The sequence below is a fragment of the Pseudonocardia zijingensis genome (assembly GCF_042657305.1).
Taxonomy (GTDB): Bacteria; Actinomycetota; Actinomycetes; order Mycobacteriales; family Pseudonocardiaceae; genus Pseudonocardia; species Pseudonocardia zijingensis.
This window is the reverse complement of the sequence record NZ_JBHSKO010000016.1, coordinates 1-111326: the sequence shown is the minus strand read 5'-3', so window position 1 is coordinate 111326 and position 111326 is coordinate 1. Positions and strand designations below refer to the sequence as shown.

The following is a 111326-nucleotide window of genomic DNA, read 5'->3' as shown; positions in this document are numbered from 1 at the left end:
GTGCTCGCCACGCAGAACCCCATCGAGAACGAGGGCGTGTACCCGCTGCCGGAGGCGCAGCGCGACCGGTTCCTCTTCAAGATCATCGTCGAGTACCCGGGCGTGGAGGAGGAGCGGGAGATCGTCTACCGGATGGGGGCGGAGCCGCCCGTCGCCCAGCAGGTGATCGACCCCGCCGAGCTCATCCGCCTGCAGACGGTGGCCAACCGCGTGTTCGTGCACCACGCGCTCGTCGACTACGTCGTGCGCCTGGTCGTCGCCACGCGCACCCCGGCCGAGCACGGGCTGTCCGACATCGCGGGCTGGGTGTCCTACGGCGCGTCGCCCCGCGCCACTCTGGGCATCGTGAGCGCGTCGCGGGCGCTCGCGCTGATCCGCGGCCGCGACTACGTGCTGCCGCAGGACGTGCTCGACGTGGCGCCCGACGTGCTGCGCCACCGGCTCGTGCTGTCGTACGACGCCGTGGCCGACCAGGTGCCGATGGACCACATCATCTCCCGGGTGCTCGCCACCGTGCCGTTGCCGCAGGTGAGCGCGCGGCCCCAGAGCACCCCCGCGGCCTTCCCGGCGGGTAGCTCGGCGTGAGCCGTCCCGACGTCCGCGAGAACGGCCCGCCCGGGGCCGGTGGCACGGACGGGAGCAGCCCGCCCGTGCGTCGCCGTCCGCCGGTCACGGCGCCGTCGTTCCGCGACGGCCGGATGGAGGCCTCGCTGCGCACGCTGGAGCTCACCGTGCGGGGCCGCCTCGACGGTCTGTTGCAGGGCAACCACCTCGGCCTGGTGCCGGGGCCGGGCAGTGAGCCGGGGGAGTCGCGGCTCTACATCCCCGGTGACGACGTGCGGCACATGGACTGGGCCGTCACGGCCCGCACCACCTCGCCGCACGTCCGGGAGACGATGGCCGACCGCGAGCTGGAGACGTGGGTCGTGATGGACCTGTCGGCCAGCCTCGACTTCGGCACGGCCGCGTGCGAGAAACGCGACCTGGCCATCGCCGCGCTCGCGGCCGTCACCCACCTCACCCGCGGCGGCGGCAACCGGATCGGCGTGCTGGTCGCCACGGGGGAGAAGCTCGTGCGCATGCCGGCGCGCGGCGGACTGGCCCACGCGCAGGGCATGCTGCGGCGCGTCGCCAGCACCCCGCGCGCGGCCGAGGGCACCCGCGGCGACCTGGCCGCGGCGATCGAGCAGCTGCGCAGGCCGCCGCGCAGGCGCGGGCTGGCGGTCGTGATCTCGGACTTCCTCGGCGAGCCGGAGTGGGAGCGCCCGCTGCGGGCGCTCTCGGCCCGCCACGAGCTGCTCGCGGTCGAGGTGCTGGACCCGCGGGAGCTGGAGCTGCCCGACGTCGGCACGGTCGTGCTGGCCGACCCGGAGACGGGGCGGCAGCGCGAGGTGACGATCACCCCGCTGCTGGCGCGCGAGTTCGCCGCGGCGGCGGCCGAGCACCGCGAGCAGGTGGCGGCCACGCTGCGCCGCTGCGGCGCCGCGCACCTCACCCTGCGCACCGACTCGGACTGGATCGCCGACGTCGTGCGGTTCGTCCTCGCCCGCAAGCGCGCCTGGTCCGGAGGGCGGTAGATGTTCTCGCACCCGTGGTGGCTGCTGCTGCTCGTCGTGGTGGCTGCGCTGGTGGCCGGATACCTGGTGTTGCTGCGCAGGCGCCGCCGCGACACGGTCCGGTTCACCAACCTGGAGCTGCTCGACCGCGTCGCCCCGAATCGGCAGGGCTGGTACCGGCACCTGCCGGCGGCTGCAATGATCGTCGCGCTCACCGTGCTCACGATCGCGCTCGCAGGCCCCCAGGCCGAGGCACGGGTGCCGCGCAACCGTGCCACCGTGGTGCTGGTGGTCGACGTGTCGCTGTCGATGCAGGCCACCGACGTCGAGCCCACGCGGCTGGCCGCCGCCCAGGCCGCGGCCAAGGACTTCGCACAGCAGCTCACGCCGGGCATCAACCTGGGCCTCGTGTCGTTCGCCGGCACGGCGGCCGTGCTGGTGTCGCCCACTGTCGAGCGCGAGCCGGTCACGCGTGCGATCGACGGGTTGAAGCTGTCGGAGTCCACGGCCACGGGGGAGGCGATCTTCGCGGCGCTGCAGTCGGTGGAGACGTTCTCGCAGTCCATCGCCGGGGCGTCGGCCGAGGGACCGCCGCCCGCCCGGATCGTGCTGATGAGCGACGGCAAGCAGACCGTGCCCGGCGGGGTCATGCCGGAGGAGGAGCCGCGGGGGGCGTTCACGGCGGCCCGGGCGGCGGCCGAGACCGGCATCCCGGTCTCCACGATCTCCTTCGGCACCGACTACGGCACGATCGAGATCAACCCGGGTGAGCGCACCCCGGTGGCGGTCGACAACGCGTCGATGCGCCAGATCGCCGACCTGTCCGGCGGCCAGTTCTTCACCGCCACGAGCGAGGGCGAGCTGCGGCAGGTGTACGCCGACCTGTCCGAGCAGATCGGTTACGAGGTGCGCCGGGTCGACGTGAGCAGGCCGTGGCTGGCCGGCGGCGCGCTGCTGCTGGTGGTGGGTCTGGGCGCGGGAATCGGCCTGGGCCGGCGCCTGCCCTGAGGGCGGTGGAGCGCGCGGCGGGCGCTCGTGGTTGACTGGTGGCAGGTCGTTCGGTTTCGGTGATCGTGTCCAGTGCACGCCGCAGGGATCTGACTCGGGCCACGGAGGCCGGCATCACAGGGATGTCCTTCCGTCGCCGCCGAGTTCGGCCGGGCTCCGCACAAGGCGGGCCCCAGCAACCTGCGAGGAGCAGAGCTATGGCACAGGGAACCGTGAAGTGGTTCAACGGCGAGAAGGGTTTCGGCTTCATCGCCACCGACGGTGGCGGGGCTGACGTCTTCGTGCACTACTCCGAGATCGACGCCGCCGGGTTCCGCAGCCTCGACGAGGGGCAGCGCGTGGAGTTCGAGGTGGGCCAGGGCGCCAAGGGCCCCCAGGCCACCGGTGTGCGCGTCATCTGACGCACTGCGCTGACGACGGGAGCCCGCCCCCTGCTGGGGGCGGGCTCCCGTCTTTCGTGGTGCAGGTGCGACGCAGTGCGGGAGCCTCCGCCACCGCGTAGCGTCGCGGGTGCCCGGCCGGCCCACAGCAGGGAGAGGCACGTGCAGCGTCCCGAGGTCGTCGATCTCCTCGTCCCGCTCGACCGGCAGACCCCGTGACCGGCGCACGCTCACGCGAGCGTGACGTGAGCGGTGCCGTCGATCCGGTGCGCGCCTACCTCCAGCGCATCGGCAAGGTCGCGTTGCTGACGGCCGCGGAGGAGGTCGAGCTCGCGAAGCGGATCGAGGTGGGGGTCTACGCCGCGCGCCGGCTCACCCACCCCGACGCCGACCTCGCGAGCGCCGTCGTCCCCCGCCGGGACCTGCAGTGGCTGGCCCGCGACGGGGACCGGGCCCGGACGCGGCTCGTGGAGGCCAACCTGCGGTTGGTGGCGTCCGTGGCGAAGCGGTACGCGGGTCGGGGCATGCCCTTCCTCGACCTCGTCCAGGAGGGCAACATCGGCCTGATCCGCGCGGTCGAGAAGTTCGACTACGCCAAGGGCTACAAGTTCTCCACCTACGCCACCTGGTGGATCCGCCAGGCGGTCGGCCGGGCGATGGCCGACAAACGCCGCATGATCCGCCTCCCGGCGCACGTCGCGGAGGCCGTCTCGAAGCTCACGCGGCAGCACCGTGTGCTCGTCGTCCGGCTGGGCCGCGAGCCCACCGCGGCCGACCTGGCGCTGGAGCTGGGGATGACGGTGGAGCAGGTGGTGGAGATCCAGCGCCTCGCCCGGGAGCCGGTATCCCTCGACGATTCCGTCGGGTACGAGGGCGACGCCAGCATCGGCGACCTGATCGAGGACACCGGCGCGGTGGTCGCTGCCGACGCCGCGGCGGCGGTGCTGCTGCGGGCCGAGATCGGTGCCGTGCTCGCGACGCTGACCGAGCGGGAGGCGGCCATCGTGCGCCTGCGCTTCGGGTTCACGGGTGGGCGGCCCCACACGCTGGAGGAGGTCAGCCGGGTGCACGGCGTCACCCGGGAGCGGATCCGGCAGATCGAGGCCAGGACGATGGCGAAGCTGCGCCATCCGTCCCGGGCGACCCGCCTGCGCGATTACCTGATCTGACCGGCTGATCTGACCCGCCGAGCCTGGCTCGCTCGCGGACGGCCGGGCCCCATAGGGTGGGCGCGTGGGACGCAGCGTGCTGGTGACCGGAGGCAACCGGGGGATCGGGCTCGCGATCGCGAAGGCGTTCGCGGCACAGGGCGACCAGGTGGCCGTGACCCATCGAAGCGGCGCGGAGGGGCTGCCGGGCGAGCTCCTCCCGGTGCAGTGCGACGTCACCGACGCCGCCGCGGTCGACGCCGCCTTCACCGAGGTGGAGGAGAAGCACGGCCCGGTGCAGGTGCTCGTGTCGAACGCCGGGATGAACGACGACACGCTGCTCATGCGGATGAGCGAGGAGTCGTTCACGAAGGTGATCGACGCCAACCTCACCGCCGCCTACCGGGTGGCGAAGCGCGCGTCGCGCGGCATGCTGCGGGCCAAGTCGGGCCGGATGATCTTCATCTCCAGCGTGGTGGGTCTCACCGGCTCGGCGGGCCAGGTGAACTACGCGGCGTCCAAGGCCGGGCTCGTCGGTCTCGCCCGTTCGGTCGCGCGCGAGCTGGGGTCGCGTGGCATCACGGCGAACGTCGTGGCGCCCGGGTTCGTCGACACCGACATGACCCGCGCCCTGCCCGACGCGCGCCGCGCGGAGATCCTCGGTCAGGTCCCGCTCGGCCGCTACGCCGACGCCGACGAGATCGCCTCGGCGGTCACGTGGCTGGGCTCCGACGGCGCCGGGTACGTCACCGGTGCGGTCATCCCGGTCGACGGCGGCCTCGGCATGGGCCACTGATCTTCCCTCCACCCCTTCACGAGAGGCTTCCATGGGACTGCTCGACGGCAAACGCCTGCTCATCACCGGTGTGATCACCGACGCGTCGCTGGCCTTCCACGTGGCGCGGGTGGCGCAGGAGCAGGGTGCGCAGGTGGTGCTCACCGGGTTCGGCCGGCTGCGGCTGGTGGAGCGGATCGCGCAGCGGCTGCCCCAGCCCGCGCCCGTCGTCGAGCTGGACGTGGCCAACCAGGAGCACCTGGACACCCTCGTCGAGCGGGTCTCGCCGCACCTCGGTGACAACCCCGGGCTGGACGGGGTGCTGCACTCGATCGGCTTCGCGCCGGCCTCGTGCCTGGGTGAGGGTGCCTTCATGGGCGCGCCGTGGGAGGACGTCGCGCAGACGATCCAGGTGAGCGCCTACTCGTTCAAGTCGCTGTCCACGGCGCTGCTGCCGCTGCTCGGCCCGGGCAGCTCGATCGTCGGGATGGATTTCGACAACCGGCAGGCCTGGCCGGCCTACGACTGGATGGGCGTCGCGAAGTCCACGCTGGAGTCGGTCACCCGGTACCTGGCGCGCGACCTCGGGCCCCAGGGCATCCGGGTGAACCTGTGCGCCGCGGGCCCGGTGCGCACGATGGCCGCCAAGTCGATCCCCGGCTTCGCCGCGTTCGAGGACGCGTGGGACGGCCGGGCCCCGCTCGGCTGGGACGTCAACGACCCGCTGCCGGTGGCCAAGACCGTCTGCGCGATGCTCTCGGACTGGATGCCGGCCACCACGGGCTCGATGGTGTGGGCCGACGGCGGCTTCCACGCCGTGGGTGTCTAATGCCTGCGTGACAGAGTTCGACGCCCTGCTGGTGCTGTCGTTCGGCGGCCCGGAGGGCCCCGCCGACGTGCGCCCCTTCCTCGAGAACGTCGTGCGCGGCCGTGGGGTGCCGCCCGAGCGGCTGGACGCCGTCGAGGAGCACTACCAGCACTTCGGTGGCGTCAGCCCGCTCAACGCGCGCAACCGGGAGATCATCGCGGCGGTGCGGGAGCGCATCGAGCTACCGGTGTACTTCGGCAACCGCAACTGGCACCCGATGGTGGAGGACACGGTCGCGGAGATGGCCCGCGACGGGGTGCGCCGCGCGCTCGTGTTCGCCACCAGCGCCTACGGCGGTTACTCGGCCTGCCGGCAGTACCACGAGGACATCGCCCGCGCGCGCAAGGCGGTGGGGGAGGGCGCGCCGGAGCTGGTGAAGCTGCGCCACTTCTTCGACCACCCGCTGTCCGTCGCCGCCAACGCCGACGCCGTGCGCGCGGCCCGGGCCACGCTGCCCGCCGAGGTGCGCGACGTCGCGCGGCTGGTGTTCACGGCCCACTCGGTGCCCACCGCCGCCGATGCCGCGGCCGGCCCGCCCGAGGAGGGCGGGCACCGGTACTCCCGGCAGATCGCGGAGGCCGCCCGGCTGGTGGCCGCCGAGCTGGGCGAGCCGGAACACGACGTGGTGTGGCAGTCGCGGTCGGGGCCGCCGCAGGTGCCCTGGCTGGAGCCGGACATCGTCGACCACATCGACGCCCTGCACGCCCGCGGCGTGCCCGCGGTGGTGGTGTCGCCGATCGGCTTCGTGTCCGACCACGTCGAGGTGATCTGGGACCTCGACACGGAGGCCCGCGAGCGCGCCGAGGAGCTGGGGATGGGCTTCGCCCGGGCGGCGACGGCCGGGCCGGACCCGCGGTTCGCCGACATGGTGGCCGAGCTCGTGGCCGAGCACACCCACGACGCCGCCCCGCGTGCGCTGGGCGGGGTGCCGGCCGGCTGCGCCACGGCGAACGGCGCACCGTGCGCCGTGGACTGCTGCGTGCCCGCGCGCCGGCCGGTCCGCCCCGAGTGAGCCCCTGAGGGTGGGTCTCAGAGGGTGATCTCGGGGTAGAGCGGGTGGGCGCCGAGCAGGTCGGACGCCCGCCCCGCCACCTTCGCGACCACGTCGGCGTCGAGGGTGTAGCGGGCCTTGGAGGCGCCGGGGTCGGTGCTCGTGAGCACCGTGGTGATCAACTCGGCGATCTCGTCCATCTCGTCGGTGCCCAGGCCGCGGGTGGTGAGCGCGGGCGTGCCGAGCCGGATCCCCGAGGTGTACCAGGCACCGTTGGGATCCTGCGGCACGGCGTTGCGGTTGGTGACGATGCCGGCGTCGAGCAGGGCGGCCTCGGCCTGCCTGCCGGTGAGGCCGTGCGCGGAGACGTCCACCAGCACGATGTGGTTGTCGGTGCCGCCCGTGACGAGCCGGGCGCCGCGGCGCAGCAGGCCGTCGGCGAGGGCCCGGGCGTTGTCCACCACCCGCTGGGCGTAGCCGGCGAACGCCGGGGTGCGGGCCTCGGCGAGCGCCACCGCCTTGGCCGCCATGACGTGCGGCAGCGGCCCGCCCAGCACCATCGGGCAGCCGCGGTCGACGTGCTCGGCGAGCGAGTCGTCGCACAGCACCATGCCGCCGCGGGGGCCGCGCAGCGACTTGTGCGTGGTGGTGGTGACGATCTGCGCGTGCGGCACCGGGTCGAAGTCGCCGGTGAAGACCTTGCCGGCGACGAGCCCGGCGAAGTGCGCCATGTCGACGAGCAGGGTGGCGCCGACCTCGTCGGCGATCTCCCGCAGCTTCGCGAAGTCGACGCGGCGCGGGTAGGCCGAGTAGCCGCCGACGATGATCAGCGGGCGGAACTCCCGCGCCGTCTCGCGCAGGGCCGCGTAGTCGAGCAGGCCGGTGGCCGGGTCGGTGCCGTAGCTGCGCTGGTGGAACATCTTGCCCGAGATGTTGGGCCGGAAGCCGTGGGTGAGGTGGCCGCCCGCGTCGAGCGACATGCCGAGCATCCGCTGCCCGCCCAGCTCCTGGCGCAGCGCCTCCCAGTCGGCCTCACCGAGGTCGTTGACGTGGCGGGCCTCGAGGCGCCGCAGCGCCGGGGCCTCCACCCGCTGGGCCAGCACCGCCCAGAACGCCACGAGGTTGGCGTCGATCCCGGAGTGGGGCTGCACGTAGGCGTGGTCGGCGCCGAACAGCTCCCGCGCGTGCTCGGCGGCGATCGCCTCGACCCCGTCGACCTGCTGGCAGCCGGCGTAGAAGCGGCGCCCCACGGTGCCTTCGGCGTACTTGTCGCTGAGCCAGTTGCCCATGGCGAGCAACGTGGCGGGGGAGGCGTAGTTCTCGCTGGCGATGAGCTTGAGCGACTCGCGCTGCGCCGTGAGCTCCTGGCCGATCAGCTCGGCGATGCGCGGCTCGACGGCGCGGACGGCGTCGAGGCCCGCGCGGAAGGCGGTGTCGGCGTGCGGGGCGGTGGGCATGGCCGGACCTCCGGGTTCGAGGTGGACGGCCCAGGCGCACGGCACTCACGACGGGGCCGCTCCCCGATGGTCGATCCCATCCCAGCGCGCCAGTCACGGCCCGGGTCCACGGTAGCAGGGCGGCCTGCCGGCCCCGGGCGCGAGCCATGATCGTTCCGACTTCGGGCGACGCGCCCTCACCGGGGCGAACGCGACGACCTCGTGACGATCGATCGTTCCGAGGTGCGGCTGTGCGACCGCACGGGGGCGATGGGCGCGATCTCGGAACGATCTGCCGGGTGGCGCGTGCTGGTGTCCGCCGCCTGCTCCTGCGCGGCGAGCAGGTCGTCGCCGTGCGTGATCGTCCACTGGGCGAGCGCCGCCATCGGGCCCTCGACGAGGCTCTCCCCGAGCGCGGTGAGCCGGTACTCGACGCGGGGCGGGGCCTGCGCGTGGGCCTGCCTGCCGACCAGACCGTTGGCCACCAGCCGGTGCAGCGTCTCGGTGAGCACCTTGTCGCTGATGCCGCCGATCGCGGTGCGCAGGGCTTGGCGGCGGCGCGGTCCCGCGCGCAGCGCGGCCAGCACGACGGGGTCCCAGGTGTGGACGAACAGGTCGAAGGCCGCCCGCAGCCGGCAGTCGGCGACCAGCTCCTCGCACTCGCTCATGGCCCCATCCTCCCCAGGCCTCCGGGTGCCGGCCCGCGCGGCGGCTCCCTTATGCCAGCAAGGTGGCCTTACTGGCGTAATGCGCCAGCAAAGCCACCTTGCTGGCGCACGGGGCGGCCCGGCCCGGCCGGCACCCGCGGCGCACGCACCGATCGGTGCGCATCGGACTGCCTACCGTCGCCCGCATGATCGACGAGAAGACACGGGCGAAGCGGATCGGGATCCTCGGCACGGGGACGCTGGCGGAGGCGCTGGGCACGGGCTGGCTGCGTGCGGGCCACGAGGTGGTCGTCGGCGGGCGGTCCCCGGACAAGGCGCGCGCTCTGGCGGACCGGCTGGGCGGCGACACGCGCGCGGTACCGCTCCCCGAGGTGGGGGAAGGGTGCGACGCGGTGCTCCTCGCGGTGCTGTGGTCGGGCGTGGAGGACGTCCTGCGCGCCGCGGGCGCGGACCGGGGTGTGCTGGCCGGCACCGCGCTGATCGACCCCACCAACGCGGTCGAGCACGGCGTCGGCGCCCTGCTCACCGGACCGGACGAATCGGCGGCGCAGCGGGTGGCCGCGCTGGCGCCCGGCGCGCGGGTGGTGAAGGCGTTCCACCTGTTCCCGGCCGCGGCCTGGACCCGCCCGCCCGGTGCCGACCCGGTCACCGTCGCGATCTGCGGCGACGACGCGGAGGCCCTGCGCGTCACGGGCGAGCTCGTGCGCGACGTCGGCGGCGTGCCGGCCGTGGTGGGGCCGCTGCAGCGGGCCCGGCAGCTCGAGGAGGCCGCGGGCTTCGTCATCGCGCTCGCGTTCGCCGGGTTCGACCCCGCCACGGCCGTGCCGCACGCGTGATCGTCCGGGGTCAGGGAGCGAGGGCGATGAGGGTGCGTTCGCCGCCGGGGTCGCCCGCGGTGGCGGGCACGAGCACGACCTCGTCGAGACCGGCCTCGGCGTAGGCGTCGAGCCGCTCGCGCACGGAGGCGGCGTCGCCGACCAGGCCGAGCCGCTCCACGGCCGACGGCGGCACGGCGCCGACCAACTCGTCGACGTCTGCGCCCTCCTGCGACCTCCGCACGGCGTCGCCGAGCCCCGCGGCCACGAACATCTCCTGGTACCCGGCGACCGACAGGTAGCCGAGCACGCTGCGCAGCACCTGGACGCGCGCCTCCGGGGTCGGGTCCACGGCCGCCGGGATCCAGGCCGCGAGCCGGGGCGCCGGGCGGCCCACCCGCTCTGCGGCGGCGTCGAGCTTGCCCCGGTAGTGGCGGGCGAGCTCGGGGGAGACGAGGTCCAGCACCATCCGGTCCGCGTGCCGCGCGGCCACCTCGATCGCCCGGTCGCCGAACGCGGCCAGGGTGATCGGGCCGCCGGGCGGGTCGAGTCGCAGCCGGTAGTCGTGCGTCGAGACGGTCTCGCCCGCGAAGTCGGCCACCTGCCCGGCGAACAAGGCCCGCAGCGCCTGGGCGCTCTCGGCCATGGTGGTGACGGCCCGGCGGCGGGACCGGCCGTGCATCCGCTCGACCACGCGCAGGCTCGACGTCCCGAGGGCCACGCCGACCGGCCTGCCGACGAGCGCGGCGGTCGACGCCGCGGCACGCGCGATCGAGGCCGGGTCGCGCACCGACACCGGGATCGGGCCGACCGTGAGCTCGATCTGCCGCGTCTTCAGGCCCGCGGCGGTGGCCAGCGCGAACGCGTCCCAGACGAACCCCTCGCCGACCCAGAGGTCGCGGTAGCCGAGCCGGTCGGCCACCACGGCCGTGCGCAGTTCCTCATCGGGCGGGACCTCGGGCCGGGACGCGATGACGACGGTGATCTCCATACCGGCGGGCAACGCCGCGAGATCGGCGAGTGTTCCAGTTGGTTCACTCTCGCAGGCCGAACTCGGTGCCCTCCGGGTCGAGGAACGACGCGAACCTGCCCCACAGCATCTCGCGCAGCGGCTTGGCGAACGGCACGCCGGCCTCCGTGAGGCGGGCGCAGGTGCCCTCGATGTCGTCGACCTCGAACACGATCCCCGGCTGCAGCGGCTCCCGCATCATCGCCTTCGGGTAGAGCACCAGCGCCGACGCCGCGCCGGGCGGGGCCACCTCGAGCCAGCGGGCGTCGCCCATGCTCCGCTCGGTGCGCAGCTCGAAGCCGACCTTCTCCGTCCAGAACCGCAGGGCCTCGTCCTGGTCGGTGACGTAGACGGCCACGGTCGCGACGTGCCGGATCATCGGGTCATCCCCGGTCGGCGCGGTCGAACTCGCCGGCCCGCACGCCGGCGAGGAACTCGGTCCAGCTGGTGGCCGGGTAGCGGTGGGGCTGCCGGGCGCGATCTTTGGTGTCGCGCACCGCGACCTCGCTCCCTCGGAAGGCAACCTCGACGCAGCCCCCGCCGTTGCCGCCGCTGAAGCTGCTGGTGAACCAGCGGAGCTCGTTGTCACGCACGGCCTTCTCCTTCGGACGGCTCACCTCCGCCCGAGCCTCTTGACGAGCGCCAGTGACTCGGCCGGGTCGAGCGCGGCGGACAGCACACGCTCGAACGTGAGCCTAGCCCGCGCGACCTCGCGCTCCTTGTCGAGCGTGAGCGCGCCGAGCGCGTGCTCGACGTAGGCCATGTCCGGCTCACCGAGTTCCCCGAACTGCAGGATGATGAATCCCGAGACCAGCGCGGCGTGCGCGCCCACTCCGTCCGGCAGCACGTGCAACTCCACCGACTCCAGCTCCGCGAGCTCCGCTATGTGCCACAGCTGCGCGCGCAGAACCTCATCACCGCCGACCGGGCGGCGGAGCACCGACTCATCGACCACGGCGACCAGTTCCAGTGGTTCCTCCATCGAGGTCAACCGGTGCTGCCGATGCATTCGAGCTGCGACTTCCTTGTCGAGCTGCTCGGGTGTGCGCGCGACCGGGACCGCGACCATCAATGCTCGGGCGTATTCGGCGGTCTGCATCAGCCCGGGCACGTACAGCGGCGTGAAGTCGTACACCCGGCGCGCCTCGGTCTCGAAGGCAATGTAGCTGTTGTTGCCCAGCCCGTAGGCGCGCCACCAGCCGGGCTGGTTGGCCTCCCGCGCGAGCTCGATCAGCTCCGTCCACCGATTGCCGCCCACGTCGTACAGGTCGAGCATGCCCCGCACCCAGTGGACGTCGATGAGGATCTGCGCGTTCTCGATCCGGGACAGCTTGCTGACCGAGAAGTCGAGCTTCGGCGCCGCCTGTTCGAGGGTGAGCCCGGCGTCCTCGCGCAGCTGCCTCAGTTGCCGGGCCAGCACCCGCCGGCGGACCATCGACCCCTCGTGCCGCCCCACGTGACCCCCCGCTCCGGCTTGATCACGGATAGTGGCACACGGGAACGCGGGAGCGGGAATCCCGCTCTCCTGCTTCCCGCGAGGGCGGTCCCGATCACGGGACCACCCCGGCGACCCTCGGCGTCATGACCGCCGCGGCGCCCCGTGACCCCGACCAGCGCAGTTTCCGCCTCCTCGGCGAGGCCGCCGAGATCATCACCGGCTGGCCGCTGGTGCGCGAGCGGCTGCGCGCCGCGCACGTCCCCGACGCGGAGGGCCGGTGCCGCGGGTGCGCGAGCCAGACGCGGTCGGCGCCGCACTGGCCGTGCGCGCTCGCCCTGGTCTGCCGCTGACCCGGCTACTGCGGGTCGGGGGCTGCGGCGATGGCCGCGGCCACCAGGTCGGCGGCGGTGGTGTCGCGGGTGCGGCGGCCGCGGTCGTAGTGCTGGGTGGTGGCGATCGTGGCGTGCCCGACGTCCGCCTGAACGTGCTGGATTCGGGCGTCCTGCTCCAGTGCGATCGTGACGTAGGCGTGGCGCAGGGCGTGCGGGTGCACGCGGTCGGCGACGCCGTCGAGCGCGGGTCCGGCGTGGGCGGCGATGCGGCGCAGCAGGGTGTAGAGGTCCACGCGGGAGCAGCGGCCGCCGTCCCGCGTGGCGATCATCGGGCTCGCGCCGTGCGCGGTGCGGCCCCTCCGGGCGGGCACGTTGGTGCCCGTGAGGCGGTCGCGCTCGGCGAGGTAGGCCGTGAGGGCCTCGCGCACGAGGTCGGTGACGTACACCTCGCGGTGCAGCCCACCCTTGCCGAGCACGCGCAGGACGTCGTCGCCGCCGGTGCGGACGAGGTCGTCGCGGTCGAGGCCGACGAGCTCGGAGATCCGCAGGCCGCTGGTCAGGAGGGCCACGACGGCCACGGCGCGCAGCGCGTAGAGCCGGGCGAGCCGGGGGCTGCGCGAGTACGGCAGGCGGGCGGCGGCGATGAGGAGGGCCTTGAGCTGCTCGGGGGTGAGCCGCACGGTGGGGGAGGCGTCGCGGGCGCTGGAGGACAGGCCGAGCCTGGCCCGGTTGAGCGCGGCCGGGTTGGCGGGCACGACGCCGGTCTCGGCGAGATGGCCGTAGAGGGCGGAGAGGGTGGAGAGCATCCGCTGCCGGGTGCGGCGCTGGGCACCTGCCGCGTCCAGCGCGTGCAGCCAGGCCTTGACGTGCCCGGCCGTGGCGGCGCGCGGGTCGAGCGCACGGCGCGCGCACCAGCGGAACCAGGCCAGGTCGTGCAGCGGCCCCGGCGCGGCGGCGGGTGGGCCGGGGCGCCGCGGTGCGTCCACCGGGTCGACCCACCCCACCGGGAGCCCGAGCGCGTAGGCGTAGGTGCGCCGCGTGCCGGCGTTGGCGTACTGGGAGAGCCAGTCGAGCAGCTGGGCCCGCAGGACGTCCGGATCGGCGACCCCCGGCCACTCCGACTCGTCGCCGCGCACGGCGGGCGGCCGGGCCCGGTCGAGCGACTCGAGGACGGCGAGCGCGTCTTGGGTCATGGCATCCCTTCCGCGTCACCGGCCGACGGGGCGACCCTACGCGGTGATCAGCGTGGGCGCGGTCAGGCCGGGCGGAGGCAGAAAGGATGCCCGGCGGGGCTGGCGTACACCCGGGCGCCTTCCCAGGTGGAGGCGGCGACGTCAGCCGTCGGCCGCAGCCGTCGGCCGCCGGCGGCGATCACCCGCGTCTCCCCGGTCGCCACGTCGTCGGTGGAGAGGTCGACGTGCATCTGCTGGGAACCGCCGTCGGGCCACTGCGGCGGCACGTGCTCCGCCGCGTGTTGGATCACGATCACGGGGAAGCCGTCGACCTGCAGGAAGTGGTGCGTCGCCGTCTTCGTGACCGAGCCGCCGAGCACCAGGTGCCAGAACGAGCTCTCGGTCTCGATGTCCGCGGCGTCCACGACCAGCGACGTCAGGCTGATGTTCATGATGTCCCTCCCCATCCGTCCTCGGCGCTCAGATCGCGGGGATGATGCCGCCGTCGACCCGGTACTGGGCTCCCGTGAGCCACTTCGCCCGGCCGGAGGCGAGGAACGCGATCATCTCCGCGACGTCCTCGGGTCGCCCGGGGCGCCGCATCGGCACGTTGAGGTGGTCCAGGAGCTCCTGCTCGACGTCGTCGACGCCGACGCCCTGGTCCTCGGCCATCTGCTGGAGGTGGGCGGCCGCGCCCTCCGTGACGACGAAGCCGGGCAGGACGCACACCACGCGCACGCCGTACACCCCGACCGCCGTCGCGAGCTCGCGGCTGTAGGCGTTGAGCGCCGCCTTCGCCGCGGCGTACGACGCCTCACCGGGCTGGGGGAGGTGGCTGGCGATGGAGGAGACGTGGACGACCACACCGGAGCCGCGCTCGACCATCCCCGGGACGAGGGCCCGGTCGAGGCGGACCGCGCCGAGCAGGTTCATCTCCAGGTCGGCGAGCCACGAGTCGTCGGAGCGCTCCAGGGTAGGGGCCGGTCCGGTCGCGGCTCCGGCGTTGTTCACCAGGATGTCCACGCCCCCGACGGCGTCCAGCACGCGGCGCCCGAGTTCCGCCGCACCCTGCGCCGAGCGCAGGTCGGCGGGAATGAAGGTGGCGGGCAGGTCGCGCGGGGGAGCGGTCCGGGAGGCGGTCAGCACGGTGGCTCCGGCCGCGGCGAAGCGGCGCGCCGTCGCCTCGCCCAGCCCCCGGCTGCCACCGGTCACCAGGACGCGCAGTCCGTCGAGTCCGTCGTCCACGGTCATCGGGACCGCCTCCTCCAGTAAAGTGAGTCTGACTCCGGAAACGATACACACAACCTGAACCAGACTCACCTTAGGAGGTCCGGTGCGCGCCGATGCCCGCCGCAACCGCGAAGCACTGCTGGTCGCGGCGCGGGAGGCGTTCCTCTCCGACGACGACGCCCACGTGGAGGAGATCGCCCGCCGAGCCGGCGTCGCCGTCGGCACCCTCTACCGGCACTTCGACACCCGCGAAGCACTGGTGGCGGAGGTATACCGGCAGGAGGTCGCCGATCTCTGCGCCGCCCGCGAGCGGCTGCTCGCGCAGCACGCCCCGGACGAGGCCCTGCGCTCCTTCCTGCTGCTGCTCGTGGAGCACGCCGCCGTGGGCCGGGGGATGGGAGAGGCGCTGGAGAGCATCATGGCCACCGACTCGCCCGTGTTCGACGACGCGCGTGACGAGATGGCCCGCGCCCTCGACGACCTGCTCGCCGCGGGCGTCGCCGCAGGCCTCGTCCGCGGGGACGTCAGTGGACGCATCGTCCTGCGCGCCCTCGGCGGCATCTGCGGCATGCGCGCCGAGGGCTGGGAGGACGACGCGGTGCGGATCGTCGCGATCCTCTACGACGGGTTGCGCTACGGCGCGGCGGGCGCGGTGGCGAGTTCAGGAAAGCCACATTCAGGGCCGCACAGGCCCTGAATGTGGCTTTCCTGCCCCTTCCGGGGCCCGCCCCGCATAGTCGGGCAGCTCCACGCCGTTGATCGCCCGCTCCACCAGCTCCATGAGCGCGTCCATGTCCGGTTCGACAGGCTCGGTGGCCTGCAGGCTCTCCACGTGCATCCGGCCGATCTCCTGGTTGGCCGCGACGAACGGGCGCATCCGCGCCTCGTAGCCCGCGAACCCGGCCTCCGGATCCCACCCGGCGGTGGCCAGCTCCCCGGCCAGCAGGTAGGCGCCGACCAAGGCCAGCCCGGTGCCGCCACCGGACATCGGCGACGCGCTGAACGCCGCGTCCCCGAGCAGCGCGACCCGGCCGCGTGACCAGCGGTCCATCACGACCTGCGCGACCTGGTCGAAGTAGAAGTCCGGGGTGTCGTCCAGGTGCGCGAGGATCCGCGGGGTCAGCCAGCCGAACCCGGCCATCCGCTCGCGGAGCAGGCGCTTCTGGTCCGTGACGTCGCGGTGGTCAACGGCGAACTCGGCTGCGGGGAACGAAAACATCGCCATCGCCCGGGTCGCGTCCTGGATGGGGCGTAGGAGGGCGGTGCGACCGGCGTCGTTGTACTGGAGCATCCAGCGGTCGAGCCCGAACTCGTTGGGCACGCTGTAGAAGGCCAGGACGAGCCCCAGGTGGCGGATGAACCGCTCGTGCGGTCCGAAGACCGTGGCGCGCAGGCCCGAGTGCAGCCCGTCCGCCCCGACCACCAGGTCGAACCGTCGCCTGCCGCCCCCGGCGAAGATGACGTCGACCCCGTCGGCGTCCTGGGTGAGCTCGGCGATCCGGTCGCTGAAGACGTACTCGACGTGGTCGCGGGTGTGCTCGTGGAGCACCCGGGCCAGATCCCCGCGCAGGATCTCGATCTCCGCGATGTACCCGTCGCCGCCGTCGTCGTCGGCGCGGAACGTCTCCAGCACGGCGCCGTCCGCATCCACGGTGTGCGCGCCCGCGGTGTCGGTGCGGGCCGCCCGCACCGCCGCATCCAGCCCCATCAGGCGGATGACCTCCTTGGCCACCCCGCGCGCGTCCACCGCCTGCCCGCCGGGGCGCAGCCCGGGTGCCCGCTCCACCACGGTGACCTCGGCACCCCACCGGTGCAGCCAGTGGGCCAGCGCGGGCCCCGCGATGCTCGCCCCCGCCACCAACACCCTGATCCCGCTCACAGCACTCCCGTTCGTCCGGTCCAGCATCCGCAGGATCCGACTCCGGTGCGGGCCGGAACTCATCGCTACGGCGCAGGTTCAGGAAAGCCACATTCAGGGCCTCTCCGGCCCTGAATGTGGCTTTCCTGCCCTTCCGGGGCCCGCGGCTCACTCCCGGTCGAGGTCGATCCGGATCGTCAGCATCCGGTTGCCGCCCGCCAGCGCGCGCAGGAGCACGCCGTCGAGCCGGTACCCCGGCCGGCCGCGGCCCAGTGCCCGGTGGCGGGCCTCGGCGTCGTCGTCGGGCAGGGGGTGGGCGGTGCCGGTGCGCCAGCGGCTGCGCAGCCCGTCACGCAGCCGGGCCGGGCGGGCCTTGATCCGCACCCGCGGGTCGGCGCGCAGGTTGCGCACGTACGCGCTCCGCTCGCCGAGCGCGGCGAACAGCCAGAAGGTGTCGCGGTCGAGCCCGTTGGCCACCGGGACGCGGCGGACGCGGCCGGTGCGCCGCCCGACGGTCTCGAGCACGGCGTACGTCGGCGGTTCGAGCCCCCGCGCGATCAACCACGCCACCAGCGGGTTGATCAGCCTGTTCTGCAGGCGGAGGATCCGGCGTTCCAGGGTCGGGTTCGGCACTGCTGCTCCTCGGGACGGTGTCACCCCGAGGACGGCACAGGAGCCTCCGGCGTGACAGCGCCCTGTTCCCGCGCGGCGGCGAGCCACCGCCGTGCGGTGTGCAGCGGCTGGTCGGGCGTGTGGGCGAGCGCGGTGGCGAGCAGCAGCCGGACCTGCCACGGGCTGAGCCCGCCGATCATCAGGGCGCCGGCAGCCGCGAGCGCGGCGCCCGCGCCTGCGTAGTGCCCGTGGACGGGTCCGGCGCCCACCCGGCTCGTCACGGCCACGGGCATGCCCCCGTGCAGCAGCGCGACCGCGCGCCGGGTCAGCTCCGGGGTGGCGTTGCCGTCGCCGAAGGCGGCGATGACGAGGCCGGCGGCGCCCGCGTGCAGCGCGGCGTCGAGCGCGGTGGTGTCGACACCGAGGTACTGGGGGATGACCTCGACCCGCGGCAGGTGGGCCGGCACGGGCAGCGGGGGAGGCGCCGGGGTGCGCCGGTGCTCGACGAGGCCGGCGGGCCCGGCGGTGGCGATCGGGTCCGCGCCGGGCACGGCGAACGCACGCCGGGCCGTGGTGTGCAGCTTGCGGATCCCGATCGCGGGCCAGATCTGCCTGTCGAAGCCGACGGTGACGCCGGGCCGGCCGCGGCAGGCCCAGTCGAGGGCGTGGGCGAGGTTGGCCGGCCCGTCGGTCTCGGGGTGGTCGAGGGGGAGCTGGGCACCGGTGATCACCACCGGCACGTCGTGGCGGTGGACGAGCGCCAGCAGGAAGGCGGTCTCCTCGAGGGTGTCCGTGCCGTGGGTGATCACGATGCCGTGGTGGCCCGCGGCGTGCGCGTCCACGGCGCGGGCCAGGTCGAGCACGTCGTCGGTGCCGGCGGCCGAGGAGAACCGGGCCGCGAGGTCGACCGGGGTGACGGCCACACCTGCGGGAGGCGCGGTCGCCTCCAGCAGTTCGGTCGCCGTGGCGGCGACCGCGCGCTCCGCGCGGTGCGTGCGGGAGGCGATCGTGCCACCGGTGGCGAGCAGGGCGATGCGCGTGTTCATCCGCTGGCCGCGGTGAGGTCCTGGGGGCGGATCGGCACGCGCCGGATGTCGGCGCCCGTGGCCTGGCGCACCGCGGCGGCGACCGCGGCGGGAACCGACAGCATCGGTGGCTCGCCCACACCCGTCAGGCCGTAGGGCGAGTCGGGCCGCGGGTGTTCGAGGACGTCGAGGTGGTGGACGCCGACGTCGGCGGCGGTCGGGATGAGGTAGTCGGTGAAGCCGGGGTTCAGGATGCGCCCGTCCCGCACCTGGATCTCCTCCATCACCGCGAGGCCCAGGCCCTGCACGATGCCGCCGTGCATCTGCCCGGCCACGCCGAGCGGGTTGACGGCCTTCCCGACGTCCTGGGCGCACGCCACCTCGACGACCTCGATCGTGCCGAGCTCGACGTCGACGTCCACGGTGACGCGGTGGGCGGCGAAGGCGTAGGCCACGTGGGCGTCGCCCTGCCCGTTCTCGTCGAGCGGGGAGGTGGTGCGGTGGCGGAAGACCGCGGTCTCGTCGATCTCGGCGTCGAGCAGGTCGGCCAGGTCGACCGGCCCGACCGGGGTCTGCACCGCCCCGTCCTGGACGGGCAGGTCGGCACCTGCGCACCCGGCGCGGGCGAGCAGCTCGGCACGGACCTGCCGGCAGGCCAGCTGCACGGCGCCGCCGGACATCCAGGTCTGGCGCGACGCCGACGCTGTGCCGGCATCGCCGACCGTGGTGTCGGTGGGGAGGAACCCGACGTCGTCGACGCCGAGCTCGGTGCGGACGATCTGCTGCTGCACGGTGACCAGCCCCTGGCCCACCTCGGATGCGGCGGTCTGGACCTGGGCGGCGGGACGGCCGTCGGGGCGGCGGAACAGGCGCACACGGGCCGTGCCGTAGTCGTCGACCCCCGCCGACTTGCAGATGTTCTTGATCGAGACGCCGTAGCCGACGCCGCGGACGGTCGGGGCGCCGTCGGTGCGGGGTGGGGCGGGGGGACGGGCGGCGACGCGTTCGAGCAGCTCGGCGACCGGGGCGGGCCCGTCGACGGTCTGCCCGGTGGCCATCGTGGACCCCGTCGACACGGCGTTGCGCAGGCGCAGCTCGACCGGGTCCATCCCGAGGACGCGGGCGAGCTCGTCCATCTGCGACTCGTAGGCGAAGCACACCTGGATCGCGCCGAAGCCGCGCATCGCCCCGCACGGCGGGTTGTTGGTGTAGACCACGCGCGCGTCGACGTGGACGGTGGGCACGGCGTAGGGGCCGGCGGCGAAGCACCCCGCGTTGCCGACCACCGCGGGTGAGGTCGAGGCGTACGCGCCACCGTCGAGCAGGATGTCGGCCTCGACGGCGACCAGCCGCCCGTCGCGGGTGGCGGTGTGGGTGTAGCGCATGCGGGCGGGGTGGCGGTGCACGTGCCCGACGAAGGACTCCCGCCGCGGGTAGCTCATCGCCACGGGCCGCCCGGTGCGCAGGGCCAGCAGGGCGGCGTGAGCCTGGACGCTCAGGTCCTCGCGGCCGCCGAACGCGCCACCGACCCCGGCGAGGGTGAGGCGCAGCTGCTCGGGCGGCAGCCCCAGCGCCTCGGCGAGCTGGTCGCGGTCGATGTGCAGCCACTGGGTCGAGCACCGCACGTGGACGCCGCCGGTGGCCGTGGGCTCGGCCAGGCAGGACTCCGGCCCGAGGAAGGCCTGGTCCTGCATGCCCACGTGGTACTCGCCGCTGACCCGCACCAGGTCCGTGTCGTCCGGGACGGGGTCGCCGTGCCGCATCCGCATGTGGCGCACGAGGTTGCCCCCGGGGTGCAGCGCCGCGGTGCCCGGTTCGGCCGCCGCCTCGGCGTCCGTGATCGCCGGCAGCACCTCGAAGTCGACCACGACGGCGTCGGCGGCGCGGCGCGCGGCCGCCGGGCTCGTGGCTGCGACCACGGCGATCGCTTCCCCGACGTAGCGGACCACGTCCCCGGCCAGCACGGGCTGGTCGCGGCGTTCGAGCCCGAACCGGTTCGTGCCGGCGACGTCGGCCGCGGTCGCCACGGCGACCACCCCCGGGATCGCCAGTGCAGGGGACGCGTCGATGCGCCGGATGCGCGCGTGGGGGTGCGGGCTGCGCACGGTGGCGCCGTGCAACATGCCCGGGACGTGCAGGTCCGAGGAGAACTCGAACTCGCCACGGACCTTCGCGGGCCCGTCGGGGCGGGCGGCGGCAGCACCGACGCCGAGAACGGGCTCGGCTGCGGTGCGCGGGCGTTCGGGCGCGACACTCATCTCTCGAGGTCCTTCCGCCGCTGCGCGGCCAACGCCACGGCGTCGAAGATGCCGTGGTAGCCGGTGCACCGGCACAGGTTGCCCGCGAGCGCCTCGCGGGTCTCGTCGTCGGTGGGATCGGGGTGCTGGGCGAGGAGGTCGTGCACGGCGACCACCAGGCCGGGCGTGCAGAAGCCGCACTGCACGGCCCCGCAGTCGAGGAAGGCCTGCTGCACCGGGTCGAGCTCGCCGTTGTCCGGGCTCAGGCCCTCGATCGTGGTGACCGCGTGCCCGTGTACCTGGTGGGCGGGCACCAGGCAGGAACACGCGGTGCGGCCGTCGAGGGCGACCATGCACGAGCCGCACTCGCCCTGCTCGCAGGCGTTCTTGGTGCCGCGCAACCCGCAGCGTTCCCGCAGGGCGGTCAGCAGGCTCTCGCCTGCGGGCACGTCGTCCAGTGCGACCTCGGTGCCGTTGACGGTGAACCTCAGCACGTGCTGCTCCAGGCCTGTCGGGCGCAGCGGGCCACCAGCACGCCGGCGACCCGGCGCCGGTGCTCGGCGGTGCCGCGCAGGTCGTCGATCGGTGCCGCATCGCCGGCGGCGAGGCGGCCCAGCTCGGCCCACCACGCCGCGTCGGGGGCGGTGCGGGCGGTCCAGTCGAGCTCACGGGTGGCGAAGTCCTCGGCGGTGCGGGCGCGCAGCGGTGTGGGCGCCACGGAGCCGAGGGCGATGCCGACGTGGCGCCGGTCCGGGTCGATCCGCACGGCGGCCGCCGCCACGGAGATCACCATCGCCTGGCGCGTGCCGGTCTTGGCGAACGCCTCGCCCGCGGCCGGAGTCATGCGCACCGCGACGATCAGCTCGTCGGGGGCGACGACGGTGCGGCCGGGCCCGAGGAAGAACTCGTCGCTGCGGACCTCCCGTACCCCGCGGACCGAGGCGAGTTCGACGGTGGCGCCGGCGGCGAGCATCGGGGGCAGGGTGTCCCCGGCCGGGGACGCCGTGGCGATGTTGCCGCCCAGCGTGGCCCGGTGGCGGATCGGCGGGGACCCGACCAGGCGCGCCGCCCCGGCCAGACCGGGGAGGTGCACCGCGAGTTCGTCGACCACCCGCGTGAGCGGCAGCGCCGCCCCGATTCGCAGGCGGTCACCGTCGCGGTCCCAGCCACCCAGCTCGGCGACCTCGCTGACGTCGATCACCTCGTCGAGATCGCGCCGACCTTCGTTGACCGCGACCATCAGGTCGGTGCCGCCTGCGACGACCGTCGCGGACGGCCGCTCGGACCGCAACGCGAGCGCGTCCGCCAGCGAGGTGGGCTTGAGGTAGTGCGGCGCGGGGTGGTCGACTGCGGCGGTCATTCCGTCCTCCCGGCCGCGGCCAGACCGGTGGCGGGCAGCGGCCCGACCGCCGGCGCCGTCCGTTCACGCAGCCAGACGGCGGCGATCGCCGACACGAGTGCCGTGCCGCTCATGTAGACCGCGATCGCCGTCCAGGTGCCGGTGGCCGACAGCAGGCTGGTGGCGATCAGCGGGGCGATCGCGCTGCTGATGACGGTGCCGAGCGTGTAGCCCAGCGACAGCCCGCTGTAGCGCACGGGCGCGGGGAACACCTGCGCGAAGAACGTCGGCATCACCCCGTAGTTGGCGGCGTACGGGATGAACAGGAGCACGAACCCGACCAGCATCACGGTGAACGAGCGGGTCTCGAGCAGCAGGAACCACACCGGGGAGAGCACCGCCATCGCCACCGCGCCCGCGATGAAGATCGCCTTGCGGTTCACCCGGTCCGACAACGCGCCGAACGCGGGGATGGCCACGATGTTCACCACGTTGATCAGCAGCACCAGGGTGAGCATCGTGCTGCGCGACATCCCGAGGGTGTCGGTGCCGTAGGTCAGCACGTAGACGGTGCCGACGTAGAAGACGACCCCCGCGCCGGCATAGGACAGCATCATCAGGACCGTCAGCAACCAGTGGCGGGTGACCACCTCGCGCAGCGGGGCGCGCCGGGTCTCGCCGCGGGCGGCGGCACGGGCGAACTCCGGGCTCTCGCTGATGCGGATCCGCACCACGAAGCACGCCACGAGCAGCACCACGCTCAACCAGAACGGCACCCGCCAGCCCCAGGCGAGGAACTCCTCCTCGGACAGGCCCGAGACGCCGAGGAACGCGAGGTTGGCCAGCAGCAACCCCCAGCCCGCGCCGGTGTTCACCAGCGCCCCGAACAGGCCGCGCCGCGCCGGGTGCGCGTGCTCGACGCTCATCAGCACCGCCCCGCCGTACTCGCCGCCCAGCGACAGGCCCTGCAGCACCCGCAGCAGCACCAGCAGCAGCGGTGCCGCGATCCCGATCGAACCGTGGGAGGGCAGCAGCCCGATCGCCAGCGTCGAGCAGCCCATCAGCGCGAGCGTGGCGATCAGGACGGGTTTGCGCCCGAACCGGTCCCCGAAGAACCCGAAGATCGCCCCGCCGACCGGGCGAGCCAGGAAGGCCACCGCGAAGGTCGACAAGGACAGCAGGGTGGCCACCCGCGGGTCGTTGTCGGGGAAGAAGACCGTCGGGAAGACGAGCGCGGCCGCCGTGCCGTAGATGAAGAACTCGTACCACTCGATGGCCGTGCCGAGCAGGCTCGCCGAGACCACCCGAACCGGGCGGCCCTCGTGGTGACCGGCCTCGTGCGCCGGCGGGGGAGCGGTGCGCCCGTCGTGGGCGGGGGCTGGGTGGTGTGGGGCTGGGTCGTGTTCCGTCATCGCGGTGGCCTCTCGCTCGTGCCCAGGTAGCGCACGACCGCGTCGTGCACGATGTCGGCCTCGTCCCGCAGCGCGGCGAGCGCGAGGTAGTCGTCGTCGAGCAGCCCACCGGCGTCGGGTACCCCGAACATCACGGTGGGCACGCCGCGCGCGGCCGGCCCGCCCGCGTCGAACGTGCCCCCGTAGACGCGGTGGCGGACCTCGCCCTGCCGTGCGCGGATCGCGTCCTCCAGCGGGGCGAGGACGCTGCGCTGGTCCGGGTCGAGCCGGTGCGGCAGCATCGCGACCCCCTCGCTGACGCTCATCGCGCAGCCGTGCGGGGCCTCGCCGAGCAGCTCGTGCAGACCCGCCGCCAGCTCGGCGGTGGCGTCGGCCGGGGACGTGCCGGGCAGCAGCCTGCGGTCCACGGTGATCCGCGCCTGCGACGGCAGCGTGTGCGGGGCCAGCGGGTCGTAGCTCACCAGGTACGGCACGACCTGCTCGGCCCCCAGCTCCGGATGGGTGTGCGCCGCGGCCCGGCGGTCGAGCTCGCGCAGCGCGACCACGACGTCGGCGGCGGCGTCGATCACCCGGCCCGTGGCGGGCGGCGTCGACGAGTGGGTGGCCCGGCCGCGCAGGTCCACGTGGACGTCCACCCGGCCGCGATTCCCCACCGTCACGGCGAAATCGGTGCAGAACAGCTCGACCACCAGGTCGGGCGTCGCCGGCAGGGCGTCGAGGATCGCGGTGGAGCAGCTGTGGCTCGAGCGACCCTCGTTGTTCACGCAGAGCCAGAGCGAACCCCGGGTGATGCCGCCGGAACCGGCGAGGCGGCGCAGCAGCTCCAGGAGCACCGCCTGGTGCGCCTTGTTCTGGGTGACCCCTTGCCCGAACACCGCGAGGTCGGCGCCGTCGGGCGTCGGGCGCAGGTCCCCCGACCACGGTTCGGCCATCTCGTTGTGGTGCTGCGTGGGCGTGTAGGCCATGAGCACCAGGGCCGGCCCGGGCTGCTCGCCCTGCACGTGCACCGCGTACTGCTCGAGCGGCAGATCGACCATCCGGGCCCCCGGCACCTGCGCGGCCAGCGTCGCGAAGCGGGGTCGCAGGGCGCGGTGGTAGGCCACCAGCACCGGGTCGTCGGGTGCGATGAGCGTCCGGGCCCCCATGGGCACGGCCGAGGGCACCCGCGCCAGCGCGCGCAGGTCCTCGACCAGCGCCTCCTCCCTCGGGTCCACCGCGGCGCTCATGCCGCCACCCGGGGAGCCAGGGCGTGCAGGCCGGGGAGCACCTGCTCGCCGAACCCCGTGATCAGATCCGAGGGCAGCGTGTAGTTGCCGACGTGGCGCAGGTAGAACCCCGTCGCCCCCGCCTCGACCGCCGTGCGGGCCCGGTCGAGGATCTCCTCGGCGGTCCCGAAGAGGCAGAACGTGCGCGCGAAGCGCACCGCCATCTCGTCCGTGACGTACCGCGAGGAGTGGGTGATCGCCTCCTCCCAGTCCTCGGCGTGGACCATGTCGGGGTAGACGTCGGGCACGGGTGGTGGCGGCGGCAGCTCGATCCCGGCGAGCCGCAGGAAGTCCTGGGCGCCGATCGTGGCCATGTGCAGGCAGATCGGCTTGAGCACGCGGGCGTCGCGCTCGATGTCGTCGGTCAAGGCGCAGAACGCGCCGACCGTGACCTCGGGCATCGCGCGTCCCGCCGCGCGTGCCCCCGCGGCCACCGCGGCCACCGTGCTGCCCAGCGTCTCCGGGGACACCCCCGCCAGGGTCAGCACCCCGTCGGCGACCTCGCCCGCCAACCCCAGGGTCCGCGGCCCGGACGCCGCCAGGTGCACCGGCACCGCGCCGGTCGGGCGGTGCAGGTGCACACCGCGGCCGTTGATGTCGACGGTCTCGCCGTCGAGCAGCCCCCGGATCTCGGCGATGCCGGCGCGCAGCTGCGCCCGCGTGCTCGGCGAGAGGCCGATCGGCTTCACCGAGCTGTCGCCCGTGCCCAGGCCCAGCCACACCCGCCCCGGGGCGAGCTCGGCGACGGTGTTGACGGCCGAGGCGACGACGCTGGGGAAGCGGGTGGCCACGTTGGTCACCGCGGAGGCCAGCGTGATGCGCTCCGTACGATCCGCGGCGAGGCCCATCGCCACCCAGACGTCCCGCCACAGCAGCTGGGAGTCGGCGATCCACGCGGTGTCGAAGCCGAGCCGCTCGGCGTGGGCGACCTCGGCGGCCACGTCGGCGACGGACGTCGCCGGGGGGAAGCGGACACCCACACGTACACGGGAAGTCATGGGGCGGGACCGTAGTAAGATGTCCGACATCGTACAAGTATGAAGTCGGACATCCCACAGGTGCTAAGGTTCCGCCGTGAGCAGTACCGAGCCGGGGCTCTACACGGCGCTGTCCCGCCGGCCGGTCACCGAGGTGATCACCGAGACGATCACCGAGCGGATCCGGTCCGGCGCCCTGAAGCCTGGAGACAAGCTCCCTGCAGAGCCCGAACTGGCCCGGCAGCTGCAGGTGGGGCGCGGAAGCGTGCGGGAGGCCATCCGCACCCTGCACACGCTGGGTGTCCTGCAGGTCGTGCGTGGCCGGGGCACCTTCGTGGCCGAGCCGATGCAGCAGCCCCACTCCGAGCAGTTCGTCGACCTCAGCTCGGCCAGCGGCCCCGACCTCGCCCAGGTGCTCGAGCTGCGGATCGCGCTCGAGACCGCGGCCGTCTCACTGGCGTGCGTGCGCGCCACCGACGACGACATCGCCGAGATGCGTCAGCGCGTCGCCGACCATGAAGCAGCAGCCGAGCGCGGCGACGTCTACGCCGAGCACCGCACCGACGAGGACTTCCACGACTCCCTGCTGCGCGCCTCGCACAACCAGAACCTGCACGCGATGTACCGCATGATCGTCCCCCGGATGTCGGACTTCCGGCTCGAGACGCTCAAGCTCGAACGCTCCAGCCAACGGTTCGTGCCCGGCCACCGCGACATCCTCGGCGGGATCGTCGCGCGCTCACCCCGCGAGAGCGGCAACGCCGCCGCCCGCCACATCGCGGGCCTCTACAAGGAGCTGCGCGCCGCCACCGAGGAGTCGGGGGCCTCCGCGCACTCCATGCTCGAGTTCTCCGAGCTCATCTCCTGCTTCACCTCGGATCCGGACATCACGCGGTCCTGACCGTCCCGCTCATTGCGCGGTGTCGAGCCGGAACTGCCGGGCGAGGGCATCGACGGTCCGGTCCACCGAGCGGTTGCCGTCGATGGTGAGCAGCGGCAGTCCGAGCTCTCGGGCCTGCCTGGTCACTTCGGCATCCCAGAGCGCGTCGCGGGCGAGCCGGGTCTCGAGCACCACGGCCGGGTCGAGACCACCCCAGTTCGCGCGGGCACGGTCCCGGTCGGCGTAGCGCCGGGTCAGGGCGGCCCTGCGGAACTCCGGAGTGGGCACCAGGAACGCGGCGTGGGCGGGCCGGCTCAGCAGCGGCGCGAGATCGCGCGGCAGCACCCCGAAGTAGTCGACGAGCACCGTGCGATCGGTCGGGCGGGCGAGTAGGTCCTCGACGAGGAACTCGACCGTCTCACCGTGCAGGCCGGCCATCGCTTCGAAGATCTGCCCGGGCGATCGATCGCGCCACATGTCCCCGGACCGCTGGTCGCGGAGGGCCGCGAAGCGCGGATGCCGCTCTGCCGTGCATCGGCGGAGCCAGTCGTGCTCGGCGCGATCGCCGTCGTAGACGTCGAGGTCGAAGCGCCGGGCGATGACCGCGGCAGCGGTGCTCTTCCCCGCGCCGGTTCCCCCGACGAGCCAGCGGACGTGGCGCAGGCGTGCGGGTGAAGTCACGGTCGTGATCATCCCGCACGCAGCCGGCGTCCACGCGCTCACACACCAGCTCGCGCACTCACACACCGACTGCAACCGGTGTGCGGCCTACGCAGGTGGTGTGTGAGCACCCGGACGCCGGCCGGGCTGTGGCTCGCACGCCGATCTCTGTGCCGGCACACCGACTGCAACCGGTGTGCCGGCGCGACGAGTGGTGTGCGAGCCACCCGGAGGCCAGCGGCCACCCGCTCGCACACCAGCTCGCGTGCCCACACATCGACTGCAACCGGTGTGCGGACGCCAGTACCGGTGTGTGAGCGCTCCAGGCCGGCGATCCCACCCCGACAAGCGGCCCTCGGAGGGTGTCCCAGTCCAGGAGGCCCCTGGGGTGGGTCAGCACCAACGAAACACACGTTTCGTTGGGCGGAGGTTTGCGATCCAAAACCCTAACCCGGTTCGGCAGTTTGGAAACGTCGAACTGATAGCCTGCGGAACCATGATCGACGAGGCCGTACGCTGCGGCTACAGCAAGTGCCGGTCGGAGTTGCCGCCTCCTGGCCCCCAGGGCGGCAGACGCCGTTCCTTCTGCCGTGACACCCGGTGGCCGGGTGGGCGCACCTGCGCGCAGATGGCGCGCGCCGAACGCGACGCGCTCGAGGCGCTCGGCCTGGACGCGGGGCGCGCGACGTTCCAGCTGGACGCCGAGCGGCTGCGCGAGCACGTCGACGCGGTGCGCGGGCCGGTGGCGGAGCTCGCCGGCGCGCTCGAGGCCGTCCGGGCGCGGCTGGACGAGGTGGAGGGCGGCGCGCTCGCCGCCGTGGAGGCGGCGCAGCGGGGCACCGCGGAGGCCGAGGCGGCGCGGGTGGACGCCCAGCAGGCGCGGGAGCGGGCGGAACGCGACGCCAAGGCCGCGCGGGAGCAGGCCGCGCAGGCGGGGGAGGAGAAGGCGGCAGCGGTGGAGCGGGCGGCGGCCGCGGCCCGGCAGGCCCTGGAGGCCACCGAGGCGCTCGGGGCCGCGCGCCAGCAGGCGCAGGAGGCGGTTGCGGCGCGGGAGGAGACACAGGAACGCGCGCGCGCCGCCGACCGGCGGGCGGCGCAGGCAGAGGAGGCGGGTCGGGACGCCGTGGTCCGGGCCGAGCGCGCGGCCACCGAACGCGACGCGGCACGGGCGGGGGCCGAGGAACGCCGGGTGGAGACGGAGGCGTTGCGCGCGGAGCTGGAGCGCACGCGGGCCGAGTTCGCGGGCGCCGTTACAAGTCGCGAGGAGGCGCAGCGGGCACTCGCCGAGGCCGAGCGGCGACGGGCGGCGCTCGCCGCCGAGCGGGACGAGGCGCTCGCCGCGCTCGACGCGGAGCGGGAGGGCAGGCAGCGGCTGGACCACGAACTCGCCCGGGCGCGCGAACGCGCGGAGGCGGAGGCCGTGTTGCGTGCGCGGGCCGACGCCGAGCTGGACCGCCTGCGAGGCGAACTGGACGGGCTGCGGGCCCGGGGGAGCGAGGAGCTGCGGGCCCTGGTGTTCGCGGCGGTGCGGGACGCCGTGCCACCGGAGCCGGCCGGCTCCTGAGGAGCCTCACCAGGGCACGGGGCGCCCGTCGCGGGTGAACGTGCCGGTCGGGCCGCCGTCGGGCAGGTCCACGGCGAACATGATGGAGGCGGCGCCTTCCGCGACGGGACGGCCACCTGGCCCGCCCATGTCGGTGGCCACCCAGCCGGGGCAGACGGCGTTGACGAGCACGCGGTCGCGGGCGAGGTCACCGGCCAGGGTGCGGGTGAGCGCGTTGAGCGCGGCCTTGCTGACGCTGTAGGCGGGGGTGCCGCCGCGCATGGACGCCAGCGAGCCGCCCTCGCTGCTCACCATCACGACCCGCGGGTGGGCGCTGCGGCGCAGCAGCGGAAGGAAGGCCAGGGTGGCCTGCCAGGCGCCGAGGAGGTTGGTCTCGAGCGCCTCGCGCACCACGCCGAGGTCGACGTCGACGCTCGTCTGCCAGGTGTCGTAGTGCACGGCGGCGTTGTTGACGAGCACGTCGACCCGTCCCTCGGCGGCGGCGACGTCGCGGGCGAGGGACGCCAGGCCGTCGGGGTCGGTGACGTCGAGCTGCACCGCGTGCACCCGTCCGGGCAGCCCACGGGCGGCGCGCTCGCCCGCGGCGGGGTCCCGGGAGCCGAGCAGGACGGTGTCCCCGCGCCCGGCGCAGATGCGGGCCACCCCCAGGCCGAGCCCGCGGTTGCCACCCGTCACCACGACGACGCGATCAGCCATGTGCGGGATCGTGCACGACGCGCGCGGCGCCGGGGGAGGTCGGATCCTGCGGTCCGGGCCACGCCGCCAGGAAGTCCCGGCAGGCCTGCACGGCGGCGCCCAGTGCGGTGCCGGTGTGGTGCAGGAGCCCGACCGGGCGCAGCAGCGGGCCCGGGTCGACGCCGTGCACGACCACCGGTGGTCCGGGCGCCTCGGCCACCGACCGTGCGACGAGCGCGACGCCGAGGCCGTGGGCGGCGAGTGCGCGCAGCCTCGGCAGGTGGGTGGTCTCGAACGGGACGCGTGGGGTGAATCCGGCCTCGGCGGCGAGCCGGTCGAGGATCGCGCGCAGGCCGCTGTCGGCGGGCAGGCACACGAAGGGCTCGTCGCGCAGCGCCGCCATCGGGAGGGGGTCGGTGCCGGCGAGGCGGTGATCCGGGTCGGTGACGAGCACGAGCTCGTCGGTGAAGAGCGGGGTGCGCGCGTACCGGGTGGGCAGCCCGGGCGGCACGGGCCCGATCGCGAGGTCGAGATCGCCGCGGTCCAGCCCGTCGAGCAGGCTGCGCAGTGCGCCCGAGCCCAGCGCGAGCTCGACGCCGGGGTGGCGGCGGTGGAACGCGGCGAGCGCGGCCGGCAGGTCGAACGGGTCGAGCGCCTGGATCGCGCCGATCCGCACGCGCCCCAGGAGCCCGCCGGCGAGGCCGGCCAGCTCGTCGCGGGCGGCGTCGAGCTCGGCCATCGCGCGGCGGGCCCGACGGAGGACGAGCTCGCCCGCGTGGGTGAGCGCCACGGAGCGGGTGGTGCGGCTCAGCAGCCGGGCCCCGACCTCGGCCTCCAGCCTGCGGATCTGCGCCGAGACCGCGGGCTGGGCCACCCGCAGCTGCTCTGCGGCGCGGGTGAAGCCGCCGTGGCGGACGACGGCGTCGAGGTACGCGAGCTGGCGCAGATCCACGGATTCATATTGCACGGACCATGAGTGTCAGCGCGAACATGTCTTGGACTTATGAGTGGCGGCACCCCCAGGCTGATGGCATGCATTGGCTCATCACCGGTTCCTCCTCCGGGCTCGGGCGCACCCTGGCCGAGACCCTCCTCGCCGGCGGCGACACCGTGGTCGCCACGGCCCGCGACCCGCACGCCGTCGCCGATCTCGCCGAGCGGTATCCCGGCAGCGCGCTCGCGCTCCCGCTGGACGTCACCCACGGCAGCCAGGTCCGCGCGGCCGTCGAGACCGCGGTGGCGGCGGGGCCGATCGACGTCCTGGTCAACAACGCCGGTCACGGCCTGCTCGGTGCGTTGGAGGAGCTCTCGGACGCGGAGATCCACGAGGTGCTCGCCGTGAACCTGCTGGGCGCGCTCGCCGTCACCCGCGCCGTGCTCCCGCACATGCGCGAGCGGCGCAGCGGGCACGTCGTGCAGCTGTCCTCGGTCGGCGGGGTGGTGGCCAACCCCGGGCACGCGATCTACGCGGCGAGCAAGTTCGCGCTGGAAGGGGCGTCGGAGGCGCTCGCGGGGGAGGTGGCGCCGTTCGGGATCCGGGTGACGATCGTGGAGCCCGGCCCGTTCCGCACCGAGTTCCTCGGCCGTTCCCTGGGCCGGTCCACGCCGATCCCGGACTACGCCGGCGGGCCGGCCGGTGCGCTGCGGGCGCGCAACGCCGACGCGCATGGCCGGCAGCCCGGTGACCCGGTCCGCGCCGCCGAGGCGATCATCGCCGCCGTGCGCGCGCCGTCGGCGCCGCTGCGGCTGCCGCTGGGCCGGTCGGCCGTGGAGCGGATCCGCGCGAAGCTGACCGCGCAGCTCGCCGATCTGGAGGCGTGCGCCGCGGTGGCGGTGGCCGCAGACCGGGAAGCCCGATAACAGATCAGACGTCTCGGGTGACGACGAGGGCCGAGTGGCCTAATGTCGCCTCACCGTCCGTCACCATTCACCCGGGAGTGATCCGTGTCCGAACCGACGACGCCGTCCCTGGCCAAAGACGAAGCGGCCCACCGGCTGCCCGTGCGGACCCTGGTCGCGGCGTCGATCGGGAACGCCATCGAGTGGTACGACTGGACGATCTACGCGACGTTCAGCATCTTCTTCGCCACGCAGATCTTCCCGAAGGAGAACGCGGCGCTCGCGCTGATCAGCACGCTCGCCACGTACGCGCTCGCGTTCTTCTTCCGGCCGCTCGGCGGGTGGTTGCTGGGCCGCTTCGCCGACCTGCGGGGCCGGCGCACCGCCATGCTGCTGACGATCCTGCTGATGGCGGGCGGCTCGTTCATCATCGGGATCCTGCCGACGTTCACGATGGTGGGCTGGCTCGCCCCGATCCTGCTGCTGCTGGCGCGGATCGGGCAGGGCATGTCGCTGGGCGGTGAGGTCTCCAACGCCTCGGCCTACCTCGCCGAGATCGCCCCGCCGAGCAGGCGCGGCCGCTACTCGGCGTTCTTCTACATCTCCACCGGGTCCGCGGTGCTCATCGCCTCGCTGCTGGGTGCGCTGCTCACGGGCGTGCTGACGCAGGAGCAGCTCGCCGCGTACGGCTGGCGCATCCCGTTCATCATCGGTGGCGTCCTGGGCATCGTCGGCCTGTGGCTGCGGCGGGCGATGCCCGAGACCGAGCAGTTCGAGGAGAACAAGGCCAAGGCGGAGCAGCTCAAGCACCCCCTGCTGACGACGCTGCGCGAGCACCCGAAGGCGGTCGGGCAGCTCGTCGCGTTCACGCTGCTGTCCACGCTCTGCTACTACACCTTCTTCTCCGCTCTCACCCCGTACGCGGTGTCGTCGCGGGGCGCCGACGCCAAGGAGGTGTTCTGGGCGCTGTCGATCGCCACCGCGCTGTTCGTGGCGCTGCAGTACCCGATGGGCGTGCTGTCGGACCGCTACGGGCGCAAGCCGCAGCTGCTGGCGTGGTCGGCCGCCACCACGGTGCTGATCGTGCCGCTGTCGGCGCTGATCGGCCCCGGGTTCTGGAACATGCTCGTGGTCTTCGCCGTGGGGCTGGGCCTCTACACGGCGATGACCTCGATCGCGCCGGCGATCATGAGCGAGCTGTTCCCCACGGAGCTGCGCGGGCTGGGCATCGGTGCCTGGTACAACCTCACGGTCGCGACGTTCGGCGGCACGGCCCCGCTCGTGATCCAGTCGCTGGCCGGGGCCGGGCTGTCCCACTTCTTCTTCTGGTACGTGGCGGTGGGCGCGCTGATCGCCTTCGTCGTGATCCTCACACTGCCCGAGACCCGCGGTGAGGTCCTGCGGTGACGGGTGCTGTCGACCTGCTGGCGGATCTGATCCGCTTCCGGACGGTCGGCGGCGGCGAAGGCGCCGCAGCCCGGCACTGTGCGGCCCTGGCCGAGCGGGCCGGGCTCACCACCCGGCTGCTGGCGTGGGAGCCGGGACGCGAACAGCTCGTGGCCCGCACCGCCGGCGGCGACGGGCCCCCGCTGACGTTCACCGGGCACCTCGACACGGTGCCCGTGCAGCCTGACGACTGGTCCGTGGACCCGTGGGCGGCCGAGCGCGACGGGGACAAGGTGGTGGGCCGCGGCGCGAGCGACATGAAGTCGGGGGTGGCCGCCGCCCTCGTCGCGACCGTCGAGCACCTCGCCAGGCCGCACACCTGCCGCGGCGTGCAGCTCGTGCTCACCGCGGGGGAGGAGACCGGGTGCACGGGCCTGGTCGGGCTGGACGTGCCCGGCCGGGACGCGATCGCCCGTGGCGGCCCGCTCGTGGTGGCCGAGCCCACCGCCAACGCGCTCGTGCTCGGCCACAAGGGGGCGCACTGGATGCGGCTGCGGGCCACCGGGCGTGCGGCCCACGGGTCGGCGCCCGAGCTGGGCGACAACGCCGTGGTCCGGCTCGCACGGGCCGCCGTCGCCCTGCACGACCACACCGGCTGGCCGCGCGACGAGCGGTTCGGGCCGGTCACCGCCAACGTGGGCGTGCTCCGCGGGGGTGTGGCGCCGAACGTGGTGCCCGACGCCGCGGAGCTGATGCTCGACATCCGCACCGTGCCCGGAGTCGACCCCGGCGAGCTGCGCACCCAGGTGGCACAGCTCGCAGGCGACGTGGTCGACGTGGCCGACCACGTCGTGCTGCCCCCGGTGGACACGCGCTCCGACGAGCCGTTCGTCGCCACCGTGCGGTCGGCGTTGCAGGCCGCGGGCGTGCCGGACGACGTGGCGCCGCCCGCGCGGTTCTTCACCGACGCCTCCGCCCTCGCCCCGTTGCTCGACGACGGGTCGGGGCCGGTGCCGGCCGTGGTGCTCGGCCCGGGGGAGCCGGCCCAGTGCCACGTGGTGGACGAGTACTGCCTCGCGGGGCGGGTCGAGCAGGCCGTGGTGATCTACCGGGAGCTGCTCGAGCGCTGGTGCTCCCCGGCCTGACCGGTTGCCGGGTCCTGCTCGCACATCGGTAGTGGTGCCGGCACACCAACTGCAGTCGGTGTGCGAGGCGGTGAGCCGATGTGTGAGCCCCCGGCGGAGCGGCCTCGGAGGGCTCACACACAAGCTGCCGTGCTCGCACATCGGTTGCAGTCGGTGTGCGAACGCGCGAGCCGATGTGTGAGCGCCCGCCGGTCCGCCGGTGCCGCTCGCACATCGGTAGTGGTGCTGACACACCGGTTGCAGTCGGTGTGTCAGAGCGAGACCTGGTGTGCGAGCCGATGTCGTCGATCGGGACGTCCCATGCCCGGCCGCGCTCCCAACCCCGTCAGACGAGCGGGCCGCTCGCCAGCACCCGCACGGCCTCGGCCACCGCCGCCCGGCGGGCGACGCGCACGGCCGTCTCGATCGGCCGCAGGGCGTCGTGGCGCGCGGTGGCGGCCGACGCCGACAGCGCGCCGCCCGGGGCGTCCACCTTGGCCGCGGCGAGGATCGCCTCCACCTCGTCGGCGTGCTGCAGGACGCGCAGGGCCTGCGAGGGCATCCCGGCCGGCCACAGCGTGGCAGGCCGGGCACGCAGGGCGGCGGCGATCTCCTCGCGGACGCCCGGGCGGTGGCGGGCCACCCCGAGCGAGGTGAGGACGGACGCGGACTGCCGCACCTGGTCGCGCAGGTCGCGCTCGGCGTGGCTCAGCGCGACGAACTCCGGCGGCGGGCCCGATTCCGCCACCGGGTAGACGGTCCAGCGCAGCACACCGTCGGCCACGGTGGTGGGCACGACGCCCAGGCCGGTCCCCAGCCCCGTCTCGGGGAAGAGGACGCCTTCACCCGCCGTGGTGGCGGCGGTGCTGAACACCCCGGGGCCGGGCAGGCCGCGCACGTCGCCGGGCGCAGGCAGCACGAGGCGGGCCGGTCCGCCGGTGCCGCGCCCGGCCGTGGCGCGGCGCAACGTGGCGAGCAGGAAGGTCAGGGAGCTGACCGGGGCACCGGGAGCGGGGAGGTCGGTGAGCTGTGCAGTGTCCGAATCGGCTGCCTGGACGTCGTGCGCGTCAGCCCACGGGGCGAGCGCGTCGAGGACGTCGTCGGGCGCGACGGCGCCCACCAGCCAGGCCGAGGCCCACACGGTGAAGGTGGCGGAGGGGCAGGGCACCGCGTCAGGCTATCCACGTCCGAGTACGGCAGCACTGCCGCCTGGGGGTGAAGCCGGGCACGCTCCGTTGCCGCAGCTCACGCGCGGTGACCCGGCGTGTCGTGCCCGGGCGGTGGCTCGCGGGGCCGGTAGAACGGGTGGGTGACCCGTGCGCACGACTACCGAGGGGCGTTCGCCGCCGACGGCACCAGGACCGCGGCGCGCAAGCAGATCCCGGAGGTGCCGGCCGAACCGGGACTCGTGGTGGAGGACCCGGCGAGCGGGTTCTGCGGCGCGGTGGTCGCGGTGGACGCACGCGGCGTGGAGCTGGAGGACCGCCACGGGGCGCGCCGGGTGTTCCCGCTGCGGCCGGCCGCGTTCCTGTTCGAGGGCAGGCCCGCCACGCTGGTGGTGCCGGCCCGCGCCCCGGCGGCGCCCACCCGGTCGGCGTCCGGGTCGGTGCGCGTGCAGGGCCACACCGCCCGCACCGCGCGGGCGGCGCGGATCTGGGTGGAGGGCCTGCACGACGCGGAGCTCGTCGAGCGGGTCTGGGGCCACGACCTGCGCGTCGAGGGCGTGGTGGTGGAGCCCATGCACGGCATGGACGACCTGGCCGCCGCGGTGGCCGAGTTCGAGCCGGGCCCGCAGCGGCGCCTCGGGGTGCTCGTCGACCACCTGGTGGAGGGCTCGAAGGAGACCCGGGCGGCCGCCGCGGTGGCCGGCCCGCACGTGCTCGTCACCGGCCACCCGTACGTCGACGTGTGGGAAGCGGTGAAGCCGTCGGTCGTCGGGATCCGGGAGTGGCCGCGGGTGCCGCGGGGCACCGACTGGAAGACCGGCGTGTGCCGGGCCCTGCGCTGGGGGGAGCCCGCCGACGGCGCGCGGCGCGTGCTCGGGGCGGTGCGCAGCTACCGGGACCTGGAGACGCCTCTGATCGGCGCCGTGGAACGGCTCATCGACTTCGTAACCACCTGATCTCACTTGATCACTCATGGGAACCGATCTGGCAGGATCTGGACCCATGACGGCCGCCGTGATCTGGCTCATCGTCGGCGTGCTGCTGGTCGTCGCGGAGCTGCTGTCGGGCGAGTTCGTGCTGCTGATGCTCGGCGGGGGCGCGTTGGCCGCCGGCGGGGCGTCGCTGCTCGTGGGGGGACCCGTGGTGGGCGGCGTGGTGTTCGCCGTGACGTCGGTGCTGCTGCTGTTCGCGGTGCGCCCGGCGTTGCGCAGGCGACTCGACCGCGGCGTCGACCCCGCCGTGATGCACCACCAGGCGTTGCTGGGCAGCACCGCGATCGTGGTGGCCCGGGTCGACGAGCACGGCGGCCGCGTGAAGATCGGCGGCGACCTGTGGTCGGCCCGCACCAGCGACGGGCACGAGCCGATCGAACCCGGCGCCCGCGTCACCGTGCTGAGCATCTCCGGTGCCACCGCGGTGGTCGTCGCACAGGACTGACAATCTGACGCTCCGGGAGGGGGTTGCCGTGACCGAAGGCACCGTATTGCTGATCGTCGTGGTGCTGTTGGTGTTGCTCGTGGTCGTGTCGCTGGTGAAGGCGGTGCAGATCATCCCGCAGGCCACGGCCGCCGTGATCGAGCGGCTCGGGCGGTACAAGGGCACCGCCGACCCGGGTCTTGCGTTCCTCGTGCCGTTCATCGACAAGGTGCGCGAGCGGATCGACCTGCGCGAGCAGGTGGTGTCGTTCCCGCCGCAGCCGGTGATCACGCAGGACAACCTGACGGTCAACATCGACACCGTCGTGTACTTCCAGGTGACCGACCCGAAGGCCGCCGTCTACGAGATCTCCGACTACATCACCGGCGTCGAGCAGATCACCACCACCACGCTGCGCAACGTCGTCGGCGGGATGACCCTCGAGGGCACCCTCACCTCCCGCGACGAGATCAACACCGTGCTGCGCGGCGAGCTCGACGAGGCCACCGGCCGGTGGGGCATCCGCGTCGGCCGCGTGGAGATCAAGGCGATCGACCCGCCGCCCTCGATCCAGGAGTCGATGGAGCGGCAGATGAAGGCCGACCGCGAGAAGCGGGCGATGATCCTCACCGCCGAGGGCCAGCGGGAGTCGGCGATCCGCAGCGCCGAGGGCCAGAAGCAGAGCCAGATCCTCACCGCGGAGGGCGCCAAGCAGGCGGCGATCCTGAACGCGGAGGCCGACCGGCAGTCGCGCATCCTCCGCGCGGAGGGCGAGCGGGCGGCCCAGGCGCTGCAGGCGCAGGGCGAGGCCAAGGCGATCGAGACCGTGTTCGCCGCGATCAAGGCCGGCAAGCCGACCCCGGAGCTGCTCGCCTACCAGTACCTGCAGACCCTGCCGGAGATGGCGCAGGGCGAGGCCAACAAGGTCTGGCTCGTGCCGTCCGACTTCGGCAAGGCCCTCGAGGGGTTCACCCGCATGCTGGGTGCGCCCGGCGAGGACGGCGTCTTCCGGTTCCAGCCGAGCCCGGTCGACGAGGCCACCAAGCCGAACTACGACGAGGAAGCCATCCGGCACTGGTTCGACACCCGCACCGACCCGGAGATCGCGAAGGTCGTGGCCGACGCCGAGGCCGAGGCGCGCAAGGAGGTGCCGCCGATCGGCGCGCCGGTGCCCCCCACCCCGGCCCCGCAGGAGCAGCCGCCCGCCCGGCCCAGCCCGGGCCCGGCCCGCGAGGGGCGCCCGCAGGCGATCGACCCGGCGCCCGCGCCCGCCCAGGAGCGGTCCCCGGAACCGGAGAGCAGCGTGCCCACCCCGCCGAGCGGGATCCCGCAGGTGCAGCCGGGTGACCGGGGCAACGGCGGTCCGCGGCCCGGCTACCCGGCCCCGCCGCCGCAGCAGCCGTAGGAGCGTCCGCGGCCGAGCAGCACACCATCGCGGACGCCACCACATCCAGGTGCTGCTGACCACCGGGTGGTCGGCGCGAGCAGTACGCCACGGTGGCCACGGCGACCGTGGCGTACTGCTCGCGCAGGCGAAGGCGGACGGGCTGACCCGCGCGCCTCCGCGCGTCGAGCAGTACGCCAGCGTTCGGCCCAGAACCTGCAGGGCACTGTTGACCACCGGATGATCTCGGCGAGCAGTACGCCACGGCGGCCATCGCAGCGGTGGCGTACGACTCGCATGAATCATGCGCGGCCGGATGCCGCCGGCGTCCCCCCGCGTCCTCCGCCGCCGAGAAGTACGCCGGCGTGCTCTGCACGACCACCAGGTGCTTCTGGTTCCGGACGACCGGCGTGGGCAGCACTCCACGGTTGCAGTCGCAACCGTGGAGTCCGACTCGCGCGGACCATGCGCAGGCGGAGGCCGGGCGGCACCGGCCGGCCCGCGCCGCATTCCCGGCGGCAGTACACCAGCGTTCTCGCCGGAACCCACAGGTGCTTCTGATCTCCACCGATCACGGTGAGCAGTACGCCATGGTGGTTACGCGACCGTGGCGTACGGCTCGCGCGGATCATGCGTCGGCGGGTGCCGCCGGACCATGTGCCGCGGCAGGCCGGGAGCCATAGGCTTGCGGGAGTGGACATCGAGATCACCGCGGGCGGCCTGACCGACGTCGACGCGCTGGCCCCGTTGTGGACGGCGATGGTCGAGCACCACCGCACTGTGGTCGCCGGCCGGGTGCCGGTGCGGCCCGCGGACAAGTCGTGGGAGCTGCGCCGCCGCGAGTACGTGACGTGGCTGCAGGACGGCACGGGGCTGCTGTTCCTCGCGCGGCGGGAGGGCGCCGGCGAGGTCGTCGGTTACGCGGTGTGCCGGCTGCTGGCATCGGGTCCGACGTTCGACCTCGGACCGGAGCGGGGTGACGTCGAGTCGCTCGCGGTGTCGCCGGACGTCCGCGGCGCGGGGGTCGGCACGGCGCTGCTCGACGCGGTGAAGGCCGAGCTCACGGCGCGGGGCTGCCGGCACTGGTCGATCAGCGTGGCGGCGGACAACGAGGGTGCCGTGCGGCTCTACGAACGCGTGGGGTTCCGCCCGCTGGTCCACATGATGGAGGCCTCGCTCGCGCCCGGGGCGGGGTAGCCGTAGGGCAGTTCGAGGCGGTGGCGGCGCAGCAGGTCGGCGTCGGCGAGCAGCTCGTGGGTGGGGCCGTCGGCCACCACGACGCCGTCGTCGATCACCACGCTGCGGGGGCACAGCTGCAGGGCGTAGGGCAGGTCGTGGGTGACCATCAGCATGGTCGGCTCCAGCGCGAGGAGCACCTCGGCGAGCTCACGGCGCGCCACCGGGTCGAGGTTGGTGGACGGCTCGTCGAGCACGAGGATCTCCGGCTCGCACGCCAGGACGGTGGCCAGCGCCACCCGCCTGCGCTGCCCGCCGGACAGGTGCAGCGGTGAGCGGTCGCGGTGCTCGCGCATCCCGACGGCGTCGAGCGCGGCGTCCACCCTGGCGTCGAGGGCGGCGCCCGTGACCCCGAAGTTGGCGGGCCCGAACGCGACGTCCTCGCCGACGGTGGGCAGGAACAGCTGGTCGTCGGGGTCCTGGAAGACGATGCCGACGCGCCTGCGGATCTCGTGCAGGTGCGGCTTCTCCACCGGGAGCCCGCCCACGGCCACCGACCCGCGCCCGGGGGTGAGGATGCCGTTGAGGTGCAGCACGAGCGTGGTCTTGCCCGCGCCGTTGGGGCCGAGCAGGGCCACGCGCTCGCCGCGGTGGACGGTGAGGTCGACGCCGTGCAGGGCCTGGTGGCCGTCCGGGTAGGCGTAGGCGAGCCCTCGCACCTGCAGCGACGGCGGGGGAGCGGGCGCGGCGCTCACGTCAGCACCCACCCGGCGGTGGCGAGCGCGACCGCGACGGGCACGGGGGCCAGCCCGGCGAGCCACTGGCGGCGGCTGGTGCCCTGCTGCGACAGCTGCGGCATCCGGCCGGTCCAGCCGCGCGACAGCATCGCGAGGTGCACGCGCTCGCCGCGCTCGTAGGAGCGGATGAACAGCGACCCGACCCCGCGGGCGGTGGCACCGGCCTGCCAGAGGAAGCGGGGGTCGTGGCCGCGGGAGATGCGCGCCAGCCGCATCCGCCGGGCCTCTCCGACGATCACGTCGACGTAGCGCAGCATGAGGGTGGCGATCGTGACGACGAGGGCGGGCGCGTGCAGGCGCTGCAGCCCGACGAGCAGGTCGCGCAGCGGGGTGGTGGCGGCGAGCGTGAGCGAGGTGAGCACGCCCAGGCTGCCTTTCACCAGGATGTTCCAGGCGCCCAGCAGGCCGGGCTCGGACAGGGTGAGGCCCAGCCACTCGACGTGGGGCGCACCGCCGGTGAACGGCAGGAGCACCGCCAGCACGACGAAGGGCGCCTCGATGAGGGCGCGGCGGGCCATCCACCCGGGCGGGATCCGGGCGAGCGCCCACACCACGGCGAGCAGCACCAGGTAGCCGCCGAAGACCCCGAACGCCTCCCGCGGGGTGGCAACGACGCACAGCACCACCGCGAAGGCCGCCACGATCTTGACCTCGGCCGGGAGGCGGTGCACCGCCGAGCTGCCCGGGAGGTACAGCGGGTGGGTGTGACCCGCGCCCACCTATCGGTCCCCGGAGCGGCGGCGCAGCAGCCAGAACAGCCCGCCCGCGACGAGGGCCGTGACCAGCACGCCGATCACCCCGGCCGGCCCGACCGAGCCCTCGGCGCCGCCCACCGCGTAGTCGGCGAGCGGGCTGCCCGCCACCGCGCTGTCGGTGGCGTGCTGGGCGATGCAGGTGCCCTCGAGCTGCTCCCCGGCGTCGGTCTCCACCACGTCGCAGCCCGAGAGCGTGACGGAGTCGAGGCCGTCGGGGTCGGAGCTGGCGAAGTAGGACAGGCCGCCCGCGACGAGCAGGGCGACCACGAGGAAGCCCACGAAGAACCCGGCGGTGCGGCGGCCGGCGGCCGGGGCGTTCACGCCGGCTCCCCGGCGCCGTCGCGGACCTCGAGGGGAACGGGTCGGCCCCGGAGCAGGTGGACGAGATCGGGACGCACGGCAGCCACGGCGCCGACCGTGGCGGCCGTGATGATCCCCTCGCCGATGCCGATGAGGGTGTGCAGGCCGACCATGAGCGCGGCCACCGTGCCCAGCGACGCGCCGCCCGCGCCGCCGATGGCGTACTCCAGCACGAAGGCGAGAGCGGCGAGCACCGTGTTGACCAGCGCCGCGACGAACGCCGTGGCGAGCAGCCCCGCGCGTCCGCGCCGGGCGAGCGGGCGCAGCGCGGTGGCCACGAGGTGCCCGGCGAACACGCCGACCAGCGCCATGTTGACGACGTTGGTGCCGAGCGCGGTGAGCCCGCCGTCGGCGAAGAGCAGGGCCTGCACGGCGAGCACGATGGCGATGCAGAGCGACCCGACCCACGGTCCCACGAGGATCGCGACGAGCGCCCCGCCCAGCAGGTGGCCGCTCGCCCCGGGCAGGATCGGGAAGTTGATCATCTGGACCGCGAAGACGAACGCGGTGACGAGCCCCGCCATCGGTGCGGTGCGGTCGTCGAGGTCGGCACGGGCCCGTTGCAACGCGATCGCCAGGCCCACGATCGCGACCAGTCCGAACCCCAACGCCGTGGGCGCGTTGACGAGCCCGTCGCTCATGTGCATGGCCAGGGTGGTGGGGACCATGCCACCTCCTTCGCACAACGTCACGCACCCGGTTCGGGTGTCCGAACCAGGCTAGACGCAGTCGCCGGAAGACGGCAGTCGCAAAAGATGTGCGACTGCGCTCAGGCGGCCTTTCCGCGGGAGGCGACCTTCGACAGCGCGTACAGGGCGCGCCTGCGGGCGCGGCCGGCCGGCGCGAGCACCCGTCCGACGGCGAGGTCGATGCCGCGCACCTGGAAGTAGGGCGACTCGCCGATCTCCTCGATCAGCATGCGCTGCTGGGTGTAGAGCTCGTCGTCGCTGTGGGAGGAGATGCTGTCGCTCGCGATGCGGAACGCCGCGAGGGTCTCCGGCAGGCCGAGGAAGTCGCCCAGCTGCAGCAGCCGCAGCCACAGGTCGATGTCCATGACGTTCGGGCGGTCGGTCTTCCAGCCGCCGACGGTGAAGAAGTCGTCGCGGCGGAAGAGCACGTTGTTGGACTCACCGATGGGGTTGGAGCCGCTGCGCACCACCCGCCGGGCCACCTCCACCCCGGTGTGGACGCCGACGAGGCCGGACAGGCCGCGCCGCGGCACGATCACGCGGCTCTGCTCGTCGATCATGTGCCGGCGCGCGGCGACCACGGCCAGGCCCGGGTCGGAGTCCATCGGGGCGACCTGCAGCTCGAGGCACCGCGGGTGCAGCAGGTCGTCGGCGCAGACGATCTTCACCAGCGGCCCGCGGGTCAGCTCGACCACGCGGTTCCAGTTCTCGGCCTGCGGCAGCGTCTCCCGGTTGCGTTCGACGCGGATCCGCGGATCGCCGAAGGAACGGGCGATTCGTCCGCTCTGGTCGGTGCTGCCGTTGTCGAGCACGACCAACTCGAAATCGCGGTAGGTCTGGTCGAGGATGCTGCGCATGGTCTCGGCGAGGAAGCGCTCACCGTTGTAGACCGGAACGCAGACGGAGACGCTGGGAATCGACAGCACGGCGTGACGGTACCGCTCCCCCCGAGGGGGCTGTGGCGCCGACCCCGGGCCGCCGACCTGGCCCTCGAGCGGGAGGTCCCACCAGGCCGTTGACCTGGTCGGGGGACCCCGGGCAGCGGCGAACCCGCCCGATCCGTAGAGTGCCCGCAGAACCAGAACCGCCCCGGCCGAATGCAGTAGCGGAGAGTCGCCGAAAGGCGGGCTCCTTGTCGCCGAAGTGTGACGTAACGCGACGAGGGCCCGCGGAGATAAGCCCAGTGATGACGAACGTCTCCGGCGGTGGCTACGGGCAGCAACGACCTGAACGGCGCGAGCACGCCGCGGACGCGGTGGGGGGGAGAAGGGCGATGCAGCGGAACGGCAACCCGCGGGTGTCCGTGGTGGTGCCGACCCGGAACGAGGCGAGGAACCTGGAGGTCGTGCTGCCGGCCATCGCGGCGGTGCGTCCGGCGGTGCACGAGATCATCATCGTCGACGGCAATTCGGTCGACGGCACGATCGAGACCGCCCAGAGGGTCCTGCCCTGGGTCAAGGTGATCACCCAGACGCGCAAGGGGAAGGGCAACGCGATGGCGTGCGGCTTCGCGGCCGCCACGGGGGACGTCATCGTGATGTTCGACGCCGACGGGTCGGCCGACCCCGCGGAGATCCCCGCGTTCGTGCGTGCGCTCATCGACGGCGCCGACTTCGCGAAGGGGAGCAGGTTCGTCCGCGGCGGGGGCAGCGACGACATCACGCTCCTGCGCAAGTCGGGCAACGCCGGGCTGAACGGCGTGGCCAACGCGCTGTTCGGCACCAGCTACACCGACCTCTGCTACGGCTACAACGCCTTCTGGGCCGACATCCTCCCCGTGCTGGACCTGCCGCCGATCGACACGGCCCAGCCCGCCGACGGCAGCATGCTCTGGGGCGACGGGTTCGAGATCGAGACGGTGCTGAACTGCCGCGTCGCGGCCGCCGGCCTGAAGATCACCGAAGTGCCGTCGATGGAGCGCGAGCGGATCTTCGGGCAGACCAACCTGCGCACGTTCGCCGACGGCACCCGCGTGCTGCGCACGCTCGCCGCCGAGCGGCGCCGGGCCTCTCGCCGCAGCGCCGAGCGCGTGCAGGTGGAGGAGCAGTCCCGCGCGCTCACGCCGGCCGGTGGCATCCCCGTGGTGCCGCCCACCCCGCAGGCGCCCAGCCCCGCCCCGTCGGTCAACGTCTCGGTGAACAGCCCGGTCAACGGCCCCGCGCCCAGCAAGCCCGTGCCGAGCAAGCCCGCGCACGGCACGCCGGTGCCCGGCAAGCCCACGAACGGAGCGGTCCCGGCCGCCGACGTCCCCGGCCCGTCCGAGCCGGGCGACCGGCGTGCGGCAGCCCCGCCCCGGGCCGAGGGACAGCCCCGCGTGGAGGCCCCGGTGCGCGAGAAGCGCGACGGGGTGAGCCTGCGTCTCGCCCTCGAGGAGGAGGCGTCCTGACGGGGCGTCGCCCGCCGGAGGCGCCGGGCGTTTTCTCAGGGGCACCCCGTTAGACTCGCCGATCTATCGGTTGGGTCCGCGCCTCCGGGTGAACACGTGATGTTGCGCGGCGCCTGGAGGAGGCGTGGCGCGATGAGGAACGGAGCAAGACGGTGACCATGCCGGCCTCCAATGCGGTACTGACACGCGCGCGTGTCGCACGCCGCTACGTGGCGCTGGTCCTCGTCCTCGCCGGTATCGGCGCCTGCGTCCTCAACGTGCTGGGCACCACCGGTGGCCTCCTCGGCGAGCTCCGGTTCGTGCTCACCACCGGTTTCCTCGTGCTCGGCCCCGGCTGGTCGGCCGCGGGCTTCCTGCGCCGCGCACCCGCCGCGCACGTCTGGCTGCTCACCGTCGGCGTCGGGGTCGCGGTCACGCTGCTGGTCGGCCAGATCATGGTCAGCGCCGCGTTCTGGCGGCCCGACCTCGCGCTCTACGCGCTCACCGTCGTCAGCGTCCCGTTCCTCCTCCGGCACGCGGTGGTGGCCCAGTGAGGGCGGGCGTGGCGCGCTACGGTCCGCGGGCCGCGGTGTCGTGAGCCGCACGCACCCGACACCGGCCGCGTCGGGGAACGTGGTCCTGCAGCCGGCGACGGTGCGACCCGACCACTTCGGCCGCACCCACCCCGATCCCCGGGCGGACCCGCCCACCGTCGACCTCGACCCCTCGCGCCTGCGCACGGACGAGATCCCGGTGGTCGTGCCGGAGACCCGGCGCATCGCCGCCGTCGCCCCCGAGAGCACCCCACAGGACGACCTGGCCGGCACCGATCCCCGCAGCACCGATCCTCGCAGCACCGATCCCCACAGCACCGATCCCCACAGCACCGACCCGGACAGCGAGGCCGACACCGCGGCCATCCCGATCGTCGACGCGCGCCCCGGTTCCGGCCGGGCCCCGACCGCCCTGCTCGGGGCGGTGGGCGCCCTGATCGGCTGGTTCGTGGCCGCGCGGCTCCTGCCGGTGGACGTGCTCGGCGAGGCGCAGCCCGCGGTGTCGGCGCTCCTGCTCGTCGGCGGGCTCGCCCCGCTGGCCGTGCTGCCGCTGCGCGGGCGCAGGCCCGGTGTCCTCGCATGGGTGGGGTCGCTGCTCACGGCACCGTCGGCAGCGCTCGTGGGGCTGGGCGGTGCCCTCGTGGTCCCGCAGCTCGCGGCGGCCGCCACCGGCCCCGGTCCGATCCCGATCCCGATTCCGGGGTGGGCGCTGGTCGCGGTGGGGTGTGCCGGCTGCGGCGTCGTCGCCGTCCAGGACGTGCTGCTGGGCGCGGCGGGCCGGTCCGGCTGGGCGGTGGGCCGCGGCGCGCTGTTCGTCGTGGCGCAGATCGGTGCGCTCGTCGCCCTCTGCGGGTTCGCGGGCTTCGCCGCCCACGGCGTGGTCCTGTCCTGGCTCGGGGCGATCGGGGTCTGCCTGGTGGCCGGCCTCGTCCTGGTGCCCGTGCTGGTCCGGAAGGCCCCCGCGCCGGGGGAGGGCGCGTCCGGCATGCCCGCCGCGATCTCGCTGGTCGGCCCGGCGATGCTCTACCACCTGGTGCCGATCGTGGTCACCGTGCGGTTCGGGCCCGACACCGGCGCGACGTTCTTCGTGGCGTGGCAGCTGTTCGTCGTCGTCGACCTCGCCGCCGCGCACACCGTGCACGCCCTGTCCGGCGCCGTGGCCCGCGAACCCGACCGCACGACGGAGCTCGTCGCGCGGGCCCGCAAGCGGCTGCTCGTCGTGTTCCTCCCGGTGATCGCGCTCGGGGTGGCCCTCGCCGGCCCGCTGCTGTCCGCCTTCGGCGCCAACTACACCGACGCGGACGACCTGCTGCGGCTCCTGTTGCTCGGGCTGGCGTTCCGCCTCGTCGTCACCCACGAGCTCGGCGTGCGGCAGGCACTCGGCCACGGGGTGGGCTACGACCGGCTCCAGCTGTTCAGCGCCGTGCTCGTGCTGGTGGTGGCGATCGCGCTGCCCCACACCACGGTCGGGGTCACCGACCTGCGGCTGACGGCGATCGGCTACATCATCGTCCAGGTGGCCTGCGCGGCCGCCGTGCTCGTCATCCCGGCGGCCCGCCGGACCGACGTGGAGGTGCGTGCTCCGTGACATCCATCGACCGCGGCGGCGATCCGCGCCGCGGCCGCCCGCCACCGGCGCCGCCGGCCCGGCGTCCCCCGCCGCCGGCGCCCCGGCCCGACGGCCCTGCAGTCGCGCGGCGGGAGCCGCCGACGGCGCGCCCGCACGCGCGCCCCGACTCGGCGTCGGAGCCGCCGCGCCCCGGCCCGTCCGCGCAGCCCGGCCGCCCTCCGGCGCGCCCCGGGCCCCCCGTCCCGCGACCCCCGGCCAGGGCAGGCGCCCCCGCGGTGGCCGACCTGGACGAGTCCACCACCACGCTGCCCGCGCAGCGGCTCCGGCCACCCACGCCGCCTCCCGCGCCGCCGACCGGGGGCATCAACCGGTGGCTCTCGCCCGCGTTCGCGCTGGCCGCGGTGGCACTCCTGCCGATCGCGGCGGCCACCACCGACCTCTCCGCGCTCGACGGCTGGGGGCTCGCGCAGGTCCTCGGCCCGGCGGCGTGGCTGTCGATGCTGTGCGCCGTGGCCGCCTGCGTCATCGAGCTGTGGTCACCGCGGCCGCGGATCCCGATGCTCGGCACGGCCACCGCCGTGCTGATCCTCTGCTCGTACGGCATCCCGTCGGTGGTCGAGCCCGCCGCGCGGTTCTCCACGGCGTGGCTGATCTCCGGCTTCGTCGACGCCATGGCGGGAGACGGCCGTCCCGTCGAGGGCTATGACGCCCGCTTCTACTGGCCCGCGTTCTTCGCGCAATGGGCGTGGTTCCGCGACGCCTCGGGCGCCACGCAGCTCGACGAGGTGCTGCGCTGGTTCCCGCCGGTCATCGTGGCGGTGTGGGCGATCGGCATCTATGCGCTCGCCCGCTCGATGCTCGGCGGCCACCGCGCCCCGTGGGCGGCGGCGTGGCTGTTCCTCGGGCTGAACTGGATCGAGCAGGACTACTTCTCCCCGCAGGCCACCGGCATCGTGCTGATGCTGACCCCGCTGGTGTTCGCGCTCGGCCCGCTCGCCACCCGGCGCACCGACGCCGCCGGCGTGCCCGGCTGGCCCAAGCCGCACACCGAGGCGAAGCGCCTGGCGCTGCCCCGGCGCTGGCTCGTGGCGGCGCTGACCCCGCCGAACCGGCCGACGCTGCCGCCGCGGCAGCTGCTGCTGATCTACTTCTGCGCCGCGCTGTGCCTGATCGCGGTGGCGCCGACCCACCAGCTCACGCCGTTCGCGATCATCGGCCAGCTGGTGGTGCTCGCGATCGTGGGCCGGTTCCGGGGCCGCGGCCTGGTGCTGGTCGGGATCGTGGCGGTGGTCGTCTACATCCTCATCGCCGGCCGCGACTTCTGGATGAACCAGCTGGACATGATCATCGGGTCGGGCGACGCGGGGGCCGCGGTCCAGGCCGGGGTGTCCGACCGGCTGGCGGGAGACGACGGCCAGGTCGTGGTCAAGCTGCTGCGCATCCTCATCCCGGGTCTCACCTGGTTGCTCGCGATCGTCGGCCTCTGGGTGTACTGGCGGCGCAGGCGTGACCTCACCCCGATCGCGCTCGCCGCGGTGCCCATGGCCTTCGCCGCCCAGGGGTACGGCAGCGAGGTGTTCCTGCGGATCGTGCTGTTCGGCCTGCCGATCCTGTCGATCCTCGGCACCGACGCGCTGCGCTGGGTGGTGCGCTGGCGGCGCGGGATGGAGAAGGTGCTGGCCGTCGGCATGGCGGTGTTGTTCGGCCTGCTCGTCCTGATCCGGGGCGGCAACGAGTCCTACATGATCGTCTATCCGGAGGAGGTGGCGATGGCCCGCGAGGTGTACGCCACCACGCCACCGGGTCTCGAGGTGGTGCCGCTGGTCAGCGGCGTGGGGCCCTACGCCGTCGACGGCATCGACACCCACAGCCGCGGCAACTCCATCGAGGACTGCAACGACCTGGCCGACGACCCGGTCCGCTGCGTCGACCTGCAGGACCCGGACGTGATCGTGTCGTTCGAGTCCACGGAGGCCTACGGGCGCGACCTGAAGCTCAAGCCGCCCGGGTGGTCCCTCGACGCGGTGCAGCAGATCGTCGCCACGGGCGAGTACGTCATCACCTACCAGAACGGGTTCGACGTCGTGCTCCGCAAGGTCGAACCCACCGGGCTGCCGGGGGCACCGCGATGATCGACCCGCGGTTCGACGTCGCCGTCTGGGGCGCCGTCCTGCTCCTGTTCGTGGTGATGGGGGCGCGCGCGTGGGCGGTGGAGACCGCGGAGGCGCGCCACTACCGCAAGTCGGCGCGGGTGCGGATGCTCAATGGCGCCACCGCGCTCGCGATCGTCGTGCTCGTCGGGATGATGGCGTTCCAGGGCGGTGTGCTGCTGGTGCAGGCGATCGCCACCCGCACCGACCCCGAGACGTTCGTGACGGTCGTGGGCGAGAACGACGGGGTGGACCAGGCGGTGCCGGACCCGGACGACCAGCCGGCCGACCCGAACGCGCCGCCCGCACCCCCCGACCCCGGCCAGGGTGCGCCCGGTCCGGGTGGGGCCGCCGACCCCGGACCCGGCGCACCTGGGCAGGGAGCACCCCGGCAGGGCACCCCGGGGCCGGGCGGCGCAGCCGGTGGGACGCCCGGAACGCCCTGACCGGGCCGGACCGCCCGAGCCTCAGCCGCCGAACCCGATGGCGACGTACTTGGTCTCGAGGAACTCCTCGATCCCGACGCTGCCGCCCTCGCGGCCGAGCCCGGACTCCTTGATGCCGCCGAACGGCGCGGCCGGGTTCGACACGAGCCCGGTGTTGAGCCCGATCATGCCGGCCTCCAGCCGCTCCGACACACGCAGCGCCCGGGTGACGTTCTCCGTGTACAGGTAGCTGACCAGCCCGAACTCGGTGTCGTTCGCCGCGGCCACCGCCTCGTCCTCCTCGTCGAACACGCTGATCGCGGCCACCGGGCCGAAGATCTCCTCGGACGTGAGGCGCGCCTCGAGCGGCACGTCGGACAGCACGGTGGGCCGGTAGAAGAAGCCGGGGCCGTCGCCCGGCTCACCGCCGACGTGCACCCGGGCACCGCGGTCGACCGCGTCGCGCACGAGCTCCACGACCTTGTCGCGGCCCTTCGCGTCGACGAGGGGCCCGACCTGCACGCCGTCATCGGTGCCGCGGCCCACGACGAGCCCGCCCATCCGCTCGGTGACGCGCTGCGCGAACTCCTCGGCCACCCCGCGCTGCACGAGGAAGCGGTTGGCCGCCGTGCACGCCTCGCCCATGTTGCGCATCTTGGCGAGCATCGCGCCCTCGACGGCCTTGTCGAGGTCGGCGTCGTCGAACACGAGGAAGGGCGCGTTGCCGCCCAACTCCATCGAGGTGCGCAGCACCTTCTCCGAGCACTGCTCCAGCAGCTTCTTCCCGACGGCCGTGGACCCGGTGAAGGACAGCTTGCGGGCCCGGCCGTCGCGGATCAGCGGCTCCATCACCCCACCGGCGTCGGAGGTGGTGACGAGGTTCAGCACGCCGTCGGGCAGCCCGACCTCGGCGAGGATCGCGGCGAGCGCGTGCATCGAGAGCGGGGTCTGCTGGGCGGGCTTCATCACCATCGCGCAGCCGGCCGCTACGGCCGGGCCGATCTTGCGCGTGCCCATCGCCATGGGGAAGTTCCAGGGCGTGATGAGCAGGGACACCCCGACCGGCTGCTTCTGCACGAGGAAGCGGCTCGCCCCGTTCGGGGCCACGGCGTAGCCGCCGTCGATGCGCACGGCCTCCTCGGCGAACCAGCGGAAGAACTCGGCGGCGTAGGTGACCTCGCCGCGGCTCTCGGCGAGCGGCTTGCCCATCTCCAGGGTCATGAGCAGGGCGAGGTCGTCGATCCGCTCCATGATCACTTCGTAGGCGCGGCGCAGGATCTCGCCGCGGTCGCGGGGCGGCATCGCGGCGAACGACTGCTGCGCCGCGGTGGCCGCGGCGAGCGCCTCCATCCCGTCCTCGGGTCCGGCGTCGGCCACCTCGCAGAGCGTCTTGCCGGTGGCCGGGTCGTCGACGGCCAACGTGCGTCCCGACGCGGCCGGACGCCACTGCCCGCCGATGAACAGGCCGGTGGGAACGGCGTCGACCACCCGGGCCTCGTCGCTGGAACTGCTGGTGGCGGCTGAATTCGTCCCGGCGTTCGTCATGGGCGCGATGCTGCCACCCCGGACCTCTCGGCGCAGCCGTCGTCCCCGTGTGGGGCGGACCACTCGGTGCGCCCGCGGGTGATGGCCGAGGATGGGGCCGTGACTGCGACGCTGCACCGCCTGCCGGACCTCGTGCCACCACCCACCGAGCTCCCGCCGCGCACGGCTGCCCTCCGTGCGCAGGTGCGGGCGTTCCTCACGGAGGAGCAGGAGGCGGGGCGGTGGACGCCGCGGGCGGACGTCTGGCTCTCCGGCTGGGACGAGCGGTTCTCGCGGGAGCTGGGCCGCCGGGGCTGGCTCGGCATGACGATCCCGGAGGAGTACGGCGGCCACGGCGCATCGGCGCTCGACCGCTACGTCGTCACCGAGGAGTTGCTCGCCGCGGGTGCCCCGGTGGCGGCGCACTGGATCGCCGACCGGCAGATCGGGCCCACGCTGCTGCGGTTCGGCACCGACGCGCAGCGGCGCCGGTTCCTGCCGGGGATCGCGCGCGGCGAGGTGTACTTCGGGATCGGGATGAGCGAGCCCGATTCCGGGTCCGACCTGGCGTCGGTGCGCACCCGCGCCGACCGCGTGGACGGTGGCTGGGAGCTCACCGGCACGAAGGTGTGGACCTCCGGAGCGCATCACGCCCACGCCTTCTTCGCCCTCGCCCGCACCGCGCCGCGCGACGAGCAGCACCGGCACGCAGGGCTGTCGCAGTTCATCGTGCTGCTCGATGCGCCCGGGGTGCAGATCCGGCCGATCCCGCTGCTCACCGGCGCCCACCACTTCAACGAGGTGGTGTTCGACCGCGTCTTCGTGCCCGACGACATGGTGCTCGGCGAGATCGGCGCCGGGTGGAAGCAGGTCACGAGCGAGCTGGCGTTCGAGCGCAGCGGGCCCGAGCGGTTCCTCTCGACGTTCCCGCTGCTCGTGGCGCTGGTCGGGGAACTGGCCGGCACCACGGGCGCGGAGCGGGAGATCGGCGGGCTGGTGGCGCGGCTGTGGACGCTGCGCCGGATGTCGCTCGCGGTGGCCGGGTCGCTGGAGTCGGGGGAGGCCCCCGAGCTGGCTGCCGCCGTGGTGAAGGAGCTGGGCACGAGGTACGAGAACGAGGTGATCGACGTGGCGCGCCTGCTCGTGGCCACCCCACCGGACCCGGGCGCGGAGTCCGGGTTCGCCCGGCTGCTCGCCGACGCGGTGCTGCACGCGCCCGGGTTCACGTTGCGCGGCGGCACCAACGAGGTGTTGCGCGGGATCGTCGCGAGGGGATTGGGGCTGCGGTGAACGAGCTCGCGGAACTGGCGGAGTCGGTCTTCGGCGACGCGGCCTCGGACGGGGCCGGGTTCGACGCCGCGCTGTGGCGCACGCTGGAGGAGACCGGGCTGGCGCGGTTGACGCTGCCCGAACAGGCAGGCGGCAGCGGGGCCGGCCTCGAGGACGCCGCCGTGGTGCTCGCGGCGGCCGGTGCCCACGCGGCCCGCGTGCCGCTGGTGGAGACCGACCTGCTCGGCGGGTGGCTGCTGCACGCGGCCGGTGTGCCGCTGCCGGACGGGCCGCTCACGGCGGTGGCCGGGGAGCTGGCGGTGGACGGCACGACGGTCCGCGGCGAGCTGCGCCGGGTGCCGTGGGCACGCGCCGCGGCCGGTGTTGCGGTGCTGACGGGCGACCGGGTGGTGCTGCTCGACCCGGACGCGGTCGACGTCGCGCACGGCACGAACCTCGCGGAGGAGCCACGCGACACGATCACGGTGGACGGCCCGGCCGTCGCCGTCGCCGACGCCCCGGACGGCGTGGCGGCCGAGCTGCGCCTGCGCGCCGCGCTCGGCCGGTCCCAGCTGCTCGCGGGCGCCGCCCGCGGGGCGCTGGCCGCCGCCGTGCGCTACGCGGGCGAGCGCGTGCAGTTCGGCCGCCCGATCGGCCGGTTCCAGGCCGTGCAGCAGCAGCTTGCGCTCGCCGCTGGTGAGGTGGCCGCCGCGTCCGCAGCCGCCGCGGCCGCTGCCCGGGTGGTGGCGGCCGAGGGCTTCCCGGCCGCACCGTCGCAGGTCGCCGTGGCCGCGGCCAAGGCGCGCACCGGGGAGGCGGCGGGAGCCGTGGCCCGGATCGCCCACCAGGTGCACGGCGCGATCGGCTTCACCCGGGAGCACGACCTGCGGCTGTGGACCACCCGGCTGTGGGCCTGGCGCGAGGAGGACGGCTCCGATGCGCAGTGGAACGCCGAGCTGGGTGCCACGGTGCTCGCCGCCGGGCCGGCCGGGGTGTGGCCCCTCGTGGTCGGCTGACGGTCGCCGGGTGGCTCAGGCGTCGCCCTCGGTGCGGTGCCGCCCGTGGCGCACGCCGCGCTGGAAGGTGCTGAGCCGCCCCCGCACCGCCTCCGGGTCGCGCCCGGAGATCGACGGCGGGGGCTCGCCCGGCATCGCGCTGCCGGGCATGAGGCGCCCGCGCGGCACCCGCTTGGGCAGGCCCGCACGGGTGAGTCCGCCCGGCTGGCTCTCCGAGGCCGCCCGCGCGGCCTGCCACACGGCGTCGGCCGAGGTGGCGAACGCGGCCGGGTCGGGGCCGCCGCCGTAGGCACCGCGCGCCGCCACACCTGCCGGCACCGGTGCGCCGTCACCGGACGAGCTGCCCTGCTCCGGCACGTGGAACCAGCCGGAGGTGACCTCCGCGAAGATCGGCGTGGCCTCGAGGTCGTCGAGGTCGGACGCCAGCGGGTCGGGCGGCCGCGGCGCGGCGGGGTCGGGCAGCGACTCCGGCGGGACCACCGGGGCGAACAGGTCGAACGGCTCCGGGCGCGCCTCGACGGGAGCGGGCACCGGTGGCGGCTCGGGCGCCACGGGCTCCGGCTCGTCCGGTGCGCCGGGCTGGGCGGGCACCACCGGGAGCCGCATCGTGGTCTCACCGCTGGTGGGGTCGTAGCGCGGTCGCGGGGTGGGGCGCCCGTGGGGCGAGGCGAGCGCCGCGCCGTCGGACCCCGCGAGGGCCGGCTGGTCGTCCTCGTCGGGCGTGCGCACGGCCGGTCCGGGCGGGAGCACCATTCCGGCCGGTGATCCGGCCGACGCGGCGTCGAGCCGGGACCACACGACCTGGTCCGGCTCGCTGGTGCGCTCGCCGACGAGGTCGGCCGGGACGGTGACCCGCGCGGTGACACCGCGCTTCTTCGAGCCGGGCACCCCGCTCGCCGACGTGCCCATCGAGTCGGTGAACAGGCCCACCGAGATCCCGTGGCGGTTGGCGAGCTTGCCCACCACGAACAGGCCCATGCGCCGCGACGCCGCCACCGATGCGGTGGACTCCACCGGGTTGCGCAGCCGCTCGTTCAGGGTGCTCAGCTCACCGGGGGACAGACCGATGCCCTCGTCGAAGATCTCCACCAGGATCGAGCCGTCGCGGGCCCGGCTGCAGCTCATCACCACCTGGCTCTCGGTGGGCGAGAAGTTGGTGGCGTTGTCCAGCAGCTCCGCGAGCAGGTGCTGGACGTCGTTGGCCGCGCTCGCGGCGAACGTGGCATCCGGCGGGTTCTGCACGACCACGCGCTGGTAGTGCTCGATCTCCGAGACCGCGGCCCGCAGCACGTCGAGCACCGGGGTGGGCTCGGCCGCCGGGCGCGGGATGTCGGCGCCCGCGAGGACCAGCAGGTTCTCGCAGTTGCGGCGCATCCGCGTGGCGAGGTGGTCGAGCCGGAACAGGTCCGACAGCTGCTCGGGGTCGACCTCCCCCTCCTCCAGCTGCTCGATCAGCACGAGCTGGCGGTCGACCAGCGCCTGGCTGCGGCGGGAGAGGTTGACGTACATCGCGTTGATGTTGTTCTGCAGCGTGGCCTGCTCGGCCGCGAGCCGCACGGCCTGCTCGTGCACCGCGTCGAAGGCGCGGGCGACCTCGCCCACCTCCTCGCGGGTGGTGACCGGCACCGTGGCGATGTTGATGCTCGGCGCGGTGCCCTGGCGCATCCGCTGCACGGCCTCGGGGAGGCGGTCCTGCGCCACCGTGATGGCGCTGCGGCGCAGCGTGCGCAACGAGGCGATCATCCCGCGGGCCACGAGGCCGACGATCACCGCGGCCAGCACGAGCGCGAGCAGGAGCACGACGGCGTTGAGCCAGGCCTCGATGAGCGCCCGCTGCCGCTGCTCGGCCACCGCGGTGCGCAGCTCGGTGCGCAGCCCCTCGGCCGCGGCGTCCAGCTCGCCGAGGAACCGGCTGTAGACCTCGGCCACCGTGGCGACGCCGTTGCCGCTCGGCGGGCTGCCCGCGAGCACCGCCTGCACCAGGCTGTTGCGGGCGGAGTTGCCCGGGCCGGGGATCAGGCCCGCGTACCGCACGCGCTGCGGGGCGTTGAGCGACACGCGGAAGTCGGCGAGCCCGCTCTCCAGCCGCGCGTTGCTGAACTGCAGGTCGGCGCCCAGCGCGGGGGACAGGCCGGTGTGCATGGACGTGGCCATCTGGGCCTGCTGCAGCGTGGCCTCGTTGCGGGCGGCACCCAGACCGGCGAGGGCGTTGGCGAGCCCGGTGACCTCGGAGGCGTTGATGTTGCGCAGCAACGCGGTGTCGAGCTGCACGAGCTGCTCGATGAGCTCCGAGTAGCGCGCCACGATGGCGTCGGGCGGGGCGTTGGAGCGGATGACCACCTCGCGCAGCGGGGAGAGCCGGGAGATGGCCTGGTCGGCCTGCTGCTGGACCAGGCCGATCGCGGGTACCTCCTCGACGAGCGCCGCCACGGCGTCGCGGCTGCGGGCCGCGCGCTGGTCGACGGCGGCCACCACTCCCTCGAACGCGCGGGCGTCGGACCGGCCGTTCGCGACGTACTCCGTGGCGCGGAAGCGTTCGCGCTCGACGTCGGTGACGAGGGAGGTGACCAGGCCCTGGGTGGACACGAAGCGGGCGACCAGGTCGCGGTTGGCCGCCTCGCCGACCTCGTCGATGATCCGGATCGTGCCGAGCGCGACGGCGAGCACGAGCGGAACGACGAGCACGACCGAGAACTTGACCCGTACGCTCCAGTGGCGTGGGGACGGCCACGCGGACCGTCGGCGGGCGGCCGGCCGGTCGTCCGTTGTCACGTCGGTCTCTCCACTCGGGCGCTGGGGAGCGAGGCGGCCCGCCCCGGCCGCCGGGAACCATGATCACCTGTGCTCGCAGTGTAACCAGAGTCACCCGTGCTTGTCGGCAGTGTGGTCGCCGCTCTGCGCTGAACGGGTGGCCACGTGCTGCGCTGCGTCATGATATGGGTACTCCTGGTGGCCCTTTCCGAGGCCGTTGTGGTCCGCGTGTCGCAACTTCGGGTTTGACAGCCCTCGAACCCCCGATGATGCTGCCCGTCGGTCGAGGAAGCAACGACCCAGGAATCCCACCACCCACGTCGGCACGCGAGCACAGGGACGGTATGCAGTACGCCACGACCCGCGGCCCGCGGCCGGACCGCCGCCGCTTCCTGCGCGCCGCAGGCGCCACCGGGCTGCTGGCCCTCACCGGCGGCGCGGCCGCGTGCGCCGTGGACGCCGGGCTCGAGACCGCGGCCCCCGGTCCCGGCGACGTGATCCGGATCGGTTACGTCACCCCGGAGACAGGACCCCTCGCGCCGCTCGGCGAGGCCGAGCGGTTCGTCGCCACCGCGATGGGCGAGATCCTCTCCGCGCGGCCGATCACGGTCGGGGGACGCCCGCATCGGGTGGAGATCCTCACCCGGGACAGCCAGTCCGACGGCCAGCGTGCCGCCGACGTCGCCGCGGGGCTCGCCCTCGACGACCGCGTCCACCTCGTGCTGGTGTCGGCCGGTGCCGACACCGTCAACGCGGTCAGCGACCAGTGCGAGGCCGCGGGCGTGCCCTGCGTGGCCGCGTCCACCCCGTGGCAGTCGTGGTTCCACCTGCGCGGCGGGCGGCCGGAGAGCCCGTTCCGGTGGACCTACCTGATGTCCTGGGGCATGGAGGACGCGCAGGCGGTCTACGCCGACCTCTGGGACGAGGTGGCCACCAACCGCGTGGTGGGCGCGTTCTGGTCCAACAGCGCCGAGGGGCTGGCCTGGAACAGCCCCGGCACCGGTCTTCCCGCCGCCCTCGCCGAGCGCGGCTACACCCTCGTCGACCCCGGCGTCTTCGAGGACGGCACCCCGGACTTCTCCGCGTGGATCGACGCGTTCCGCGCCGCGGACGCGCAGGTCCTGCTCGGCGTCGCGAGCCCACTGGACCTCGAGACGTTCTGGCGGCAGGCCGCGGAGCGCGACTACCGGCCCCGGATCGCCACGATCGGCCGGGGCGCGCGGGTGCCCGCGTCGGTGGAGCGGCTCGACCCGCCGGTCGTGAACCTCGGCACCGAGGTGTCCTGGTCGCCGAGCCACCCGTTCACCTCGTCCCTCACCGGCATGAGCGCGGGTGACCTCGCCGCTGAGTACACGGCACGCACCGGCAGGCAGTGGACCCAGCCCATCGGCTTCGCCCACGCGCTGTTCGAGGTCGCGGCGGCCGCGTTCGGCGCCGTCGGCTCGATCGACGACCGCGAGGGGGTCGCCCGGGCGATCGCGGGGATGCGCCTGGACACCGTGATCGGGCCGGTGGACTTCACGGCGGGCCCGGTCCCGGGCGTCGCGAAGACCCCGCTCGCCGGGGGCCAGTGGCAGACCGGTGAGACCCACCCGTTCGAGCTGGTGGTCGTCAGCAACGCGCGGTACCCGCAGGTGCCCACGGCGGGGCGGGTCGAACCGCTCGGGTAGCGGCTCAGATCTTGCGGAAGTCCCAGCTCGTGATCTTGTCCGGCACGAGCCGCAGCCAGGCGTGCCTGCCGTCGTGGCCGAACGTGCCACCGGTGTAGCGGTCCGCGAACAGCTGCTCCGGACCCTCCAGCTCGGGCACCAGCTCCCCGGTGCGCGGCACCTCCCCGACCACCTCGACCGAGCCGCGCAGCTCCACGCCGCGCAGCTCCCCGTAGTCGGTGCCCGCGTCGACCACGACGGCGATCCGGGGATCGCGCTGCAGGTCGGCCCACCGCTGGCTGCGCACCACCGACGTCAGCCAGAGCGCGCCGCCGTGCCATGCGTACCAGAGCGGGGTGGCGTGCGGGCCGTCCGGACCGGTGGTGGCGACGCGGCACGTGCGCTGCTCGGCGAGGAACTCGTCGACCTCCGCGGGCGTCATCGCGATCCGCCTGGCCCGCCGCTGTTCGCGCATGGGCGCACGCTAGCCGACCGGCCGGACCCGGCGCGGCCGTGCCGGGGCGCGGGCGAGTAGAAACCGTGAGCGTGGACGATGTGGTCGACCTGGCGGTGGTGGGCGCAGGCCCGGCCGGCAGCGCGGCGGCACTGCGCGCGTTGCAGCTGCGGCCCGACGCCCGCGTGCTCCTGGTCGACGCCGCGGAGTTCCCGCGCGACAAGACCTGCGGCGACGGGATCGCCGCCCACGCACTCGACCTCGTCGAGGCCCTGGGTGTGCCCGGGGTGTCGCGGCTCGGCCCACCGGTGCCGCGGATGCGGCTGCGCAGCCCGGGCGGGCGGGTCGTCGAGCGCACCTGCGCGCGCCCCAACCGCGTGGTGCCGCGCACCGTGTTCGACGCCGAGCTCGTGGCCGCCGCCGTCGCGCGGGGAGCGCGGCTGCTGCACCACCGCGTCCGGCACCTGGACGTGCACCCCGACCGGGTCGTGCTCGACGGCACCGTGGCGGCGCGGGTCGTGGTGGGGGCCGACGGCGCCAACTCCGCGGTGCGCAGGCAGCTCGGCGCACCCGCCTCGGCCCCGTCGGCCACGGCGGTGGCCGTGCGCGGGTACGCCCGGTCCGCGGTGGACCCCGACTCGCTGGTGATCGAGTTCGCCGAGGGGCCCTACCCGGCGTACGCCTGGTCGTTCCCGCTCCCGGGAGGCGGGGCCAACGTCGGGTACGGGGTGTTCGACCGCCGCGGCAGCGGCTCCCGCGCCGAGCTGGTGGCCCGTCTGAAGGCGCTGCTGCCCGCCCACGAACCCGACCCGGACTCCGTGCGCGGGCACCACCTGCCGCTGTCCACCGGCCCGCGCCACCACCCCGACGGCAGGGTGCTGCTCGTGGGCGACGCGGCGGCCCTGGTCAACCCGCTCACCGGAGAGGGGATCTTCGACGCGCTCGCCTCCGGAGCGCTCGCCGGGCGCGCGGCGCTGCGCGGCGCGGGGGCGGGCGCGGCGCACCGGGTCGCGATGCACCGCACGTTCGGGCGCCACCACGCTCACGGCGCCCTGCTGGCCCGGCTGCTGCGCAGGCCCCACTTCCTCGACGCGGCCGTGGTCGCCGCCTCCCGCAGCCAGGCGGTGTTCGACGCGGCCGTCGACCTCGGGCTGGGCCGCGGCACCGCCCCGGCCCACGCGCTCGCCCGCGTGGCGCTGAGCTACGCCACCCTGCCCCGCACCAACGGCACCTTCGTCCGATAGAGCGGTACGGGAGTGCCGCTCGTCCACCCGGAGGGGTGGGTGGCGGGCAAGATCCAGACGATCACCGCATCGAGACGATCACCGCGTCGTTGAGACGGTGTGCGCCGCTCCCCGGCCCGATGGGTCGCCCCGTGCCTGATCGCCGTCGCCGTCCCGTTCGCGACTGCCGGACCCGCCGCAGCGGATCCCGACCAGGCACCGGTTCAGCGCTACGTCGCGCTCGGCGACTCCTACGCGGCCGGCCCGCTCGTGCCGATCCCCACGGGCGAGCCGGCCGGGTGCCTGCGCTCCGACCACAACTACCCGTCGGTCGTGGCGCAGGAGCTCGGCGTCGGCGACTTCCGCGACGTCAGCTGCAGCGGCGCCACCACGGAGGACATCACCGGGCCGCAGAGCGTGCCCCTCGGCGAGAACCCGCCGCAGGTGGACGCGCTGACGCCCGACACCCAGCTCGTGACGATCACGATCGGCGGCAACGACATCGGCTTCGCCGACATCGTGCAGGAGTGCGCCACCCGCTCGCCGCTGAAGCCCACCGGCAGCGCCTGCAAGGACCACTACACCGCGGGCGGCACCGACCAGCTCACCCAGCGGATCGACGGAGCCGCCCCGGAGGTGGCCGCCGCGCTCGACGCCATCGACCGGCGTTCCCCTGACGCCCGCGTGCTGCTCGTCGGCTACCCGGCGATCCTGCCCGACGAGGGCCCCGGCTGCTTCCCGGTGGTGCCGTTCAGCCCTGGCGACGTCGCCTACCTGCGCGGCGTCGAGAAGGACCTCAACGCCATGCTGGAGGCGCAGGCGGCCGAGGCGGGCATCGAGTACGTGGACACCTACACCCCGTCGATCGGGCACGACGCCTGCCAGCTGCCGGGCCGCAAGTGGGTGGAGGGCCTCGTGCCGACGGCACCCGCCGCGCCCGTGCACCCGAACGAGTTGGGCATGCGCGAGATCGGCCAGGTCGTGGCCGACGCCGTCGGGGGAACGTCCTCCCGCGCCGCTGCCTAGTATCGCGGCGCCGGTACAGCGGCCTTATGCGAAGATCGCGCCGTGCGCGGTGGCAACATCTGGTTCAGCCCGATCCCGGTGGCCGCCGTGGCGTGCGTCGTCCTCGTCGTGCTCGTCGCACTCGCGATGATCGATTCCCCTCGGGGCCGGACCTGCGTGCGCTGGCTCCTCGTCCTGTGCGTCGGCGGCATCCTCGTGGTGACGATGCTGCGCGCGACCGCGGGGACCGGGGTCACGAACCTGTACCCGGGGCGGACGATCGGCGAGCAGCTCACCGGTGATCACGCGCTGGGCCTGTTCAACGTGCTGGGCAACATCGCGATGTTCGTCCCGCTGGGATGGCTCGTGGCGCTGGTGGCGCCCCGTCGTCGCCTGGTGGGTGCGGCGGTCGTGGGTGTCGGGTTGTCGGCGACGATCGAAATCGTGCAGTTGTTCGTCGGGCGGATCGCCGACATCGACGACGTGCTCCTGAACGGCACCGGCGCAGTCCTCGGGGCCGGTGTCGCGCTGATCATCCGCGAAGCCCGGGCGAGAGTGCTCGCGTAATTCGCCGACCTTCCGACCTCGCCCGGGTTGACACCGAGCCTATACTAAACCTCGAAGTTAATTAACCGAGAGGTTCGATACGTGGTCGACGATCAGCTGGACCTGGTGTTCGCGGCGCTGGCCGACCCCACGCGGCGCGCGATCCTCGCGCGGCTCACCGGCGGCGAGGCCACCGTCACCGAGCTCGCCGCGCCGTTCGCGATGAGCATGCCCGCGGTCTCCAAGCACCTGAAGGTGCTCGAACGGGCCGGGCTGATCAGCCGCGGCCGCAACGCACAGCAGCGCCCGTGCCGGCTCGAGGCCGCGCCGCTCGCGGACGTCGCCGAATGGGTGCAGACCTACCGGCGGTTCTGGGAAGGCAGCTTCGACCGCCTGGACGAGCACCTGCAGGAGCTGCAGGGAGGAGATCCGGCGTGACCACCACCCGGGACTTCACGATCACCCGCGAGTTCGCCGCACCGCGCGAGCTCGTGTTCCGGGCGTGGACCGACCCGCAGCACCTCACCCGCTGGTACGGCCCGCGCGGCTGCAGCACCCCGCTGGACTCGATCAGCGCCGACGTCCGCCCGGGCGGCACCTGGCGGGCCACGATGGTCGTCGACGCCACCGGGCAGGAGTTCCCCACCGGGGGCTTCTACCTCGAGGTCCGGGCCCCGGAGCGGCTCGTGTTCACCTGGCGCGAGCCCGGCGGCGACGCGGAGTCCGTGATCACCGTCGACCTCGCCGACCTCGGCGACGGCCGCACCGCCATGACCTTCCACCAAGCCGGATTCACCCGCGAGGACACCCGCCGGGGCGTCCACTCCGGGTGGACGAGCGCGTTCGAACGCCTCGCCGAGCACGTCACGGAGGACACCTGATCATGAGCACCCTGACCAGCACGGATGCCCTTTCGCCGGTGGTCACGCCACAGGAATGGGCGGCCGCGGCCGCCGAGCTGCGGGCCGCGGAGAAGGAGCACATGCGCGCGGGCGACGCGCTCGCGGCCCGCAGGCGCCGGATGCCGATGGTCGAGTTCGGCGCCTACGAGTTCACGGGCGCCGACGGCCCCGCCACGCTGCTCGACCTGTTCGAGGGGCGGTCTCAGCTGGTGGTCTACCAGTTCATGCCGGGCCCGCCCTGGTGCGAGGGCTGCTGCATGTTCACCGACCAGATCTCCGAGCTCGCCCACCTCCACGCCCGCGACACCACGATGGTGAACGTCTCGCTGTCGTCCTACGCCGACCTCGCGGCCCTGCGCGAGCGCATGGGGTGGCAGATGCCGTTCTACTCGTGCGCGGGCACCGACTTCACCACCGACTGCGCCGACGGCTTCGGGCTCAGCGTCTTCCTGCGCCACGGCGACCGCGTCTTCCGCACCTACTTCACGAACGGCAGGGGCGTCGAGGCCGTCGGCACCGTCTGGTCGATCCTCGACCGCACCCCGCTCGGACGCCAGGAGACCTGGGAGGACACCCCCGCCGGCCGACCGCAGACCCCGCCGTACGACTGGTGGCGCCTGCACGACGAGTACTGATGGGCGACCTCGCGGCCTGGGACCCGCTGATCGGCGCGTGGGCGTCGACCGGACGCACCGTCGACGCGGTCGAAGTCGAGGGCACCGACGTCTACGAGTGGCTGCCCGGCCGCCGGTTCGTCGTGCACCACGTGGACGTGCGCGTCGGCGGCGAGCAGGTGGACGTGCTGGAGGTGATCGGCGAGCGCGACGGCGACGCGTTCCTCGCCCGGTCCTTCGACGGCTGGGGCGGTACGTCCGTGATGAGGGCGAGCGTCGACGAGGCGGGGGAGTGGACCTTCGCCGGTCCCGCGGAACGCGCCACGCTCGCCGTGGCCCCGGACGGCACCACGATGTCCGCCCGCTGGGAGCGCCTCCGCGACGGCTCGTGGGAGCACTGGATGGACATGGAGTTCCGCCGCGTCGACTGACCAAGTGGCGTCGGCACGAGAAGTACCTGAGGGCTGTCCCGGCAACGCCGGTGTGCGGCTCGCCGCGATCAACGGTCCATGATCGGCCCGAGAAGGACCTGACGGTCTTCCGGTCGGCGCTGGTGTGCTCCTCGGTGCGATCGGTGCGATCAAGGAGCCGTCATTGCCCGAGAAGCACCTCACGGTTGCCCCCGCGGCGCCGGTGTGCGACTCGCCGCGCATGATCCCCTCCGAGAAGCACCAGGACGCAGTCGCGGCAACTCCGATGTACTGCCCGACCCGATCAACGGTCCATGATCAGTTCGAGAAGAACCTGACCGCCCTCCGGTCGGCGCTGGCGTCCTTCTCGACGCGATCAACGAGCCCCTACGTCCGAGAAGCACCTGGCGGGTCCCTCGCCGACGCGGGTGTACGACTCGCCGCGCCTGCTCCCCTCCGAGAAGCACCTGGGCGCTGCCACGGCAACCCCGAAGTACTTCTCGGCCCGATCAACCGTGCAATCAGCCCAGAGGCGCCTGGCGGTCCTCCCGTCGGCGCTGGTGCGCTGCTCGGTGCGATTAGCCGGCTGCGATCGCCCGGGAAGTACACGGCGGCAGTCCGACGGACGTCTGTGTGCGACTCGCTGCGTGTGCTCTGCCCCGAGAAGCACGTGGACGCCGTCGCGGCGACCTTGGTGTGCGGCTCGGCGTGATCAGCCGACTGTGATCGGCCCGAGCAGCACCTGGCCCGTGACGCGGCGACCCTGGTGTGCGGCTCGGTGCGGTCGGCCGGTCGCGACTGGTCGAGAAGTACCTGACGGTCGTCACGGCTACCGCTATGTGCGGCTCGGCCCGTCGTGATCCGCCCGAGAAGTACGTGCCGGCCGTCGCGGCAGCCCTGGTGTGCGGCTCGCGGCCGTCCTCAGCCCACCGCCGGGGTGGGCGCCGCCGGCTCGCGCTCGTCGTAGCCCTCCACGATCCGGGCTTGCATCGGGAAGCGCACCGGGGTGTCGCCGAACAGTCGCCTGCCGGCCGTGTCGGCTGCCTCCCGGACAGCGGCGGCCGTCGCCTGCGCCACCTCCGCGGGGGCGTGCAGCAGCACCTCGTCGTGCTGGAAGAACACCAGCTCGGCGGGGCTCCCCGTCGCGCGCAGCCGGCCGCGCAGCTCGGCGAGCAGCACCAACGCCCACTCGGCCGCGGTGGCCTGCACCACGAAGTTGCGGGTGAAGCGCCCGCGGGCCCGCGCGGCGGCGGGCTGCTCGTGGCCGGGGCGCGCCGGTGGGCAGGTGCGGCCCAGGTGCGAACGCACGAGCCGCCCCTCCTCGCCCGCGCGGGCCGCATCCTCGACGTAGGCCATGGCCGCCGGGAAGCGGCGGCGCAGCGTGGCGAGCAGGACGGCGGCGCCGCCGGAGGTCTGCCCGTACATCGCGGAGAGGAGGGCGAGCTTCGCCTTGGCGCGGTCGCCGCCGAACTCGCGGGCGGCGAGCGCGGTGTACAGGTCGTCCTCGCCGGGGGCGAGAGCGTGGTCGCGCGACAGCGCGGCGAGCACGCGGGGCTCGAGCTGCGCGGCGTCGGCGATCACCAGCCGCCAGCCGGGGTCGGCGCGCACCGCGGCTCGCACTGCCTTCGGGATCTGCAGCGCGCCGCCGCCGCGGCTGGCCCAGCGCCCGGACACGACCCCGCCCACGACGTACTCCGGGCGGAACCGCCCGTCGTGCACCCACGTGCGCAGCCAGGACCAGCCGTGCGCGGTGTGCAGCCGCGCGAGCTCCTTGTACGCGAGCAGCGGGGCGACGGCGGGGTGGTCGACCCGCTTGAGCTCCCACGAGCGGGTGGTCGTGAGCTCGTGCCCGGCGCGGGCGAAGGCCCGCAGGACCTCGGCGGGGGAGTCGGGGTTGACCGGACGGCCGAACGCCGCGTCGACCGCCTCGGCCAGCGCCTGCAGCTTCGGCGGCCGCCCGCCCAGCACCGGCCGCGGGCCGAGCAGCTCCACGAGGAGCCGGTCGTGGACGTCGGCGCGCCACGGCAGCCCGGCGGCCGTCATCTCCTCCGCGACGAGCATTCCGGCCGACTCGGCCGCCGCGAGCAGCCGCATGCCGGGGCCCGCCGCGGCGAGCGCCCGTTGCTGCGCCGCGTGCACCGCCACCACGTCGGCGAGCTCGTCGTCGCCCGCGCCCGTGTCGAAGAGCGCGAGCGGGCCGTCGTCGTCGACGGGCGGGTCGGGCTCCGGGGCGCGGCCCTGCAGACGGGCCACGGCGGCGGCGAGCCCGTGGGGCTGCCCGAACCCGCCCGCCGCGCCCACCAGCAGACCTTCGACCAGCTCGACGTCGTGCGCCCGGCCGACGCGGACGCCCGCGGCGAGCAGCCGCCGGTAGGCCCGGCCCCGGGCGACCACCCAGCGCGGCGCCTCCCGCTCCTCGATCGCGGCGAGGTCGGGCTGCGGCTCCGGTGGGGCGGCAGGGGTGCCGTCCTCGTGGAGCCGCTGGATCCGCGGGACCCCGTCGCGAGGCCCCGGGTCGTACGCGATCCTCACCGCGGGCGGGGCAGCAGCCCGGCGAGCAGGCCGCGCTGCGGGCCCCCGCGGATCTCCTCGGGCCCGGCACCGACCTCGGCGAGCACGTCGTTGGCCGCGAGCACGCCGGTGGCGGCGGCCCGCTCCATCAGCCCGCTGAGGAACGGGGTGGCGACGTGGTCGCCTGCGACGCGCACGCCCCGCCCGAGGCCGGTGACGGTGAGCCGCGAGCCGGCCCCGCCGGGCGGGAAGGTGGGGGCGGTGGCCTCCATCCGCTCCTCCACGTGCAGCACCCCGGCCCCGGTCGTCTCCGGCCACAGCCCGGCGAGCTCGCCCCGCATGCGCGCGGTGGCGGTGGCGGCGTCGGGCGCGGAGCAGGCGTAGGAGTGCAGCTCGACGACCGCGCCGCCGGTGTGGGCCGCCCACCGCAGCGAGGGCTCCTCGAGGCGTGAGTAGACGGTGACGGAGTCGAGCGTGGGCTCGCGGCTCACGGCGCTGAACGTGGCGCGGTGCGGGGCGACGTCGCGGTCGAGCCACAGCCGGGTGACGGCGAACGGCGGAGCGACGGGCAGCGCTGCGGCCCCGGCCGCGAGCCGCGGTGCCACCGTGCCGACCTCCGGCGACGCGGCCACGAGCTCCCGCAGGGCGGGCGGTTCGGTGGCGAGCACCAGGTGGCGGGTGCGCAGCTCCTCCCCGTCGAGCTCGACGCGCCAGCTGTGGCCGTCGGCCGGTCCGATCGCGCGGGCCGGTGTGGCCGTGCGCACCTGCGCGCCGTGCTGCTCCAGGTGTGCGGCGAGGGGTTGCCAGATCGCGGTGCGGTGGTCGGTGTGGGGCGCGTCGAAGCCGATGCCGTGCGGGTTGCCGAGGAAGTAGTAGTGGAACATCGCGATCAGCTCGGCCGCCGACAGCGCACCCGGGTGGGCGAAGAACGACCGCGCGAACGCCTCGAACAGCATCGCCTGCGCGCGGTCGGACATGCCCAGCGAGGCGAGGAACTGCGCCGCGGGCACGTGGTCGTACAGGGCGGTGGTGCGGACGTGGTCGTACGCGAGCAGCTCGGCGGCGCGGGACTGGCGGGACCCCAGCAGGTCGCGCAGCCCGAGGCTGGGGGAGCGGGCGAACAGCGCGACCAGGTTGAGCGGCGCGGTGGTGGGCAGGCCGGTGAGGTCCTCGGCGGGCCAGTCGCGCGAGATCACCGGATAGCCGCCGACCGGCCGGAGAAAGCCCAGCTCGGGGTCGATGCGGCGCAGGATCGCCCGCCACGTGTGGTAGTGGCGGAAGAACGCGTGGAAGCCGTGTTCGACCACCTGCTCGGTGCCGTCCGGGAGGGTGTGCGGCCACGCGCCGAGCCGGCCGCCGAGGGTGGGTGCCGCCTCCAGCAGGGTGACGGCCACGCCGCGCTCGGCCAGCACGACGGCGGCCGAGACCCCGGCGATCCCGCCGCCGACGACGACGGCCTCGGTGCCCGCCGGCACGGCCCGGGGGAGCGTGGGTTCGGCCGGCACCAGTACCCGCCCACGCGGTTCACGGCTCACCCGCCGACCTTATGCGTGCCCCCTGACGGTTCCCGGAACATCCACCCGCCGGTCGCGCGTTGCCCGGTGCATGACGATCGATGTGGGTCGGTACGGGATCTGGCGGAGCCTGCGGCACGGGGTCGACGCGAAATTCGCGGCGGAGGCCGAAGCGCTCGGGTACGGCGCGATCTGGGTGGGCGGGTCGCCTCCCGGGGACCTCGCGGCGATCGAGTCGCTGCTCGACGCCACACAGCACATCGTGATCGCCACCGGCATCGTGAACATGTGGTCGACGCCGGCGGAAGAGGCGGCGGCCTCCTACCACCGGATCGCGGCGAAGCACCCCGACCGCTTCCTGCTCGGCGTCGGGATCGGCCACCCGGAGGCCACCCAGGAGTACCGCAGCCCGTACGCCACCATGGTCGACTACCTGGACCGGCTGGACGACGCCGGCGTCCCCGTCGAGGGCCGCGCGCTGGCGGCACTCGGCCCGAAGGCGCTGCGGCTGGCCGCCGACCGCACCGCGGGCGCCCACCCCTACCTCACCACCCCGGAGCACACCCGGGAGGCGCGGGAGATCCTCGGCGACGGCGTCCTGCTCGCCCTCGAGCAGAAGGTGGTGCTCGACACCGACCCCGAGCGCGCCCGCGCGATCGGGCGCCCGGCCGTCGAGCGGCCCTACCTGCACCTGGTGAACTACCGCAAGAACCTCCTGCGCCTGGGCTGGGCCGAGTCCGACCTGAACGACGGCGGCAGCGACGCCCTCGTCGACGCGCTGGCGGTCCACGGCGACGCGGAGACGGTGGCCGCCCGCCTCGACGCCCACCTCGACGCGGGGGCCGACCACGTCTGCGCGCAGGTGCTCACGGCCGACGGGGCCGACCCCCTGCCTGCGCTGCGCGAGCTCGCGGCGGCCCTGGGACTCAACCGCTAGCGCGGGGTGCCTCCGGGGTGCAGCGGTGGGCCCGACAGGGGGCAGTGCACGCACTCCTCCACCCGGACCCGGTCCGGTTCCGGGCCCGCCGCCACCTCGTCGCGTGGCTTGCGGATCAGCGCGAACGACGCCACCGCGGCCACCACGAGGAGCCCGGCGCCGATCACCATCGCCACCCGGAAGCCGGCGTCGAAGGCGACCGGGTCGGAGTAGTCGTCGCCCGCGATGCCGGCGATGCCCGGCACGACCGCCACGGCGAGGAGCCCGGCGGCCCGGGCCACCGCGTTGTTCACGCCCGACGCGGCGCCGGCGTAGCGGTCCGGTGCCGCGTCGAGCACTGTGGCCGTGAGCGGGGCGACGGTGAGGGCGAGCCCGGCGCCGAACACGAGCATCGCGGGCAGCACGTCGAGGAGCCAGGACGCCGAGGCGCCCACCCGCAGGAGCAGGAGCAGCCCGACCGCGCCCACGAGCGGGCCCACGGTCATCGGCAGCCGCGGCCCGATGCGCCCGCTGAGGGCGCCCGCCCGCCCCGAGAACACCAGCATCACCGCCGTGACCGGCAGCAGGGCGGCGCCCGCCAGCAGTGGCGTGAACCCGGAGACGACCTGCAGCTGCAGCACCAGCATCAGGAACACCGCACCCATCGCGCCGTAGATCAGCACGGTGGCGACGTTCGCGGCGCTGAACGTGCGGTCGCGGAACAGGGTGGGCGGCACCAGCGGGTGCGGTGAGCGGCGCTCCACCAGCACGAACCCCGCCAGCAACAGCACCCCCGCCACCGTCGCGACCAGCGGGATCGAACCGGCGCTGCCCTCGCCGAGCCCGGTGAGGCCGTACGTCAGGGCGCCGAGGCCGGCGACGGCCAGCACCGTGCCCGTGACGTCGAGGCCGGGTGCGGACTCGGTGTCCCGGCTCTCCGGCACGTGCCGCAGCGCGATGGCGATGATCAGCGCGGCGAGCGGGAGGTTGATCAGGAACACCGCGCGCCAGCTCCACTCCACCAGCCAGCCGCCGAGGAAGGGGCCGACGGCACCCGCGATGCCGCCCAGACCCGACCAGGCGCCGATGGCCGCACCGCGGTCCGCGCCGTGGAACGAGGCGGAGATCAACGCGAGGCTGCCCGGGGTGAGCAGGGCACCACCCACGCCCTGCAGCGCCCGCGCCGCGATGAGGGTGCCGATGTCCGGGGCCAGCCCGCACGCCAGCGACGCCAGCGCGAACCACGCCACCCCGATGAGGAACACCCGCTTCCGGCCGAAGTGGTCCCCGAGCGAGCCGCCGAGCAGGATGAGCGACGCGAGCGTGAGCGTGTAGGCGTTGACCGTCCACTGCAGGCCGGTGAACCCCGCGTCCAGCTCGGTGCCGATCCGCTCGAGCGCCACGTTCACGACCGTGCCGTCGATCATCGCGAGCCCGGACCCGAGAACCGTCGTGGCGAGCACCCAACGCCCCGCCGCAGTGCCCATCCGCAGTTCCCCGGCGACCATGGAGTCGGAGCTTACGGCGTGCGAGCCCCGCGGCGTGACCGCCGTCACGGCGGGTGGTTCCCGGCTCCGCGAACGCTCCTGGACGACTCCCCGTACACGTCGGATGACAGCGCGTCACCTCTGTGGGTTCCGGTCGTTGATCGTGCAGGAATCCGGGAGGCGAGATGGCAGGAAGTGCGCGGCGGGCACCGGCCGCCCGTGCGGCGGTGGGCGCGGTGGTGGCGGCGGTCGTGGCCACCGGGTTGCTCGGGTTCGGCAGTGCCCAGGCGGAGCCGCAGGTCACGGCCCCGGACGTGGATCCCGCTCCGGTTCTCACCAGCCCCGCGCCACCCACGGAGCGCCCACCCGCCTCCCGTGAGCGCACCGAACGCCGCGAGGCCCCCGCCTCCCGGAACAGCGCGGACAGCAGCGACAGTGCAGCCGACGACGACTCGCCCGGCCGGCTGCGCGCCGCAGCACCACAGCCCCCACAGCAGGACTCCGAGCCCGCCGATCCGCCGGCCGATCCGCCTTCCGATCCACCGGCCGACGCGAGCGAGGACGCCCAGGCGCAGCCCACCGCGCAGATGCCGCACCCGGCCCCGCCGCCCGGTCCTCCCGCCCTGGTGCCCGGCACCCCGTGCACCGCCACCGCGCGGGCCTGCGTGGCGCTGCGCGAGCGCACCGCGTGGCTGATCGACCGCGGCACCGTGGTGCGCGGCCCGGTCCGCATCCAGCACGGCGACCGGGCCGACCCGACACCGCGCGGCACCTTCGCCGTCCAGTGGAAGGCCGAGCAGTACACCAGCCGCGAGTACCTCACACAGATGCCCTACTCGGTGTTCTTCGCCGACGGGGGCATCGCCTTCCACGAGGGCGCGCAGGACACCCCGTCGGCAGGGTGCGTCAAGCTGATCAACGAGGACGCCAAGGCCTTCTTCTACTACCTGCAGGTCGGCGACGAGGTGCAGATCCACTAGGTCGGCCGAGCCGCACAGCACTGCTGCCGGAACCGCGCGGACGTGCGCCCGCCATTCATGATCGTTCCGACCAGCACCCCGCTGCTGTCGCGACCGCGCGCGGCTCGCCGTAGCCGTGCCGCCCGAGCCGCACGTCGGGGCTGTTCCCACACTCCAGCGTGCGACTCGGGCACTCCTCCGGGCCGCGCCGCGGATGCGGCGCCGAGCCGTACGCCGCTGTCCCTGCAACCGCGCGGAAGTGCGCCTCGCCGCCCCACGGCCGGCCGAGTCGGACCTCACGGCTCCTCCCACAGCCGCCGCGTGCGACTCGAAAGGATCAATGCCCGGCCTACCGGCAGTCGATGATCGATCCGAGCAGTACTCCACCGCTGCCGGGGCGACACGGATGTGCGGCTCGCGACGCACAACTGGTCATGATCAGCCCGAGCCGCACCCCACGGTCGGCCTCACAGCTCCAGCGTACGACTCGGGAGGGCTCCTCCCGGCGCGCCGCAGCTGTGGAACCGAGCCGAGCCGCGCGCCTGTCGCGGCCGCGGGACCAGGACGAGCAGCGCTCCACTGCTGCCGCGACAGCGCGGATGTGCGCCTCGCCCCTCGTGATCGTTCCGAGCAGAGCGTTGTCGCCCTTCCGGGGACGACGACGCGGAACTCGGAACGATCAACGCGGCGCGGTGCGCTCGACCTGGCCGACCCGTACCTCTCTAGCTCTCCCCCCTACTGCGGCGTGCGGCTCGGAAGGATCAACGCCCCTTCCGGCCGGACGCCGCGCCCGGACCGCACAGATGTGCGGTTCGCCTGGATTGCGTGATCCACCCGAACCGGGTGTGACGTGCGACTCGACGGGGTCGGCGAAGTTCTCGATCTCGATGCCGCCCGGGTGGTGATTCTGCCTTCTACCTCAAGTAGAATGGGCTTCGTGCCGACTCTGGGTGAGCTCGAACGCGCCGTGATGGAGACCCTCTGGTCGGCTTCTGCACCCGTCACGGCCCGAGACGTACAGGACGCGCTGGCGGGGCGCGACCTCGCCACCACCACCGTGCTCACCGTCCTCGGGCGGCTGGAGCGCAAGGGCCTGGTCACCCGGGAGCGGGAGGGCCGCGCCCACCGCTACCGCGCCGTCGCGAGCCGCGAGGACCACGTCGCCGAGCTGATGCGCGACGCCCTCGACGCCGCGCCCGACCGCGGTGCGGCGCTCGCCCGGTTCCTCGGCTCGATCCCCGAGGCCGAACGCGCTGCGCTGCGGGATCTGCTCGACTGACATCCTTGATGCATGGAGTGCGCCGCACTGGGGCTGCTGGCGCTCGGCGTGCTGCTCGCCGAGCCGGTGAGCCGCACGCTGGCACGCGCGCACTGGCCGGCCCGCGACCCGGTGGGTGCCCTGCTCGTCTGGCAGGCGGTCGGCCTGGCCGGCGGGCTCGCCCTGCTGGGTTCCGGAGTCGTGTACGGCCTCGCGCCGCTCGGCCCGTCACTGCCGGACGCGGCGTACAACGCGGCGGCCACGCTGGCGGACGGGCGGTTGCCGGAGCTCGGGGTCACGCACGTCCTGGCGCTGGTCGCGGCGCTGGCGCTGGCGTTGCGACTGGTCGGGGTGCTCGTCGCGATCACGGTGCGGACGCTGCGCGCCCGTAGGCGCCACCGCGACCTGCTCGACCTGCTCGCCACCCCGTGGCCGGACGTGCCGCACGCCCAGGTGCTGGACCACTCCGTGCCCGTCGCGTACTGCCTGCCGGGGCTGCGGTCGCGGCTCGTGCTCTCCGCGGGCGTGCTGGACGCGCTCGACCCGCCCGCGGTGAAGGCCGTGCTCGCCCACGAGCAGGCGCACCTGCGGGAGCGCCACGACCTGGTGGTGCTGCCGTTCGTCGCCTGGGGGGCCACGGCGCCGTTCGTGCGCGGGATGGTGTGCGCGCAGGTCGCGGTGGCGGCTCTGGTGGAGATGCGCGCCGACGACGTGGCGTCGGCGGCGGTCACGCCGAAGCAGCTCACGGGCGCGCTGCGCACGGTCGGTGGCGCCGCCCCGGCCGCCGCGCTCAGCTCCTTCACCGATGCGCTCGACAGGCGGCTGCTGCGGATCACCCGCCCGCCGGCGCCGTTGCCGGCGGCGGTGCGGCTGCTGGTGCGGCTGGCCGCGGTCGGGCTCGTCGCGATCCCCACCTGGCTGCTCCTGCTGCCCTGATCAGGTGCGCAGGGGTGCGCTCGCCTCCCGCAGCTGGGCCAGCGACTCCGCCCACGACCGCACGAGCCCGGTCTCGTGGTACGGCACCCCGATCTCGGCGCAGTACTCGCGCACGAGCTGCCGCGACCGGCGCAGGTTCGGCGTGGGCATGCTGGGGAAGAGGTGGTGCTCGATCTGGTGGTTCAGCCCGCCCATCGCCACGTGGACCAGCCCGTCGGTGAACCGCCCGCCCGCCACGTTGCGGGAGGTGAGCACCTGCTTGCGCAGGAAGTCCATGGACTCGGTGGGCATCTCCATGCCCTTGTGGTTCGGGGCGAAGATCGAGCCGAGGTAGACGCCGAAGAGGCCCTGGTGCACGGCGAAGAACGCCAGCGCGAGCCCGGGCGGCAGCACCGCCAGCAGCGCGGCGAGGTAGCCGACCGCGTGGACGGCCAGCAGCGCGAGCTCCAGCCCGCGCCGGCGCACCCTGGCCCCCTTCGCCCCGAGCAGACCCTGCAGGCTCGCCCGCCGCAGGTCGATGCCGGCGAGCGTGAGCAGCGGGAAGAACAGGACGGCCTGGTGGCGGTTGAGGAACCGGTTCACGCCGCGGCTCGCCTGCGCCTGCTCGCCGGTCCAGGCGAGCGCGCCCGCTTCGACGTCCGGGTCGAGGCCCTCGTGGTTCGGGTTGGCGTGGTGCCTGGTGTGCTTGTCCATCCACCAGCCGTACGACATGCCGATGCCGAGGTTGCCGAGGATCCGGCCCGCCACCGCCGAGGGCCGGCGGGTGCGGAAGACCTGGCGGTGGGCCACGTCGTGGGCGAGCAGGGCGATCTGGCCGTACAGGACGGCGGCGGCCGCGGCCACCGCCAGCTGCCACGGCGAGTCGCCGACCAGGACGAACGCGGTGGCCGTGGCTGCGGCGAACAGCCCCACGAGCAGGAATCGGGCCACGTAGTAGCCGGGTCGGCGGCGCATCAGGCCCGCCGCGGCCACCCGCGCGGAGAGGCGGGCGAAGTCGGTCCCGGCGGCGCCGGGCGGGGGATCGGTGATCGTGCTGCTGGTCATGAACCGACCCTGCGGGAACGGCGCCGTGATGATGAGCCGGTGAGCCCCCGGGTGCAGGTGGGGTTCGCCCCCGGTCGGGTGATCAACTCACAGCGTGGTCACAGCGACCGTTTGCGAACGTGGGGTTCCCCCTGCACGACCCCCCGGAGGCGCACGATGTCGATCTCGCTGCACACCGGTATCCGCACCGCCGCCGTCAGCACCGCCTGGACGGTGTGGGACGTCCCGTTCCAGCTGGTGGTCACCGACCCCTGGGCGATGCACCACGCGCGGCTGGAGGTCACCGACCTCATCGGCGGGCTCGTCGAGGCCGTCGACCGGCGCCTCCCCGCCGCGCGCCGCGAGGAGCGGCTGCTGCAGCTGCTCGGCGGCGATCGCGAGCCCGCACCCCGCCCGTTCCCCTACGGCATCGCGTCGGCCCCGGCCGGCGCCGACGCCCACCGCCCGGCGCCCGCGCCGTGGCAGCAGGCCTTCACCGCGGCTGCCCGCGCCCGCCACGGCTGGACCGTGGCGGCCGGCCCCGCCGCGCCCGCGCTGATCGCTCAGCGCTGCGCCGAGATCGTGGCCGAGTCGTACTCCTGCGGCGTGCTCGTGGCGTTCGGCGACCACGTCGCCACCTCCGGGCTGGCGCCCGTCGGCGGGTGGCGCGTGGCGCTGCGCGACGCCCCGGACGCGGCGTCCGAGCTGGTGGCGATCGACGGCGGCGCGATCTCGTCGGTGAGCTGTGTGCGCCCGGGCCGGCCCGAGCGGCTGCAGCCGCTGGTGGTGGCGGGCACCGGTCGCGAGGTCGTGCCCGCGTGGCGCTCGGTCACGGTGGCCGCTGCCGACGCCGCCGCGGCCGGTGCGGCCTGCACCGGGGCCCTGCTGCGGGGTGTCGCGGCGCCCGCGTGGCTGGAGGCGCTCGGGCTCCCGGCCCGGCTCGTCGACGCCCAGGGTGTGCCGCACGCCGCGGGCGAGTGGCCCGCGGCGGCCTGACGGTCAGGCGGGCACGGGCTCCTCGACGGCCACCCGGTCGGGACCGCCGAGCAGCAGCACCGTGAGGCCGGCCAGCGGGAGCACGACGAGCACGCCGAGCGCCCCCGCCACACCGATGACCCCGGCCAGACCGCCGACGAGGGCGGCCCCGACGCTCGCGCCGGTGAGGAACAGCAGCGTGGCGATGCCCAGCGCCACCCCGCGCTGATCCGCACGCACTGCGGCGCCCACGGAGGACAGCATCGCGGGCTGCCCGATGCCGAAGGCGCAGTTGACGAGCAGCACGGCCGCCACGAGCAGCGCCGGGGACTGCAGGAGCGCACCCGTGGCGGCCACGAGGAGCGCGATCACCGCGGTGGGGCAGGCCACCGCGAGCGTGCGCCGCGGTCCGATCCGCCCCAGCAGCCTGCTGGCGACCACGGGGGAGAGGAATCCGATGATGGCGCCCGGCACCAGCAGGGTGCCGGTGTCGAGCGGGCTCCAGCCCCAGGACGCGGCAGCGAGCGGCACCCCGAGCAGCAGGGCGAACCAGCTGGCCGGCACGGCGGCCGCGGCGAACGCGCTGCGCAGCACCGTGGTGTTCGTGACGATCTCGCGGGGCAGGAACCCGTGGGGACGCAGGCGCACGCGCAGCGCCAGGAGCGGGGCGCCCACCACGAGCAGGACCGCGCCTACGCTCGCCGTCACCACCCCGGACGACGGCGACTGCAGCAGCAGCACCATCCCCGACGCGGCGAACGCGACGAGCAGGGCGCCGATGCCGTCGACGCGCTCGCCGGTGCCCTCGGTGGGGGAGACCCGCCACAGCGGCACGATCGCGAGCGCGCCCAGCACGGGCAGCGCGACGGCCAGGCGCCAGCCGCCGAGCGCCTCGAGCCCGCCGCCCACCAGCGGGCCGAGCGAGCCCAGGGTGGCCGCGACGCCCGCGATGCGCCCGAGCGCGGCGCCCCGGGCGGCGCCGCTCCAGCGCGCGCTGACCAGCGCCGTGGCGAGCACGGGGATGGCCGCCGCGCCGGCACCCTGCAGCACGCGGGCCACCATCAGCACCGCGAACGACGGGGCGAGCGCCGAGGCCAGCGCTCCGAGCGCCAGCGCGCCGATGCCGAGCACGAGGGGCCACCGGATCCCGACCATGTCGGCGATCCGGCCGTACGCCGGGGTGGCCACGGCGAGCGCCACCGTGTAGCCGCTGATCATCCACGCCGAGGTGGCGGCGTCGACCTGGAGCTCACCTGCGAGCTCCGGCAACGTCACCGTGACGGCCGACGTGGACATGCCGGCGAGACCGAACAGGAGACCGAGCAAGGCGGCTGACCGCCCGGGAGATCGCACGTGGTGGTGGAACGACCTCGCGATCGGCAGAATTCCCGGATCAGGGTGTGAGCACGACCTTCCCCGCGGTGCGCCGTTCCTCCAGTGCGCGGTGCGCCGCGGCGGCGTCGGCGAGCGGGAACGGCGGGTGGACCAGCGGGACCAGGCGCCCCGCGGCGGCCTCGGCGAGCGCGCGGGTCTCCAGTCCGCGCAGGCCGCCGTAGCGCTTCACCATCCGCGGGCCCGTGATCCACACCACCGAGAGCGACCCGGCGGCGATGTCGGCGCTCGCGAACGGGGTGACCGCGCCGGAGGTCCAGCCGAACATGACGATCCGCCCGCCGGTGTCGAGCATCTCGAAGCCGGCGCGCCCGACCTCGCCGCCCACGCCGTCGAGCAGCACGGTGGGCTTGCGCCCGTCGAGCGCGGCGCGCACGCGCTCGTCCCACCCGGGCTCGCGGTAGTCGACGGCGACGTCGGCGCCGAGCTCCTGCACCTGCCGCACCTTGTCCGGGCCACCGGCCAGCCCCACGACCACGGCGCCCGCCCCGCGGGCGGCCTGCACGAACAGGCTCCCCAGCCCGCCCGCCGCCGACGGCACGAGCACGACGTCGTCCTCCGCGATCTCGGCGGCGTCCAGGATCCCGACCGCGGTCCGCCCCGTCCCGATCATCGCGACGGCCGCCTCCGCGGTGAGCGACTCCGGGATCTCGTGCAGCGAGGTCTGCGCCGCCACGACGAGGGAGGCGTAGCCGCCGCTCGCCATGCCGAGGTGGGCCACCACGCGCTTGCCCGTCCAGCCCGGGGCCGCGCCGGGCCCGGTGGCCACCACCCGCCCCGCGACCTCCCGGCCTGGCGTCATCGGCAGCGTGGGCAGCGGGAACGGGCCGCCCGCCTCCCCGGCCCGGATCGCGGTGTCCACGAGATGCACGCCGGCCGCCGCTACCTCGACGAGCACCTGCCCCTCGCCCGGTACCGGGTCGGGGACCTCCTCGTACCGCAGGGTCTCGGCCGGCCCGAACTCGTACTGCCGGATCGCCTTCACGTCGTGTCTCCTCGCTGGTGTCGACCTCGTCGCCGGGACGTTAAGACCTGAAGTCAGCTCGAGGTCAACGGAAACGGGATGGCGGAACGGCCGGGGGCCGGGCGTAACGTTGATTACGTGCCTTCTGGATTCCCCCGCACCCTGGGCGCGCTGCGCGCGTCCGGCCACGAGCTCCGTGGTGTCAAGGACGAGATCCGCTCCAACCTGCTCACCGCGCTCCGGGAGGGGCGCGACCCGTGGCCCGGCATCGTCGGGTTCGAGTCCACCGTGCTCCCGCAGCTGGAGCGCGCGCTGATCGCCGGGCACGACGTCGTGCTGCTCGGCGAGCGCGGCCAGGGCAAGACCCGCCTGCTGCGCACCCTGGCCGGCCTGCTCGACGAGTGGACGCCCGTGATCGAGGGCTCCGAGCTCGGCGAGCACCCCTACGACCCGATCACCCCCGCCTCCCGGCGCCGCGCCGCGGAGCTGGGCGACGAGCTGCCGGTGGCGTGGCGCCACCGCGACGAGCGCTACACCGAGAAGCTCGCCACCCCCGACACCGCCGTCGCCGACCTCATCGGCGACGTCGACCCCGTCAAGGTCGCCGAGGGCCGCTCCCTGGGCGACCCCGAGACCATCCACTACGGTCTGGTGCCCCGCGCCCACCGCGGCATCGTCACCATCAACGAGCTGCCCGACCTGGCCGAACGCATCCAGGTGGCGCTGCTCAACGTCATGGAGGAGCGCGACATCCAGGTGCGCGGCTACACGCTGCGGCTCCCCCTGGACGTGCTGCTCGTCGCCAGCGCCAACCCCGAGGACTACACCAACCGCGGGCGGATCATCACCCCGCTCAAGGACCGGTTCGGCGCCGAGGTGCGCACCCACTACCCGCTCGAGCTCTCCGACGAGATCGCGCTGGTGCAGCAGGAGGCCCACCTCGCGGCCGACGTGCCGCGCCACCTCGTCGAGGTGGTGGCCCGGTTCACGCGGTCGCTGCGCGAGTCGAGCGCGGTCGACCAGGGCTCGGGCGTCTCGGCCCGGTTCGCCGTTGCCGCCGCCGAGACGGTGGCGGCGGCCGCGCTGCGCCGCGCCGCGATCACCGGCGAGGAGCGCCCGTTCGCGCGTCCGATCGACCTGGAATCGGTACCTGCCGTGCTGCGCGGCAAGCTCGAGTTCGCCTCCGGTGAGGAGGGGCGCGAGATGGAGCACCTCGAGCACCTGCTGCGGCGCGCCACCGCCGACACCGCCCGCGCCCGCCTGCGCGGCATCGACCTGAACGCCCTGGCCGAGGCCGTGGCCGAGTCCCCGGTGCGCACCGGGGAGCGGGTGCCCGCGGTCGAGGTGGTGGCGGCGCTCCCGGCCGTCGAGGAGCTCACCGAGGTCGCCAAGCGGCTCGACGCGGGCGGCACCGAGGACCCCGGCCCGATGGCCAGCGCCGCCGAGCTCGCGCTCGAGCTGCTCTACCTGACCCGCCGCCTCACGAAGTCGGAGTCCGACGACGACAAGGTGATCTACGAGTGAGAGGGGCGCGCCATGGCACGACGTAGCCGGCGCTACGCCTACGGTCCCTACGTCGACGGACCCGACCCGCTCGCCCCGCCCGTCGACATCAGGGCGGCGCTCGACGAGATCGGCCGCGACGTCATGGAGGGCTCCTCCCCGCGCACGGCCCTGCAGGAGCTGCTGCGCCGCGGCACCCGGGAGCGCCGCGGGCTCGACGAGCTCACCCGCGAGGTCTGGCAGCGCCGCAGCAGGCTCCAACGGGAGAACCGGCTCGACGGCACGCTGCAGGAGGTCCGCGAGCTGCTGCAGCGCGCACTCGACGCCGAGCGCGATCTCCTGGGCCGCCAGGACACCGACGACGCCCGGTTCCGCGAGATGCAGCTCGACGCGCTCCCGTCCGACACCGGCGGGGCCGTCCGGGAGCTCTCGGAGTACGACTGGCAGTCCTCCGACGCCCGGGAGGCCTACGAGGAGATCCGCGACCTGCTCGGCCGGGAGATGCTCGACCAGCGCTTCCAGGGCATGAAGCAGGCGATGGAGAACGCCACCCCGGAGGACGTCGAGCGGATCCGCGAGATGCTCGACGACCTCAACGACCTGCTCGCCGAGCACGCGCAGGGGCAGGACACCCAGGAGCAGTTCGGCGAGTTCATGCGCAAGCACGGGGAGTTCTTCCCGGAGAACCCGCAGAACACCGAGGAGCTGGTCGACCTGCTCGCCCAGCGGGCGGCCGCTGCGCAGCGGATGCTCAACTCGATGTCGGCCGAGCAGCGCCAGCAGCTGATGGAACTGTCGCAGCAGGCCTTCGGCGACCCGCGGCTCGCGCAGGCGCTCGCCCAGCTCGACTCCCACCTGCAGGGTATGCGGCCCGGCGAGGACTGGGAGGGTCAGGGGCGCTTCCGCGGCGACAACCCGCTCGGCATGGGTGAGGCCACCCGCGCCATGGAGCAGCTGGGGCAGCTCGATGCCCTCGCCGAGCAGCTGTCGCAGAGCTACCCGGGCGCCCGCATGGAGGACATCGACGTCGACGCGCTCGGCGAGCACCTGGGCGAGCAGGCCCGCGTCGACGCCCGCGCGCTGGCCGAGCTCCAGCGCGAGCTGGAGCGCCAGGGCCTGTTCGAACGGGCCCCGGACGGGTCGCTGCAGCTGTCGCCCAAGGCGCTGCGCCGCCTCGGCGAGTCGGCGCTGCGCGACGTCGTCGACAAGATCGGCGCGCGGCGCGGCGAGCGCGAGGACCGCCGCTCCGGCCCCGCGGGTGAGGCCACCGGAGCCACCCGGCCGTGGGCGTTCGGCGACACCGAGGCGTGGAGCGTGCCGCGCACGCTGCTCAACGCCCAGCTGCGCCGGGCAGGCGGCGACGACCGCCGCCTCGACGTCACCGACGTGGAGATCGTGGAGACCGAGCAGCGCTCCCGTGCCGCGGTCGCGCTGCTCGTCGACACCTCGTGGTCGATGGTGCAGGACGGGCGCTGGGTACCGATGAAGCGCACCGCGCTCGCGCTGCACCAGCTGATCACCACCCGCTTCCGCGGCGACGACCTCAAGCTGGTGACGTTCGGCCGGCACGCGCGGTCGGTGGAGCTGGGGGAGCTGGTCGGCCTGGAGGGCGTGTGGGAGCAGGGCACAAACCTGCACCACGCGCTGTTGCTGGCGGGCGACCACCTCCGGCGCAACCCGGACGCCCAGCCGGTGGTGCTCGTCGTCACCGACGGCGAGCCGACGGCCCACCTCGAACCCGACGGCGAGGCGGTGTTCGACTGGCCACCCAGCCCGGAGACCCTGCGGGCCACCATCGGAGCACTGGACAAGCTGACGAGCCTGCGGCCGTCGATCACGTTCTTCATGCTCGGCGACGACCCGCGCCTCGCGATGTTCGTCGACGACGTGGCGCGGCGCTGCGGCGGGCGGGTCGTGGCCCCCACCCTCGACGGACTGGGCGCTGAGGTGGTGAGCGACTACATCCGCGCCCGGAAGCGCTGAGGCGCTGTCACGGGGGCATGATCACGGCTTTGGCGCAGATACGGGCGAAATCGACCCGGGAATGCGCCAACTCTCTGATCATGGGTGCCTTGAGGCTCAGATTGCCATCCCGGTCGTCGATCAAGGGGAAATGGTCGCTAGATGATCTTCAGGAGCGACCCTTTTCCCCTTGATCGCCGCGGCCCAGTCCTCCCATGGAGACAGCCTCCTGGTGGCGCCGCGCGCCAGGTCAGGCAGGCCCCTGGCCTGCCCGCGAAGCCTGCCCTAGGGGCGGCCCCGGTCAGTCCGGCAGCGGTGCCGGCGCCGCCGGCACACCAGCGCGGTAGACCCCGCGCACCCTGAGCTGATCGTCGAGCACCACCAGGTCGGCGCGCCGGCCGGGTGCGATCGTCCCGACGTCGGCGAGCCCGAGCGCGCGGGCGGGGCTGCCCGCGGTGAGGGCGACGGCCCGGCGCAGCGCGTCGGCCCGGGACCCTCCGGCGTGCCGCACGACGTTCGCGAAGAGGGCGTCCGTGGTGGCCGTGCTGCCGGCGATGGCGCCCACGCCGCCGTCGGTGCCCGAGGCGATCCGCGCCACCCCGTCGGCCACGGTCACCCGCATCGCGCCGAGGTGGTACTCGCCGTCCGGCATGCCCGCGGCAGCCATCGCGTCGGTCACGGCCGCCACCCGGTCGGCCCCGGCGCTGCGCACCACGTGCTCCCACAGCGCGGGGTGCACGTGCAGCCCGTCGGTCACCAGCTCGACCGTGACCCGCGGGTCCTCCAGCAGCGCCACGGCCGGGCCCGGTTCGCGGTGGTGCACCGGGGCCATCGCGTTGAACAGGTGGGTGCCGACCCGGGCGCCGGCGTCGATCGCTTCGCGGGTGAGCGCGTAGCTGGCGTCGGTGTGGCCGAGCGCGGCCACGGCCCCGGCGTCGACGATGCGGCGCACCGCGGCCAGCCCGCCGTCGCGTTCCGGGGCCAGCGTGACCATCCGGACGGCGCCGTCCCCGACCCGCAGCAGCCGCTCGAGTTCTGCCGGCTCGGGGTCGCGCAGCTGCCGCGGATCGTGTGCCCCGCAGCGGGCGGCGGCGAGCCACGGCCCCTCGAGGTGCACGCCGGCGAGCTCCCCGTCGACCACCAGCTCGGCCAGGGCCTCGACGGTCTTCAGCAGCTCGTCGTGGCCGGCGGCCACGAGGCTCGCGACCATCGTGGTGCTGCCGTGCGCGCGGTGGAACCGGACCGCCCGCAGCGCGGCGTCGGCGTCGCCGTCCGGGAAGGCGGCGCCCGCACCGCCGTGCACGTGCATGTCGACGAACCCGGGGACGAGCAGGCACTCCCCGAGATCGACGTCGGCGGGCCGCGGCGGCGGGCCCGACCCGGTGGCGGCGATCCGGTCGCCGTCGACCTCCACCCAGCCGGGCCCGACCGGGAGATCGTCGGCGACGAGCGTGCCAGCGGCGAGGATCACAGGGTCTCCGTGATCTTCGACAGCCCGCGCGGGGCGTCCGGGTCACCCCCGCGCGCGACGGCCACGTGCAGCGCGAGCAGCTGGAACGGCAGGATCTCCAGCAGCGGGGACAGCTCGTCCGGGGCGCCGTCGGGCAGCGCGAAACCGACGGCTGCGTCGGCCACCGCCGCCGGGTGGCCCACGCAGCACACGTCGGCGTTGCGCTCCGCGAGCCGGGGGAGCACGTCGCCCATCGCCTCGCCGCCCACACCAGAGGCCACGACGGCCAGCACCGGCACCTGGGGGTCGACCAGCGCGAGCGGGCCGTGCAGCAGGTCGGCGCCGGAGAACGCCTGCGCCGATACGTAGGAGGTCTCCATCAGCTTCAGCGCGGCCTCACGCGCGGTGGGGTAGGAGTAGCCCCGGGCGGTGGTGAGCATCCGCTGCGCGAACCGGTAGCGCTGCGCGAGCGCGACGACCTCGGCGTCGCGGGCGAGCACAGCGTCGCCCAGGTCCGGCAGCGCGGCCGCCGCATCGCGCCCGTCGACGCCCCGCACCTTCTCGAGCAGCAGGTAGAGCGCCAGCAGCTGGGCCGTGTAGGACTTCGTGGCCGCCACCGAGCGCTCCGGGCCCGCGAGCACGTCGACGTGCGCGTGCGCCGTCTGCGCCAGCGTCGACGACGCGTCGTTGGTGACGGCCACGGTGAGCGCGCCCTGCTCGCCGGCCACCGCGAGGGAGCGGACGAGGTCGGGGGAGCCGCCGGACTGGCTGACCCCGATCATCAGCACGTCCCGCAGGTCCGGTCGCGCGCCGTAAGCGGTCATCGTCGAGGGGGAGACGAGCCCGGCGGGCAGGCCGTGGCGGATCTCCACGAGGTACTTCGCGTAGAGCGCCGCGTGGTCGCTGGTGCCGCGGGCGACGAACAGCACCGCGCGCGGCCGCCTGCTGCGGATCAGCGCGGCCGCCCCGTCGATCCCGGCCGCGTCGCCGTGGGCGAGCAGGCTGCGCCAGACGGCGGGCTGCTCGCCGATCTCGGCGGCCATGAGGTGGCCGGGCCGGGCGGTCAGTGCAGGCGTCACGGGGTCTCCAGCATCTCCGGTTCGAGTGCGGCCGCGAGGCGCAGGGCGCCGACGGCCGGGGCGTGGGTGAGCAGGTGCACGTCGACGTCGCCGAGCCGGTCGCGCACGGCCTGCTGCAGGAGCGGCTGGTGCACGGCGAACCCACCGCCGAGCACCACGGGGCCGGGCAGGTCCAGCCTGCCGAGCACCCGCGTGGCCAGCGCGGCGAGCGCGTCGGCGGCCCCGTCGACGATCGCGGTGGCGGCCGGGTCGCCCTGCGCCGCCCGCTCGACGACGACGGCGGCGCGCTCCGCCCAGTATCGCCGGTCCTGCGTGGTGTAGACGAAGTCGATCAGCTCGGTGCGGTCGGCGAGGCCGCAGTCGGCCACCAGGGCGGTGGTGAGCGGGTCGGCGGGGACGCCCGCGTCCATCCGGTCCAGGGCGTGGCGGACCGCGTCGATCGCCACGCGGTAGCCGCTGCCCTCGTCGCCCAGCAGGTGGCCCCATCCGCCGGCGCGCGCCTCGGTGCCGTCGGCGCGCCGCCCCCACGCCACCGAGCCGGTGCCCGCGATCAGGGAGACACCGGCGTCGATGCCCTCGGCGGCGAGGACGAGCCGGGCGTCGTGCACCACGCTCACCCGCGCACCCGGCACGCGTTCGGTGATGATTCGCGTGAGGGTGGCGATCGACTCGGTGCCGTCGGCACCCGCCGCCCCGACGCAGACCGTGGCGACCCCGCGGGTGTCCAGCCGGGTGAACAGCGCGTCGAGCTGGCGGGCGGCCTCGGCCGCTCCCACCGCGGCGAGGTTGGCGCTGCCCGCCACCGCCTCGGCGACCGGTTCGCCGTCGACCGCGCGGATCCCGTGGGTCTTGGAGCCGCCGATGTCGACTCCGATGACGGTCTGCACCCGCACCCTCGCAGAAATAGACGTTTGGTCTAGATGACTTGCCTCAGGTTGTCACGGGGCTCGACCTCGGGCAAGTGAACGTGCGGTGCACCATGGGCGGATGCGCCCCTGCCGAGAGTGCGGCACCAGCCCGGACCCGGACGCCGCGAGCGCCCTCACCTGGGTGCACGAGCGCGACGCCGACGGCCGCGAGCACTGGCTCTGCCCGGCGTGCGCCCGCAGGCACGTGCGCGACATCGAGGCGAAGCTCCCGCACGAGTGGTGGGCCTGACCGGGTCACCGCACCACGGCGGGCGTCCGGTTGCCGGTGATGGCACCCACGATCAGCCGATCCATGCCGGGCAACCCGCCCAGCCGCAGGATCGCGCGGCGCAGCAGCACCTGACCCCGCGAGGCCGGCAGGAACCAGCGCGCCGCCCGCCTTCCGACCTCCTGCCGGTCGAGGACCACCGGGCGCCAGACCCGCTCGTAGCGCTCGAGGCCCGCCTCGACGCTCGGCGCGGACGCCAGCTCCTCGGCCAGGACGTACGCGCCCGCGATGCCGAGCGACGCACCCTGGCCCGCGAGCAGCGACACCGCCGCGCACGCGTCCCCCAGCAACGTCACCCGCCCGCTGCTCCACCGCGGCAGCTCGATCTGCGCCACCTGGTCGTAGAACACCTCGGACGAGGGCGGGCACGCGGCGAGCGCCCGGGGCACGAGCCAGCCGAGCGAGCGGTACTCCTCCTGGACGGCTGCGCGGGCGTCGGCGGGCAGCGCGGGGTCGGGGGTGCGGTGCACGGTGAACACCGCCACCCGGCCCTCGCCCAGCCCGTAGACGCCCATCTGCCGCTGCGCGGTGTCGGTGAGGCAGACCCGGCGCCGAGTGGCCTCCTCCACCACCGGGTCGTGGAACTGGAAGGCGGCCGTGTGGAACCCGAGGTAGCGCAGGAAGCGCTCCTCCTCGCCGAAGACCAGCCGCCGCACCGTGGAATGGATCCCGTCCGCCCCGACGAGCAGATCGGCGCGCAGGCGGGCGCCGTCGGCCAGCCCGACCTCCACGCCGCCGGGCTCGTCGCGCACCTCCACCACGCCCGCGCCGAATCGCAGGTCGACCGCGGCGGGCAGCCGCTCGCGCAGCACTGCCTCGAGGTCGGAGCGCAGCAGGCTCAGCAGCCGTCCGTCCTCGGTGGCGGCGAAGCGGGCGAAGGTGAGGTGGGCCGTGGTGCGCCCGGCGTCGTCCACGTAGGCGGCCTGATCGATCGGATGGGCCCGATCGTGCAGTGCCGGAACCAGCCCCATCGCGTCCGCGGCGTCGAAACCCGGCCCGAAGAAATCGATCATGTAGCCCTGCTCGCGGGGCCCGGGCGCGCGCTCCAGCACCACGACGTCCCACCCGTGGGCGTGCATGCGGTGGGCGAGCGCGAGCCCGGAGATCCCGGCTCCGCAGATCGCGACCTTCATCGGCTGTCGCCTCCCTCGACGATCCGGTGCAGCACCCCGGCCACGCCGGCGGCCGGCAGCGGGGTGAGCGCCCGGTGCAGCAGCACCCCGTCGATCACGGCGGCGAGCACCGCGGCCGTGGCGTCCGGGTCGGGCACGCCGCGCTCGCGCAACCACGCACCCACCTGGCCCCGGAAGTCGTCGAGGACGCCGGTCAGGCGCTCGCGCAGGTCGGGATCACGCGTGGCGGCGAGGTAGGTCTCGACGGCGAGCAGCGAGGCCGGGTCGGTTCCGGTGTAGCGGTCGACCTCGGCCGCGATCGCGTCGACGAGCTCGACGGGGGTGCGGGCCTGCTGCAGCAGCGCCCCGACCCCGTCGACCATCTCGCCCAGCGCACCCACGGCCGCCTCGGCCAGCAACGCCTGCAGCGAGGCGAAGTGGTAGTGCACCAGCCCCGGTGCCACCCCGGCGCGATCGGCGACCGTGCGCGTGCTCACCGCCGTCCAGCCGCGCTCCGGCACGAGCTCGCGCGCGGCCTGCAGCAACCGCTGCCGGACCACCCGGCCCCGGCTCGCCGCGGTCTCCGTCATCAGCCCTCCTTGGGCGATCGCCTTGGGCACTCGTCCAAACGATAGCATCACGTACGTTGTCCCTATGCAGACCTGGGCATCCGTCGACGTCCCGCGGCTCGAGGGCGGAGGACCACCGCTGCGGCTGCACGACACGGCCTCGGGCCGGATCCGGCCCACGGCCCCGGGCGGCACGGCCACGATGTACGTCTGCGGCATCACCCCGTACGACGCCACCCACCTCGGGCACGCCGCCACCTACCTGGCGTTCGACCTCGTCAACCGCGTCTGGCGCGACCTCGGCCACGACGTGCACTACGTGCAGAACGTCACCGACATCGACGACCCGCTGCTCGAGCGCGCCGCCCGCGACCACGACGACTGGGTGGTGCTCGGCATGCGCGAGACCGCCCTGTTCCGCGAGGACATGCAGGCGCTGCGGGTACTCCCGCCCCGGCAGTACATCGGCGCGGTGGAGGCGATGGGGGAGATCGCCGAGCTCGTGGGCAAGCTGCTCGCGGCCGGCGCGGCCTACCGCGTCGCCGACCCCGAGTACCCCGACGTCTACTTCGACTCCACCGCCAGCGGCCACTTCGGCTACGAGTCGAACTACGACGAAGCCACCATGATCGCGCTCTCGCGCGAACGCGGCGGCGACCCCGACCGCCCCGGCAAGCGCCACCCCACCGACGCACTGCTGTGGCGCATGGCGCGCCCCGGCGAACCGCAGTGGGAATCCGACCTCGGCCCCGGCCGCCCCGGCTGGCACGTCGAGTGCACCGCCATCGCCCTCAACCGGCTCGGCAACCAGATCGACCTCAACGGCGGCGGCTCCGACCTCGTCTTCCCCCACCACGAGTTCGGCGCCGCGCACGCCGAGGCGTTCACCGGCGTCCACCCGTTCGCCCGGCACTACGTGCACGCCGGGATGATCGGCCTCGACGGCGAGAAGATGTCCAAGTCACGCGGCAACCTGGTGTTCGTCTCCAAGCTGCGCGCCGAGGAGGTCGACCCCAACGCGATCCGGCTCGCCCTGCTGGCCGGGCACTACCGCACCGACCGCGCCTGGACCGCCGACCTGCTCGCCACCGCGCAGCAGCGCCTCGCCCGCTGGCGCGAGGCCGTGGCGCTCCCCGCCGGCCCGCCCGCCGACGACCTCGTCGCCCAGCTGCGCGCCCACCTCGCCGACGACCTCGACACCCCGGGTGCCCTCGCCGCCGTCGACGCCTGGGCCGCCGAGGCCCTGGAACGGCGGGGCCAGGACGCGGGGGCGCCCGCCCTCGCCCGCGCCGCCGTCGACGCGCTCCTCGGGGTGGACCTGCGGCCCCGCTGACGGTGCTCCCACACCGGCTGCAACCGGTTTGTCAGCGCCAACGGTGGTGTGTGAGCCCCAGCGAGGGCGCCGCCGGGCAGGGCCGGCACACCGATGTCGTGTTCACACACCGCCGGTGGCGCTCGCACACCGACTGCAACCGGTGTGTCGGCGTCATAGTCGGTGTGTGAGGCGCCGCCGAGTCCGCCGCCGGCCAACCTGGCACACCGTTCTCCTGCTCGCACACCGGTAGTGGTGCTCACACACCGACTGCAATCGGTGTGTCGGTGCCCGAGGTGGTGTGTGAGCGCTCAGCGAGGCTCCGCCGGCGGTGCCGGCGCACCGTTCTCGTGCTGGCACACCGGTCGTGGTACTCACACACCGACTGCAATCGGTGTGTCAGCCCCGAAGGTGGTGTGCGAGCCCTCGGAGATCCGCGGCCGGCGGCTGCTCGGCAACGGTTGCTCTGCTCGGCGACGCTCCTGGAGTTGGAGGTGCTGGCACACCGGTCGTGGTGCTCACACACCTACTGCAATCGGTGTGTCGGTGCCCGAGGTGGTGTGTGAGCGCGCGGGGGCCTCAGTCCGGCGGCTCCATCGCCCCGGCGTCGGGCTCCACGTCCTCGCCGGGGAGGTTGCCCGGCTCGTCGTCGCCGCCCTCGCCGGCCGGGAGGTCGACGTCCAGGTCGGGCGTGCCGGGCGGGCGGGGCGGGTCCGGCTCGGGGGCGGCATCGGGTCGGGTCATGCGGTGGGGCTACCCGGTCTGGTTGGCTGGGGCACATGGCGCGCAACGTGCTGGGTGGCGAGCTGCAGACGTGCGGCACCGACCCGATCACCGGCTTCTACCGCACGGGGTGCTGCGACACGGGGGCGGAGGATGCCGGCGTGCACACGGTGTGCGCGCAGGTCACGGCCGAGTTCCTGGAGTTCGGGGCGAGCCGGGGCAACGACCTGGTGACGCCGCGGCCCGAGTTCGGGTTCGCCGGGCTGCGGCCGGGGGACCGGTGGTGCGTGTGCGCCGACCGCTGGGCGGAGGCGCTGGAGGCCGGGGTGGCGCCTCCGGTGGTGCTGGAGGCCACGCACGCGCGCACGCTGGACTGGGTGGATCTCGCCGACCTGCGGCGCCACGCCGCGCCGGAGACCACATGATCTCCGTCGAGCTCGCGCTGCGGCTGCGGGAGGCCGGCCTGGAGTGGACGCCGGCGTCCGGCGACCGGTTCGTGATCCCCGGGCGCGAGATGGACGCGGACGTGTTCGTCGTGTCCGAGTTGACGATCGACGTCCACCAGGCGCCCACCGGGCCGCTGATCCGCTTCAACGGCACCACGGAGTGGGCGCTGGACAGCGTGCCGCAGGAGGCGGTGGTGTGGCTGCCCCACGAGGGCCAGCTGCGGGAGGCGCTCGGGTCGCGGTTCCGGCGGCTGGAGCCGATCGGGGACGGTTTTGCCGTGGTGGTCGACGGCGTGGGCGGGGCGGAGGAGCGTCACGTGGACGTCGACGCGGAACGCGCATACGCTCGCGCACTCCTGTCCGTGCTCGGGGGCTGATGGGCGGGGCGGCACGAGCGCCGCGCCATCGAGAGGATTCGCAGGTGGACGTAAGGAGCCGCAACAACGTCACGGTCGTCGGCCCCCCGCACGGGCGCACCGTGCTGCTCGCGCACGGGTTCGGGTGCGACCAGAACATGTGGCGCCTCGTCGTGCCGCGGCTGGCCCGCGACTTCCGGGTGGTGCTGTTCGACCACGTGGGGGCGGGCGGGTCGGACGTGTCGGCGTGGAGCGAGGAGCGCTACTCGTCGCTGGCCGGTTACGCCGAGGACGTGCTGGAGGTCTGCGCGGAGCTGGATCTGCGCGACGTGGTGCTCGTCGGCCACTCGGTGAGCGCGATGATCTCCGTGCTGGCCGCCAACCGGGAACCTGATCGCTTCGGCGGGCTGGTGCTGCTGACGCCGTCGCCGCGCTACGTCGACGACGGGGACTACCGGGGCGGGTTCAGCCGGGCCGACATCGACGAGCTGCTCGAGTCGCTGGAGAGCAACTACCTGGGCTGGTCGGCGGCGATGGCGCCGGTGATCATGGGCAACCCGGAGCGTCCCGAGCTGGGCGAGGAGCTGACCAACAGCTTCTGCCGCAGCGACCCGGCCATCGCGCGGGTGTTCGCGCGGGCCACGTTCCTGTCGGACAACCGCGCCGACCTCTCCGCGGTCACGGTGCCGACGCTGGTCATCGAGTGCCGCGAGGACGCCATCGCCCCGCCGGAGGTGGGTGCCTACGTGCACTCCTCGGTGCGCGGCAGCCGCCTGGTCACCCTGGAGGCCACCGGCCACTGCCCGCAGCTGAGCGCGCCGGAGGCCACGAGCGAGGCGATTGCGGAGTTCGCCGCCACGACCCGGTGACGGCGGTCCCCGACCCGGAGCGCCGGCCGGCGATCCCGGACGAGACCGCCGAGGAGCTCTACGAGTACGCGCCGTGCGGCTACCTGTCGACGACGCCGGACGGCGTGGTCACCGGGCTCAACACCACGTTGCTGCGCTGGCTCGGGTACGAGCGCGAGCAGGTGGTGGGGGTGCGGCGCTTCTCCGACCTGCTGACGGTGGGGGGCCGGATCTACTGCGAGACCCACCTGTTCCCGCTGCTGCAGATGCGGGGCGAGGTCGGCGGGATCGCCCTCGAGCTGCGGACCGCCGCGGGGGAGCGGCTGCCGGTGCTGGTGACGTGCAAGCTCCGGACCGGAGCGGACGGGAAGCCGGGACGGATCCGCATCGCCGTGTTCGAGGCGCGCGACCGCCGGGCCTACGAGCAGGAGCTGCTGCGGGCGCGCCAGGCGGCGGACCGGGAGCGCGACCAGGTGCGGCGGCTGGCCGCCGCGCTGCAGCGCAGCCTGTTGCCGCCGGTGCTGCCCGCGATGCCGGGGGCAGAGGTGGCCGCGCACTTCCACGCGGCGTCGGCGGACGAGGTGAGCGGCGACTTCTACGACCTGTTCCCGCTGCCCGGCGACGGGTGGGGGATCGTGCTGGGCGACGTCTGCGGCAAAGGCGCGGAGGCGGCGGCGGTGACGTCGCTGGCGCGGTACACGGTGCGGGCCGCCGCAGTGCACGACGCCGACCCGGTGGCCGTGCTGCGCACCCTCAACTCGGTGATCAAGCAAGAGGTGGGTGACACCCGTTTCTGCACGGTGCTGGCCGGGCGGCTGACGCCGTGCGGTTCGGGGTACCGCGTCGAGCTGGCGCACGGCGGCCATCCGCCCGCGCTGCTGCTGCGGGCCGACGGCACGGCGGACTTCGTGCACGCCCCGGGCGGTCAGCTGGTCGGGGTGCTGCCCGATCCGCTCTTCGTCGGCGCGCAGGTCGACCTGGGGCCAGGCGATACGCTGCTGCTCTACACCGACGGCCTCACCGAGATGCGGGTGGACGCCTCGCGCGACCGCTACGAGGAGGCGGCGCTGCGCGAGTTCGCCGCGGGGCTCGCGCCGGCGAGCGCGCCTGCGCTGGTCGAGGCGCTGCGGGGCCTGCTGGCCGAGGCAAGCGATCTGCTGGACGACGACACCGCCGTGCTCGCCGTCGGGGTGCCGGCCACCTGACCGTCAGCCGCCGCGGGTGCGCGGCAGCAGGGCGGGCAGGCCCACGGCGAGGAGGGCGGCGGGCACGACGAAGCCGGCGAGCGGGTCGGCGTGGTAGAGCGGGGTGAACGCCACCGGGCTCAGGGCGCCCCCGCCGAAGCGCAGCGACTGCACCACGGACACCGCGCCCCCGCTGCTCAGCTCGGAGCCCAGCACGATGGCGTTGACGCCGACGAGCATGAGCTGGGTGGCCACGCCGCTGACCGCCCACGCCGCGACCACCGCCCAGACCGCGGGCAGCGTCCCGACCGCGAGGACGACCAGCACCCCGAACCCGGCGCCCGTGAGCACGCTCCGGCGCCGCCCGATGCGGTCGACGCCGCCGCCCACGAGCCGGGCCGTGAGAAGCCCGGCGATGCCGGCGCCGGTGAGCACGAGCCCACGCGGCCCGGCCCCGATCCCGAACACCTCCTCGAGCCGGAGAGCGACCATGAAGCTCAGCCCGGTGAGGCAGCCCCAGCCCAGCGCGGCGGCGAGGCCGATGCGCAGCACCGCGGGGCGCATGGCCGCGCGCAGCGCCCGGCCGAGCGGCTGGTGCTCGCGGCCGTCCACCTCGTCGGCGGGGATGCCGATCACGCCCAGCACGGCGGCCACCACCGCGACGCCCGCGAACGCGAACCGCCAGTCGGCCTCCGCGGCGAGCCCGCCGATCAGCGGGGCGGAGGTCTGCCCCGCCGCCTGCAGCGACCCGAACCAGCCCAGGGCCCGGCCCAGCCGCCCGGGTGCCGCGGCGGCGCCGAGGGCCGAGAGCAGCAGCGGCGTGGTGAACGCGTTGGCGGCGCCCTGCAGCGCCCGCGCCACGAGGAACAGCGGGAACGTGGTGGCCAGGATGCACGCCACCGACGCGAGCACGTAGCCGGCGTAGCCGAGGACGACCGTGCGGCGCCGTCCCCAGCGTTCGCCCAGGGCGCCGGAGAACAGCATGACAGCTGCGAACGGCAGGAAGTACGCCGTGACCGACAGCGACGCCGTGCCCGGAGCCACACCGTAGGACGACCCGAGCTCGGGCAGCATCGCAACGGTGATGCCGGCACCGAACGGCCCGAGGAAGGCACCGGCGTAGAGCCCCGCGCGAGCGAACGCGGCACCCCCCGGGGATCTCAGTTGCCCGAGCCCCCCGTGCCGCGGCGGCGCAGGTACCGCTCGAAGTCGGCGGCGATGGCGTCCCCGTCGGCCTCGGGAAGCGCGTCGCCCTCGGCCTCGGCCTGCTCCTCGAGCTGGCGCACGTATTCGCGCACCTCGTCGTCGGCCTCGGCCATCTCCGAGACGGTGCGCTCCCACTCCTCGGCCTGCTCGGGCAGCCCACCGAGCGGCACCTCGACGTCGAGGACCTCCTCCACTCGGTGCAGCAGGGCCACGGCGGCCTTGGGCACGCGGGCCTGCGAGACGTAGTGCGGCACCGACGCCCAGAACGACACCGCCGGGACGCCCGCCTCGACGCACGCGTTCTGGAAGACGCCCACGATCCCGGTGGGGCCCTGGTAGCTCGACGGCTCGACGCGCAACTCGCCCGCGGAGGACTTGTCGTAGGAGATCCCGCTCACCGGGGTGGGCCGGGTGTGCGGGGTGTCGGTGAGCAGCGCCCCGAGCGTGACGACCTTGGTGACGCCGAGCTTCTCGACGAAGCCGAGCAGCTCCTTGCAGAAGCTGCGCCAGCGCAGGTTGGGTTCGATGCCGTTGACGAGGACGACGTGCCGCTCGGTGCCCGGCAGCTTCGCCATCGACAACCGGGTGGTCTGCCACTCGATCTTCCGGGTGACGCCGTCGGCCATCCGGACGTGGGGGCGCGTGACCTGGAAGTCGTAGTAGTCCTCGGGGTCGATCGACGCCAGCGGTGTGGCGTCCCAGCTCAGCTCGAGGTGCTCCAGCGCGGTGCTGGCGGCCTCGCCTGCGTCGTTCCACCCCTCGAAGGCGGCGATCATCACCGGTTCGACCAGACGCGGCAGGTCGCCTGACGCTCCGGTTCGCGGATCGCGATCGGTCATCGGTCCAGCCTACGGCTACCCGCGCTGCTCGGCCGGGACCTCCCCCGCGGCGGTTACCGTGGGGCCCGTGCGGTCCGATCTCGACTCGACGTTCCTCGACGCGCTCTCCGAGCGCGTGGTGCTCGCCGACGGGGCGATGGGCACGATGTTGCAGGCGGCCGACCTGGGGCTGGACGACTTCGCCGGGCTCGAGGGCTGCAACGAGGTCCTCAACGACACGCGCCCGGACGTGGTGCGCCACATCCACCGCGCCTACCTTGAGGCGGGCGCCGACGCCGTAGAGACCAACACGTTCGGGGCCAACCTGCCCAACCTCGCCGAGTACGGCATCGCCGACCGGATCCGCGAGCTCGCGCAGAAGGGGGCGGAGCTGGCGCGGGAGGTCGCCGACGAGCTGTCCACGCCGGAGTGCCCGCGCTTCGTCCTGGGCTCGGTGGGTCCGGGCACCAAGCTGCCCACGCTGGGCCACGAGACGTTCGCGCGCCTGCGCGACGCCTACACCGAGTGCGGGCGCGGCCTGCTCGCCGGCGGTGCCCACGCGTTCATCGTGGAGACCTGCCAGGACCTGCTGCAGGTGAAGGCCGCGGTGCACGGGATGCAGCGGGCGATGGCCGCGGAGGGCCGGCGCATCCCGTTGATCGCCCAGGTCACCGTGGAGACCACGGGCACCATGCTGCTGGGCACCGAGATCGGGGCGGCGCTCACGGCGATCGAGCCGCTCGGCGTCGACGTGATCGGGCTGAACTGCGCCACCGGCCCGGCCGAGATGAGCGAGCACCTGCGCACGCTCACCAAGCACGCGCGGATCCCGCTGTCGGTGATGCCCAACGCCGGGCTGCCGCGGCTCGGGTCGAACGGCGCGGAGTACCCGCTCACCCCGGACGAGCTCGCCGAGGCGCTCGCCACGTTCGTGCGCGACTACGGGCTGCGGCTGGTCGGGGGCTGCTGCGGCACCACACCCGAGCACATCCGCACGGTGGCCGCCGCGGTGCGCGACCTGCGGCCCGCCGAACGCAGGCCCCGCCCCGAGCCGGGCGTGAGCTCGCTGTACGCCGCGGTGCCGTTCCGGCAGGACGTCTCGGTGCTCATGATCGGCGAGCGCACCAACGCCAACGGGTCGAAGAAGTTCCGGGAGGCGATGCTCGCCGAGGCGTGGGAGGACTGCGTCGCGATCGCCCGCGAGCAGACCCGCGACGGCGCGCACCTGATCGACCTGTGCGTCGACTACGTCGGCCGCGACGGCGTTGCCGACATGAACGAGCTGGCCGGGCGCTTGGCCACGGCGTCCACGCTGCCGATCATGCTGGACTCCACCGAGCCGGAGGTGCTGCGCGCCGGGCTGGAGCGCCTGGGCGGGCGCTGCATCGTCAACTCGGTCAACTACGAGGACGGCGACGGCCCCGGCTCGCGGTTCCAGCGGGCGATGGAGCTGGTGCGCGAGCACGGCTGCGCGGTGGTGGCGCTGTGCATCGACGAGGAGGGCCAGGCCCGCACCGCGGAGTGGAAGGTGCGGGTGGCCGAGCGGCTGATCCGCGACCTCACCGAGAACCACGGGATGCACGTCGAGGACATCGTGGTCGACACGCTCACCTTCCCGATCACCACCGGGCAGGAGGAGGTTCGCCGCGACGGCTTCGAGACGATCGAGGCGATCCGCGAGCTCAAGCGCCGTCACCCGGACGTGCAGACGACGCTGGGCGTCTCCAACATCTCCTTCGGGCTGAACGCAGCGGCCCGCCAGGTGCTCAACTCGGTGTTCCTGCACGAGGCCGTGAACGCGGGTCTGGACACCGCGATCGTCTCGGCGGCGAAGATCGTGCCGATGTCGCGGATCGCGGACGAGCAGCGTTCGGTGGCCCTGGACCTGCTCTACGACCGCAGGCGCCCCGGCTACGACCCGCTCAACAGGTTCATGGAGCTGTTCGAGGGCGTCACCGCGTCCTCGGCCAAGGCGGGGCGTGCCGAGGAGCTGGCGGCGCTGCCGCTGTTCGAGCGCCTGGAGCGGCGGATCGTCGACGGCGAGCGGGGCGGCCTCGAGGCCGACCTCGACGCGGCGCTGGAGCAGCGCCCGGCGTTGGAGATCATCAACGACACGCTGCTCTCCGGCATGAAGACCGTCGGTGAGCTGTTCGGGTCGGGCCAGATGCAGCTGCCGTTCGTACTCGCCTCCGCGGAGGTGATGAAGGCGGCGGTGGCCCACCTGGAACCGCACATGGAGAAGAGCGACTCCTCCGGCAAGGGCACCATCGTGCTCGCCACCGTCAAGGGCGACGTCCACGACATCGGCAAGAACCTCGTGGACATCATCCTCACCAACAACGGCTACACCGTGATCAACCTGGGCATCAAGCAGCCGGTCTCGACGATCCTGGCCGCAGCGCAGGAGCACCGCGCCGATGCCGTGGGCATGTCCGGGCTGCTGGTGAAGTCCACGGTGGTGATGAAGGAGAACCTGCAGGAGATGAACGCGCGCGGGGTGGCCAAGGAGCTGCCCGTGCTGCTCGGCGGTGCCGCCCTCACCCGCTCCTACGTCGAGAACGACCTCACGGAGGTCTACGACGGCCGCGTCTCGTACGCCCGGGACGCCTTCGAGGGCCTGCGCCTGATGGACGCCACGATGGCGCGCGCCCGCGGCGACGCACCCGAGGTGGACCCGGAGGAGGAGGCGAAGCGGGCCGAGCGCAAGGCGCGCCACGAGCGTTCACGGCGCATCGCCGCGAAGCGCAGGGCGGCCGAGGCGGAGGCGGCGGGCCCGCTGCCCGCGCGCTCGGACGTCGCCCTGGACAACCCGATCCCCACCCCGCCGTTCTGGGGCACCCGCGTGGTCAAGGGCATCGCTGTGGCCGACTACGCGGGCCTGGTGGACGAGCGCGCGCTGTTCCTGGGCCAGTGGGGCCTGCGGGGGGCGCGGGGCGGAGCCGGCCCCACCTACGAGGAGCTCGTGGACACCGAGGGCCGCCCGCGCCTGCGGTACTGGCTGGAGCGGCTGTCCACCGAGGGGGTCCTCGCGCACGCCGCCGTGGTCTACGGGTACTTCCCCGCGGTGGCCGAGGGCGACTCGCTGCTGGTGCTGACGCAGCCGCGGCCCGATGCCGGGGAGCGGTTCCGCTTCACGTTCCCGCGCCAGCGCCGCGACCGGCACCTTTGCCTCGCCGACTTCTGGCGCCCGCGCGACCGCGCGATCGCGGAGGGCGTCGTGGACGTGCTCCCGCTGCACCTGGTGACGATGGGGCAGCCCATCGCCGACTACGCGGCCGAGCTCTTCGCGAAGGACGCCTACCGCGACTACCTGGAGGTCCACGGCCTCGGCGTGCAGCTCACCGAGGCGCTCGCGGAGCACTGGCACCGGCGGATCCGCGAGGAGCTGGTGTTCCCGGGCGGCGGCGCGGTGGCCGCGGAGGACCCGGCCGACGTCGAGGAGTTCTTCTCACTCGGCTACCGCGGCGCGCGGTACTCGCTCGGCTACGGCGCCTGCCCGAACCTCGAGGACCGCACCAAGATCGTGGAGCTGCTGCAACCCGGCAGGATCGGGGTGCAGTTGTCCGAGGAGCTGCAGCTGCATCCCGAGCAGTCGACCGACGCGCTCGTGGCCCACCACCCGGAGGCGAAGTACTTCAATGCAGGGTAATCCGTCCGGTCCGGCCGCTGTCCTGTGGGACATGGACGGCACCCTGGTCGATTCCGAGAAGGTCTGGACGATCTCCCTCGCGGACACCGCGCGCCGCCTCGGCGGGGAGCTGTCCACCGAGGCGCGGGAGGCGATGGTCGGCTCCAACATGCCGCGCTCGCTCGGGATCATGTTCGACGACCTGGGGCTCGACCCCGACCCGGCGCGCACGGCGCAGGCCGCGAAGTGGCTCACCGAGCGCACGGGCGAGCTGTTCGCATCAGGGCTGGAATGGCGCCCGGGCGCCCTCGACGCGCTGCGCACGGTGCGCGCGGCGGGCTGGCCCACCGCGCTGGTCACCAACACCCTGCGCTCGCTCACCGAGAAGGCCCTGGACGGCATCGGGCGCGAGCACTTCACCGTCACGGTCTGCGGCGACGAGGTGCCGCGCGGCAAGCCCGACCCCGATCCGTACCTGCGGGCGGCCGAGCTGCTGGGCGTCGCCCCCGGGCGCTGCCTGGCGGTGGAGGACTCCCCGACGGGGGCCACGGCAGCCGAGCGGGCCGGCTGCGCCGTGCTCGTCGTGCCGTGCGACGTGCCGGTGCCGCCCGGGCCGCGGCGGGTCGCGCGCGACTCGCTCGTCGGCCTGACCCCGGACGAACTCCGCCTCAGTTACGCACAGGCACGATCTGAGCGCGTGGCGTAACCGTTCGTCTCGGTACGGGGTCCGCTCACCGGCCGTGATCTGCGTGGTGCGAGGCTTGAGGCCGCCCGGCGCATCGCACTGACCGGGCGCAGCACGGAAACGGGTCCGGTTCGCGTCGTTCTCTGCGAGATATGACACTTACCCGGAGAGGAGATAACGACGTGAAGACCTTCGACGGGCTGTTCGCCGAGCTCACCGAGAGGGCGGCCACCCGGCCCGCCGGTTCGGGCACGGTCGCCGCGCTCGACGCCGGAGTGCACGCGCAGGGCAAGAAGGTGCTCGAGGAGGCCGGCGAGGTCTGGCTGGCCGCCGAGCACGAGTCCGACGCGGCGCTGGCCGAGGAGATCTCCCAGTTGCTGTACCGGATCCAGGTCCTCATGATCGGGCGCAAGATCACGCTCGAGGACGTCTACAAGTACCTTTGAACCACCCAGCACGTAGCTCTTGAGGAGAACCCCAATGCTCCGCGTCGCACTCCCGAACAAGGGAACGCTGGCCGAGCCCGCCGCGACCATGATGCGGGAAGCGGGGTACCGGCAGCGATCGGACTCGCGCGACCTCAGCATGCTGGACGAGGAGACCGAGGTGGAGTTCTTCTACCTGCGGCCCAAGGACATCGCCACCTACGTCGGGTCCGGCGACCTGCACCTCGGCATCACCGGCGCCGACCTCATGGAGGAGTCCGGCAGCCAGGTCAAGCGCGTCATCGAGCTCGGCTTCGGGGCGTCCAAGTTCCGCTTCGCCGCGCCGCCGCTCACCGAGACCGGCGAGCCGTGGACGATCAGCTCCCTCGAGGGCAAGAAGATCGCCACCTCCTACCCGCGACTGGTCCGCGCCCACCTCGCGCGCAACCGGGTGCGCGCCGACATCATCAAGCTCGACGGCGCCGTCGAGATCTCCGTGCAGCTCGGCCTCGCCGACGCCATCGCCGACGTCGTGTCGTCCGGGCGCACCCTGCGCCAGCACGGCCTGGTGCCCTTCGGCGACCCGATCGCGGTGTCGCAGGCCACCCTCATCGAGCGTGAGCCGCGCCCCGACCGTCCCGAGACGGCGGAGGTCAAGGCCGCCAAGGTCGTGTTCACCGGCCGGATCCAGGGTGTGGTCTACGCGCGCCAGTACCTGATGCTCGACTACGACTGCCCCGACTCCGTGCTCGAGCAGGCCAAGCGGATCACGCCGGGCATGCAGGCGCCCACCGTGTCGCCGCTCACCGAGCCGGGCTGGTCGGCGGTGCGGTCGATGGTGCGCCGCACCGTGGCCAACAAGGTGATGGACGACCTGGCCGAGCTCGGTGTGCGCGCGATCCTCACCTCGGAGATCCGCTCCTGCCGCGCGGTCGACGGGGCGAAGATCCACCCGTACTCGAGCTGACGCGGGCCGGCCCCCTCCTCCTTGTGCCGGCAAGGTGGCTTTACTGGCGTAATACGCTGGCAAAGCCACCTTGCCGGCGTAGCGGTCGCCTGGTCAGCGCCGCCGCACGATCAGGGCCTGCGCGCCCCGGCCGGTGTGGCCGCGTTCGTCGTGCAGCGCCGCCGACACGGTGCCCGACCCGGTCGGGCCGATCACGGTGTGCGCGTCGACCGCGATCCACTCGCCCGCGGGGGCGCGGTGCAGGTGGACGGTCAGCTCGGTGTTCACGAAGAGCCACCGGCTCAGGTCGAGCGGGGCGGCCACGCCGTTGGCGCAGTCGGCGGCCACCATGAGCCGCTGGGTGGGGGTGGGCTCCTCGCCCTCCACCAGCGGCACGCGCTGGCGCAGCCAGGACGTGCCCGGCCCGGGCAGCACGCGCCACTCGACGGCGTCGATGAAGCCGGGGAGCCACCCGTCGCCCCACGAGGTGCGCAGCACGCCCTGGTCGGGCGGCGGCAGGGTGGGGGCGGCGCCGCCCTCCACCACGGCGGTGTCGCCGACGGCCGTCCACCAGGAGCGGGCCCGCAGCACGGTGCGGCCTCCGGCGCTCATCTCGGCCGCCACGAGCTGGATGGCGCGGCCCGGGCGTTCCACCGCCGCGCTCACCTGCACCTCGCCCGCGGGCACCGGCCCGAGCACCTCCACCGTGACGCGGGTGAGCTGGGTGCCCGCCCCGTCGGCCACGCGTTCGAGCGCGCGCACCAGCAGCGCCGACGGCGGGCCGACGTGCTGCGCGTCGGCGAACCACGGCCCCGTGGTGGAGGCCGTGGCGTGGAACCGGTCGCCGTCCGGGCCGTCGAGCGGGAGGTAGAACGGTTCGAGCTCGCTCACGTTCCGGTCCCGGACAGCTTCCACTCGCCGTCGACGCGGCGCAGGCGCGTGGTGGCCGGGCGGGTCTCGCCCTCGACCCGGGACGTCCACCTGATCGTGGCCTGGTCGCCGTTCACCTCGACCTCCTCGATCTCGGCGTTCTGGGCGGTGCGCTCCACGTTGCGGACGTTCTCCGGGATGGCATAGATCGCGGTGATGCCCTCCTCGCACGTCGCCGCCTCGACGCCGCGGGCGTGCAGGTCGGCGAGCAGCCTGCTGACGGTCTCCGGTGCCGTGTAGCCACATGCCGTGGGGAAGTCCTGGGCCTGCAGCGCGCGGTAGTAGTCGTGGAACACCGCCTCGATCGCCTCCCGGTCGGCGGCGGGGTCCGGCGGCGGCGTGGTCGGGGCGGTCGTCGGGGGTGGCGGCGGTGCGGGCTGCGCTGCGGGTGTACCGGCCACCGGGGTGCCGCACGCGGCGAGGGCGGCCAGCAGCGCGGCGGTGGCCACCGCGGTGCGGATCGTCGTCACGGGGTGAACCTAGAGGAGCCCCCGGGAGCGGGACCGCGCCGCCCGGCGGTGTCGGGGGTGTCACCTACGCTGCGGAGCGTGACGGATACCGCGGGTCTCGACGCCGTGGGCGCTGCAGTGGGCGCTGCGGCAGGTACCGCGGTTGACGGTGCCGTGGACATCGCCGGGGACGGTGCCGCCCCGGTCGAGGCCGCGCCGCGGCGCCGGCCCGCCCTGTCGCCGTCGCGGGCGGGCGATTTCAAGCAGTGCCCGCTGCTGTACCGCTTCCGGGCGATCGACCGGCTGCCAGAACAACCCTCGCGGGCGCAGGTCCGTGGCAGCCTCGTCCACCTGGTGCTGGAACGGCTCTACGACCTCCCGGCGCCGCAGCGTTCGCCCGAGGCGGCGCGCGTGCTCGTCGCACCGGCGTGGGAGGAGCTGTGCGCCACGCTGCCGGAGCTGGTGGGGCAGCTGTTCGAGGGCGTGGAGGACACGGAGCTGCCGGAGTGGCTGGAGTCGGCGGCGGTTCTGGTGGAGGCCTACTTCCGGCTCGAGGACCCGCGGCGGCTCGAGCCCGCCGCGCGCGAGCTGCTCGTCGAGACCGAGCTCGCGTCGGGCCTGCCGCTGCGCGGCTACATCGACCGCCTCGACGTCGCCCCCACCGGCGAGGTGCGGGTGGTCGACTACAAGACCGGCTCGGCGCCGCGGGAGGCGGGCGAGGCGGCGGCCATGTTCCAGCTCAAGTTCTACGCGCTGGCGCTGCTGCAGGAGCGCGGTGTGGTGCCGGCCCAGCTGCGGTTGCTGTACCTGGCCGACGGCCAGTACCTCACCTACGAGCCCGACGAGCTCGAGCTGCGGCGCTTCGAGCGCACCCTGGAGGCCATCTGGCTCGCCATCCGCACGGCGGGGGAGACCGGCGACTTCCGCCCGAACCGCACAAGGATGTGCGAATGGTGCAGCCACAAGGCGTTCTGCCCCGAGTGGGAAGGCACACCTCCCGAGTACCCGGGATGGCCGGAGGCGGCGGAGGAGGGCGCTGCCGACGCGGCGCTCGACCTGATGGAGTAACGCGGCACGGGCGCGTCACCCGTTCGGCCGCTGAGGCCGCCGTGGCGCCGCGAGGCGACCGCCGTGCGTGGCTCGCGGGGCCGACCGTTAGCGTTACGCCTCGTGCCCGAATCCCGACCACCCGAGGCGGAGTCCCCCGAGACGGAGCCCGTCGAGGCGGCCGACCTGCCCGCCCGCGGCGGCCCGTTCCGCGCGGGGGACCGGGTGCAACTCACCGACCCGAAGGGCCGGCACTACTCGATCACCCTGCAGGCCGGCGCGGAGTACCACACGCACCGCGGCGGGATCGCCCACGACGACCTGATCGGCCGCCCCGAGGGCAGCCTCGTCCTGTCGCCGGTGGGCACGCCATACCTGGCGCTGCGGCCGCGGCTGGCCGACTACGTGCTGTCGATGCCGCGCGGCGCGCAGGTGATCTACCCGAAGGACGCGGCCCAGATCCTCATGTGGGGCGACGTGTTCCCGGGGGCGCGGGTGCTGGAGGCAGGCGCCGGCTCAGGGGCGCTGACGTGCTCGTTGCTGCGCGCCGTAGGACCACACGGCCGGGTGATCTCCTACGAGGTGCGCGCCGATCACGCCGAGCACGCCGAGCGCAACGTGAAGCAGTTCTTCGGCGAGCACCCCGACAACTGGACGCTCCGGGTGGCCGACCTGGCCGCGCTCGCCGAGGAGGAGCACGCCGGGGGTTTCGACCGCGTGGTGCTCGACATGCTGGCCCCGTGGGAGCACCTCGAGACCGTCGCCGCCGCGCTCATCCCGGGCGGGGTGCTCGTCGGCTACGTCGCCACCACCACGCAGCTGTCGCGGCTGGTCGAAGATCTCCGCAGCCAGCAGTGCTGGACCGAGCCGCAGGCGTGGGAGACCCTCATGCGCCCGTGGCACGTCGTGGGTCTGGCCGTGCGTCCGGAACACCGGATGCAGGGGCACACCGCGTTCCTCGTGACGGCACGCCGCCTCGCCGAGGGTGTCGTTCCACCCCGTCCGCAGCGCCGTCCGACCAGCCGATAGGTCCGACCGGCTTAACGAGGCATGTCGCAGCGGTGACCGAACCAGGACGATCGCCGAGAGTCAAGGTGCCGTCCGGTTGAGTGGTGGATCACCGGATTGCCACAAGGTGGAGACCGCCCAATGGCAGGTACCGTATGGAAACGGAACACGGAGGGAGGATGCCGTGAACCCCTACGACGGTCCCGGCAGGCGGGAACCAGGTGATCGTGGCGAGCTGAGCCCCGCCGAGGCCGCCGCGCAGATCCGCTTCCTCGAAGAGGAAGTCGCCCTGCTCCGCCGCAAGCTCACCGAGTCCCCGCGGCACGCGCGCGTCCTCGAGCAGCGTCTGGCCGAGTCGGCGAGCCGGCTCGCGCAGCTCTCGGCCCGCAACGAGAAGCTCACCGAAACCCTCAAGGAGGCCCGCGGCCAGCTCGTGGCGCTCCGGGAGGAGGTCGACAGGCTGGCCCAGCCGCCCAGCGGCTACGGCGTATTCCTCGCCCGTTACCCCGATGAGACGGTGGACGTGTTCACGTCCGGTCGCCGCATGCGGGTGGCCGTGTCCCCGGCGGTCGACACGTCGGAACTGCGCAGCGGGCAGACCGTGCGGCTCAACGAGGCGCTCACCGTCGTCGAGGCGGGGGATTTCGAGCGCATCGGTGAGGTGTGCGCGCTGCGCGAGGTGCTGTCCGAGCCCACCGCGGACGGCCTCGCCGGCCGTGCGCTGGTGGTCGGGCACGCCGACGAGGAGCGTGTGGTGTGGCTGGCTGACCCGCTGGTCGCGGGTGGTGACGACCCCGATTCGGTGCCGCTCAAGCCGGGCGACTCCCTCCTGGTCGACACCAAGGCCGGCTACGCCTACGAGCGGGTCCCCAAGGCCGAGGTGGAGGACCTCGTGCTGGAGGAGGTGCCCGACGTCGAGTACGAGGACATCGGCGGCCTGTTCCGGCAGATCGAGCAGATCCGCGACGCCGTGGAGCTGCCGTTCCTGCACGCCGAGCTGTTCCGCGAGTACGAGCTGCGCCCGCCCAAGGGCGTGCTGCTCTACGGGCCTCCCGGCTGCGGCAAGACGCTGATCGCCAAGGCGGTGGCCAACTCGCTGGCCAAGAAGGTGGCGGCCGTCCGCGGCGACAACCCCGACGAGGGCCGCGCGTTCTTCCTCAACATCAAGGGCCCCGAGCTGCTCAACAAGTTCGTGGGCGAGACCGAGCGGCACATCCGCCTGATCTTCCAGCGGGCACGGGAGAAGGCCTCGGCCGGCACCCCGGTGATCGTGTTCTTCGACGAGATGGACTCGATCTTCCGCACCCGCGGGTCCGGCGTGTCCTCCGACGTCGAGACCACGATCGTGCCGCAGCTGCTGGCGGAGATCGACGGTGTCGAGGGCCTGGAGAACGTCATCGTCATCGGCGCCTCCAACCGCGAGGACATGATCGACCCCGCGATCCTGCGGCCGGGCCGGCTCGACGTGAAGATCAAGATCGAGCGTCCGGACGCCGAGGCGGCGCAGGACATCTTCTCCAAGTACCTCACCGACACGCTCCCGATCCACGCCGACGATCTCGCAGAGTTCGGCGGCAACCGCAAGGCGTGCATCGACGCGATGATCCAGCGGATCGTCGAGCGGATGTACGACGAGACGGAGGAGAACCGGTTCCTCGAGGTCACCTACGCCAACGGCGACAAGGAGACGCTCTACTTCAAGGACTTCAACTCCGGCGCGATGATCCAGAACATCGTCGACCGGTCGAAGAAGTCGGCGATCAAGTCGGTGCTGGAGACCGGCCAGCCGGGGCTGCGGGTGCAGCACCTGCTGGACGCCATCGTCGACGAGTTCGCCGAGAACGAGGACCTGCCCAACACCACCAACCCCGACGACTGGGCGCGCATCTCCGGCAAGAAGGGGGAGCGGATCGTCTACATCCGCACCCTCGTCACCGGCAAGAACGCCGAGACGGGCCGCGCGATCGACACGGCCTCGAACACCGGTCAGTACCTGTAGCACCCGTACCAACGGCACCCTCGTCCCGCTCTATCGGACGAGGGTGCCGTTCGTTCAGGGGGTTGCCGGTTCGCGCAGCCGGCGCAGCAGCAGCCAGCTCAGGGCGGGCACGGCGATCAGCGGTGCCAGCGCCACCTGCAGGGACGTGTGGTCGGCCACCGCGCCGATCAGCGGGCTGGCGAGCCCGCCGACGCTGACGGTCAGGCCGAGGGTCACCCCGCTGGCGGTGCCGACGCGGCGGGGCAGGTAGTCCTGCCCGAGCGTGATGCTCAGCGAGAACGGCACGTAGAGGCACGCCGACGTGAGGGCCACGAAGACGAACAGGGGCGGGCCCGGCACGAACACCACCCCCGCCACCGCGAGCACCGCCACCGCGTTCGACCAGCGCACCACGGCCACCCGGCCGAAGCGGTTGGCGAGCGTGCCACCGAGCACGGTGCCGACGGCGCCACCCAGGTAGAGCACGAACAGCGCGATCGTGCCCGCGACCTCGCCGCCGCCGGTGCGCTCCATCCCGTAGAGGGACAGGAACGCCGACAGTCCGACGAAGACGATCGAGCGGCACACCACCGACCCGGACAGCCTGCCGAACGACCGCCAGTCGTCGGTGCCCGCGACGGGGCCGGCACCGGGGGCCGCGGGCCGCGGTGCCGTGACGGCCCGCACCGCCAGCAGGCACAGCACGCTGCCCAGCACGGCGGGCACGAGCAGCACCGGGGTGGCGTCCAGGCCGCCGAGGGCCACCACGGCGGCCACCATCACCGGGGCTGTGGCGAATCCGAGGTTGCCGCCGAGGGAGAACCAGCTCATCGCGGTGTGGCTCCCGCCGCTGGCGGCCCGGGCCACGCGGGCGGACTCGGGGTGGAACGCGGCCACCCCGATCCCGGACAGCGCGACGAACGCGAGCGCCAGCGGGTAGGAGTCGGTGATCCCGCACAAGGCCACGCCGAGGCCGCCGATGAGCGTGCTCACCGGGAGCAGCCAGGGCATCGGCCACCGGTCGGTGAGCGCGCCGAAGAGCGGCTGCACCACCGACGACAGCAGCGACGCGGCGAGGACGAGACCGGCCGCCGCCGCGTAGGTGTAGGCGCGCTCGGCCACGAAGAACGGCACCAGCGCAGCGATCGCACCCTGGTAGACGTCGACGCAGGCGTGGCCGGCGGCCAGGAGGGTGATCGGCCCGGTGCGGGCGGCGACGTGCTGGGTCACCTCGTGATCGTCGCCCGGGCCCGCCCTGTCCCGCTTCCGATAAAGTGCCAACGCATGCCGAACATCCGCCACACCCCGGTGGCGCCCACCCGGCAGCAGATCCTGGCCGGCGGCGACACCATCGACCCGCACCGGCACGACGACCACCAGATCCTCTACGCGGGCTCCGGGGTGCTGGCCGTCACCACCGATGACGGCACCTGGTTCACCCCCGGCACCCGCGCGATCTGGGTGCCTGCGGGCACCGTGCACGCGCACCGGGCGTACGGGGACCTCGACCTGCACATGCTGGGCGTGCCGGCCGCGGTGAACCCGCTCGGCCTCGACCGGCCCACGGTGCTGGTGGTGAGCCCGCTGCTGCGGGAGCTGATCCGCGCCTGGACGCGCGGCCCGCAGGACGACACTCCGCAACGGCGCAGGCTGCACGCCGTGCTGCTCGACGAGCTGCGCGCCTCGCCGCAGCGCCCGGTCCACCTGCCCGAGCCCACCGACCCGCGGCTCGCGGTGGTGTGCGCCGCCCTGCGCCAGGACCCCGCCGACTCCCGCACGCTCGCCGCCCTCGGCGCCGAGGTCGGCGTCGGCGAGCGCACGCTGAGCCGCCTGTTCCGCACCGACCTCGGCATGACGTTCCCGCAGTGGCGCACCCAGCTGCGCCTCTACCACGCGCTGCGGATGCTGGCCGACGGCTCACCGGTCACCACCGTGGCGCACGCGTGCGGCTGGTCGTCCACCAGCGCGTTCATCGACGTCTTCCGCCGCGCGTACGGCCACACCCCCGGCACACACCTGTCCGATCCGTTCACGACCCGGCGGGGGCGGCGCGCCTAGCGTTCCGGTCATGACGATCGAAGCGAAGCTGGACGCCGTCGGCATCATCGCGGCCGACCTGGCGAAGTCACTGGCCTTCTACCGCGCGCTGGGCCTCCCGGTGCCCGAGGGCGGCGAGCACCAGCCGCACGTGGAGGTGCCGCTGGGCGGCGGGATGCGGCTGCTGTTCGACACCGAGGAGACGGTGCGCTCGTTCCACCCGTCGTGGAGCCCCGGCGTCGGGGCCGGGCGGATCGGGCTCGCCGTGTCACTGCCGGACGCCGCCGCCGTGGACGCCCTGTACGCGCAGCTGACGGAGGCGGGCCACCACGGCGAGCTGCCGCCGTTCGACGCGCCGTGGGGCCAGCGGTACGCGAGCGTGAACGACCCGGACGGCAACGGCGTGGATCTCTACGCGCCCCTCTGACCGCCGTAGATCCTGCTGGGCGCCACGCCTGCGAGCGCTTTGACCTCGCGCGACAGGTGCGGCTGGTCGGCGTAGCCGGCCTCGGCGGCGGCGTCGGCGATCGGCACGCCGTCGTAGAGCAGCAGCGCGGCCCGGCGGAACCGCAGGACCCGCCGCAGCACCGCCGGTCCGTACCCGAACGCCGCGAGGCAGCGCCGGTGCAGCGACCGCTCGGTCCAGCCGAGCCGCTCGGCCGTGGCGGCCGCCGACGCCCCCGCGCCGAGCTGCGCGGCGACCACCCGCACCGCCTGCTCGGCCGGTTCCCCGGGCAGCGCGAACGTGAGGCCCAGGAGCACCGGCAGGGGCGGCTCGCCCCGTTCGAGGCGGGCGAGCGCCCGGCGGGCGAGCGCGGGGTGCAGCTCGGCCAGCGGGGCGCGCAGGTCGCGCACCTCCGCCGCGGGCACCCCGAGCAGCGCGGGCAGCCTGCCCGGCGCGAAACGCAGCCCCGCGCTCAGCACGCCGGGTGCGCGGCTGACGGGGTGCGGGCCGGTGTCCGGCCCGGCGACGAGCAGCTCCCGGCCCGTCCAGACGAGGTCCATGCACCCGTCGGGCAGCACGTCGATCGACTCGGTGGGGGCACCGGCGGCGACCCCGGCCGTCCAGGCGCACTCGATCTCGCCGCGCAGCGGGCGCGGCGGCGGGATCTCCCGATAGCCCACGGGGAAACGCTAGCGCGGCGCCCCGACAGTGGCCCACCACCGAGGCCCCAGACGCCAGCATGGTGGCTTTGCTGGCCTATTACGCCAGTAAAGCCACCATGCTGGCATTCGGGCGGGGGCCCGGTGACGGCCTACGGCAGCTCCAGGGCGAGCAGGCGGGAGCTGAGCGACTTGCCGTGCGTGTCGAGGGCGAGCGAGGTGGTCACCCCGCCGTCGAGCACCCCGGTGCAGACGAACTGCAGCGCCGGCAGCAGCGGGAGCTCGTAGCGCAGCACCTCGCCGCCCAGGTGGCGGGCCAGCTGGGCACGCACCCGCTCGGCGGTGAGCTCGCGGACGAGCAGCGGGTAGTCCTCGTCGGCGTAGGGGATCACCGAGAGCGTGGCGACGTTGCCCTTGTCGCCGGCGCGGCAGTGGGCGAGCTCATGCAGCCGGACGGGCATCCCCGGCCTCCAGGATCGTCAGGCCCGGCGTCACGGCCGCGCGCGGGACGAGGGTGGACACCACGCCGATGACCTCCCCGGTGAACACGCGCACGCCGCCGCCGCCCGCGGGACCGTTCGTGTAGAGGGCCTCGACCTCGTGCCCGACGATGTCGAGCACGGCCGGGTCGGTGGCGAGCGCGGCCACCCGCACCCGGCACTCGGCGTGCACGTCGGCTTCCGGCGGGGCCACGCCGAGCACGTCGATCCGCGGGCGCACCGGGAGCCCGGCGAGCCGGGCGGCGAGCACCTCACCGGCGAGCGCGGCGCGCTTGTCGGCCCGCGGGCCGGAGTAGGAGATCTCCGCCTCGACCTTGTGCCCCGCCCGGTAGCCGACGCTGACCTTGAGCCGGTCCGGCCGCGGACGCCCCCGCGCGCCCGCCACCCGCACGCGATCGGGCCCCACCTGGTCGACGGTGACCCCACGCAGGTCGAGCACCACGTCCGGCGTGCGGTACCCCGTCGGATCGGTGATCTCGTAGAGCAGCTGCTCGCGCACGGTGGCCCGGTCGAGCACACCGCCGGTGCCGGGCAGCTTGCCGTACTCCGCGGTGCTGTCGGTAGCCACGTCCGCGTAGGGGAAGCCGAGCTCGGCGAGGCCGGGCACGTCCTTGACCCCCGGGTCGGCGAAGTACCCGCCGGTGAGCTGGCCCGCGCACTCGAGCAGGTGCCCGACGAGCGTGCCCGCGGCGGCGGCACGCGGGTCGGCCAGGTCGAGGCCGAGTCGGTCGGCGAGCGGGGCGAGGAAGAGCGACGGGTCGGCCACCCGGCCCGTGACGACGACGTCGGCCCCCGCCTCGAGCGCGGGCAGCACGGCGTCGGCACCCAGGTAGGCGTTGGCGGCGACCACCTCGCCGTGGGCACGCAGCGGCACGCCGTCCTCGCTCGCGGGGGCGTCCAGGTCGAGGCGGTCGAGCACGTCGTCGCCGGTGACCACCCCGACGCGGGCGGGCGTGCCGAGCCGGGCCAGCAGGTCGCGCGTGACCTCACCGGCCCGCAGCGGGTTGGCTGCGCCCATGTTCGTGATCACCCGGACGCCGCGGGCGAGCGCCACGGGCAGCAGGCGTTCGAACCGGGCGAGCAGGCGCGGGTCGTAGCCGGCGTCCGGGTCGGCGAGCCGGCGGCCCTGGCCGAGCGCGATCGTCCGCTCGGCCAGGCACTCCAGCACGATGTCGGCGAGCCCGGCCCGCTCGGCGAGCTCGACGGCGGGCTCGAGGCGGTCGCCCGCGAACCCGGCGCCCGCGCCGATCCGCACGGTCCTCATACGATCGCCCCGGTGGCGAGCGCGACCGCCGTCATCACCAGCGTCGTGCCGAACGCCCACCCGAACACGAACCGCTGGTGGGCTCCCAGCTGCACCCCGGCCATCCCGACGAGGATGAACGTGGAGGCGGTGAGCGGGCTGAGCGGGAACCCGGTGGTCATCTGGCCCAGGACGGCGGCGCGCGCCACCTCGGCCGGGTCGCCGCCCAGCGCGGCCGTGGTCTCCGCGAGCACCGGCAGCACGCCGAAGTAGTACGCGTCGGGCGTGAACACGAGGCTGAGCGGCATGCTCGTGACGGCCACGAGCGTGGGGAGAGCACCGCCCGCGCCGGTGGGCACGAGGCCGACGATCGCGCGGGCCATCGCCTCGATCATCCCGGTGCCGCCGAGCACGCCGGTGAACACGCCGGCCGCGAAGATCATCGTGGTGACGAGCACGACGCTGTGGCCGTGCCGCGTGAACAGGTCCTTCTGCGCCTCCCAGCCGGGCCGGTTGATGAGCAGCGCCAGCACGAACGCCACCACGAAGACCACGGGGAGCTCGGCGAGCTGCGCCAGCAGGACCACCACGAGTGCCACGGTGAGCACGACGTTGAGCCAGAACCGCACCCGGTCGACGGCCGGGCGCGTGGCGGCGGGTGCGTGGGCGGCTCCCGGCGCGTCGGCGGGCGCGGTCAGGCCCGGCTCGACGCCCGGTTCGGCACCGGGCTCGGTGACCGTGCCGATCCGCTTGCGCTCCGCGCGCCCGATCAGGACAGCCGCCACCAGCACCCACACGATCCCGGCGCCCATCGCCGGCAGCACCGGCACGAACACGTCGCCGCTGCCCAGGCCGAGCGCGGCCATCGCCCGCGCGGTGGGTCCACCCCACGGCACCATGTTCATCACGCCCGCACCGAGGCAGATCACCGCGGTGAGCACGAGCGGCCGCATGCCGAGCCGCCGGTAGATCGGCAGCATCGCCGACACCATGATCAGGAACGTGGACGCACCGTCGCCGTCGAGCGCCACGAGCAGCGTGAGCACCGCCGTGCCGACCGTGATCTTCAGCGGGTCACCACCCGCCCACCGCACGACGCGGCGCACGGCCGGGTCGAAGAGCCCGGCGTCGATCATCAGGCAGAAGTAGAGCACCGCGAACGTGATCATGATCGCGACCGGCGCCACGGTCTCGAACCCGTCGAGCACGAGCTCGCCGATCCGCCCGCCCTCGCCGACCACGACGGCCGCGAGGATCGGCAGCACGGTGAGCGCGATGAACACCGACACGCGCTGGGACAGCACGGCCGCCAGGAACAGGGCGATGGTCAGGAAGCCGGCAGCGGCGAGCATCGTTGCACCTCCGGGTTGGGCTGGTGCACACCCTCGGCCACACTTGCTATGCAGGTCAAACACCGGTTTCCGATAGATTCATGCACTGTGCGCACGGATCTGACGTTGCAGCAGCTCCGGGTGATCGCGGAGGTGTACGAGGCCGGCAGCTTCACCGCGGCGGCCCGGCGCCTGCTCGTGGCGCAGTCGTCGCTGAGCCGGACGGTGGCCGAGGTGGAGCGCCGGCTGGGCACGCCGCTGTTCGAGCGCACCACGCGCCGGCTGGAGCCGACCCCCGCCGGGCGCGAGGTGGTGGCCGCGGCCCGGCGCGCCGTCGACGCGGTGGAGGCCGAACTGCGCCACGTCGAGGGCTACCTCGCGGGCCGCACGGGACGGGTGCGCATCGCCACGCTGCCCTCGCTCGCCGCGATCCTGCTGCCCGGCGTGGTCTCGGCGTTCCGCGCGGAGCGGCCGGAGGTGGAGCTCTCGATCGAGGACGCGCTGTCGGGCGAGGTACTCGAGCGGGTGCGCGGCGGCGTGGTCGACCTGGCGGTCACCGTGGTGTCGGAGACACCCGACCCCCTCGACGACCTCGCGGTCACCCCGGTGGCCGCCGACCGTTTCTGCTGCGTCGTGCCGCCCGCCCACCGGTTCGCCGGCCGGGTCGCGCTGTCGTGGAGCGAGCTCGCGGGGGAGGCGTTCATCGCCTTCGACCACACCACGAGCATCCGCCAGCACGTGGACGCCTCGTTCGCCGCGGCGGGCGTCGCGCCGCGCCAGGTCGTCGCGGCTCGCAACATCGCCGCGGTCGCGGGCCTCGTGGCCGCCGACCTGGGCGTGTCGGTCGTGCCCGGCCTCGTGCTGCCCCTCATGGGGTTCGCCGGCGTGCGCCGCGTCGTGCTGGAGGAGCCGGCCGCGCACCGCACGACGGCCGTGGTGCGCGCGGCCGCCCGCCCGCTCTCGCCGATCGCGGCGGCGTTCGTCGCCGCGCTCACCGCGCCGGGGCGCGCGCGGCCCCGCCTGCCGGACCAGGCGTGGTGGCTCGACCGGACGCCGGACGCAGAACGGCCCGGCCCCCTCGCGGGAGGGGCCGGGCCGTCGTAGGTCGGGCTGGGCTCACGCCTGGCGCAGCACGCCCTCGATCTCGAGCGAGATCTGCACCTTGTCGCTCACCACGACGCCGCCGCCGTCGAGCGGCATCTTGATGTCGACGCCGAAGTCGTTGCGGTCGATGGTGGTGGTGGCCGAGAAGCCGGCGCGGGTGCCGCCCCAGGCGTCCGGCCCGAAGCCGTTGACCTCGAGCGCCAGCTGCACCGGACGGGTGACACCCTTGAGCGTCAGGTCGCCGTCGACCACGAGGTCGTCGCCGTCGGCGCGCACGCCGGTGGAGCGGAACGTCCACTGCGGGTGGTTCTCGACGTCGAAGAAGTCGGCCGAGCGGATGTGGCCGTCACGCTGCTCGTTGTTGGTGTCGATCGACGAGGCGTCGATCGTGGCCGTGACCGACGAGTCGGTGAGGTTCTCGCCGGTGACGATCTCACCGGAGAACGAGCCGAACCGACCGCGTACCTTGCTGACCATCATGTGGCGGACCGTGAAGGAAACGTCCGAGTGGCTCGTGTCGATGTCCCAGGTTCCGGCGATGTAGCCGGGGATCGAGGTGGTGGCTGCGCTGGTCACGGGATCTCTCCTGAGCTAGTTAGTTGAACTCTCAGTTATTGAGAGCGATGCTAGCCCAAAGGCCCGTGAGCGCTCAACTATTCCGGAGGTGTGGTGACCGACACACGATGGCTCGACGATGACGAGCAGCAGACCTGGCGCAGCTTCATGACCGCCAGCCGGCTGCTCTTCGACGGCATCGAGCGGCAGCTGCAACAGGAGGCGGGCCTCCCGCACGCCTACTACGAGATCCTCGTGCGCCTGTCCGAGGCGCCCCAGCGCACGCTGCGCATGAGCGACCTCGCCACCACGTCGCTGTCGTCGCGCAGCCGCATCTCCCACGCGGTCGCCCGGCTCGAGGAGAACGGCTGGGTGCGTCGCAAGCCCTGTGAGCACGACAAGCGCGGGTCGCTCGCCGAGCTCACCGACGCCGGCCTGGCCGGCCTGGAGGCGGCCGCCCCCGGGCACGTCGAGACGGTGCGCCGCAGCCTGTTCGACGCGCTGTCCCCGGAACAGGTGGCCGCGCTGCGCGACATCAGCGACACGCTCGTGGTGCACCTCGCGGGCGAGCCGGTGTGGCCGGCGGCGGGCGACCCGGCGGCCGGCGAGCGGTAGTCGCCTGACCGGGCCGGAGCCGCCCTCCCAGCCGTCGATCAAGGGGAGAGGGTCGCTGGTTGATCGGCGGTCTCAACTGGTTGTTGCAACGAGCAGCTCGTCGAGTGCCTGGGCGGGATTCTTCCATCCGAGGGTCTTGCGGGGGCGGCCGTTGAGTTCGTGGGCGACGGTGTCGAGGTCGGCCTGGGTGTA

At 74.1% G+C, this 111326-nt stretch carries 110 protein-coding genes, 2 pseudogenes and 1 riboswitch (1 of these 113 running past the window's edge); of the genes and pseudogenes, 59 read left to right on the top strand and 53 right to left on the bottom strand.

Going from position 1 to position 111326, the window contains the following annotated elements:
- The 8 genes and pseudogenes from ACFPL3_RS27080 to ACFPL3_RS27045 all read left to right on the top strand — a co-directional run.
- A protein-coding gene (locus tag ACFPL3_RS27080) for an AAA family ATPase (RefSeq protein ID WP_343938105.1) crosses the window boundary here: on the top strand, positions 1 to 585 show its 3' portion. 453 nt of this gene lie to the left of the window's left edge; only the last 585 of its 1038 coding nucleotides appear in the window; the start codon falls outside the window, past its left edge; it ends in the stop codon at positions 583 to 585.
- 113 nt (positions 586 to 698) lie between these two features.
- Positions 699 to 1577 carry a DUF58 domain-containing protein gene (locus ACFPL3_RS27075; protein ID WP_343938161.1) on the top strand — a complete coding sequence of 293 codons (879 nt, stop codon included), beginning with the start codon at positions 699 to 701 and terminating at the stop codon, positions 1575 to 1577.
- Positions 1578 to 2564, top strand: a complete 987-nt coding sequence (locus ACFPL3_RS27070; RefSeq protein ID WP_343938107.1) for a VWA domain-containing protein — start codon at positions 1578 to 1580, stop codon at positions 2562 to 2564. It begins immediately after the preceding gene.
- A 197-nt stretch (positions 2565 to 2761) separates the two neighbouring features.
- Positions 2762 to 2965, top strand: coding sequence for a cold-shock protein (locus ACFPL3_RS27065; protein WP_343938109.1), 204 nt, complete (start codon positions 2762 to 2764; stop codon positions 2963 to 2965).
- 212 nt (positions 2966 to 3177) lie between these two features.
- A pseudogene (locus tag ACFPL3_RS27060) lies at positions 3178 to 4113 on the top strand (RNA polymerase sigma factor); the annotation flags it as partial.
- 64 nt (positions 4114 to 4177) lie between these two features.
- Positions 4178 to 4888, top strand: a complete 711-nt coding sequence (fabG, locus tag ACFPL3_RS27055; protein WP_343938111.1) for a 3-oxoacyl-ACP reductase FabG — start codon at positions 4178 to 4180, stop codon at positions 4886 to 4888.
- A gap of 31 nt (positions 4889 to 4919) precedes the next feature.
- Positions 4920 to 5696 carry an enoyl-ACP reductase FabI gene (fabI, locus tag ACFPL3_RS27050; RefSeq protein ID WP_343938113.1) on the top strand — a complete coding sequence of 259 codons (777 nt, stop codon included), beginning with the start codon at positions 4920 to 4922 and terminating at the stop codon, positions 5694 to 5696.
- Between the two features lie 7 nt (positions 5697 to 5703).
- Positions 5704 to 6747, top strand: a complete 1044-nt coding sequence (locus ACFPL3_RS27045) for a ferrochelatase (RefSeq protein WP_343938115.1) — start codon at positions 5704 to 5706, stop codon at positions 6745 to 6747.
- A gap of 17 nt (positions 6748 to 6764) precedes the next feature.
- On the opposite strand, the gene ACFPL3_RS27040 is transcribed toward ACFPL3_RS27045, so the two are convergent.
- Positions 6765 to 8183: a glycine hydroxymethyltransferase gene (locus ACFPL3_RS27040; RefSeq protein WP_343938117.1), complete on the bottom strand. Its 1419-nt coding sequence runs from the start codon at positions 8181 to 8183 to the stop codon at positions 6765 to 6767.
- A gap of 21 nt (positions 8184 to 8204) precedes the next feature.
- Positions 8205 to 8290: riboswitch (ZMP/ZTP riboswitch) on the bottom strand.
- A 69-nt stretch (positions 8291 to 8359) separates the two neighbouring features.
- Positions 8360 to 8830, bottom strand: a complete 471-nt coding sequence (locus ACFPL3_RS27035; RefSeq protein WP_343938119.1) for a winged helix-turn-helix transcriptional regulator — start codon at positions 8828 to 8830, stop codon at positions 8360 to 8362.
- 185 nt (positions 8831 to 9015) lie between these two features.
- On the opposite strand from ACFPL3_RS27035, the gene ACFPL3_RS27030 reads away from it, so the two are divergent.
- Positions 9016 to 9666: an NADPH-dependent F420 reductase gene (locus ACFPL3_RS27030; RefSeq protein WP_343938121.1), complete on the top strand. Its 651-nt coding sequence runs from the start codon at positions 9016 to 9018 to the stop codon at positions 9664 to 9666.
- 10 nt (positions 9667 to 9676) lie between these two features.
- Here ACFPL3_RS27030 and ACFPL3_RS27025 read toward each other — a convergent pair whose 3' ends face one another.
- The 4 genes from ACFPL3_RS27025 to ACFPL3_RS27010 are packed head-to-tail and all read right to left on the bottom strand — an operon-like array spanning position 9677 to position 12089.
- The gene (locus ACFPL3_RS27025; RefSeq protein WP_343938123.1) at positions 9677 to 10636 is read right to left on the bottom strand and encodes an LLM class F420-dependent oxidoreductase; all 960 of its coding nucleotides are present in this window, start codon (positions 10634 to 10636) and stop codon (positions 9677 to 9679) included.
- A gap of 43 nt (positions 10637 to 10679) precedes the next feature.
- On the bottom strand, positions 10680 to 11033 hold the full coding sequence (locus ACFPL3_RS27020) for a VOC family protein (protein WP_343938125.1): 354 nt from the start codon (positions 11031 to 11033) through the stop codon (positions 10680 to 10682).
- 4 nt (positions 11034 to 11037) lie between these two features.
- Positions 11038 to 11247 (bottom strand): DUF397 domain-containing protein, encoded by a 210-nt coding sequence (locus tag ACFPL3_RS27015; RefSeq protein WP_343938127.1) that lies wholly within the window; start codon positions 11245 to 11247, stop codon positions 11038 to 11040.
- A gap of 20 nt (positions 11248 to 11267) precedes the next feature.
- Entirely contained in the window at positions 11268 to 12089 is an 822-nt protein-coding gene (locus tag ACFPL3_RS27010) for a helix-turn-helix domain-containing protein (RefSeq protein ID WP_343938129.1), read from the bottom strand.
- Between the two features lie 146 nt (positions 12090 to 12235).
- Between ACFPL3_RS27010 and ACFPL3_RS27005 the strand changes: the two genes are divergently transcribed.
- On the top strand, positions 12236 to 12442 hold the full coding sequence (locus tag ACFPL3_RS27005) for a hypothetical protein (protein WP_343938131.1): 207 nt from the start codon (positions 12236 to 12238) through the stop codon (positions 12440 to 12442).
- A gap of 5 nt (positions 12443 to 12447) precedes the next feature.
- On the opposite strand, the gene ACFPL3_RS27000 is transcribed toward ACFPL3_RS27005, so the two are convergent.
- The 3 genes from ACFPL3_RS27000 to ACFPL3_RS26990 all read right to left on the bottom strand — a co-directional run bounded on the left by ACFPL3_RS27000 (position 12448) and on the right by ACFPL3_RS26990 (position 14847).
- Positions 12448 to 13617 (bottom strand): tyrosine-type recombinase/integrase, encoded by a 1170-nt coding sequence (locus tag ACFPL3_RS27000; RefSeq protein ID WP_343938132.1) that lies wholly within the window; start codon positions 13615 to 13617, stop codon positions 12448 to 12450.
- 62 nt (positions 13618 to 13679) lie between these two features.
- Positions 13680 to 14048 (bottom strand): VOC family protein, encoded by a 369-nt coding sequence (locus ACFPL3_RS26995; RefSeq protein ID WP_343938134.1) that lies wholly within the window; start codon positions 14046 to 14048, stop codon positions 13680 to 13682.
- 28 nt (positions 14049 to 14076) lie between these two features.
- On the bottom strand, positions 14077 to 14847 hold the full coding sequence (locus ACFPL3_RS26990) for an oxidoreductase (RefSeq protein ID WP_343938136.1): 771 nt from the start codon (positions 14845 to 14847) through the stop codon (positions 14077 to 14079).
- An 82-nt stretch (positions 14848 to 14929) separates the two neighbouring features.
- Between ACFPL3_RS26990 and ACFPL3_RS26985 the strand changes: the two genes are divergently transcribed.
- Positions 14930 to 15523: a TetR/AcrR family transcriptional regulator gene (locus ACFPL3_RS26985; protein WP_343938138.1), complete on the top strand. Its 594-nt coding sequence runs from the start codon at positions 14930 to 14932 to the stop codon at positions 15521 to 15523.
- Here ACFPL3_RS26985 and ACFPL3_RS26980 read toward each other — a convergent pair.
- From ACFPL3_RS26980 to ACFPL3_RS26940, 9 genes are all read right to left on the bottom strand, one after another.
- Positions 15503 to 16705 carry an FAD-dependent monooxygenase gene (locus tag ACFPL3_RS26980; protein ID WP_343938140.1) on the bottom strand — a complete coding sequence of 401 codons (1203 nt, stop codon included), beginning with the start codon at positions 16703 to 16705 and terminating at the stop codon, positions 15503 to 15505. The two genes, ACFPL3_RS26985 and ACFPL3_RS26980, sit on opposite strands and share 21 nt — an antisense overlap.
- 147 nt (positions 16706 to 16852) lie before the next feature.
- Positions 16853 to 17317 (bottom strand): nitroreductase/quinone reductase family protein, encoded by a 465-nt coding sequence (locus ACFPL3_RS26975; RefSeq protein WP_343938142.1) that lies wholly within the window; start codon positions 17315 to 17317, stop codon positions 16853 to 16855.
- 20 nt (positions 17318 to 17337) lie between these two features.
- Entirely contained in the window at positions 17338 to 18342 is a 1005-nt protein-coding gene (locus ACFPL3_RS26970) for an asparaginase (RefSeq protein WP_343938143.1), read from the bottom strand.
- Positions 18339 to 20579 carry a xanthine dehydrogenase family protein molybdopterin-binding subunit gene (locus tag ACFPL3_RS26965; RefSeq protein WP_379589708.1) on the bottom strand — a complete coding sequence of 747 codons (2241 nt, stop codon included), beginning with the start codon at positions 20577 to 20579 and terminating at the stop codon, positions 18339 to 18341. The genes ACFPL3_RS26970 and ACFPL3_RS26965 overlap by 4 nt, the downstream gene beginning before the upstream one ends.
- Positions 20576 to 21052, bottom strand: coding sequence for a (2Fe-2S)-binding protein (locus ACFPL3_RS26960; RefSeq protein ID WP_343938147.1), 477 nt, complete (start codon positions 21050 to 21052; stop codon positions 20576 to 20578). Before ACFPL3_RS26960 ends, ACFPL3_RS26965 begins: the two co-directional genes overlap by 4 nt.
- Positions 21046 to 21918, bottom strand: coding sequence for an FAD binding domain-containing protein (locus tag ACFPL3_RS26955; RefSeq protein ID WP_343938149.1), 873 nt, complete (start codon positions 21916 to 21918; stop codon positions 21046 to 21048). The genes ACFPL3_RS26960 and ACFPL3_RS26955 overlap by 7 nt, the downstream gene beginning before the upstream one ends.
- Positions 21915 to 23309 (bottom strand): MFS transporter, encoded by a 1395-nt coding sequence (locus ACFPL3_RS26950; protein ID WP_343938151.1) that lies wholly within the window; start codon positions 23307 to 23309, stop codon positions 21915 to 21917. The genes ACFPL3_RS26955 and ACFPL3_RS26950 overlap by 4 nt, the downstream gene beginning before the upstream one ends.
- A complete protein-coding gene (locus tag ACFPL3_RS26945) occupies positions 23306 to 24535 on the bottom strand; it encodes a peptidase dimerization domain-containing protein (RefSeq protein WP_343938153.1) in 1230 nt (409 codons plus the stop codon). The genes ACFPL3_RS26950 and ACFPL3_RS26945 overlap by 4 nt, the downstream gene beginning before the upstream one ends.
- The gene (locus tag ACFPL3_RS26940) at positions 24532 to 25572 is read right to left on the bottom strand and encodes an LLM class flavin-dependent oxidoreductase (protein ID WP_343938155.1); all 1041 of its coding nucleotides are present in this window, start codon (positions 25570 to 25572) and stop codon (positions 24532 to 24534) included. Before ACFPL3_RS26940 ends, ACFPL3_RS26945 begins: the two co-directional genes overlap by 4 nt.
- 76 nt (positions 25573 to 25648) lie before the next feature.
- On the opposite strand from ACFPL3_RS26940, the gene ACFPL3_RS26935 reads away from it, so the two are divergent.
- A complete protein-coding gene (locus ACFPL3_RS26935; RefSeq protein ID WP_343938157.1) occupies positions 25649 to 26452 on the top strand; it encodes a FadR/GntR family transcriptional regulator in 804 nt (267 codons plus the stop codon).
- 9 nt (positions 26453 to 26461) lie between these two features.
- Here ACFPL3_RS26935 and ACFPL3_RS26930 read toward each other — a convergent pair whose 3' ends face one another.
- Positions 26462 to 27112 carry a P-loop NTPase family protein gene (locus ACFPL3_RS26930; RefSeq protein ID WP_343938159.1) on the bottom strand — a complete coding sequence of 217 codons (651 nt, stop codon included), beginning with the start codon at positions 27110 to 27112 and terminating at the stop codon, positions 26462 to 26464.
- Positions 27113 to 27719: 607 nt separating this feature from the next.
- On the opposite strand from ACFPL3_RS26930, the gene ACFPL3_RS26925 reads away from it, so the two are divergent.
- Entirely contained in the window at positions 27720 to 28655 is a 936-nt protein-coding gene (locus ACFPL3_RS26925; protein ID WP_379589707.1) for a coiled-coil domain-containing protein, read from the top strand.
- A gap of 6 nt (positions 28656 to 28661) precedes the next feature.
- Here the strand turns inward: ACFPL3_RS26925 and ACFPL3_RS26920 are convergent, their stop codons facing one another.
- Together ACFPL3_RS26920 and ACFPL3_RS26915 are read right to left on the bottom strand one after the other, a co-directional pair.
- Positions 28662 to 29351, bottom strand: a complete 690-nt coding sequence (locus ACFPL3_RS26920; protein WP_343939968.1) for an SDR family NAD(P)-dependent oxidoreductase — start codon at positions 29349 to 29351, stop codon at positions 28662 to 28664.
- Positions 29344 to 30282: a LysR family transcriptional regulator gene (locus ACFPL3_RS26915; RefSeq protein WP_343939966.1), complete on the bottom strand. Its 939-nt coding sequence runs from the start codon at positions 30280 to 30282 to the stop codon at positions 29344 to 29346. The genes ACFPL3_RS26920 and ACFPL3_RS26915 overlap by 8 nt, the downstream gene beginning before the upstream one ends.
- Before the next feature lie 80 nt (positions 30283 to 30362).
- Here ACFPL3_RS26915 and ACFPL3_RS26910 point away from each other — a divergent pair, with 80 nt between their 5' ends.
- The 3 genes from ACFPL3_RS26910 to ACFPL3_RS26900 all read left to right on the top strand — a co-directional run bounded on the left by ACFPL3_RS26910 (position 30363) and on the right by ACFPL3_RS26900 (position 33700).
- Positions 30363 to 31190 (top strand): SDR family oxidoreductase, encoded by an 828-nt coding sequence (locus ACFPL3_RS26910; RefSeq protein ID WP_343939964.1) that lies wholly within the window; start codon positions 30363 to 30365, stop codon positions 31188 to 31190.
- Positions 31191 to 31274: 84 nt separating this feature from the next.
- The gene (locus ACFPL3_RS26905) at positions 31275 to 32576 is read left to right on the top strand and encodes an MFS transporter (protein ID WP_343939962.1); all 1302 of its coding nucleotides are present in this window, start codon (positions 31275 to 31277) and stop codon (positions 32574 to 32576) included.
- Entirely contained in the window at positions 32573 to 33700 is a 1128-nt protein-coding gene (locus tag ACFPL3_RS26900; protein ID WP_343939960.1) for a M20 family metallopeptidase, read from the top strand. Before ACFPL3_RS26905 ends, ACFPL3_RS26900 begins: the two co-directional genes overlap by 4 nt.
- Positions 33701 to 34025: 325 nt before the next feature.
- On the opposite strand, the gene ACFPL3_RS26895 is transcribed toward ACFPL3_RS26900, so the two are convergent.
- Positions 34026 to 34847 (bottom strand): hypothetical protein, encoded by an 822-nt coding sequence (locus tag ACFPL3_RS26895; protein WP_343939958.1) that lies wholly within the window; start codon positions 34845 to 34847, stop codon positions 34026 to 34028.
- A gap of 141 nt (positions 34848 to 34988) precedes the next feature.
- Here ACFPL3_RS26895 and ACFPL3_RS26890 point away from each other — a divergent pair, with 141 nt between their 5' ends.
- The 4 genes from ACFPL3_RS26890 (at position 34989) to ACFPL3_RS26875 (ending at position 38842) form a co-directional block, all read left to right on the top strand.
- A complete protein-coding gene (locus tag ACFPL3_RS26890; protein WP_343939956.1) occupies positions 34989 to 35801 on the top strand; it encodes a DUF3097 domain-containing protein in 813 nt (270 codons plus the stop codon).
- 46 nt (positions 35802 to 35847) lie between these two features.
- Positions 35848 to 36282 carry an NfeD family protein gene (locus tag ACFPL3_RS26885; RefSeq protein WP_343939954.1) on the top strand — a complete coding sequence of 145 codons (435 nt, stop codon included), beginning with the start codon at positions 35848 to 35850 and terminating at the stop codon, positions 36280 to 36282.
- A gap of 28 nt (positions 36283 to 36310) precedes the next feature.
- On the top strand, positions 36311 to 37666 hold the full coding sequence (locus tag ACFPL3_RS26880; RefSeq protein ID WP_379589706.1) for an SPFH domain-containing protein: 1356 nt from the start codon (positions 36311 to 36313) through the stop codon (positions 37664 to 37666).
- Between the two features lie 672 nt (positions 37667 to 38338).
- Entirely contained in the window at positions 38339 to 38842 is a 504-nt protein-coding gene (locus ACFPL3_RS26875) for a GNAT family N-acetyltransferase (protein WP_343939950.1), read from the top strand.
- On the opposite strand, the gene ACFPL3_RS26870 is transcribed toward ACFPL3_RS26875, so the two are convergent.
- From ACFPL3_RS26870 to ACFPL3_RS26850, 5 genes are all read right to left on the bottom strand, one after another.
- Complete coding sequence (locus ACFPL3_RS26870; RefSeq protein WP_343939948.1) at positions 38773 to 39576, bottom strand: energy-coupling factor ABC transporter ATP-binding protein; 804 nt, start codon at positions 39574 to 39576, stop codon at positions 38773 to 38775. The two genes, ACFPL3_RS26875 and ACFPL3_RS26870, sit on opposite strands and share 70 nt — an antisense overlap.
- Complete coding sequence (gene cbiQ / locus ACFPL3_RS26865) at positions 39573 to 40337, bottom strand: cobalt ECF transporter T component CbiQ (RefSeq protein ID WP_343939946.1); 765 nt, start codon at positions 40335 to 40337, stop codon at positions 39573 to 39575. Before cbiQ ends, ACFPL3_RS26870 begins: the two co-directional genes overlap by 4 nt.
- On the bottom strand, positions 40338 to 40694 hold the full coding sequence (locus ACFPL3_RS26860) for a PDGLE domain-containing protein (protein ID WP_343939944.1): 357 nt from the start codon (positions 40692 to 40694) through the stop codon (positions 40338 to 40340). It lies immediately after the preceding gene.
- Complete coding sequence (locus tag ACFPL3_RS26855; protein WP_343939942.1) at positions 40691 to 41401, bottom strand: energy-coupling factor ABC transporter permease; 711 nt, start codon at positions 41399 to 41401, stop codon at positions 40691 to 40693. Before ACFPL3_RS26855 ends, ACFPL3_RS26860 begins: the two co-directional genes overlap by 4 nt.
- A gap of 101 nt (positions 41402 to 41502) precedes the next feature.
- The gene (locus ACFPL3_RS26850) at positions 41503 to 42348 is read right to left on the bottom strand and encodes a glycosyltransferase family 2 protein (protein WP_343939940.1); all 846 of its coding nucleotides are present in this window, start codon (positions 42346 to 42348) and stop codon (positions 41503 to 41505) included.
- A 347-nt stretch (positions 42349 to 42695) separates the two neighbouring features.
- Here ACFPL3_RS26850 and ACFPL3_RS26845 point away from each other — a divergent pair, with 347 nt between their 5' ends.
- From ACFPL3_RS26845 to ACFPL3_RS26825, 5 genes are all read left to right on the top strand, one after another.
- The gene (locus ACFPL3_RS26845) at positions 42696 to 43808 is read left to right on the top strand and encodes a glycosyltransferase family 2 protein (protein ID WP_379589705.1); all 1113 of its coding nucleotides are present in this window, start codon (positions 42696 to 42698) and stop codon (positions 43806 to 43808) included.
- 152 nt (positions 43809 to 43960) lie between these two features.
- Positions 43961 to 44341, top strand: coding sequence for a hypothetical protein (locus ACFPL3_RS26840; protein ID WP_343939936.1), 381 nt, complete (start codon positions 43961 to 43963; stop codon positions 44339 to 44341).
- A gap of 40 nt (positions 44342 to 44381) precedes the next feature.
- Positions 44382 to 45929, top strand: coding sequence for a hypothetical protein (locus tag ACFPL3_RS26835; RefSeq protein WP_343939934.1), 1548 nt, complete (start codon positions 44382 to 44384; stop codon positions 45927 to 45929).
- A gap of 257 nt (positions 45930 to 46186) precedes the next feature.
- On the top strand, positions 46187 to 48043 hold the full coding sequence (locus ACFPL3_RS26830) for a hypothetical protein (RefSeq protein ID WP_379589704.1): 1857 nt from the start codon (positions 46187 to 46189) through the stop codon (positions 48041 to 48043).
- Positions 48040 to 48507 (top strand): hypothetical protein, encoded by a 468-nt coding sequence (locus ACFPL3_RS26825; protein WP_343945761.1) that lies wholly within the window; start codon positions 48040 to 48042, stop codon positions 48505 to 48507. The genes ACFPL3_RS26830 and ACFPL3_RS26825 overlap by 4 nt, the downstream gene beginning before the upstream one ends.
- A 21-nt stretch (positions 48508 to 48528) precedes the next feature.
- On the opposite strand, the gene ACFPL3_RS26820 is transcribed toward ACFPL3_RS26825, so the two are convergent.
- Positions 48529 to 50031, bottom strand: coding sequence for an NAD-dependent succinate-semialdehyde dehydrogenase (locus ACFPL3_RS26820; RefSeq protein ID WP_343945760.1), 1503 nt, complete (start codon positions 50029 to 50031; stop codon positions 48529 to 48531).
- Between the two features lie 99 nt (positions 50032 to 50130).
- On the opposite strand from ACFPL3_RS26820, the gene ACFPL3_RS26815 reads away from it, so the two are divergent.
- Both ACFPL3_RS26815 and ACFPL3_RS26810 read left to right on the top strand, forming a co-directional pair.
- Positions 50131 to 51300, top strand: coding sequence for an acyl-CoA dehydrogenase family protein (locus tag ACFPL3_RS26815; protein ID WP_343945759.1), 1170 nt, complete (start codon positions 50131 to 50133; stop codon positions 51298 to 51300).
- On the top strand, positions 51297 to 52295 hold the full coding sequence (locus ACFPL3_RS26810) for an acyl-CoA dehydrogenase family protein (protein WP_379589703.1): 999 nt from the start codon (positions 51297 to 51299) through the stop codon (positions 52293 to 52295). Before ACFPL3_RS26815 ends, ACFPL3_RS26810 begins: the two co-directional genes overlap by 4 nt.
- 15 nt (positions 52296 to 52310) lie before the next feature.
- Here ACFPL3_RS26810 and ACFPL3_RS26805 read toward each other — a convergent pair whose 3' ends face one another.
- Positions 52311 to 54980, bottom strand: coding sequence for a sensor histidine kinase (locus tag ACFPL3_RS26805; protein WP_343941111.1), 2670 nt, complete (start codon positions 54978 to 54980; stop codon positions 52311 to 52313).
- A 410-nt stretch (positions 54981 to 55390) separates the two neighbouring features.
- Here ACFPL3_RS26805 and ACFPL3_RS26800 point away from each other — a divergent pair, with 410 nt between their 5' ends.
- Entirely contained in the window at positions 55391 to 56716 is a 1326-nt protein-coding gene (locus ACFPL3_RS26800) for an ABC transporter substrate-binding protein (protein ID WP_343941110.1), read from the top strand.
- Between the two features lie 4 nt (positions 56717 to 56720).
- Here ACFPL3_RS26800 and ACFPL3_RS26795 read toward each other — a convergent pair whose 3' ends face one another.
- On the bottom strand, positions 56721 to 57170 hold the full coding sequence (locus ACFPL3_RS26795) for a pyridoxamine 5'-phosphate oxidase family protein (protein ID WP_343941109.1): 450 nt from the start codon (positions 57168 to 57170) through the stop codon (positions 56721 to 56723).
- A gap of 65 nt (positions 57171 to 57235) precedes the next feature.
- On the opposite strand from ACFPL3_RS26795, the gene ACFPL3_RS26790 reads away from it, so the two are divergent.
- The 7 genes from ACFPL3_RS26790 (at position 57236) to ACFPL3_RS26760 (ending at position 61870) form a co-directional block, all read left to right on the top strand.
- Positions 57236 to 58393: an NAD(P)/FAD-dependent oxidoreductase gene (locus ACFPL3_RS26790; RefSeq protein WP_343941108.1), complete on the top strand. Its 1158-nt coding sequence runs from the start codon at positions 57236 to 57238 to the stop codon at positions 58391 to 58393.
- 99 nt (positions 58394 to 58492) lie between these two features.
- The gene (locus ACFPL3_RS26785; protein ID WP_343941107.1) at positions 58493 to 59398 is read left to right on the top strand and encodes an SGNH/GDSL hydrolase family protein; all 906 of its coding nucleotides are present in this window, start codon (positions 58493 to 58495) and stop codon (positions 59396 to 59398) included.
- 42 nt (positions 59399 to 59440) lie between these two features.
- Positions 59441 to 59944 (top strand): VanZ family protein, encoded by a 504-nt coding sequence (locus tag ACFPL3_RS26780; RefSeq protein WP_343941106.1) that lies wholly within the window; start codon positions 59441 to 59443, stop codon positions 59942 to 59944.
- Between the two features lie 81 nt (positions 59945 to 60025).
- Positions 60026 to 60361: an ArsR/SmtB family transcription factor gene (locus tag ACFPL3_RS26775; RefSeq protein ID WP_343941105.1), complete on the top strand. Its 336-nt coding sequence runs from the start codon at positions 60026 to 60028 to the stop codon at positions 60359 to 60361.
- Positions 60358 to 60804, top strand: coding sequence for an SRPBCC family protein (locus ACFPL3_RS26770; RefSeq protein ID WP_343941104.1), 447 nt, complete (start codon positions 60358 to 60360; stop codon positions 60802 to 60804). The genes ACFPL3_RS26775 and ACFPL3_RS26770 overlap by 4 nt, the downstream gene beginning before the upstream one ends.
- Before the next feature lie 2 nt (positions 60805 to 60806).
- On the top strand, positions 60807 to 61460 hold the full coding sequence (locus tag ACFPL3_RS26765; RefSeq protein WP_343941103.1) for a DUF899 family protein: 654 nt from the start codon (positions 60807 to 60809) through the stop codon (positions 61458 to 61460).
- Entirely contained in the window at positions 61460 to 61870 is a 411-nt protein-coding gene (locus ACFPL3_RS26760; protein ID WP_343941102.1) for a hypothetical protein, read from the top strand. The genes ACFPL3_RS26765 and ACFPL3_RS26760 overlap by 1 nt, the downstream gene beginning before the upstream one ends.
- Positions 61871 to 62770: 900 nt before the next feature.
- Here the strand turns inward: ACFPL3_RS26760 and ACFPL3_RS26755 are convergent.
- Together ACFPL3_RS26755 and ACFPL3_RS26750 are read right to left on the bottom strand one after the other, a co-directional pair.
- The gene (locus ACFPL3_RS26755) at positions 62771 to 64381 is read right to left on the bottom strand and encodes a bifunctional 3'-5' exonuclease/DNA polymerase (protein WP_379589702.1); all 1611 of its coding nucleotides are present in this window, start codon (positions 64379 to 64381) and stop codon (positions 62771 to 62773) included.
- Complete coding sequence (locus ACFPL3_RS26750; protein ID WP_343941100.1) at positions 64378 to 65895, bottom strand: FAD-dependent oxidoreductase; 1518 nt, start codon at positions 65893 to 65895, stop codon at positions 64378 to 64380. Before ACFPL3_RS26750 ends, ACFPL3_RS26755 begins: the two co-directional genes overlap by 4 nt.
- 70 nt (positions 65896 to 65965) lie before the next feature.
- Here ACFPL3_RS26750 and ACFPL3_RS26745 point away from each other — a divergent pair, with 70 nt between their 5' ends.
- Positions 65966 to 66811 carry an LLM class F420-dependent oxidoreductase gene (locus ACFPL3_RS26745; protein ID WP_343941099.1) on the top strand — a complete coding sequence of 282 codons (846 nt, stop codon included), beginning with the start codon at positions 65966 to 65968 and terminating at the stop codon, positions 66809 to 66811.
- On the opposite strand, the gene ACFPL3_RS26740 is transcribed toward ACFPL3_RS26745, so the two are convergent.
- Positions 66808 to 68298, bottom strand: a complete 1491-nt coding sequence (locus ACFPL3_RS26740; protein ID WP_343941098.1) for an MFS transporter — start codon at positions 68296 to 68298, stop codon at positions 66808 to 66810. The genes ACFPL3_RS26745 and ACFPL3_RS26740 overlap by 4 nt on opposite strands.
- A gap of 164 nt (positions 68299 to 68462) precedes the next feature.
- Between ACFPL3_RS26740 and ACFPL3_RS26735 the strand changes: the two genes are divergently transcribed.
- The 3 genes from ACFPL3_RS26735 to ACFPL3_RS26725 all read left to right on the top strand — a co-directional run bounded on the left by ACFPL3_RS26735 (position 68463) and on the right by ACFPL3_RS26725 (position 71430).
- Positions 68463 to 69257 (top strand): L,D-transpeptidase, encoded by a 795-nt coding sequence (locus ACFPL3_RS26735; protein ID WP_343941097.1) that lies wholly within the window; start codon positions 68463 to 68465, stop codon positions 69255 to 69257.
- Positions 69258 to 70164: 907 nt separating this feature from the next.
- Entirely contained in the window at positions 70165 to 70515 is a 351-nt protein-coding gene (locus ACFPL3_RS26730; RefSeq protein ID WP_379589701.1) for a BlaI/MecI/CopY family transcriptional regulator, read from the top strand.
- Positions 70516 to 70527: 12 nt separating this feature from the next.
- The gene (locus tag ACFPL3_RS26725; RefSeq protein WP_343941095.1) at positions 70528 to 71430 is read left to right on the top strand and encodes a M56 family metallopeptidase; all 903 of its coding nucleotides are present in this window, start codon (positions 70528 to 70530) and stop codon (positions 71428 to 71430) included.
- Here the strand turns inward: ACFPL3_RS26725 and ACFPL3_RS26720 are convergent, their stop codons facing one another.
- Positions 71431 to 72474: a fatty acid desaturase family protein gene (locus ACFPL3_RS26720; protein ID WP_343941094.1), complete on the bottom strand. Its 1044-nt coding sequence runs from the start codon at positions 72472 to 72474 to the stop codon at positions 71431 to 71433.
- Positions 72475 to 72630: 156 nt separating this feature from the next.
- On the opposite strand from ACFPL3_RS26720, the gene ACFPL3_RS26715 reads away from it, so the two are divergent.
- Positions 72631 to 73449, top strand: coding sequence for an FAD:protein FMN transferase (locus tag ACFPL3_RS26715; RefSeq protein WP_379589700.1), 819 nt, complete (start codon positions 72631 to 72633; stop codon positions 73447 to 73449).
- A gap of 3 nt (positions 73450 to 73452) precedes the next feature.
- Here ACFPL3_RS26715 and ACFPL3_RS26710 read toward each other — a convergent pair whose 3' ends face one another.
- Both ACFPL3_RS26710 and ACFPL3_RS26705 read right to left on the bottom strand, forming a co-directional pair.
- Complete coding sequence (locus tag ACFPL3_RS26710; protein WP_379589699.1) at positions 73453 to 74781, bottom strand: MFS transporter; 1329 nt, start codon at positions 74779 to 74781, stop codon at positions 73453 to 73455.
- Between the two features lie 40 nt (positions 74782 to 74821).
- Positions 74822 to 75805, bottom strand: coding sequence for a zinc-binding dehydrogenase (locus ACFPL3_RS26705; RefSeq protein WP_343942645.1), 984 nt, complete (start codon positions 75803 to 75805; stop codon positions 74822 to 74824).
- 117 nt (positions 75806 to 75922) lie between these two features.
- On the opposite strand from ACFPL3_RS26705, the gene ACFPL3_RS26700 reads away from it, so the two are divergent.
- Positions 75923 to 77308, top strand: coding sequence for an ATP-binding protein (locus ACFPL3_RS26700; RefSeq protein WP_379589698.1), 1386 nt, complete (start codon positions 75923 to 75925; stop codon positions 77306 to 77308).
- 12 nt (positions 77309 to 77320) lie between these two features.
- Complete coding sequence (locus ACFPL3_RS26695) at positions 77321 to 79270, top strand: VWA domain-containing protein (protein ID WP_343942643.1); 1950 nt, start codon at positions 77321 to 77323, stop codon at positions 79268 to 79270.
- A gap of 280 nt (positions 79271 to 79550) precedes the next feature.
- Here the strand turns inward: ACFPL3_RS26695 and ACFPL3_RS26690 are convergent, their stop codons facing one another.
- Genes ACFPL3_RS26690 through ACFPL3_RS26680 form a run of 3 tightly spaced genes read right to left on the bottom strand, consistent with a single transcriptional unit; the run spans position 79551 to position 82665 of the window.
- Entirely contained in the window at positions 79551 to 80720 is a 1170-nt protein-coding gene (locus ACFPL3_RS26690; RefSeq protein WP_343942642.1) for an N-acetylglucosamine-6-phosphate deacetylase, read from the bottom strand.
- The gene (locus tag ACFPL3_RS26685; protein WP_343942651.1) at positions 80717 to 81742 is read right to left on the bottom strand and encodes an SIS domain-containing protein; all 1026 of its coding nucleotides are present in this window, start codon (positions 81740 to 81742) and stop codon (positions 80717 to 80719) included. The genes ACFPL3_RS26690 and ACFPL3_RS26685 overlap by 4 nt, the downstream gene beginning before the upstream one ends.
- 32 nt (positions 81743 to 81774) lie before the next feature.
- The gene (locus tag ACFPL3_RS26680) at positions 81775 to 82665 is read right to left on the bottom strand and encodes an N-acetylglucosamine kinase (RefSeq protein WP_343942641.1); all 891 of its coding nucleotides are present in this window, start codon (positions 82663 to 82665) and stop codon (positions 81775 to 81777) included.
- 100 nt (positions 82666 to 82765) lie between these two features.
- Here ACFPL3_RS26680 and ACFPL3_RS26675 point away from each other — a divergent pair, with 100 nt between their 5' ends.
- Positions 82766 to 82936 (top strand): hypothetical protein, encoded by a 171-nt coding sequence (locus ACFPL3_RS26675; protein ID WP_343942640.1) that lies wholly within the window; start codon positions 82766 to 82768, stop codon positions 82934 to 82936.
- 5 nt (positions 82937 to 82941) lie between these two features.
- Here the strand turns inward: ACFPL3_RS26675 and ACFPL3_RS26670 are convergent, their stop codons facing one another.
- Both ACFPL3_RS26670 and ACFPL3_RS26665 read right to left on the bottom strand, forming a co-directional pair.
- Positions 82942 to 84108 (bottom strand): FAD-dependent monooxygenase, encoded by a 1167-nt coding sequence (locus tag ACFPL3_RS26670; RefSeq protein ID WP_343942639.1) that lies wholly within the window; start codon positions 84106 to 84108, stop codon positions 82942 to 82944.
- Positions 84105 to 84677, bottom strand: a complete 573-nt coding sequence (locus ACFPL3_RS26665; RefSeq protein WP_343942638.1) for a TetR/AcrR family transcriptional regulator — start codon at positions 84675 to 84677, stop codon at positions 84105 to 84107. The genes ACFPL3_RS26670 and ACFPL3_RS26665 overlap by 4 nt, the downstream gene beginning before the upstream one ends.
- A gap of 64 nt (positions 84678 to 84741) precedes the next feature.
- Between ACFPL3_RS26665 and mshC the strand changes: the two genes are divergently transcribed.
- Positions 84742 to 85989 (top strand): cysteine--1-D-myo-inosityl 2-amino-2-deoxy-alpha-D-glucopyranoside ligase, encoded by a 1248-nt coding sequence (mshC, locus tag ACFPL3_RS26660; RefSeq protein ID WP_343942637.1) that lies wholly within the window; start codon positions 84742 to 84744, stop codon positions 85987 to 85989.
- A gap of 558 nt (positions 85990 to 86547) precedes the next feature.
- On the opposite strand, the gene ACFPL3_RS26655 is transcribed toward mshC, so the two are convergent.
- Entirely contained in the window at positions 86548 to 86712 is a 165-nt protein-coding gene (locus tag ACFPL3_RS26655; protein ID WP_343942636.1) for a hypothetical protein, read from the bottom strand.
- 35 nt (positions 86713 to 86747) lie between these two features.
- On the opposite strand from ACFPL3_RS26655, the gene ACFPL3_RS26650 reads away from it, so the two are divergent.
- The 4 genes from ACFPL3_RS26650 to ACFPL3_RS26635 are packed head-to-tail and all read left to right on the top strand — an operon-like array spanning position 86748 to position 89546.
- Complete coding sequence (locus ACFPL3_RS26650) at positions 86748 to 87116, top strand: DUF2237 family protein (protein WP_343942635.1); 369 nt, start codon at positions 86748 to 86750, stop codon at positions 87114 to 87116.
- Positions 87113 to 87514: a hypothetical protein gene (locus ACFPL3_RS26645; protein ID WP_343942634.1), complete on the top strand. Its 402-nt coding sequence runs from the start codon at positions 87113 to 87115 to the stop codon at positions 87512 to 87514. The genes ACFPL3_RS26650 and ACFPL3_RS26645 overlap by 4 nt, the downstream gene beginning before the upstream one ends.
- 44 nt (positions 87515 to 87558) lie before the next feature.
- Positions 87559 to 88362 carry an alpha/beta fold hydrolase gene (locus tag ACFPL3_RS26640; protein WP_343942633.1) on the top strand — a complete coding sequence of 268 codons (804 nt, stop codon included), beginning with the start codon at positions 87559 to 87561 and terminating at the stop codon, positions 88360 to 88362.
- On the top strand, positions 88359 to 89546 hold the full coding sequence (locus ACFPL3_RS26635; protein WP_343942632.1) for a PP2C family protein-serine/threonine phosphatase: 1188 nt from the start codon (positions 88359 to 88361) through the stop codon (positions 89544 to 89546). The genes ACFPL3_RS26640 and ACFPL3_RS26635 overlap by 4 nt, the downstream gene beginning before the upstream one ends.
- Positions 89547 to 89549: 3 nt before the next feature.
- Here ACFPL3_RS26635 and ACFPL3_RS26630 read toward each other — a convergent pair whose 3' ends face one another.
- Both ACFPL3_RS26630 and ACFPL3_RS26625 read right to left on the bottom strand, forming a co-directional pair.
- Positions 89550 to 90599, bottom strand: coding sequence for an MFS transporter (locus ACFPL3_RS26630; protein WP_379589697.1), 1050 nt, complete (start codon positions 90597 to 90599; stop codon positions 89550 to 89552).
- 86 nt (positions 90600 to 90685) lie between these two features.
- Positions 90686 to 91570 carry a PAC2 family protein gene (locus ACFPL3_RS26625; protein WP_343942631.1) on the bottom strand — a complete coding sequence of 295 codons (885 nt, stop codon included), beginning with the start codon at positions 91568 to 91570 and terminating at the stop codon, positions 90686 to 90688.
- Positions 91571 to 91637: 67 nt separating this feature from the next.
- Between ACFPL3_RS26625 and metH the strand changes: the two genes are divergently transcribed.
- From metH to hisG, 4 genes are all read left to right on the top strand, one after another.
- Positions 91638 to 95198 (top strand): methionine synthase, encoded by a 3561-nt coding sequence (gene metH / locus ACFPL3_RS26620; protein WP_343942630.1) that lies wholly within the window; start codon positions 91638 to 91640, stop codon positions 95196 to 95198.
- The gene (locus ACFPL3_RS26615) at positions 95188 to 95883 is read left to right on the top strand and encodes an HAD family hydrolase (RefSeq protein WP_343942629.1); all 696 of its coding nucleotides are present in this window, start codon (positions 95188 to 95190) and stop codon (positions 95881 to 95883) included. The genes metH and ACFPL3_RS26615 overlap by 11 nt, the downstream gene beginning before the upstream one ends.
- A 161-nt stretch (positions 95884 to 96044) precedes the next feature.
- Positions 96045 to 96308 carry a phosphoribosyl-ATP diphosphatase gene (locus ACFPL3_RS26610; RefSeq protein ID WP_343942628.1) on the top strand — a complete coding sequence of 88 codons (264 nt, stop codon included), beginning with the start codon at positions 96045 to 96047 and terminating at the stop codon, positions 96306 to 96308.
- 34 nt (positions 96309 to 96342) lie between these two features.
- Positions 96343 to 97254 (top strand): ATP phosphoribosyltransferase, encoded by a 912-nt coding sequence (hisG, locus tag ACFPL3_RS26605; protein WP_343942627.1) that lies wholly within the window; start codon positions 96343 to 96345, stop codon positions 97252 to 97254.
- A 93-nt stretch (positions 97255 to 97347) separates the two neighbouring features.
- Here the strand turns inward: hisG and ACFPL3_RS26600 are convergent, their stop codons facing one another.
- Together ACFPL3_RS26600 and ACFPL3_RS26595 are read right to left on the bottom strand one after the other, a co-directional pair.
- Positions 97348 to 98124 (bottom strand): thioesterase family protein, encoded by a 777-nt coding sequence (locus ACFPL3_RS26600; protein WP_343942626.1) that lies wholly within the window; start codon positions 98122 to 98124, stop codon positions 97348 to 97350.
- The gene (locus ACFPL3_RS26595; protein WP_343942625.1) at positions 98121 to 98633 is read right to left on the bottom strand and encodes a nuclear transport factor 2 family protein; all 513 of its coding nucleotides are present in this window, start codon (positions 98631 to 98633) and stop codon (positions 98121 to 98123) included. The genes ACFPL3_RS26600 and ACFPL3_RS26595 overlap by 4 nt, the downstream gene beginning before the upstream one ends.
- 153 nt (positions 98634 to 98786) lie before the next feature.
- On the opposite strand from ACFPL3_RS26595, the gene ACFPL3_RS26590 reads away from it, so the two are divergent.
- The 3 genes from ACFPL3_RS26590 (at position 98787) to arc (ending at position 102666) form a co-directional block, all read left to right on the top strand.
- Complete coding sequence (locus ACFPL3_RS26590) at positions 98787 to 99680, top strand: RecB family exonuclease (RefSeq protein WP_343942649.1); 894 nt, start codon at positions 98787 to 98789, stop codon at positions 99678 to 99680.
- Between the two features lie 165 nt (positions 99681 to 99845).
- On the top strand, positions 99846 to 100688 hold the full coding sequence (locus ACFPL3_RS26585) for a tRNA (adenine-N1)-methyltransferase (protein ID WP_343942648.1): 843 nt from the start codon (positions 99846 to 99848) through the stop codon (positions 100686 to 100688).
- A gap of 214 nt (positions 100689 to 100902) precedes the next feature.
- Complete coding sequence (gene arc, locus ACFPL3_RS26580) at positions 100903 to 102666, top strand: proteasome ATPase (protein ID WP_343942647.1); 1764 nt, start codon at positions 100903 to 100905, stop codon at positions 102664 to 102666.
- Positions 102667 to 102720: 54 nt separating this feature from the next.
- On the opposite strand, the gene ACFPL3_RS26575 is transcribed toward arc, so the two are convergent.
- The gene (locus ACFPL3_RS26575) at positions 102721 to 103875 is read right to left on the bottom strand and encodes an MFS transporter (RefSeq protein WP_343942624.1); all 1155 of its coding nucleotides are present in this window, start codon (positions 103873 to 103875) and stop codon (positions 102721 to 102723) included.
- A 54-nt stretch (positions 103876 to 103929) separates the two neighbouring features.
- Between ACFPL3_RS26575 and ACFPL3_RS26570 the strand changes: the two genes are divergently transcribed.
- Positions 103930 to 104703, top strand: coding sequence for an AraC family transcriptional regulator (locus tag ACFPL3_RS26570; RefSeq protein WP_343942623.1), 774 nt, complete (start codon positions 103930 to 103932; stop codon positions 104701 to 104703).
- A gap of 10 nt (positions 104704 to 104713) precedes the next feature.
- Positions 104714 to 105109, top strand: coding sequence for a VOC family protein (locus ACFPL3_RS26565; protein WP_343942622.1), 396 nt, complete (start codon positions 104714 to 104716; stop codon positions 105107 to 105109).
- Here the strand turns inward: ACFPL3_RS26565 and ACFPL3_RS26560 are convergent.
- From ACFPL3_RS26560 to ACFPL3_RS26545, 4 genes are all read right to left on the bottom strand, one after another.
- The gene (locus ACFPL3_RS26560) at positions 105094 to 105807 is read right to left on the bottom strand and encodes a helix-turn-helix domain-containing protein (RefSeq protein ID WP_379589696.1); all 714 of its coding nucleotides are present in this window, start codon (positions 105805 to 105807) and stop codon (positions 105094 to 105096) included. The two genes, ACFPL3_RS26565 and ACFPL3_RS26560, sit on opposite strands and share 16 nt — an antisense overlap.
- Before the next feature lie 131 nt (positions 105808 to 105938).
- Positions 105939 to 106247, bottom strand: a complete 309-nt coding sequence (locus ACFPL3_RS26555; RefSeq protein WP_343942619.1) for an AtuA-related protein — start codon at positions 106245 to 106247, stop codon at positions 105939 to 105941.
- Positions 106228 to 107550 (bottom strand): acyclic terpene utilization AtuA family protein, encoded by a 1323-nt coding sequence (locus ACFPL3_RS26550; protein WP_343942618.1) that lies wholly within the window; start codon positions 107548 to 107550, stop codon positions 106228 to 106230. Before ACFPL3_RS26550 ends, ACFPL3_RS26555 begins: the two co-directional genes overlap by 20 nt.
- Positions 107547 to 108881: a CitMHS family transporter gene (locus ACFPL3_RS26545; RefSeq protein WP_343942617.1), complete on the bottom strand. Its 1335-nt coding sequence runs from the start codon at positions 108879 to 108881 to the stop codon at positions 107547 to 107549. Before ACFPL3_RS26545 ends, ACFPL3_RS26550 begins: the two co-directional genes overlap by 4 nt.
- Before the next feature lie 87 nt (positions 108882 to 108968).
- Between ACFPL3_RS26545 and ACFPL3_RS26540 the strand changes: the two genes are divergently transcribed.
- Complete coding sequence (locus ACFPL3_RS26540) at positions 108969 to 109964, top strand: LysR family transcriptional regulator (protein WP_379589695.1); 996 nt, start codon at positions 108969 to 108971, stop codon at positions 109962 to 109964.
- Positions 109965 to 109976: 12 nt separating this feature from the next.
- On the opposite strand, the gene ACFPL3_RS26535 is transcribed toward ACFPL3_RS26540, so the two are convergent.
- Positions 109977 to 110540, bottom strand: a complete 564-nt coding sequence (locus ACFPL3_RS26535) for a YceI family protein (protein ID WP_343942615.1) — start codon at positions 110538 to 110540, stop codon at positions 109977 to 109979.
- Positions 110541 to 110633: 93 nt separating this feature from the next.
- Here ACFPL3_RS26535 and ACFPL3_RS26530 point away from each other — a divergent pair, with 93 nt between their 5' ends.
- The gene (locus ACFPL3_RS26530; RefSeq protein ID WP_343942614.1) at positions 110634 to 111134 is read left to right on the top strand and encodes a MarR family winged helix-turn-helix transcriptional regulator; all 501 of its coding nucleotides are present in this window, start codon (positions 110634 to 110636) and stop codon (positions 111132 to 111134) included.
- Between the two features lie 72 nt (positions 111135 to 111206).
- Here the strand turns inward: ACFPL3_RS26530 and ACFPL3_RS26525 are convergent.
- A pseudogene (locus ACFPL3_RS26525) lies at positions 111207 to 111326 on the bottom strand (IS30 family transposase); the annotation flags it as partial.

Excerpts from the sequence above, each read along its gene's own strand:
- ACFPL3_RS26765 (WP_343941103.1), top strand. The coding sequence starts at position 60,807 with ATGAGCACCCTGACCAGCACGGATGCCCTTTCGCCGGTGGTCACGCCA.
- ACFPL3_RS26725 (WP_343941095.1), top strand. The coding sequence starts at position 70,528 with ATGGAGTGCGCCGCACTGGGGCTGCTGGCGCTCGGCGTGCTGCTCGCC.
- ACFPL3_RS26990 (WP_343938136.1), bottom strand. The coding sequence starts at position 14,847 with ATGACCGTGGACGACGGACTCGACGGACTGCGCGTCCTGGTGACCGGT.
- ACFPL3_RS27030 (WP_343938121.1), top strand. The coding sequence starts at position 9,016 with ATGATCGACGAGAAGACACGGGCGAAGCGGATCGGGATCCTCGGCACG.
- ACFPL3_RS26545 (WP_343942617.1), bottom strand. The coding sequence starts at position 108,881 with ATGCTCGCCGCTGCCGGCTTCCTGACCATCGCCCTGTTCCTGGCGGCC.
- ACFPL3_RS26925 (WP_379589707.1), top strand. The coding sequence starts at position 27,720 with ATGGCGCGCGCCGAACGCGACGCGCTCGAGGCGCTCGGCCTGGACGCG.
- ACFPL3_RS26740 (WP_343941098.1), bottom strand. The coding sequence starts at position 68,298 with ATGGTCGCCGGGGAACTGCGGATGGGCACTGCGGCGGGGCGTTGGGTG.
- ACFPL3_RS26625 (WP_343942631.1), bottom strand. The coding sequence starts at position 91,570 with ATGACCGATCGCGATCCGCGAACCGGAGCGTCAGGCGACCTGCCGCGT.
- ACFPL3_RS26715 (WP_379589700.1), top strand. The coding sequence starts at position 72,631 with ATGTCGATCTCGCTGCACACCGGTATCCGCACCGCCGCCGTCAGCACC.
- ACFPL3_RS26950 (WP_343938151.1), bottom strand. The coding sequence starts at position 23,309 with ATGACGGAACACGACCCAGCCCCACACCACCCAGCCCCCGCCCACGAC.
- ACFPL3_RS27065 (WP_343938109.1), top strand. The coding sequence starts at position 2,762 with ATGGCACAGGGAACCGTGAAGTGGTTCAACGGCGAGAAGGGTTTCGGC.
- ACFPL3_RS26565 (WP_343942622.1), top strand. The coding sequence starts at position 104,714 with ATGACGATCGAAGCGAAGCTGGACGCCGTCGGCATCATCGCGGCCGAC.
- ACFPL3_RS26675 (WP_343942640.1), top strand. The coding sequence starts at position 82,766 with ATGCGCCCCTGCCGAGAGTGCGGCACCAGCCCGGACCCGGACGCCGCG.
- hisG (WP_343942627.1), top strand. The coding sequence starts at position 96,343 with ATGCTCCGCGTCGCACTCCCGAACAAGGGAACGCTGGCCGAGCCCGCC.
- ACFPL3_RS26685 (WP_343942651.1), bottom strand. The coding sequence starts at position 81,742 with ATGGCCGCCGAGATCGGCGAGCAGCCCGCCGTCTGGCGCAGCCTGCTC.
- ACFPL3_RS26945 (WP_343938153.1), bottom strand. The coding sequence starts at position 24,535 with ATGAGCGCCGCGGTGGACCCGAGGGAGGAGGCGCTGGTCGAGGACCTG.
- ACFPL3_RS27075 (WP_343938161.1), top strand. The coding sequence starts at position 699 with ATGGAGGCCTCGCTGCGCACGCTGGAGCTCACCGTGCGGGGCCGCCTC.
- ACFPL3_RS26720 (WP_343941094.1), bottom strand. The coding sequence starts at position 72,474 with ATGACCAGCAGCACGATCACCGATCCCCCGCCCGGCGCCGCCGGGACC.
- ACFPL3_RS26695 (WP_343942643.1), top strand. The coding sequence starts at position 77,321 with ATGGCACGACGTAGCCGGCGCTACGCCTACGGTCCCTACGTCGACGGA.
- ACFPL3_RS26855 (WP_343939942.1), bottom strand. The coding sequence starts at position 41,401 with ATGGTCCCCACCACCCTGGCCATGCACATGAGCGACGGGCTCGTCAAC.
- ACFPL3_RS26570 (WP_343942623.1), top strand. The coding sequence starts at position 103,930 with ATGCCGAACATCCGCCACACCCCGGTGGCGCCCACCCGGCAGCAGATC.
- ACFPL3_RS27000 (WP_343938132.1), bottom strand. The coding sequence starts at position 13,617 with ATGACCCAAGACGCGCTCGCCGTCCTCGAGTCGCTCGACCGGGCCCGG.
- ACFPL3_RS26665 (WP_343942638.1), bottom strand. The coding sequence starts at position 84,677 with ATGACGGAGACCGCGGCGAGCCGGGGCCGGGTGGTCCGGCAGCGGTTG.
- ACFPL3_RS26965 (WP_379589708.1), bottom strand. The coding sequence starts at position 20,579 with ATGAGTGTCGCGCCCGAACGCCCGCGCACCGCAGCCGAGCCCGTTCTC.
- ACFPL3_RS26650 (WP_343942635.1), top strand. The coding sequence starts at position 86,748 with ATGGCGCGCAACGTGCTGGGTGGCGAGCTGCAGACGTGCGGCACCGAC.
- mshC (WP_343942637.1), top strand. The coding sequence starts at position 84,742 with ATGCAGACCTGGGCATCCGTCGACGTCCCGCGGCTCGAGGGCGGAGGA.
- ACFPL3_RS26825 (WP_343945761.1), top strand. The coding sequence starts at position 48,040 with ATGATCGACCCGCGGTTCGACGTCGCCGTCTGGGGCGCCGTCCTGCTC.
- ACFPL3_RS26630 (WP_379589697.1), bottom strand. The coding sequence starts at position 90,599 with ATGCTGCCCGAGCTCGGGTCGTCCTACGGTGTGGCTCCGGGCACGGCG.
- ACFPL3_RS27070 (WP_343938107.1), top strand. The coding sequence starts at position 1,578 with ATGTTCTCGCACCCGTGGTGGCTGCTGCTGCTCGTCGTGGTGGCTGCG.
- ACFPL3_RS26910 (WP_343939964.1), top strand. The coding sequence starts at position 30,363 with ATGCATTGGCTCATCACCGGTTCCTCCTCCGGGCTCGGGCGCACCCTG.
- ACFPL3_RS26920 (WP_343939968.1), bottom strand. The coding sequence starts at position 29,351 with ATGGCTGATCGCGTCGTCGTGGTGACGGGTGGCAACCGCGGGCTCGGC.
- ACFPL3_RS26615 (WP_343942629.1), top strand. The coding sequence starts at position 95,188 with ATGCAGGGTAATCCGTCCGGTCCGGCCGCTGTCCTGTGGGACATGGAC.
- ACFPL3_RS27005 (WP_343938131.1), top strand. The coding sequence starts at position 12,236 with ATGACCGCCGCGGCGCCCCGTGACCCCGACCAGCGCAGTTTCCGCCTC.
- ACFPL3_RS27025 (WP_343938123.1), bottom strand. The coding sequence starts at position 10,636 with ATGGAGATCACCGTCGTCATCGCGTCCCGGCCCGAGGTCCCGCCCGAT.
- ACFPL3_RS26885 (WP_343939954.1), top strand. The coding sequence starts at position 35,848 with ATGACGGCCGCCGTGATCTGGCTCATCGTCGGCGTGCTGCTGGTCGTC.
- ACFPL3_RS27035 (WP_343938119.1), bottom strand. The coding sequence starts at position 8,830 with ATGAGCGAGTGCGAGGAGCTGGTCGCCGACTGCCGGCTGCGGGCGGCC.
- ACFPL3_RS27040 (WP_343938117.1), bottom strand. The coding sequence starts at position 8,183 with ATGCCCACCGCCCCGCACGCCGACACCGCCTTCCGCGCGGGCCTCGAC.
- ACFPL3_RS26820 (WP_343945760.1), bottom strand. The coding sequence starts at position 50,031 with ATGACGAACGCCGGGACGAATTCAGCCGCCACCAGCAGTTCCAGCGAC.
- ACFPL3_RS26745 (WP_343941099.1), top strand. The coding sequence starts at position 65,966 with ATGACGATCGATGTGGGTCGGTACGGGATCTGGCGGAGCCTGCGGCAC.
- ACFPL3_RS26655 (WP_343942636.1), bottom strand. The coding sequence starts at position 86,712 with ATGACCCGACCCGATGCCGCCCCCGAGCCGGACCCGCCCCGCCCGCCC.
- ACFPL3_RS26845 (WP_379589705.1), top strand. The coding sequence starts at position 42,696 with ATGCAGCGGAACGGCAACCCGCGGGTGTCCGTGGTGGTGCCGACCCGG.
- ACFPL3_RS27020 (WP_343938125.1), bottom strand. The coding sequence starts at position 11,033 with ATGATCCGGCACGTCGCGACCGTGGCCGTCTACGTCACCGACCAGGAC.
- ACFPL3_RS26970 (WP_343938143.1), bottom strand. The coding sequence starts at position 18,342 with ATGAACACGCGCATCGCCCTGCTCGCCACCGGTGGCACGATCGCCTCC.
- ACFPL3_RS26550 (WP_343942618.1), bottom strand. The coding sequence starts at position 107,550 with ATGAGGACCGTGCGGATCGGCGCGGGCGCCGGGTTCGCGGGCGACCGC.
- ACFPL3_RS26800 (WP_343941110.1), top strand. The coding sequence starts at position 55,391 with ATGCAGTACGCCACGACCCGCGGCCCGCGGCCGGACCGCCGCCGCTTC.
- ACFPL3_RS26730 (WP_379589701.1), top strand. The coding sequence starts at position 70,165 with ATGGGCTTCGTGCCGACTCTGGGTGAGCTCGAACGCGCCGTGATGGAG.
- fabI (WP_343938113.1), top strand. The coding sequence starts at position 4,920 with ATGGGACTGCTCGACGGCAAACGCCTGCTCATCACCGGTGTGATCACC.
- ACFPL3_RS26955 (WP_343938149.1), bottom strand. The coding sequence starts at position 21,918 with ATGACCGCCGCAGTCGACCACCCCGCGCCGCACTACCTCAAGCCCACC.
- ACFPL3_RS26735 (WP_343941097.1), top strand. The coding sequence starts at position 68,463 with ATGGCAGGAAGTGCGCGGCGGGCACCGGCCGCCCGTGCGGCGGTGGGC.
- ACFPL3_RS26760 (WP_343941102.1), top strand. The coding sequence starts at position 61,460 with ATGGGCGACCTCGCGGCCTGGGACCCGCTGATCGGCGCGTGGGCGTCG.
- ACFPL3_RS27010 (WP_343938129.1), bottom strand. The coding sequence starts at position 12,089 with ATGGTCCGCCGGCGGGTGCTGGCCCGGCAACTGAGGCAGCTGCGCGAG.
- ACFPL3_RS26555 (WP_343942619.1), bottom strand. The coding sequence starts at position 106,247 with ATGCCCGTCCGGCTGCATGAGCTCGCCCACTGCCGCGCCGGCGACAAG.
- ACFPL3_RS26645 (WP_343942634.1), top strand. The coding sequence starts at position 87,113 with ATGATCTCCGTCGAGCTCGCGCTGCGGCTGCGGGAGGCCGGCCTGGAG.
- ACFPL3_RS26940 (WP_343938155.1), bottom strand. The coding sequence starts at position 25,572 with ATGACTTCCCGTGTACGTGTGGGTGTCCGCTTCCCCCCGGCGACGTCC.
- ACFPL3_RS26995 (WP_343938134.1), bottom strand. The coding sequence starts at position 14,048 with ATGAACATCAGCCTGACGTCGCTGGTCGTGGACGCCGCGGACATCGAG.
- ACFPL3_RS26795 (WP_343941109.1), bottom strand. The coding sequence starts at position 57,170 with ATGCGCGAACAGCGGCGGGCCAGGCGGATCGCGATGACGCCCGCGGAG.
- ACFPL3_RS26670 (WP_343942639.1), bottom strand. The coding sequence starts at position 84,108 with ATGAAGGTCGCGATCTGCGGAGCCGGGATCTCCGGGCTCGCGCTCGCC.